The following is a 113,538-nucleotide window of genomic DNA, read 5'->3' as shown; positions in this document are numbered from 1 at the left end:
GGCGTCCTGCGGGGACAGCTTCTGGTCGGCGATCATCAGGGAGACCTCGTTCTGGTCCTCGGTCGTCCACCGGAACTTCTTCAGGAAGGCCGCCGCCTTGCCGCCCGACCTGGCGAAGTCCGCGTTGAGGTACTTCTGCAGCGGGGTGTGCGGGTAGGCACAGGCGACCTTCGCCGCGTCCGCGTCGCAGCCGTCCTTGTACGGCGGCAGCTTCACCTCCGTCATGGGGACCTTCTTGAACAGCCACTGGGGCGAGTACCAGTAGGTCAGGAAGGGCTTCTGCTCCTTGGCGAACTGTTTCATCTGGGTGATCTGCGCGGCCTCGGAACCGGCGAAGACCACCTGGTAGTCCAGCTTCAGATTGCCGACCAGGGCCTTGTCGTTGGTGACGTAGGACGGGGAGCCGTCCATCAGCTGGCCCTTGCCGCCGCTCTCCGGGGTGCGGAAGAGACCGGCGTACTTGTTCAGGTTCTTCCAGTCCGTGATGTCGGGGTGCTGCTTCGCCAGGTAGGTCGGCACGAACCAGCCGATGTGGCCGGTCACGCCGAGGTCGCCGGCGCGGGCGATGGTCTTCTTGTCCTCGACGTACCGCTTCTCCTGGTCCGGGTGGCCCCAGTCCTCCAGGATCGCGTCGACGCGGCCCTGGCTGAGCGCGTCCCACGCGGGCACCTCGTCGACCTGGACGGTGTCGACGCGGTAGCCGAGCTTGTGCTCCAGGAGGTACTGGGCGACGGCCACGTTGGACTGCGCGCCCACCCAGGACTGCACGGACAGGGTCACGGACTTCGTGCCCTGCGCGTTGGCGAACGGCGAGGCCTGCTTGGTCATGTCGGCGGCGCCGCAGCCGGTGGCGAGCCCCAGCACGGCGAGGGCGGCCGGGACGGTCGTACGTACGCGCATGTCAGGCTCCCTTCCTCGCGCGGCGTTCGGTCGGCTGGGTCACCCGGTCCAGCATCAGGCCCAGGCAGACGATGGCGGCACCGGCCACCAGGCCGGTGGCGAGGTCGCCCTGGGCGAGGCCGAAGGCGACGTTGTAGCCGAGGGCGCCGCCGCCGACCAGACCGCCGATGATGACGACGGCGAGGACCAGGACCACGCCCTGGTTGACGGCGAGCAGCAACGAGCGCCGGGCGAGCGGGAGTTGGACCTGCCACAGCTGCTGGCGGCCGGTCGCGCCGAGCGAGCGCGCCGACTCCAGCGCGGCCGGGTCGACCTGGCGCAGGCCCTGCGCGGTGATCCGGACGACGGCGGGCAGGGCGTAGACGACGGCGGCCGCCACGGCCGGGGCGCGGCCGACGCCGAACAGCGCGACGACCGGGATCAGGTACACGAACTGCGGCATCGTCTGGAACACGTCCAGGACCGGGCGCAGGGCGCGTTCGACGCGGTCGCTGCGGGCGGCGGCGATGCCGGTCGCGAAGCCGAGGACCAGGGTGACGGCGACGGCGGCCAGCACCTGGGAGAGGGTGTCGAGGGCCGGGTCCCAGACGCCGAGCACGCCGATCGCGGCCATCGCGAGGACGGCGGTCAGGGCAGTGGCCCAGGTGCCGATCAGCCAGGCGAGCGCGGCGACGATCAGCAGCACGGACCACCAGGGCAGCCACTGCAGACCGCCGCGGACCGGGTCCAGGACCCAGGTGGTGAAGTGGCCGGCCCAGTCGGCGGTGCCGCCGATGACCGGGACGCCGGAGTAGAGGTGGGCGGTCATCCAGTCGACGGCGCTGTTCACCGGCGCGGCGATGCCGAGGGTCCAGCCGGTGGGCCAGTTCAGGCCGTGCAGCAGACGGGCGGCGAGGGCGACGGCCGCGGTGACGGCGAGGGCGTACACCCAGCCGATCGTGCGGGGCGCCCCGGGCTGCGCCGTTCGCGCCGTACGGTCCTCGCCCGCGGCCGCGGTCACGCGGTCCAGGACGATCGCGAGCAGCACGATCGGAATGCCGGCCGCGAGGGCCTGGCCGACGTCGACGGAGGCGAGGGCTTGGTAGACGCGGTCGCCGAGGCCTCCGGCGCCGATGACCGAGGCGATGACGGCCATGGACAGCGCCATCATGATCGTCTGGTTGAGGCCGAGCAGCAGCTCCCCCCGGGCCAGCGGGATCCGGGCGGTCAGCAGCCGCTGGCGGCGGGTGGCGCCGAGGGACTCCACGGCCTCCAGGACCTCGGGGTCGGCGCCGCGCAGGCCGAGCGCGGTGAGGCGGGCCATCGGCGGGGCGGCGTAGACGACGGTGGCGAGGACGGCCGCGGGGACGCCGATGCCGAAGACCAGGACGACGGGGAGGAGGTAGGCGAAGGCCGGGAGTACCTGCATGGTGTCCAGGACCGGGCGCAGGGCGCGGTCGAGGCGGTCGGACAGGCCCGCGGCGAGCCCGAGCAGCACGCCCACGAGCACGGACGCGAGCACGGCCGCGACCATCAGCGCGAGGGTCTGCATGGTCGGCACCCACATGCCGAGCGCGCCGCACGCCAGGAACGCGGCGGCCGTGCCGGCGGCGAGCCGGACCCCGGCGACGCGCCAGGCGACCAGCGCGCCGAGGACCGTGACGCCGGTCCAGCCCAGGGCGAGCAGGGTGAGGTAGACGGCGCGCACGGAGAGGACGACGGCGTTGCTGATGTAGCCGAAGAAGTACAGGAACAGGGGGTGGCTGTCCCGGTTGTCGATGACCCAGTTACTGGCCGACGTCAGCGGCCCCGCCAGGCTGACGGTCAGCTCGTGCGGCCAGGCGCCGTTGCCCCAGCGGCCGAGGACGGGCAGCAGGACGGCGGTGAGGAGGGCGAGCAGCAGGAGCTTGCCCGCGGCCCGGCTCCTGAGGATCTTCGGTTCGGCGCCGCGGACGGCCGACAGGGTGAGCGCTGCCATCAGACGGCCTCCGGGGTGGTGCTCGGCTCGCCCGTGACACCGGCGACCACGTCCAGCAGCCGCTCGTGGTCGACGACGCCCAGGCACGTGCCCTCGTCCATCACGCGGGCCGGGGCGCCCGACCGGGCGACGGCCTCGATGGCCTCGGCGACGGTGGCGTCGGGGCGGACGGCCGGGCCGCCGTCCTCGTCGGCCGCGGCCGGGCGCATGGCGGTGCGGACCGTCATGACCTGCTCGCGCGGGACGTCCCGGACGAACTCGCGCACGTAGTCGTCGGCCGGGGAGCCGACGATCTCCTCGGGGGTGCCCAGCTGGACGACCTCGCCGTCGCGCATCAGGGCGATCCGGTCGCCGAGCTTGAGGGCCTCGGCGAGGTCGTGGGTGATGAAGACCATCGTGCGGCCCTCCTCGCGGTGCAGCCGGGCCACCTCGTCCTGCATGTCACGGCGGATGAGCGGGTCGAGGGCGCTGAAGGGCTCGTCGAAGAGCAGCACCTCGGGGTCGACCGCCAACGCCCGTGCCAGGCCCACGCGTTGGCGCTGGCCACCGGAGAGCTGGCTGGGCCGGCGCTTCTCCATGCCCTCCAGGCCGACCTTCTTGACGACCTCGGCGGCGCGGGCGCGGCGCTCGGCCTTGCCGATGCCCTGGATCTCCAGGCCGTAGGCGACGTTGTCGAGGACGGTGCGGTGCGGGAGCAGGCCGAAGTGCTGGAAGACCATGGCGGCACGGTGCCGGCGCAGTTCGCGCAGCCGGGCCTTGTCCATGGCGCGGACGTCCTCGCCGTCGATGGCGATCGTGCCGGCGGTCGGCTCGATGAGCCGGGTCAGGCAGCGCACCAGGGTGGACTTGCCGGAGCCGGACAGGCCCATGACGACGAAGACCTCGCCCTTGCGGACGTCGAAGGAGACGTCCCGGACGGCGGCCGTGCAGCCGGTGCGGGCGCGCAGGCCGGCGGGGTCCAGCGCGGTGAGTTCGGCGTCGGCGGGGACGCGCTCCGCCTTCGGGCCGAAGACCTTCCACAGGCCCGAGACGGAGAAGACGGGCGTGTCGGTGCCGGTCGCGGTGGGCGGCTTGCGAGTGGGGACGGTGGCGCTCATCGGGCATCACCGCCCAGCTCGACGGCCTTGTCCCCGATCAGGTCGACGGCCTTCTCTGCGACCATCAGCACCCCGATCATCGGGTTCACGGCGGTCATCGTCGGGAAGACGGACGCGTCGGCGATCCGGATGCCCTGCATACCACGAATCCTCAACTCTGGGTCCACCACGGCGAGTTCGTCGTCGTCGGCGCCCATCTTGCAGGTGCCGGCCGGGTGGTAGACGGTGTGCGCGACCTTGCGGGCGTACTCGCTCAGCTCCTCGTCGCCGGTGACCTCAGGGCCGGGGGCGACCTCGCGCTTGAGCCAGCCGGCCAGCGGCTCGGACTTCGCGATCTCGCGGGCGATGCGGATGCCGTCGACCAGGGTCCGGCCGTCGTAGTCGTCCTCGTCGGTGAAGTACCGGAAGTCCAGCGCGGGCTTGACCTCGGGGTCGGCGCTGGTCAGGTACAGGCGGCCGCGGGACTTGGGCTTGGGGATGTTCGGGGTCATCGAGACGCCGTGCGCGGGGCGTTCGTAGCCCAGCCGCTCCGGGTTGTCCGTGAACGGGATCTGGTAGAAGTGGAACATCAGGTCCGGGCCCGCGTGCTCGGGGTCGCGGCGCACGAACAGGCCCGCGTCGGAGTCCATCGCGGAGTTCTCCGGGATCGGTCCGTGGGTCTCCCAGACGATGACCGACTCGGGGTGGTCGAGCAGGTTCTCGCCGACGCCCGGCAGATCGTGGACGACCGGGATGCCGAGGGCCTCCAGGTCCTGGCGCGGGCCGATGCCCGAGTGCATGAGCAGGCGCGGGGAGTCGACGGCTCCGGCGCACAGCACGACCTCGTTGCGGGCCCGTATGAGCAGTTCCTCGCCGTCCTTGGTGCGCACATGGACGCCCTCGGCGCGGGTGCCGGCCAGCTCCAGCCGGTAGGCCCAGGTCTCCAGGTAGATGTGGAGGTTGGGGCGCTCGTCCATCACCGGGTGCAGGTACGCCACCGAGGCGGAGGAGCGCTTGTTGTTCTCGGGGTGGTAGGCGAGGTCGAAGAAGCCGACGCCGTCGGTGAAGGGCTTCTTGTTGAAGCCCTCGACGCGCGGGACGCCGAGCGCCGCCTGGGCGGTGTCGACGAAGTCGCGGGCGATGGCGTTGCGGTCCTTCTCGTCGACCGGGACGATGTTGTTCTTCAGCCGGGCGAAGTACGCCTCCATCGGCACGGCGCTCCAGCCCTTGGCGCCGGCCTCCTCCCACTCGTCCCAGTCGGACGGCAGCGGCTTGAAGGAGATCAGGGTGTTGTGCGAGGAGCAGCCGCCGAGGACGCGGGCGCGGCTGTGCCGGATGCGGGAGTTGCCGCGCGGCTGCTCGACGGTCGGGTAGTCGTAGTCGAGGTCGCCGCCGAGCAGGCCCATCCAGCGGCGCAGGGTGAGGACGTCGTCGCGGCCGACGTCGGTGGGGCCGCCCTCGATGACGGCGACGCTGACGCCGGGGTTCTCGGTGAGGCGGGAGGCGATGACCGAGCCGGCCGTGCCGCCGCCGATGACGACGTAGTCGTAGAGGCGGGAGGGGGTGTGGGACATGGGGGTACTCCGAACGGACTTGCTGCGTGGGGACGTTGAGGGGGTCAGCCGGCGAACCAGCGCACGGGCCGGGGCGCGAGGTTCTGGTAGACGTGCTTGGCCTCGCGGTACTCGGCGAGTCCGGCGGGGCCCAGCTCGCGGCCGGTGCCGCTCCTGCCGAAGCCGCCCCACTCCGCCTGCGGGAGGTAGGGGTGGAAGTCGTTGATCCAGACCGTGCCGTGGCGCAGCCGCCCCGCGACCCGGCGGGCCCGGCCCGCGTCGGCGGTCCAGACGGCGCCCGCGAGGCCGTACTCGGTGTCGTTGGCGAGCCGGACGGCCTCGTCCTCGGTGCGGAAGGTCTCGACGGTGAGGACGGGCCCGAAGACCTCCTCCCGGACGACCCTCATCTCGCGGTGGCAGGCGTCGAGGATCGTGGGCTCGTAGAAGTACCCGGACTCCGGGCGGACCTCGCTCGGCTCCGGCCGCTTGCCGCCGCAGCGCAGCACCGCACCCTCGGCGAGCGCGGAGGCGACGTAGCCCTCCACCTTCTCGCGCTGCTGCGCGGAGACGAGCGGACCGCACTCGACGCCGTCGGCGGTGCCGCGCCCGAGCCTGATCTTCTGGGCCCGGCGGGCGAGTTCGGTGACGAAGCGGTCCCTGACCGACTCCTCGACGATGAGCCGGGCGCCGGCCGAGCAGACCTGGCCGCTGTGGATGAAGGCGGCGTTGAGTGCCTGGTCGACGGCGGTGTCGAAGCCCTCGTCCGTGGCGCAGGCGTCGGCGAAGACGACGTTGGGGTTCTTGCCGCCGAGTTCGAGCGCGACCTTCTTCACGGTGGGCGCGGCGGCCTGGGCGACCTTGACGCCGCTGACCAGGCCGCCGGTGAAGGAGACCAGGTCGACGTCGGGGTGCTCGGCGAGCCGGGCGCCGACGGTGTGGCCGGGGCCGGTGACGAGGTTCGCGACCCCGTCGGGCAGCCCGGCCTCGGCGAGCAGTTCGATCAGCGCGATGGTGGTCATCGGGGTGATCTCGCTGGGCTTGAGCACGAAGGTGTTGCCGGCCGCGAGCGCCGGGGCGATCTTCCAACTGGCCTGGAGCAGCGGGTAGTTCCAGGGCGTGATGAGCGCGCAGACGCCGACGGGCTCGTGCACGACGACGCTGTGGATGTCGCTGGACCCCGCGTCCACGACCCGGCCGGGCGCCTCGGCGGCGACCAGGTCGGCGAAGTAGCGGAAGGCGTCGGCGACGCAGTCGATGTCGACGCGTCCCTCTTCCACGGTCTTGCCCGCGTCCCGGCTCTCCAGCAGGCCGAGCGCCTCGCGGTCGCGCACGAGCAGGTCGGCGACGCGGCGCAGCAGGGCCGCGCGCTCGGCGACAGGGGTGGCGGGCCAGGGCCCCTGGTCAAAAGCCTGCCGGGCCGCCGCGACGGCCCTTTCCGCATCCTTCTCGTCACCCTCGGCGACCACGGCGAACGGCCGGGCGTCCGCGGGGTCCAGGATCTCGCGTGTCGCACCCGAGACCGCTGCCAGCCACTCTCCCCCCGCGTGGATGGTCGCCTGGGCCTGTCGTGCCGTTCCGTTCGCCATGTTCGGTGTTGCCTTCCGTTCCTGATCCATGCCCCTGCGTCACACACCTGCCACGCTCGGGGACCGCGTCCGCCTGCCCGGGCCGACGAGCGGCCATGCGTAATCGGTGGTCGAAAGTGCGCCGTGTCACCGAAAGTACGCCCCAAAAGGGACAGAAGGGTGCGAGTCGGACCGCTGCGCTCAGTCCATGGGCGCCGCACAGTGCGTGCCGGACGGACGGGTGGCCTCACTGCCGGACAACGGGGGGACGGGCAGTGCGGGTGGGCAGCACGAAGGAACGCGTGCACGGCGGGGAGGGTCCCGCCGCGCACGCGTTCTCCCGGGGCCGTCAGGGGTTCAGGTCGTCGGCCCGCCCGCCGAGGTTGCGGATCATCCGGCGCAGGACGTCCAGTGTGATGGCGTAGTCCTCCTCGGGGACACCCTCGTGGATCTCGGCGCGCACCCGCCGCAGGACGTCGACGGCACGCCGGGTGGCCTCCCGGCCGGCGTCGGTGGTGCGCACGCGGCCGGCCCCGTCGACGCTCAGCCAGGCACGGGCGACCAGGGTGTCGACGGCCCGCCCGATCTCCTCCGGCCCGGAGTCGAGGTGCGCGGCGAGCCGGTCCTGCAGCTCGGCCCGGGTGCGGGGAGCGTCTTCGGCGGCGATGTCCTTCAGGATCCACCACTGCGGCTGGGTGAGATCGATCCCGGCCAGCGCGCCGCGCAGATGGCGGACGACGGCCTGATGGGCGACCCAGGTCCAGTAGCCGACGGGCTGGACGGCCGAGGGGTCGGTCTGCGGGGCGGCGGCGGGGGAAACACGGACGGTCGTCATGGAGGCCACGCTAGGAGCGGCGGCGCCGGGGCGCCTCGCACGCGCCGCGAACGGGTGAGAGCCGAAGGCGTGCGCGGTCACCCCGTGCTTGAAATTCCTTCACCTCGCATACAACCGTTTCTTACCTTCGCGAGTCTCCGCATCCGAGCCAACAGGCTCCACATCACTCTCGTGCCGCCACGCAACCCCCCACTGAGCGTGCGGCACGCTGTCCACTTGGGGAACGCAGATGCGCATTCGAGCCAGCCTGGCCACCGCGACCGTGTCCGGTGCCGTGGCGCTCACCTCTCTCGTCGCCCCGGCCGCGCACGCGGCCGACAACCCGGCGGGCACCGCCGCGAAGCTGGCGGCGGCACCTTCCGTGGCCGCCGTCCCGGCCGACGACGTCCAGGGCGACACCAAGATCACCAAGGTCACCGTCAACGCCGACACGGACCTCGTCGTGGGCGTCGGCAAGAAGTCCTTCAACATCTACGTGACCGCGAACGACCCGTCCGGCATCTACACCGCCGGCGCCTTCCTGTGGCACGGCACCAGCATCGACGGCGACAACCCCGACGTGGACGGCGTCCTCGCCACGGACCAGGACGCCACGTGCGACAAGTGGAGCGCCACCGCCGCCACCTGCAAGATCACCATCACGGTCGATCCCACCAGCGACCTGTACGACAGCTCCCTGAACGGCAAGTGGAACGTCGCGGCGTGGGCCGTCGGCAACGACTCCGACTACGTCCAGAAGAACACGTACAAGAACCACTGGGTGAAGCGCGCCGCCAACTTCAGCGGCTTCAACGCGGGCCCGGAGCCGGTCTCCAAGGGCAGGACGATCACGGTCACCGGCACGCTGAACCGGGCGAGCTGGACCTACCTGAAGTACTACGGCTACGGCAGCCAGTCCGTCCAGCTGCAGTTCAAGAAGGCGGGCGCGAGCTCCTACAGCACCGTCAAGACGGTCACGTCGTCGTCCGGCGGCTACCTGAAGACCACGGTCACCGCCTCGGCGGACGGCACCTGGCGCTTCCACTACGCGGGCAACAGCACCTCGTCCGCCGCCGACGCGTACGACTACGTCGACGTGCGCTGAGCGCGCCACGCACCACGCACGAGCCACAGGCCCCGGAACACTCCGGGGCCTGTGGCCGTATCAGGTCTTCTACGGCGAACTCGCCGAGTGCGTCGCTCAGATGAGGCCGAGCGCGCGAACCGCCTCGCGCTCCTCCACCAGCTCCTGCACGGACGCGTCGATGCGGGTGCGGGAGAACTCGCTGATCTCCAGGCCCTGGACGATCTCGTACGCACCGTTCCTGGTGGTGACCGGGAAGGAGGAGATGAGACCCTCCGGGACGCCGTAGGAGCCGTCCGACGGGATGCCCATGGAGGTCCAGTCGCCCTCGGCCGTGCCGTTGACCCAGGTGTGCACGTGGTCGATGGCGGCGTTGGCGGCGGACGCGGCGGAGGACGCGCCACGGGCCTCGATGATCGCGGCACCGCGCTTGGCGACGGTCGGGATGAACTCCTCGGCCAGCCACTTCTCGTCGTTCACGGTCTCGGCGGCGTTCTTGCCGGCGACCGTGGCGTGGAAGATGTCCGGGTACTGCGTGGCGGAGTGGTTGCCCCAGATGGTCAGGCGCTTGATGTCGGCGACCGTGGTGCCCGTCTTCTTCGCGAGCTGGGTCAGTGCGCGGTTGTGGTCGAGGCGGGTCATCGCGGTGAAGCGCTCGGCCGGGACGTCCGGCGCGGCGGCCTGCGCGATGAGCGCGTTGGTGTTGGCCGGGTTGCCGACGACGAGGACCTTGATGTCGTCCGCCGCGTGGTCGTTGATGGCCTTGCCCTGCGGCTTGAAGATGCCGCCGTTGGCCTCCAGCAGGTCGCCGCGCTCCATGCCCTTGGTGCGGGGGCGGGCGCCGACGAGCAGGGCCACGTTGGCGCCGTCGAAGGCGACGTTCGGGTCGTCGGAGATCTCGATGCCCTGGAGCAGCGGGAAGGCGCAGTCGTCCAGCTCCATCGCGGTGCCCTCGGCGGCCTTCAGCGCGGGCGTGATCTCCAGGAGGCGCAGCTTGACCGGCACGTCCGCGCCGAGCAGCTGGCCGGAGGCGATGCGGAAGAGCAGGGCGTAACCGATCTGGCCGGCCGCGCCGGTGACGGTGACGTTCACGGGAGTGCGGGTCATGGCGTTCTCCGTAAGGACAGCTGGCGGTGGGGCTTCCCGGCCCCGGGCGATGATCGATCTCTTGGCGTCAAGAGATCGATCCAGCGGTCAGGCTATCGCGCATCCGGCATGCGAGATGTACCGGGCCGTGTGGCTCGCCCCACAAGGCGGCCACCCGACGGAGTCCCGGCCGTCGCCCGGCCCCGGCTCGGCCCCTGCTCGGCCGCGAACTGCCCATGACCTGGCCCGACCTGTCTCCCGGCCCGGCCGAACGAAGCGGCGGCCGCCGGTCCGGGAGAGGGGGACGGTGGCGGCCGCCGATGGGGGGAGGTACCGGGCTGGCCGGACTCCCGTGGGGGGTACCGTTCGCGTGCCCAGGATCCGCCGGGCCATGCACGCCCGTCCCGGAATTTCACCCGCGCGATGTCACGCGGGTGCGGTTTCCTCCGTTTCGCCGCATTGTGCACCCCGTACGCCCGTCACTTCGTGCACCCCGTCCGCCCAGAGGCGAGGGTCGCGCACGCCTTGGCCTGTGCCGCGTCCTGCACGGCGACCATCGGGGTGTAGGCGATGGCGTCGCCCACGGCGGTGATCCGCCCCGACTGGCGGACCGTACCGGCCGAGACCTCCACCCTGTCGCCCTGCGTGGCGCCGGTGATCCGGCCCCAGGCGGCGCCGCAGGCCTTGCTGTAGCGGACCTCCAGGGTGGCGGTGCCGACGGCGGCTGTCTTGGCGGTGCTCACCAGGTCGCCGCTGCACCCCATGGCCTCGGCGTCCTTGCCGGTGCACGCGGATCCGGCGCACTTGACCCCGGGCGGCGGGCTCGTGTTCCGGTCGGCGGTGGGCGACGGCGGCTTGGCCGCGTCCTGGTGCCTGCCGCCGTCGCGATGGGTGAAGAAGAAGACGCCGCCGATGATGACGAGCACGCCGACGAGCCCCGCGAGGAACATCGTCACCTGCTGCCGCCTCCCGCTCCCCCCGGCGGGCCGGGCGGCGTCGTACGGCGCCGGGCCGCCCGGCGGCGGGGCGGACCCGTCGGCCACCCCGGCATCGCGCGCCCCGGCCCCCGGGGCGGACCCGGAGCCGGCCCCGGCACCCGCGCCGGCCCCGGCACCCCCGCCGAGCCGGGGGCTCGTCCTGGACGGGCCCTGATACCCGGCCAGGCCCCAGGAGTTCACGGAGTCACGGCCGGAAGCCGCTTCGGAGCCGGCGTCCCCGCTCTCGGCCGAGCCGCCGCCGCTGCCCGCGCCGTCGGCGAGGCCGCTGCCCGCGCCGCCGGCCGCACCGCGCCCCGCCCCGCCCCGGACGTCCGCGTCCGGTCCCGAGGGCTGCACGGGAATCGTCGGCGACACGCCGGCCGGTCCGGCGATGCCCGGAGTCGCCGTGACGCTGCCGTTCTTCCGGCCGGACAGACCCGACAGCCCCTGCCCCGACGGCCCCCCGGTGGCCTCCGCCGCGCCGAACTCGCCCAGTGCCGCGCGGGCCTGGGAGATACGGATCGCCTCCATGGTGCGGTCGTGCCGCATCTCCGCCCGGCTCCAGGCTCGTTCGGCCAGTTCCCACATCGTGGTCAGGTGGACGGGACTGGTGCCGGTCACCTCGGCGAGCGCCACGACCGCGCCCTTCGGCGCGAGGAGCCGGCCGCCCAGGTAACGCTCCCAGGACGTCTTGCTGTAGCCCGTGCGGTCGGCCAGCGCGGCGACGCTCAGTCCGCTGCGGTCCACCAACCGCCGTATCTGACTGGTGAACTCCTTGATCTGCGGGTCCAGATCCTCGGGCAGGTCCTTCCAACGAGGCATCGCTTCCCCCCTTGCTCTCCCCCGGTACGTCCCGTCCTGGCTACCCACAAGGATGCCGTGCCTAAGGATCCCAGTTCCCGCAGTGGGAGCGCACGGGGGCACGGGCGGCGCGCGGACGCCGCGGCGGACCGGCCGGGGGACGCGCCGATGGCCCGCGTCCCCCGGGGGAGGCGGGCCATCGGCGGCAGCGGGGCTAGTTGTTGCTGAGCGTGACGTGCAGGAGATCCTTCAGGAACGGGACGTGCAGCCACGGATTCGGCTGGACCATCATCGCGAACAGGACGATCGCGAGGCCGAGGACGCCGTAGGTGACGATGTCCGTGAACCGGGAGCGGACGGCGAGCATGCCGACGCTCGGCACGAACCAGCGCATGACCGCACCGGCCAGCAGGGCGGCGCCGATCAGCAGGGTGCCGAAGCGGAACGTGCCGAGCGCGGTCAGCAGGAGGCCGAGCGCGACCGTGCCCACCACGACCAGCATCGGCCACTGCCGGGCCGGGGCCGGCGAGGCACCCGACGCGGCCCGGCCGCCGCCCTCGGGCCGGGCGGTGTCCCGGGTGATCCGCGGAAAACGGCGCGTGGTCTTCGCGGGCTGCTCCCCGGAATCCTGGTGCGGCTCGCGGCCGGCGCGGGCGAGGGCCCCCGCGCGGGCGTCATCGGCCGGCACTGCGCTCCGCCGCCTCGACCACGTTGACCAGCAGGAGCGCCCGGGTCATCGGGCCGACACCGCCGGGGTTCGGGGAGATCCAGCCGGCCACCTCGGTCACGTCCGGGTGGACGTCGCCGACGATCTTGCCCTCGGCGTTGCGGGAGACACCGACGTCCAGGACGGCGGCGCCCGGCTTGACGTCCTCGGCGCGGATCAGGTGCGGGGAGCCGGCCGCCGCGATGATGATGTCGGCCCGCTTGAGGTGGGCGGACAGGTCGCGGGTGCCGGTGTGGCACTGGGTCACGGTGGCGTTCTCGCTGCGCCGGGTGAGCAGCAGCGGCATCGGCCGCCCGATGGTCACGCCCCGCCCGACGACGACGACCTCGGCGCCCTTGATCTCGACGCCGTGGCGGCGCAGCAGGGTGAGGATGCCGTTGGGGGTGCAGGGCAGCGGCGCGGGCTCGCCGAGGACGAGGCGGCCGAGGTTCATCGGGTGCAGGCCGTCGGCGTCCTTGGCCGGGTCCATCAGCTCCAGGACGCGGTTCTCGTCGATGCCCCTGGGCAGCGGCAGCTGGACGATGTAGCCGGTGCAGGCCGGGTCCTCGTTGAGCTCGCGGACGACCGCCTCGATCTCCTCCTGGGTGGCGGTTGCGGGCAGTTCGCGCTGGATGGAGGCGATGCCGACCTGCGCGCAGTCGCGGTGCTTGCCGGCGACGTACTTCTGGCTGCCGGGGTCGTCCCCGACCAGGATCGTGCCGAGGCCGGGCGTGACGCCCTTGTCCTTCAGCGCCGCCACGCGGGCGGTCAGATCGGACTTGATCGCGGCTGCGGTGGCCTTGCCATCGAGAATCTGGGCGGTCATACCCCTATCCTCGCGGATGACCCGCCCCCGGTTCCAATCCGGGTACCCGGCCGCCGTACCATCCCGCCCAACTGTTGATCAACTGTGTTGCACTTGCACAACACCTCCGCTCCTCGGCTGGACAAGCCCATATCCGGTCAAGAACGATGAGGGCACAGTGCAGCGGGCAGCTCATCGGGGGGACGGACCGCATCTGTAGAAACGCTTCCTCCGTGCAGTGCCGCGCCTCGTCCCCGCACTCGACCAAACGGAGGAACACCGCCATGAGCTACGGCGACCCGAACAACCCGTACGGCCCGCCGCCCCAGCAGCAGGGCTACGGCTACCCGCAGGGCCAGCAGCCGGGGTACGGCTATCCGCAGGCCCCGCCCGCCCAGCAGCCGTACGGCATGGGCGCCCCGATGACCGCGATGCCGGGCAACGTCAGCGGAGCCCGCGTGATGCTGTGGGTGATCGTCGGCCTGCAGGTGATCGGCGTGGCGCTGTTCGTCTTCTACGCGGCGATCGTGAACCACGCGAAGAAGGACAGCACCCTCCAGAACGACTCCCAGTTCCAGAAGTTCGCCGACTACGGCACCGGCATCCTGGTGGCCATGGCGGTGTTCGCGCTCGCCTGGGGCATCTTCGGGGCCGTCCTCGCCGCGAAGTTCAACACCGGCGGCAACGGCGTCCGCATCACCACCATGGTGTTCAGCATCATCACCGCGGTCCTCGGCCTGTACCCGTTCGTCGTCGTGGGCCTCGTCCACACGGTGCTGGCGATCCTGGTCGCCTGCTTCGTCGGTGGCGCCAACGGCAAGGCGTGGTTCAACCGCCTGCGCTACTGAGCGATTTCTCGCCACATCACCGCCACGGGCCGCGTCTCACCCGTCAAGGGGGAGGCGCGGCCCCGGTGTGTCCCCCTAGGCTGGCCGGGGTAGCCGTACTGTCCGACCCGGCTATCCGTCAGGCACGGGGAGACACGCCGTGTACAGCATCATCGTCGTACCTCCGCCGACCACGGAGGACGACCGCCAGCAGATCCGGCTCGCCCCCGGCGAGCGCCTCAGTTTCGGGCGCGCCCCCGGCAGCGGTCTGCCGATCCCGCACGACGGGGTCTCGCGCCGGGCGGGCGAGATCGCCGCGCAGGGCACGTTCTGGATACTGAGCAACCTGTCCGCGCGGCAGACGTACGTCGTGGAGAACCCCGAGGGCGCCGGTGAGCACATCAAGGTGGGCCCGGGCCGCCTCGACGCGCCCGTCCCCTTCGAGTTCTCCCGGATCGTGCTGCCCGCCGCCGGCGATCTGCTGCCGATCGAGGTGTGGGCGCCGCGCCACGACTACCTGGACGACGACGCGGAGCCGGACGGCGAGGCCACCGCGGCCGCGTTCTCCGTCGACCGCACGAAGCGCTACTTCTCCGTCCTGGCCGCCCTGTGCGAATCGCGGCTGCGCGGCGACCCGCACGCCCCGCTGCCCACCGTCGACCAGGTCGTGGACCGGCTGCGCCCCGCCTGGCCGGCCGCCTCGCGCACCTCGGTGCAGTGGAACATCGACTACCTGGCCGTGAAGCTGCGCCTCAAACCCGGCCCGGAGAGCGCCGATCCGGGCCCCCGCCTCAACGGCAAGAAGGAGTCCCTGGTCTCGCTGGCGCTCCGCTTCGACGTGGTGCGGGAGGAGGACCTCGTCGTCCTGTCCGGCTCCGCGAGCCGGGCGGGCCGGTGACCGAGCCGTACGCCGTCCCCGTCCCCAGGGGTTACCGGGTCGGCGCCTGGGAGGTGCGCGAGCCGATCGCGACGGGCGCGTTCGGCAGCGTCTACGCCGCCCGCCGCACCGAGCGGTCGCGGGACCTCCCCGACTCCGCCGCGCTGAAGTTCCTGCCCACCGGCACCAACACCCCGCGCCAGCTGTCCCATCTGCGCGAGCTCGTGGAGCGCGAGGTCACGCTGTACCGCCGCCTGGAGCGGCCGCGCCTGCTCCGCATGTACGACACGCTCGTCGTGGACGACCCCGGCCGCCCCGTCCTCGACGGCGCCACGGTCCTCGTCCTGGAGAAGGCCGAGGGCTCCCTGTCCGTCCTGCTCGCCGCCGCCCCGCGCCCGGACGCCGGCCCCGTCCTGCTCGCCCAGATCTGCGAGGGCCTGGCCCAGCTGCACGCGGCGGGCTGGGTGCACGGAGACCTGAAACCGGCCAATGTGCTGCTGATGCCGGACGGTTCGGCCCGGCTCGGCGACTTCAACATGGCCGCCGAGCTGGAGGGCACCCACGCCTACACCCCCGCCTTCTCCACCCCCGACTACACCCCGCCCGAGCTGCTGTGGGCGGAGATCGGCGACCGCGGCCGCCGCATCCGCCCCTCGGCCGACGTCTGGGCCTTCGGCGTGCTCGCCCACCTCGTCCTCACCGGCGCCTTCCCGCTCCCCGGCGCGACCCCGACGGCTCGGCGCGACGCGGCGATGAGCTACGCGCGCGGCACCGAAGCGCTGCGCCTGTCGCCCGAACTCCCGGACGCCTGGCGGGAGATCGTCCGCGACTGCCTGGCCCGCACGCACGCCGACCGCATCACGACGGAGCCGCTGCTGCGCCGGGTCGAGGCGGCGGCGGGCACGGGCGATCCGTCGCGCCTGCTCCGTCTGCCGCGTCTGTTCCGGCGCCGCAGACGCCTGCCGGCCGCGGTCGCGGGCCTCCTCGCCGCCGCGGCCCTCGCCTACGGCATCAGTGCCTGGCCCGGCGACGCAACCACGCACGAAGGCTCGGACGGGAGCGGCGTCAGTGCCGCCCAGGCACGTTACGGCGCCTCCGAACTCCGTACCGACCAAGGCGTTCCGGTGCGGTACCGCCGTCTGATCGTGGACTCCGCCCACGCCTGCTCCGAGCCCGATGTCACGCCCGCGCTCATCGCGGCGATGCTGAAGTCCGAGAGCGACTTCGACCCGAACCTCTCCGACCCCGGCAAGCAGGAGTTCGGCATCGCCCGCTGGACCCCCGCCGTCCTGCGCTGGTGGATGCGGGACGACGGCGTCCCCGCGTCGGCGACCCCCACGCCGCCGCTGACCCCGTCCGTCTCCGTCCCGGCCATGGGTCGCTACCTGTGCTATATCGACAACCACCTGAAGTCCGGCCTCCCCGGCGACAAACGGGTGCTGGTCTCCGCCGGCTACCGCACCTCGGTCGAGAAGGTGAACGACACGGGCGGAGTTCCCCCGAAGTACCGCGACTACTGCGCCCGTGTCGCCCACTACCTCAAGGAGTACGCGCCCCCGGGCAAGAAGTGACCCTGAGACTTCACAGGTACCGGCGGGCGGCGGGCGCTGTGAGGGTGGAGACCACTCCGCCACGGCGGAGTGACCACACCGTTCATGCAGCACCGTTCACATGGGGGAACACGTGAACATCGTCAAGCCCGCCGCGCTTCTCGTCGCGGCCACCGCCCTCGTCGCCGGCTCCACGGTCGCGGCCGTCGCCGACAGCGCCCCGGACGGCACCCGGGTCACCGGCGTCCAGCAGGTCGCCGACCACGTCCTCGCCGGGCACCCGAAGGTGCTCTCGTCCTCCGCCGACCAGGTCCGCTACGACGGCCTGACCGTCACGAAGGCCCCGCGGGGCAGGATGAGCGCCAAGGACCTGAACTGCGCTTACGGTCACCTGTGCATGACCGTCAACGGCACCAACTTCGACTTCTACAAGTGCCAGACCTGGACCGTCTCGAACTGGACCGGCGACGGCCCGTTCATCAACAACCAGACGCCGGGCACGGTCGCGAAGTTCTTCAACCAGGACGGCAGCGTCCGCTGGACGTCCACGGCCTACGAGTCCGGCACGGCGACGTGGGACCCGATCTACTCCCTGCGTCCCTGCTGACCGACAGACCGACGGCCTCCGGCTCCCTCGGGGGAGGGCCGGAGGCCGTCACGCGTTGAGGGCACTCAGTGGAAGAAGTGACGCGTACCCGTGAAGTACATCGTCACGCCCGCCTTCTTCGCGGCCTCGACGACCTGCTCGTCGCGGATCGAGCCGCCCGGCTGGACGATCGCCCGGACGCCCGCGCCGATCAGGATCTCGGGGCCGTCGGGGAAGGGGAAGAAGGCGTCGGAGGCGGCGTAGGAGCCACGCGCGCGCTCCTCCCCGGCCCGCTCGACGGCGAGCTTGCAGGAGTCGACGCGGTTGACCTGGCCCATGCCGACGCCGACCGAGGCGCCGCCCTTGGCGAGCAGGATGGCGTTGGACTTGACGGCCCGGCAGGCCTTCCAGGCGAAGGCGAGGTCCGCCAGCTCCTCGGGGGACAGTGCCTCGCCGGACGCCAGCGTCCAGTTGGCCGGGTCGTCGCCGTCGGCCTGGAGGCGGTCGGTGACCTGGAGCAGGACGCCGCCGTCGATCTGCTTGGCCTCGACCCGGTTGCAGGGGGCGCTCGGAGCCTTCAGGACGCGGATGTTCTTCTTCTTGGTGAGGGCTTCGAGGGCCCCCTCCTCGTAGTCCGGGGCGACGATGACCTCGGTGAAGATGTCCGCGACCTGCTCGGCCATCTCCTTGCTGACCGGACGGTTCACGGCGATCACGCCGCCGTAGGCCGAGACCGGGTCGCAGGCGTGCGCCTTGCGGTGCGCCTCGGCGACGTCCGAACCGACCGCGATGCCACAGGGGTTGGCGTGCTTGATGATCGCGACGCACGGCTCGTCGTGGTCGTACGCGGCACGGCGCGCGGCGTCCGTGTCCGTGTAGTTGTTGTACGACATCTCCTTGCCGTGCAGCTGCTCGGCGGCCGCGAGGCCACCCCTGCCGTCGACGTAGAGGGCGGCCGGCTGGTGCGGGTTCTCGCCGTAGCGCAGGGTGTTCTCGCGCTCGAAGGTCGCGCCGAGGAAGTCGGGGAACGGCGAGTCGTCGACGGGAGCGTAGCCGCGCGCGAACCACGAGGCGACGGCCACGTCGTAGGACGCGGTGTGCTGGAAGGCCTCGGCGGCGAGCCGCTTGCGGGCGGTGAGGTCGAAGCCGCCGTCCTTGACGGCCGCGAGGACGTCGGCGTAGCGCTCGGGGCTGGTGACCACGGCGACGGAGGGGTGGTTCTTGGCGGCGGCGCGGACCATCGACGGGCCGCCGATGTCGATCTGCTCCACGCACTCGTCGTCCGAGGCGCCGGAGGCGACGGTCTCGCGGAACGGGTAGAGGTTGACGACGACGAGGTCGAACGGCTCCACGCCCAGCTCGGCGAGCTGCTCGCGGTGGCTGTCCAGGCGCAGGTCGGCGAGGATGCCCGCGTGCACCTTCGGGTGCAGGGTCTTGACCCGGCCGTCCAGGCACTCGGGGAAGCCGGTCAGCTCCTCGACCTTGGTGACGGGGACGCCGGCGGCGGCGATCCGGGAGGCCGTCGACCCGGTGGAGACGAGCTGGACGCCGGCCTCGTGCAGCCCCCGCGCTAGCTCTTCCAGCCCGGTCTTGTCGTAGACGCTGACGAGCGCGCGACGGATGGCCCGCTTGCTGCTGCTGTCGCTGGTCTGGGCGGTCACTGGATAACTACCTTTCGTCCCTCAATGCGATAGCCGTTGCGGGCGAGGCGCCCCACGACCTCGACGAGCAGCCTTCGCTCGACTTCCTTGATGCGCTCGTGCAGCGCGCTCTCGTCGTCCTCGTCCCGGATCTCGACCACGCCCTGGGCGATGATCGGGCCGGTGTCGACGCCGTCGTCGACGAAGTGGACGGTGCAGCCGGTGACCCTGGCGCCGTACGCGAGCGCGTCGCGCACGCCGTGGGCCCCGGGAAAGCTGGGCAGCAGGGCGGGGTGCGTGTTGACGAACCGCCCGCCGAACCGCGCCAGGAACTCCTTCCCGACGATCTTCATGAACCCGGCGGAGACGACGAGGTCGGGCTCGTGGGCGGCGACGGCCTCGGCGAGCGCCGCGTCCCACGCGTCCCTGGTGTCGTAGTCCTTGACCTTCCGCACGAAGGTCGGCAGCCCGGCACGCTCGGCCCGGGCGAGCCCCTCGATGCCGTCACGGTCGGCCCCTACGGCGGCGATCTCGGCGCCGTACTGCTCGGCTCCGGTGCGCGCGATCTCGTCGAGGAGCGCCTGAAGATTGGTGCCGGATCCGGAGACCAGCACCACGAGGCGCTTGACCGCGGGGGCAGCGGGGGTGGCGGCCACGATGGGGCCCTTTCTCGGTTCTGTTCGGCTTATCCCGGTCTTGTACATTCGTACGAATGCTTCGCACCCCCGGATACGGGGAACTCTACGAAGCAGCCGACCGCCAGCAACGATACCGGCACACTGGACGGCCCCCTCGGGACGGGGGCGTGGCCGGAAGGTAGCGTTCGGGAGGAACCGGCTCGGGAACGCACGCGGTGTGCCATGCGTTTCCGGGGTGGAAGCTCACGTCGGACAGCCGAATTCACCCAGGGGAAGACGCTCTCTTGATGCCCCATCGCAGCCTGCGACTCCGCACGTTCACTCCGCGCCCGGCCCAGGGAGGCGAGAGCGGGCGCGGCACCGCACTGCTGCGGGAGCGGCCGTCCTCGCCGCCGCAGGCGCCGCGCGGAGGAGACCGGGACGGCGAGGGACGCGGCGCTGGGCAGCAGGACGACAACCCCTTCGCCCCGCCCCCGGAGGGCACCCCGGACAACCCGTGGCGCCCCCGGCACCACGGAGGATCGTCGGGTGCGGACTCGGGCCCGGGCGACTCCGGGGACGGCGGCCGGGGCGGCCCCGAGGGCGGCTCCCCGTGGGGCGGCCAGTGGAGCGACCGGCAGCCCGGCCGCTCCCCCGGCGGCGGCTTCGGCGAGCGGCCCGGTGGCGGTCCCCAGGGCCCCGGCGGCGGCCCGGCCGGCGGCGGCATGCGCTGGGACCCGACGGACCCGGCCCAGCGCCGCGCCCGTTACGCCCTCCTGTCGGGCATGTGGGCGGTCTTCTTCGCCCTGTTCAGCTGGCCGTACGTGTCCCTGCTCCTGGGTGTGCTGGCCCTGTACTGGGGCGTCAGCGCCCTGCGCGCCAAGCCCCGGACCCCGGGCCCGGACGCCCGGCCGGCCCCCGGCGCCGGCCGCCCCCAGGTGACGGCGGCGGTGGGCGGCCTGGTGACGGCGTCCCTGGCCCTGATGCTCGTCGCCTCGACCTTCACCGTCCAGTTCGTCTACCGCGACTACTACACGTGCGTGAACGACGCCCTGACCCACGAGGCGAAGCAGTCCTGCGACACCCTGCTGCCGAAGCAGCTGCGCGGGGTGCTGGGGGTCGGGAACAGCTGAAGTACCCCCTGCGGGGCGCCAGTTGGATCACGGTGCTTCGGCAGGGGGCGGGGACGGGGGTACGTCCTCCGGATCCGGTGCGGGGCCGTCGGGCTCGGCGGGCGTCTCGGCCTCGGCGATGCCGGCCTCGGCGATGCCGGCCTCGGTGATGTCAGCCTCCGCGATGTCGACATCGGTGATCTCTGCCTCGGTGATCTCGTCGGCGGTCTCGCGCCGGGCGGCCGTCTCGCGCAGGGCCGCCCAGCGGGAGGTGCGCGCGAGGTCGTCGTGCCAGCCCGGAGGATACGGATCGTCGGCCGGGAGGAAGTCGTACAACTCCTCCTCGGGGGCCCCGGGCACGACGGACTCGGCCTCCTTGCCCTTCGCGGCGTCCTTGGCCCTGCCCTTGTCCTTGTCCTCGTCCATGGTCTCGGGCCGCCCCGTCCCCTCGGCCGCGGACTCGGCGTCTTCCCCGGCCTGCCCCTGCCGGCCCCGCTCCCCCGGCTTCGCCTGCTCCCCCGTCCTGTCCTGCGCCGGAATCCCCCCGCCCCGCACCCACCACGTCCGCAGCCGCCACGCCCGCACCACCAGCGCCACCGGCATCCCGAACACCGCCGTCCACAGCGCCGCCGCGCCCCCGGTCTGCCAGCCCACCGGTCCGAAGCGGGCCAGCGCCGCCACGCCCAGCGGGCCCCCGGACAGTTCGGCGAGGAGCAGGCAGCCCGCCCCGCAGACCAGCGCCGTCAGCAGCGCCACCCCGGCCGTGCGAGCCGCCGACCAGCGGGCCGACGCCCTCTCCCCCTGCCGCGCGGGCCGCTCCACCGCGCCCCGCGCCACGAACCACCCCGCCGTCACCCCGGCCGCCACCGGCACCGCCCCCGCCGCCCAGTTGAGCTGCGACCCGGCCCCCGCGTCCGGCACCGCCGCCAGCAGCGGGAACGGCGGCAGCAGCGGGGCCGGACGGGAGGCGAAGGGATACACGAGGTGCCCGGCGCCGAGGAGGAAGCCGGGGCCGAGGGCGTACGACGCGGCCCACATCGCCGCGTTGGGGATCAGCGCGACCCCGAGCAGCAGCACCGCACATCGACCGGTCCAGCCCTCCGTCAGCTGGAGGAACGACGCCCGCGCCGCCCCGCCGTGCCACACCAGCGACACCCCGACCAGCGCCGCCCCGCCGCCGAGCAGCACGGCCGTCGCCGCGCCGGTGGCCCGTACGGCCGTGCCCAGCCGTCGCCACCCGTCGGTGCCGGACACCGGTCGCCGCACCTGTCCCGGCAGCATCCGCCACACCTTCAGCACGGGCTCACGCGGCCGACCGTACGCCGTCCACACCCCCACCGCCGCCGTGATCCCCACGACGAGCGGCAGACACACCGTCACCCACGGCCATGAAGGCCGCAGTTCCGCGCCCGCGCAGTACAGCGCGGCCGGGCCACCGACGGCGAGATAGCCGAGGACGACCCCCGTCCACACCGTGCGCGCGGGCACCAGCGGCGGTGCGTCCGCGTCGTCGCGAGGGTCGAAGACGGAGTCGGCGGGCGCGTCCACGCCGTCCCGGGCCGCCCGGTGGACCAGCCACACCGGCAGCGCGAGCAGCAGCAGCGGCGTCACCCCCACGGGCATGTGCGCGCCGGAGAGCGTGTCCGTACGGACCAGTTCGACGCCGTGTGCCAGCAGCCACAGCGCGGCGGCGACATGCAGCGCGCCGCCCGGACCGCTGTCGGGATACGGCGACAGGACCCACAGCCCCATCACGAGCACGGCGAGCGAGCCGAGCCCGAGCCCCGCGGCGACAGCGCCGCCCAGGAGGCTCGCGGCCAGTCCGGGCGAGCGGTCGCGCAGCCGGGTCAGCAGGGTCGACAGCGACGGTCGGCGGCGAGCGGTCATCAGGGTCACGCCCGCCATGCTCCCAACGACACGCGCTTTCCCGTCGTAACAGGCGAACCCCCGTAGTGTCGCTCAATATACTTTTATGTTCATTTTCGTACGAAAGAGTGCACGGTGACGACGCTGCCCCGGGTTCCCTCCCCCGCCTCTCCGCCGGAGCCCCTGACGCCCGCTCAGGCCTTCGACGCGCTGTACGCGTTCTGCGCCCCCGCCCTCGTACGCCAGGCCTACCTGCTCACCGGGCGCCGGGAGCTGGCCCGCGAGGCGGTGGAGCGGGCGTTCCGACTGGCCTGGCAGCGCTGGCCCGAGGTGGCCCGGGACCGCGATCCGGCCGGCTGGGTACGGGCGGTGGCGTACGACTGCGCGCTCTCCCCCTGGCACCGCTTCCGCCCCCGCCACCGGCACCCGGAGCCGCCGCCCGCCGCCCCGGCCGGCCGCGCGCTGCTGCACGCCCTGCTGAAGCTGCCGCCGTCGTACCGGCGCACGCTCCTGCTCTACGACGGTGTGGGGCTCGACCTGCCGGAGACGGCGGCGGAGACGGAGGCCAGCACCCCGGCGGCCGCCAGCCGGCTGACCCATGCCCGGCAGGCCGTGGCGGCCCGCCTCCCGGAACTGGCCGATCCCCGCGCGCTCCACCGCGGGCTGCTGGAACTGGCCTCGGCCGAGCGGCTGCGGGCCGCGAAGCCGACCACGGTACGGACCGTGAGCGAACGCCGGAACGCCTTCTGGACCCGGACGGCGATCGCCTTCACCGTGACGATCATCGGCGCGACGGCGCTCACCCTGCGGACGGCCCCGACGCACTACGAGGCACCGATCGCTCCCGCGCAGGCGGTGGGCGGCGTGCCGCCCCGGGTGGCGCCGGGTCCGCTGTCCCCGGCGGAGCAGGCCCTGCGGGCCAAGCTGCGGCGCGCGTCGGAGAGGAGCGGGCCGCAGCGGCTGGTACCGCTGGCCGGATGAACCCGGTCGAGCGGGGACAGCGGAACAGCGGGAGCAGCGGGGACGGCGCGGACAATAGCGGTAGGCCCGCCCCCACCGCGGGGACGGGCCTACCGGTGTTCCGCTGAGAAGGTCAGCCGCCCAGGATCTCGCGGGCGAGCTTGGCCGTCTCGGTCGGGGTCTTGCCGACCTTGACGCCCGCGGCCTCCAGGGCCTCCTTCTTGGCCTGCGCGGTGCCGGAGGAGCCGGAGACGATGGCGCCGGCGTGGCCCATGGTCTTGCCCTCGGGCGCCGTGAAGCCCGCGACGTAGCCGACGACCGGCTTGGTCACGTTCTCCTTGATGAACGCGGCCGCGCGCTCCTCGGCGTCGCCGCCGATCTCACCGATCATCACGATCAGCTCGGTCTCGGGGTCGTCCTGGAACGCGGCCAGGGCGTCGATGTGGGTGGTGCCGATGATCGGGTCACCGCCGATGCCCACGGCCGTCGAGAAGCCGATGTCACGCAGCTCGTACATCATCTGGTACGTCAGCGTGCCGGACTTCGAGACCAGGCCGATGCGGCCCGGCTTCGTGATGTCGCCCGGGATGATGCCGACGTTCGACTGGCCCGGGGTGATGATGCCGGGGCAGTTCGGGCCGATGATGCGGGTCTTGTTGCCCTTCTTGCCGGCGTACGCCCAGAAGGCGGCCGTGTCGTGCACGGCGATGCCCTCGGTGATCACGACGGCCAGCGGGATCTCGGCGTCGATGGCCTCGACGACCGCGTCCTTGGTGAACTTCTCCGGCACGAAGATCACGGAGACGTTCGCGCCGGTCTCCTTGATCGCCTCGGCGACCGTACCGAAGACCGGTACCTCGGTGCCGTCGAAGTCGACCTTCTGACCGGCCTTGCGCGGGTTCACGCCGCCCACGACGTTGGTGCCGTCACCGAGCATGAGCTTGGTGTGCTTCATGCCCGTGGCGCCGGTCATGCCCTGGACGATGACCTTGCTGTCCTTGTTGAGCCAGATAGCCATGGTGTGTTGGTGTCCTCGTCCTGAGTGCTTACTTGGCGGCGTGGGCCAGCTCGGCGGCCTTGTCGGCCGCGCCGTCCATGGTGTCGACGCGCTGCACCAGCGGGTGGTTGGCGTCCGTGAGGATCTTGCGGCCCAGCTCGGCGTTGTTGCCGTCGAGGCGGACGACAAGCGGCTTCGAGACGTTCTCGCCGCGGTCCTCCAGGAGCTTCAGGGCCTGGACGATGCCGTTGGCGACCTCGTCACAGGCGGTGATGCCACCGAAGACGTTGACGAAGACCGACTTGACGTCGGGGTCGCCGAGGATGATCTCCAGGCCGTTCGCCATGACCTGGGCGGAGGCGCCACCGCCGATGTCCAGGAAGTTGGCGGGCTTGACGCCACCGTGGTTCTCACCGGCGTAGGCGACGACGTCCAGGGTGCTCATGACGAGACCCGCGCCGTTGCCGATGATGCCGACCTCGCCGTCGAGCTTGACGTAGTTGAGGTTCTTCTCCTTGGCAGCGGCCTCGAGCGGGTTGGCCGCGGCCTTGTCGTGGAGCTCCTCGAAGTCGGGGTGACGGAACTCGGCGTTGTCGTCGAGCGACACCTTGCCGTCGAGGGCGATGACGTCGCCGGAGGCGACCTTCGCCAGCGGGTTGACCTCGACCAGGAGGGCGTCCTCCTTGATGAAGGTGTCCCACAGCTTGACGAGGACGTCCGCGACCTTGTCCGCGACCTCGGCCGGGAACTTGGCGGCCTCGACGATCTCGCGGGCCTTCTCCGGGGTCACACCGTCGATCGGGTTGATCGGCGTCTGGGCGACGGCCTCCGGGGTGTCCTTCGCCACCTCCTCGATCTCCATGCCGCCCTGGACGGAGGCGATGGAGAGGAACGTGCGGTTGGCACGGTCGAGGAGGAAGGAGACGTAGTACTCCTCGAGGATCTCCGGGGCGGTCTCGGCGATCATGACCTTGTGGACCGTGTGGCCCTTGATGTCCATGCCGAGGATGTTGTTGGCGTGCTCGACGGCCTCGTCCACGGAGGCGGCCAGCTTGACGCCGCCGGCCTTGCCACGGCCGCCGACCTTCACCTGAGCCTTGACGACGGACTTGCCACCCAGGCGCTCAGTGGCTGCGCGGGCCGCCTCAGGCGTGTCGATGACTTCACCGGCCAGCACCGGTACATCGTGCTTGGCGAAGAGGTCCCTCGCCTGGTACTCGAACAGGTCCACGCGCTTCCGTCCCTATCAGTGATCTCGCGGTTCGTTGGATGCGTGGGCGTGCCGCGAAGGGCAACGTGACGTCCGCTTGTCACAAGGGAGGCGCACACGGTGTCCGAGCGCGCGGCATGTCCGTCTCGCAGGTTATCCCCGCTCGCGGGGGCTCCCTAAATCGAGGGTCACACCCGAGCGGTGATACCTGTCACATGATGCCGGGTTCCCTGGCACGGCGTGCCGCGCACTGGCGCGATGTGCGAGGCCTCACCGGGCTGGGGTTGGCCCGGTGAGGCCTCTGGGCCGGCCCCGGTGGTTCCGGGACCGTGACGGTCGGCCCCCACCCCTATGGGGACCGGCCGTCTCACCCGTGGGGCCCCGCCCGAACGATCCGACGGCATTCGGCCGTCCGGGTCCGGACACCTCACGGAAGCGGGTCGGGCCCCTGCGCGTGCCCGTCAGTGATGGATCAGCAATGGATCAGTGATGCATCAGCGACGGAGCAGTGACGGATCACCGGCGATCAGAGGTGACCGGGTGACGGTGATCGGCCATCGGTCATCGGCGACCGGCGAGGCCCGAAGGAGGGGCGGCCGGAGCTAGCCGGGGAAGACGGGGATGTCCCGGTGCCGTTCCCGGGTGCGGGGCATGTCGGTGCGCACGGCGGTGCCGGGCACGAGCCGCAGGGGGGCACGGTGACCGAGGGTGACGACGTACACGTCGGCATGACGGGACGCGGTCCCCTCGGCCGCCTGCTTGCCCAGTACGCCGTTCGGGGTACCGGCGGGCGCCGGACGGCCGGGGGCGGCGACGGCACCGGCGGTGCCGTGGTGCGCGGAGGAACGCACGGGGGGTGCGGCGTACGGGGACCCGGCGGTGCTCTCCGGCCCGTACGAGGCGAACGGGGCCGGCCCGGCCGGGGCCACGGCACCGGCGCCGGTACGGGCGTGGTGCGGGTGTGAGTACGGGTGCGCCAGGGCCGGCGTACCGACCGGGCTCGCGGGCCGGCTCGCCGTGCCCGCGCCCTGCCCCTGCCGGCTCGGCGCAATCACGGGCACGCCGACCGCATCGGGTACGTCCGGCACGTGGCCGAGGTCCGGCAGCGGGAGGGAGGCCGGCACGACGCGCTCGGTCGTCGTGTCCTCGACGGTCCGGACGACCGTGGACACCGTCCCGGTGACCGTGGACACCGTCCGGTTCACCGTGGCCACCGTCCCCGTCACCGGGGACAGCACGCCCTGCATCTTCTGCGCAGAGGTGACGGTCTTCTCGCCGGTCGTGTGCGCCGGATGACTCTGCGCGGCCGCCCCGGAGTCCGACGGCGTCAGGGGCAGTACGGATGTCACGGACGTCGCGGATGTCGCGGACGTGAGGGACGTCGCCGCTCTCCCCGCCGCCGTTCCGTCGGCCGCGTGCGCCTGCTCACCGAAGAGGAACCCCAGTGCGAACAACCCGCCGACCAGCAGCGTCAGTTGGAGCGCACGCCGCCCGGCCGCCGTGCGCAGCACGCGCACGGTGGTTCCAAGGAGGGCGGCGGAGAAGGTCAAGGAGAATAACGTCCTCGGATCGGCACGGCAGGGACTCCACCGATCCTTCACGGCACCCCCAAGTCCGCGCAAGCCCCGTGTTACCGATGGGTAGCCATATCCCCTTTCATTCCTCCTGTCACGCGGTGTCCGGTATCGGCAGTGGTCGCTTCTCCAGGGCCGCCGCCATCACCTCGGGGAACAGGTCGGGCGTGCAGGCGAAGGCCGGTGCGCCGAGTGCGGCGAGCGCCGCCGCATGCTCCCGGTCGTACGCCGGCGCGCCCTCGTCCGACAGCGCGAGCAGCGCCACGAACTGCACCCCGGACGCCTTCATCGCCGCGACCCGCTTGAGCATCTCGTCGCGGATGCCGCCCTCGTAGAGGTCACTGATCAGCACGACCACCGTCTCGGCGGGACGGGTGATCTGCGACTGGCAGTAGGCGAGAGCCCGGTTGATGTCCGTGCCGCCGCCGAGCTGGGTGCCGAAGAGGACGTCGACCGGATCGTCCAGCTGGTCCGTGAGATCGGCCACCGCCGTGTCGAAGACGATCAGCCGGGTGCTGATCGCCCGCATGGAGGCCAGCACCGCCCCGAACACCGACGCGTAGACCACGGACGCCGCCATCGAACCGGACTGGTCGATGCAGAGCACGACCTCCTTCTTCACCGACCGCGCGGCCCGCCCGTATCCGATGAGGCGTTCCGGCACGACCGTGCGGTACTCGGGCAGGTAGTGCTTGAGGTTGGCCGCGATGGTGCGGTTCCAGTCGATGTCGTGGTGGCGCGGGCGGCTGACCCGGGCGCTGCGGTCCAGGGCACCGGTGAGGGTGGCCCGGGTACGGGTCGCGAGCCGCTTCTCCAGATCCTCGACGACCTTGCGGACGACCGCGCGCGCCGTCTCCTTCGTCGTCTCAGGCATCGCCTTGTTGAGCGACAGCAGCGTGCCGACCAGATGCACGTCCGCCTCCACCGCCTCCAGCATCTCCGGCTCCAGCAGCAGGGCGGACAGCCCGAGCCGGTCGATGGCGTCGCGCTGCATGACCTGGACGACGGAGGACGGGAAGTAGCGGCGGATGTCGCCGAGCCAGCGTGCCACCGACGGCGCCGAGGCCCCGAGCCCGGCCGAACGGTCGCGCCCCGCCTGCGGTTTGTCCCTCTTGCCGTAGAGCGCGGCGAGCGTGCCGTCCATCGCCGCGTCCCGCCCGGACAGCGCGCATCCGGTCCCGTCGGCCTGCTCCCCGCCGAGCACCAACCGCCACCGCCGCAACCTCTCCCTCGCCGGGTCGCCGACGCCGGGCCCTGGGCCGGGGCTGAGGCCAGGACCGATGCCGGGGCCGGTGCCGGGGCCAGCAGCGCCGGGGCCGGGGCCGGTGGTCGTCGTGATCGGCTGGATTGTCATGTGCCCACCCCCGCAAGGCTGTTGTCGTCGGTCGTCCTCGGCTGCCCGTACAGGTCCCGGCCCTGATCCCGGCCCGGACCCTTGCCCGCATCCTGGTCCGGCTTCTCGTCCCGGTCCTCCTCCAGGCCGAGCAGCAGCCGCAGCACCGGGAGCACGGCGTCGGCGCGCTCGGTGTCCGGTTCGGCGGCGAAGCCCGGTGACGTCCCCGACCCTGCCGCCCGGCCGACGGTCCGCTCGCCCGGCCCACGCCGGACCAGTTCGCCGAGGGTTCTGCGCACTCCCGGCTCATACGCCGCGAACGTGCGCCGCAGCAGCGGCAGTACGTCCGTGAACGCCTCCGCCGGCACCCCCGTCAGCCAGCCGTCGACCAGGCCGAGCAGCCGCTCGTCGTGCACCAGCAGCAGCCCGCCCCCGCCGCCGACGAAACCCTCGATCCAGGCGGCCGCGTCGGCGGGCGGTGTCCCCGGCGACAGGACGAGCCCCATCAGCCGCGCCGCCCCCTCGGGCCCCAGCACGCCGTCGTCCAGCAGCAGCCGCACCGCCCGCCCCCGCAGCACACCGGCCACGGTGTCGCGCAGCGCCAACGCCCGCAGCACCGCCCGCCAGCGGTCCCGCAGCGCGCCGGGTCCGGCACCGCCACCGTCCCCTGCGCCGCCACTCCCCGCGCCTGCTTTCCCCCTGTCGGTGCCCGTGGCGGCCGCCGTCTCCGCCAGCAGCCCCACCGCCGCGTGCACGGCGTCCACATGGCCGCGCATCTCCTCCGCCGCGTCCGTGTCGAGCGCGGCGCAGGCCGGGGGCAGGCCGACGAAGATCCGCTCGGCGAGGCCCGCCGCGACCCCGGCCAGCGCGCCGGTGTCGGTGCCCCGCACATCGCCGTAGCGCAGCGAGCGGACGAGGGCGGGCAGGGCCTGGGCGAGATGACCGACGTCGGTGTCGAGCGCGGCCCGGTCGGCCAGCACCCGCATGACCACCGGCAGGGCCTCCGGCACCCCCGCGAGCAGGCACTGCTCGGCGAGCGCGCTGACCTCGGCGAGGCCGCGTGCGGCCTCCGCGTCCGCCTCCGCCCTGGCCTGTGCGGCGCCCTGTACGGTCGTCCCCCACACGCCCGCCTCGGCGACCCGCACCGACAACTCCGGCTCCCAGCGCAGCCGCCAGGCCTCCCGGAAGGTGCCCGTGCTCCCCCGCGACCGGGCCGGCTCGCCCCAGCCGACGCCGAGCAGCCGCAGCCGGTGCAGCAGTCTGCTGCGGGCGGCGTCCGTCTCCCCGCGCAGGTCCAGTTCCAACTCTCGCTCCAGCGCCTCCGGTTTGAGCCGAAGCGAGCGCTGCTGCCGGGCCAGGTCGCGCTGGAGCGGCACCGCCGGGGCCGCCTCCGGCACCTCCCCCAGCGCGTCCCCGACGACCAGCCGGTCGTGCACCAGCGCCAGCGGCACCTCGGAGCCGTCGCCCAGCACCGCGCGCACGGCGTCGGTGGTCTCGCTGAGCCCGGGCAGCGGGCGGCCGCGCAGCGCGGCCAGGGTCTCGGCGAGCCGGACGGCCTCGATGACATGGGCGGAGGAGACGATCCGGTCCTCCTCGCGCAGCAGCCTCGCCACCTTGGTCAGCCACCGCTCGACCGGCCGGTCGGGGGCGTGGAACAGATGGCCGTACCAGCCCGGCGAGTCGATGCCCGCGCCGTAGCCGCCGGCCCGGGCGAGCCTGCGATGCGTCCACGGCACCCAGGTCAGGTCCGTCCTGACCTTGGGCAGCCCCTTCAGCAGGGCGCGGTCGGCGGTGACGGTGGCCTTCGCGCGCAGTGCGGGCACGTGCCAGGCCCCGCAGACCACCGCCACGTCGTCCCCGAACTCCTTGCGCGCGGCACGCAGTTGGAGCCGCATGTGCGCCTCGCGTACGAGGTCACGCGTGTGCCCGCCCGCGCCGTACCGCTCGCGCAGCGCGCCCATGGCGTCCTCCAGGGCGGCGAACGGCGCGAAGGGATCCCGCTCGCCCGGGCCCCGGTGCTCGACGACGTCCTCCCACCAGCGCTCGGGGTCGTCGTACCCCGCGGCCTCGGCGAGCGCGGCGAGCGGATCGACCCTGAACCGGCGGGTCTGATCACCGGCTTCAGGGGCGCCACCGATGTCCTGCGGGTCTCCCCTGTCGCCCGCGGCGCCCGCGTTCTCCTCGCTGCCCGCGGCGCCCGTGCTCTCCTCGCCGCCTGCCTCGGCCGGATCCTCCCCTGCGCCCCGTCCCGGCCGCCCGGTCCCGTCCGCAGACATGTCCCGCCCCTGCCACGCGAGCGTGTGCGTGGCAGGCAGGTCGATGAAGCGGGCTGTGACGCCCTGCTCCAGGGCCCAGCGGATCGCCACCCACTCGGGGCTGAACTCGGCGAACGGCCAGAACGCCGAGCGGCCGGGCTCGTCCACGGCGTGGGCGAGCAGGGCGACCGGGGGCCGCAGGCCGGGGTCGGCGGCCAGCGGGATGAGCGCGTCGGCCTCGGGCGGGCCTTCGATCAGGACGGTACGGGGGCGGGCGGCGGCCAGGGCGGCCCGCACCGCTCGCGCGGACCCGGGTCCGTGGTGCCGCACGCCGAGCAGGAGGGGGCCGGGGTCGCGGGCCCCGGGCCCGCGCGTGCCGTTCACGCGCTCACCTCCCGGCACGCGCGGTAGAAGTCCGTCCAGCCCTCGCGCTCGCGGACGACCGTCTCCAGGTACTCCTGCCAGACGACCCGGTCGGCCGCCGGATCGCGGACGATCGCGCCGAGGATGCCGGCGGCGACGTCACCCGGGCGCAGCACGCCGTCGCCGAAGTGGGCGGACAGGGCGAGGCCGCTCGTGACGACGGAGATCGCCTCGGCCGTGGACAGCGTGCCGCTCGGCGACTTCAGCTTGGTGCGGCCGTCGGCGCTCACGCCGTCGCGCAGCTCGCGGAAGACCGTCACGACACGGCGGATCTCCTCGATGCCGTCGGGCGCGGCCGGCAGATCGAGGGAGCGGCCGATCTGCTCCACCCGGCGGGTGACGATGTCGACCTCCGCCTCGGCGCTCTCCGGCAGCGGCAGCACCACGGTGTTGAAGCGGCGGCGCAGCGCGCTGGAGAGGTCGTTGACGCCTCTGTCACGGTCGTTGGCGGTGGCGATGAGATTGAAGCCGCGGACCGCCTGGACCTCCTCGCCCAGCTCGGGGACGGGCAGCGTCTTCTCGGACAGGATCGTGATCAGCGTGTCCTGCACGTCGGCCGGGATACGGGTCAACTCCTCGACGCGCGCCGTCATGCCCTCGGCCATGGCACGCATGACGGGGCTGGGCACAAGGGCGTCACGGCTCGGGCCGTGCGCGAGAAGACGGGCGTAGTTCCAGCCGTACCGGATCGCCTCCTCCGGGGTGCCCGCCGTGCCCTGGACCAGCAGGGTGGAGTCTCCGCTGACCGCGGCCGCGAGATGCTCGGAGACCCAGGTCTTGGCGGTGCCGGGGACGCCGAGCAGGAGCAGGGCGCGGTCGGTGGCGAGCGTGGTGACGGCGACCTCGACGATGCGGCGTGGGCCCACGTACTTGGGCGTGATCACCGTGCCGTCCGGCAGGGTGCCGCCGAGCAGGTACGTCGCCACCGCCCACGGCGACAGCTTCCAGCGGGCCGGGCGCGGGCGGTCGTCCTGCCGGGCGAGCGCGGCGAGTTCGGCTGCGAAGGCGTGCTCGGCGTGCGGTCGCAGCGCCTGCGGCTCCCGGCGTCCGCTCACCGTTCCCGTTCCCCCGCTCGCCGTCCCTTCGCCGCCGCTCGCCGTCGCCCTGCTCCCGCTCGCTTCGCCGGACGCCGCGTCGACGGACGTCACTTCCTCGGACACAGACATGGCTGAGGCCCCCTCCAGCTCGGCCGGTTCGGATCTGGCATCCACCGTGCACCACGCCACTGACAATCGCTCTGACCTGCACAAACGACCACGCACGGCCGATTGTCAGTGGCGGGACCTACCGTCGGGGGCATGACTGAGCAGCGGGTGCGCTGGACCGCGGATCAGGTGCTGGCACTGGCGCCTGACGTCGCGTCACGCACGGCGGGGAGCAAGCTCGGCACGGCCGGTCCGTGGTCCGAGACGGGCAGTGGAGAGGGGACGGTGTGGGGACTGTGCAAGGGCAGTGGCAGCAGGCCGTACCGGACGGTGGTGGACCTGGCCGGACCGGCGTACAAGTGCAGTTGTCCGAGCCGTAAGTTCCCGTGCAAGCACGCGCTCGGGCTGCTTCTGCTGTGGGCGGGCGGCGGCGCGGTGCCGGTGTCCGCCGAGCCGCCGGGATGGGCCGGGGAGTGGCTCGCCTCCAGACGCGGGCGGGTCGAGGGCAAACCGGCCCGGAGCGAGGGGAGTTCCGCGTCCGGGCCCGCCGATCCCGAGGCGGCACGGCGGCGGGCCGAGCGCCGGGCCGAGCGGGTCACCGCGGGCGCGACGGAGCTGGAGCAGCGCCTCGCCGACCTGCTGCGCGGCGGCCTGGCCCCGGCCGAGCAGGCGGGGTACGGGGCGTGGGACGAGACGGCGGCCCGCATGGTCGACGCCCAGGCGCCCGGACTCGCGGCGCGGGTGCGGGAGTTGGGGGCGATACCGGCGTCGGGGCCGGGCTGGCCGGCCCGGTTGCTGGAGGAGTGCGCGCTGCTGCATCTGCTCGACCAGGGCTGGCTGCGCCGCGACGCGCTGCCGGACGCCCTCGCGGCCACGGTCCGCTCGCGGCTCGGCCTGCCCGCACCGGCGGACGGCCCGCCGGTGCGCGACCGCTGGCTGGTCCTCGCCCAGTACGACACGGTGGACGCGAAGCTGACGACCCGCCGGATCTGGCTGCACGGCGCCGATTCGGGTGACACCCGGCTGCTGCTGTCGTACGGCGCCGCGGGCCGGGCCCCGGAGCTGTCCCTGCCGGTCGGGCTGGCGCTCGACGCGGAGCTGTCCGGCCACCCGGGAGCCGCCCGGGCCCGGGCGAGCCTGGGCGAGCGCCACGCCCCGCCGGCACCCGCCGCGTTCCGCCCGCCGGGCGTGTCGACGGCGGACGCGGCGGACCGGTACGGCGCGGCGCTGCGCGACGATCCCTGGCTGGAGTCGGTCCCGGTGACGCTGGAGCGGGTGGTCCCGGTCCCCGACGGCGAGACGTGGCAGCTGGCCGACGCCGACACGGACACGGCCCTGCCCCTGATCCGGGCCGCCCGCTCCCGCCCCGGCCTGTGGCGCCTGACCGCCCTGTCCGGCGGCGCCCCCGTGACGGTCTTCGGCGAATGCGGCCACGGCGGCTTCACCCCGCTCACCGCCTGGGCGGCGGGGACGGACGAGGCGGTGCCGCTGTGCTGAGCGGGCCCGAGACGAAACGGAACGCCCTGAGCCATCAGGAGGGGGACGACATGAACGCGATCTCGGCCGCCCGGACCGGCGCGGATCCCGCGGTTTCCTGGGACGACCTGCTCACCACCGCCCTGCTCGGCACCGACCGGCGCCCCTGGGCGGGTGCCGCGCCCGGCCGGGAGGCTCCGCTGGCACTGCTGGACGCGGCCGCCGTCGCGACCGTGCGCCGGCGGGCCGGGCTGCGCCCCGCGCGCGCGGGCCGACGGCCGGAGCCGGCGCCCGAGGACCCGCGCCCGGTCCTGCCCGCCGCGGCGGCCCGCCGCCTCGCCACCCTGCTGGCCGACCGCTCCGGCCCGGCGGGCGGCGGCCGCCGGGGCAGTTCCCCGGACCTCATGGAGCTGCTGCCGCAGTGGCTCGCGGCAGCCGTCGAGCACGGGTACGCGGCGCCCCCGCAGGCGCTGCCCGCCCTGCTGGACGCGGCCCGGGGACGTACCGATCTGCGCCCGGCGGCACTGGCGTTCGCCGGCCCGCGCGCGCTGTGGCTGGCCCGGTTGAACACGGACTGGCGCTTCGCCCTGCGCGCGGCCCCCGGCGGCGGTGCCGCACTGCCCGGCCCCGACGACGCCGAGGGGGTGGAGCGGCTGTGGCAGGAGGGGCTGTTCGCCGAGCGGGTGGCGCTACTGGGCGCACTGCGCGCGCGTGAACCCGCGCTCGCGCGCGAACTGCTGGCGTCGACCTGGCCGAAGGAACGGGCGGAGGACCGGCTGATGTTCCTCGACACGCTGCGCGCGGGCCTCGCCGCCGGGGACGAGCCGTTCCTGGAGCGGGTGCTGGGCGACCGCAGTCGCAATGTCCGGGCGACGGCCGCGGAACTGCTGTCGGCGCTGCCGCACTCGGCGCTGGCCGCGCGCATGGCCGTACGGGCGGCGGCCTGTGTGGCTCTCGACCGTACGGGACCCGTGCCGGCGATCGCGGTCGAGCCGCCGCTTGAGTGGGATTCGAGCATGGAGTGCGACGGTGTCGTGGCCACACCTCCCGCAGGCAGAGGAGAACGCTCGTGGTGGCTGGGGCAGTTGGTGGAGGCCGCCCCGCTCGGCAGCTGGCCGGAGCGGCTCGGCGGGCGCACCGCGCGGGACATCGTGGCGCTGCCCGTGGCCGACGGCTGGCAGGGCGAACTGCACGCGGCCTGGTGCCGGGCGGCGGTGCGGCAGCGCGACGCCGACTGGTCGAGGGCCTTGCTCGGCGCGCCGTCGGCACCGGAGGCGGGCGGGCCGGGGGCGGTGTCCCTGGCGGAGCGCGCGAAGCTGCTGGCGGCCCTGGAGCCGGCGGAACGGGCCGCGTGGGTGGCCGGGTTCATCGCGACACACGGCCTGTCGGAGGCGTTCCAGCTGCTCGGGGTGTGCGCCGTGCCCTGGGCGCCGCCGCTGGGCCGCTCGGTCGTGGACGCGCTCAACATCGCGCGCGACGCGGGCAGTTACCCCTGGAGCTTCAGCGGGGTGATGGGACTGGCCGAGCGCTGCCTGGACCCGGCGGAGGTCGCACGGCTGGAAGGGCTGCTGGCGATACCCGACGAGCGGGAGGACGCGGCGCCGGGAGCCGGGGGCTACTGGGCGGAGGCCTTCCAGCGGCTGGTCACGACGCTGCGGCTGCGCGCGGCGATGGCGGACGAGCTGGCACCGGCCGGCACCCCCCGCGCACCCCGCCCCGACCTGCCGTCGGCTCAGCCGCCGGACGCGGCCGGCTGACCCGCGTTCTCGCGCACCCACTCCACGATCGACGCCGTGGTCGCCCCGGGGGTGAAGATCTCCGCGACGCCCTTCTCCTTCAGCGGCGCGATGTCCTCCTCCGGAATGATGCCGCCGCCGAAGACCAGGATGTCCTCGGCCTCGCGCTCCTTGAGCAGGTCGAGCACCGCGGCGAACAGCGTGTTGTGCGCTCCCGAGAGGATGGACAGGCCGATCGCGTCGGCGTCCTCCTGGATGGCGGTGTCGACGATCTGCTCCGGCGTCTGGTGAAGGCCGGTGTAGATGACCTCCATACCGGCGTCGCGCAGGGCACGAGCGATGACCTTGGCCCCGCGATCGTGGCCGTCGAGCCCCGGCTTGGCGACCACCACGCGGATCGGACCGGCTGCCACACCCATCACTGCCTCCATAGACGATCCCGGAAGCGATCGCTTCCGGCCCCTCACGACAAGTACCGCACTTTTGGCGCGTCCCGCCACCCGTCGCGAAGTGAACGAACGTTATCTCCAGCATCCCGCAACCGGCAGTTTTACGGTGCGCAGCGAGGGGGAAATCACACGTGGGACATGAGGGCACACGGGGGATGGAGCCGTCCTCCGGCGTGCCGACAGGAGGTCGGCCCATGAAGGTCACCGGAGTACTGCCACTCTCTCTTGCGATCTACCGGCGCCTGTGGCCGGGACGGCTCGCCGGACTGTCCATGGCGCTGCTCAAGGCGACCGCCCTCGAGGCCGCGGTCCTGGCCGGCCACCTCCTGCTGTATCCGACCGGCTTCGTCCAGGAGCGCCGCTTACCAGCCCTGCCCGCGCAGAACGGTACCGCCCGGCTGCCCGTCCGCTCCGGCCCGCCCGTCGTGCTGCTGCACGGCTTCATCGACAACCGGTCAGTGTTCGTACTGCTGCGCCGCAGCCTCGCCCAGCACGGCCGGCAGCGCGTCGAGTCGCTCAACTACTCACCGCTGACCTGTGACATCCGCACCGCGGCCGAACTGCTCGGGCGGCATGTCGAGGAGATCTGCGAGCGCACCGGCAGCGCCCGCGTCGACATCGTGGGCCACAGCCTCGGCGGGCTGATAGCGCGCTACTACGTGCAGTGTCTCGGCGGCGATCTGCGAGTGCGCACGCTCGTCACCCTGGGCACCCCGCACGCGGGGACCCGGGTGGCGCCGCTCGCCGACGCCCATCCGATCGTGCGCCAGATGCGGCCCGGTTCCGGGGTGATCGAGGAGCTGGCCCGGCCCGCGCCCGGCTGCCGTACGCGGTTCGTCAGCTTCTGGAGCGACCTGGACACCATCATGGATCCGGTGGAGTCGGCGTGCCTGGACCACCCCGACCTCGACGTGCAGAACGTCCAGGTGACCGGCATCGGGCATCTCGCCCTGCCCGTGCACCCCGCGGTCGCGGCCGGGATACGCGAGGCCCTCGACACGGCGCGCTCCGGGGACGCGCTCGCCGGCGGTCTGACGGTGGCGTGACCGACAGATGGCCTTGAGGTGACCAACAGTCACCACACATCGAACGCTCATCGAACTCTCGGCCAAACTCGTGTCCGGCGTCCCCCGAAAGTCCGCCGATTGCCCGTTTCCGGCCCACGCGAAACCGGCTGAAGATTGTCGCGCCCAGGTACCGGCGGGTACAGTCGCCGCACTGCTCTGGCAGCCCCTGTTGTCGAGGCGAAAGAGAAGTTGGTGAACGACCGTCACCCGTCGGGGACCATGACCACCCCGGCCCCGGCGTCTGACGCCTCCTCCGCGCACTACGGCAACGCGCCGTACGGGACGCAGGAAGCCTCCTACGGCGACTTCACCACGTACGGCGGCTACGACGCCACCGGTTTCGCGCACTCCCACGACACCACCGGCACCTTCCACGGCGACCCGCTCTTCGGCAGCCTGCCCGGCCGGCAGACCACCGGCGCCTACGACGCGACACCGTGGCAGACCGGCACGACTCCGCACTACGACGCGTACGCGGCCCAGCACCACGCCGCCTACGACTCCGGCGTGCACGACACCACCGCCTGGACCGTTCCCCCGCAGGCCACGGGCCATGACGTCAGTGGACAGTGGGACGCGAGCGGCTGGCTCCAACCCGAGCAGCCCGGCGGCATGACCCAGCAGTGGGAGTGGGGCACCCAGAGCTTCGAGACCGGCGCGTACGACGCCACGCAGTGGAACTCCCCCGGCCAGGCCGTTCCCGAGCAGGCCGGCGTGCCGTTCGACCAGCAGGCCACCGCCACGTTCGAGCAGGTCGGCGACCCGGCCGCGGACTTCCCTCAGACGGAGTACGCCGCCGACGATCCGGTGGGCTACGGAAACGGTGAACCGCCCGCCGCGAACGGCCTGTTGGAGGAGCAGGAAGAGACCACGCCGACGACCCGCGCGGGCGCGCGCAGCGCCGGGCGGTCCCGGCGCCGTACGCCTGCCAAGCGCTCCGCGCTGCTGACCGTCGCCGTGCCCTCGGCCTGTGTGATGGGCGTCGCCGGGATCGCGGTCGCCTCGGTCGGTGCGTTCAGCGACGACAGCAAGGACACCGCCGCCACCGCCGCGGACGCGCACGCGGTCAGGCCGGCGATCGCCAACAGCAAGCTGGACGCCCAGCTCAAGACGCTCTCCGCCGATGCCCACGACTTCGCCGACCGGGCCAGCCGGACGCAGGAGCGGATCGACCTCAAGAACCAGCAGGAGCAGGACCGCAAGAAGGCCCTCGCGGAGGCCGCGCTCAAGGAGCGGCTGCGCCCCAAGTTCGTCCTGCCGGTCACGCAGAAGGGGCTCAGCGCCTATTTCGGCCAGGCGGGCGTGAACTGGATGTCGGTGCACACGGGCATCGACTTCCCCGTCTCCTACGGCACCACGGTGATGGCCGCCACCGACGGCACCGTCACCACCAAGTGGAACAGCGCCTACGGCAACATGCTGATACTGACGGCGAAGGACGGCACGGAGACCTGGTACTGCCACCTGTCCAGCTACCAGGTCCCCGCCGGCACGTCCGTCAAGGCCGGCCAGCCGATCGCGTATTCCGGCAACTCCGGCAACTCCACCGGCCCGCATTTGCACTTCGAGGTGCACCCGGCGGGCGGAGCGGCCGTGGACCCGCTGCCGTGGCTGCGCAGCCACGGCCTGGACCCGACCTGAGCCGCTTATCCCGACGTGAGTCGTGACGATGTGAGCCCCGCCGATCCGGCGGGGCTCACATCGTTCACTGCTTCTACAGCTTCTCGACCGGCGCGTAGCGCAGCAGCAGCCGCTTCGGCTTGCCGTCGCCGAAGTCGATCGTCGCCTGGGCCTTGTCGTCGGCGCCCGCCACCGCGACGACCGTGCCGAGCCCGAACTGGTCGTGGGTGACCCGGTCACCGACCGCCAGCGACGCCGCCGGCTTGTCCGTCGTACGCCGCGTGGCGAACCCGGACGCGCCCGCGGCCGACGAGCGCGAGCGGGACGAGGACAGCGAGGCGGCGATCCCGGAGGCCGGGCCGGAGGAGACCGGAGCCGTCGCGCCCGTCCGCTTCCACTCCAGGTGCGCGGTCGGGATCTCCTCCAGGAAGCGGGAGGGCGGGTTGTACGACGGCTGGCCCCAGGCGCTGCGCATGGACGACCGGGTGAGGTACAGCCGCTCACGCGCGCGCGTGATGCCGACGTACGCGAGGCGCCGCTCCTCCTCCAGCTCCTTGGTCTGGCCGAGGGCGCGCATGTGCGGGAAGACGCCGTCCTCCATGCCGGTCAGGAAGACGACCGGGAACTCCAGGCCCTTGGCGGTGTGCAGGGTCATCAGGGTGATGACGCCGGCGCCTTCCTCGTCCTCGTCGGGGATCTGGTCGGAGTCGGCGACGAGGGCCACCTGCTCCAGGAAGTCGGCCAGCGTGCCCTGCTCGCGCTCCGCGCGCTCCTGCTCGAACTCCAGGGCCACGGCTGCGAGTTCCTGGAGGTTTTCGATGCGGGTCTCGTCCTGCGGGTCGGTGGAGGACTGCAGCTCGGCCAGGTATCCGGTGCGTTCGAGGACGGCCTCCAGCACGGTGGCCGGTCCGGCGCCGGACTCCACGATGGTGCGCAGGTCCTCCATCAGTGTGTTGAACCGCTTGACCGCGTTGGTGGAGCGCGCGGCCATGCCGTACGCCTCGTCCACGCGCTTGAGCGCCTGCGGGAAGCTGATCTTCTCGCGCTGGGAGAGGGCGTCGATCATCGCCTCGGCGCGCTCGCCGATGCCCCGCTTGGGGACGTTGAGGATGCGGCGCAGCGGCACCGAGTCCTCGGGGTTGGCGAGAACGCGCAGGTAGGCCAGGACGTCCCGGACCTCCTTGCGCTCGTAGAAGCGGACGCCGCCGACGACCTTGTAGGGCAGGCCGACGCGGATGAAGACCTCTTCGAAGACACGGGACTGGGCGTTGGTGCGGTAGAAGACGGCCACGTCGCCCGCCTTGGCGTCGCCCGCGTCGACCAGGCGGTCTATCTCGTCGGCGACGAACTGGGCCTCGTCGTGCTCGGTGTCGGCGACGTAGCCGGTGATCCGGGCGCCCTGGCCGGCGTTGGTCCACAGGTTCTTCGGGCGGCGGGACTCGTTGCGCTCGATGACCGCGTTGGCGGCGCTCAGGATCGTCTGCGTGGAGCGGTAGTTCTGTTCCAGCAGGATCGTCGTCGCGTTCGGGTAGTCCTCCTCGAACTGGAGGATGTTGCGGATCGTCGCGCCCCGGAAGGCGTAGATCGACTGGTCCGCGTCACCGACGACGCACAGCTCGGCGGGCGGGAGGTCGTGCTCGCGCGGCGCGGTGGCGACGTCCTCGGTGACGTCCTCGGCGGCGCGCTCGACGGTGCCGACCAGTTCGCGGACCAGTGCGTACTGGGCGTGGTTGGTGTCCTGGTACTCGTCGACCAGGACGTGCCGGAAGCGGCGGCGGTAGTGCTCGGCGACGTCCGGGAAGGCGCGCAGCAGATTGACCGTCGTCATGATCAGGTCGTCGAAGTCGAGCGCGTTGGCCTCGCGGAGGCGGGACTGGTAGAGCGCGTAGGCCTGGGCGAGGGTCTTCTCGAAGCCGTCGGCGGCCTGGGCGGCGAAGTCCTCCTCGTCGATCAGCTCGTTCTTCAGATTGCTGATCTTGGCGCTGAAGGACTTGGGCGGGAAGCGCTTGGGGTCGAGGTCCAGGTCGCGGCAGACCAGGGCCATCAGGCGCTTGCTGTCGGCGGCGTCGTAGATCGAGAACGACGACGTGAAACCGAGCTTCTTCGACTCGCGGCGCAGGATGCGCACGCACGCGCTGTGGAAGGTCATCACCCACATCGCGTGCGCGCGCGGGCCGACGAGCTGCTCGACGCGCTCCTTCATCTCGCCCGCGGCCTTGTTGGTGAAGGTGATCGCGAGGATCTGGCCCGGGTGCACGCTCCGCTCGGCGAGCAGGTGGGCGATGCGGTGGGTGAGCACACGGGTCTTGCCGGAGCCGGCGCCGGCGACGATGAGCAGGGGGGAGCCTGCGTGGACGACCGCGGCGCGCTGGTTGTCGTTCAGCCCCTCCAGCAGCGCCGCCGCGTCGAGTGCGGGGCGGGGGGCGCCGTCGCGGTAGTAGGAGTCCCGGTCCGGCGGCACGTCGAACTTCCCGCCGAACAGATCGTCCGGAAGCGGCTCCGGAGCGTGATCGTCCTCGGGCGGCGGCGGAGGCTCCTCCTCGCGCCCGCGCGGGGGCTGGAGGTCCGCCAGGAAGCTGTCGTCAAAGAGGCTGCTCATCGCTCTCCGAGTCTAGGGCGCCCCACCGACAACCGGTCGCCGTCCCGGGAAGAAGACCCCGCGGGCGTGGGGGCGAACATCCCTTACCCAGCGGAATCACCCGATGACGCGGACGTGATTCCGGTCTCGGATCACGAAAATGTATCGGACATATCACGCACCAACCTTCACACTAGCCACACGAGTTGGCTAGGTTGCGGTCGGGCCGCGTGCGCGGCCCCCGCCGAGTCCGGCCCGTCCCGTACGGGGCACCCGGAGCCGGGGACCCACCAAACCTGGGGTGAATCGGCCGAATCCCATCCGGGACGACGCCGTAGGGCAACCCTTCCGAACCACCGCCCGAACCCGACAGCTAACCCGGTAGGCGGACCATTGGAAGGAGTCGCCTCCCTTGGCGTCGCACCGCAAGCCGCGCCCCGGCGGGACCACCGCGGCGGGTATACGCACCCCCGCTCTCGCCACCGCCGCCCTCACCTCCATAGCCATGCTGTCCCAGACCGCCGAGGCCGCTCCGGGCACCGACCACACCCGGCCGAGCCTGGAGGAGGTGGAGAAGAAGGTCGACGACCTCTACCGGCAGGCGGAGTCGGCGACCGAGAAGTACGACGCGGCCAAGGAGCGCACCGGCAAGGAGCGCGGCCACGTCGACGCCCTCCGCCAGGAGGTCGCCCGCCGCACCGACAGCCTCAACAAGGCCCGCGAGGAGCTGGGTTCGTTCGCCGCGGCCCAGTACCGCACCGGCGCCGCCGCGCCGAGCACGGCCACCTTCCTGCTGGCGAACGACCCGCAGGACTACTTCGACCAGACCCAGCTGATGAACCGGCTGACCACGCGCGAGAAGAGCGCGGTCGACGCCTACATCGGCGATCAGGCCGCCACGATGAAGAAGCGGCGGGAGGCCGCCGAGAGCCTCCGGACGCTGACCACCTCGCAGCAGGACCTCCAGACGGCCAAGACGACCGTCCAGAAAAAGCTCGCCTCCGCGCGCGAACTGCTCTCGCAGCTGACGGCCCAGGAGAAGGCGCGACTCGCACAGATCGAACAGGCCAAGCAGCAGGAGGCGGCGCGCAAGGCGGCCGAGCTGGCGAAGCAGCAGGCCGCGGCCCGGGCCAAGCAGCAGAGCAGTTCGTCCGGCTCGTCGTCGTCCGGCTCCGGCGGGTCCACGTCCACGGGCTCGACGGGTTCCGCCTCTTCGGGGTCCTCGGGATCCTCCGGCTCGTCCAGTTCGTACGACACGAAGGCCGAGAAGGCCCTCGCCTTCGCCCGAGCCCAGATCGGCAAGCCGTACGTGTGGGGCGCCACCGGGCCGGGCTCCTACGACTGCTCGGGCCTGACCCAGGCCGCCTGGAAGGCAGCCGGCGTCGCGCTCCCGCGCACCACGTACGACCAGGTGAACGCCGGCACCACGGTTTCCCTGGCGGACGCGCGCCCGGGCGACCTGATCTTCTTCTACGACGACATCAGCCACGTCGGCCTCTATATCGGCAACGGCATGATGATCCACGCCCCCAAGCCGGGCGCCTACGTCCGCGAGGAGTCGGTGTACTACGGCGGAGAATCGATCATCCACAGTGTGGTCCGCCCCGGCTGATCTCCGCACAGGTGCCCACGCGCGCGTACCGGCGTTTCCCGGCCACGCGCGCGTACCGGCTGTTCTCGCGCCCACGCGCGCGTGCCCTTCCCGGCGGGGCCCGAGGGGCTGCCCGGCATCGGCGCGTGGCCGGCATCTCGGCTCTGCGTCCTGGACCTGGCCTGGTACGTCGTCCTGCCGGCGGCCGAGGCGGCGCGGCCCCGGCCCGGCTACGACGTACGGCGGTGGTCGACGGTGTTCCCCATGGGGATGACGGGGGCGACGCCGTCCGTCGCGGCCGCCATGGGACTCCCGTGGCTCCGGTGGCCGGGGCGGGTGCTGGTGTGGGTGGCGGTGGCGGTGGCGGCGTGGCTCGCGGTCGGCGCCGGAGCGGTGCGCGCGGCCCGTACGGCGGGAGGGACGGCCGTCAGGTCCACAGGACGGCGATGAAGATGTTCGCCATGGTCAGCAGGCCGACGACGCCGAAGGCACCCTTCTCGACCTTCTCCTCGTCGCGCTTGACGTAGACCAGGCCGAGGATCACGATCAGCAGGGCCAGCTTCAGACCGATCTTGATGGTGTTGATGTGATGGTCACCGGCCTGGTTGAGGCCGACCAGCACCACTCCGGTGACGAGCATGGTGAGCGCGCCGTGCAGCATCCCGGGGACGAAGCGGGCCGTGCCCTGGCCCATCGCCTTCATCTGGGTGAGGAAACCGCCGAGCAGCGCGGCGATGCCGATGATGTGCAGGCCGACGAAGAGATGGATGAGTACGTCCATGAGGCCGGAGCCTAATCAGGGCGATTCGGTCCCTCGTCACCGGGCCCTGGCACAGCCGTCCGCGCCCGGCCGCCCACCGCTGCGGATCTTGCATTTATGCGGCCCATAGCACCTCACGCCTCCCACCTCTTCCGCTTTCCGCGCATCGGTCACCACGCTGAGTGAAGAGGGCGAATCCGGACCGGCCGCACGATCACGTACGGTCACTTACCGGTCTATCGACGCCAGTTCCGTACACTGCGTTACCCACTCGTCACACTCCGGCCTAGCGTCCTCCCCCAGGTGACCGGCTCCCCATCACCGCCCGGGCCAGGGGCGGCGGCCGGGCACCACCGCCGAGAAGGGTCCGGCGGCGGCCCGTTCCCCCTGTGCGGGCCACCGCCGGACGCAGGCACCGCCCGGCCGGACCGCGCGGCGCACGGACCGCTCGGCCGTCGGATCGTGTCGAGTCGCACGGAAGGACGTGACAGTCCAGGTGGCAGCGCATCGCAAGCCCCGGCAACGCCCGATCGGCCCCACGGCCCGGACCGCTGCCACGCTCGCCCTGACGGGCGCGGCCACCGCGACGGGGTTCGGCGGTTCGGCGCAGGCCGAGCCCCCGCCGACACCGGCACAGGTGAAGGCCAGGGTGGACGCGCTGTACCAGCAGGCCGAGGCCGCGACCGAGAAGTACGACGGCGCCAAGGAGGCGGCGGACACCACCCGGCGCAGGCTCAACACCCTGCGCGACGAGACCGCCCGCAAGCAGGACGGCCTCAACTCGGCCCGGGAGGCGCTCGGTTCGTTCGCCACGGCGCAGTACCGCGTCGGCGGCTTCTCCCCCGCCTGGCAGCTGGCTCTCTCCGGCAACCCCGACCGGTACCTGGCCGACGCCGCGTTCGCCGAGCGGGCGGGTGACCGGCAGGCCGCCGCCGTGTCCCGGGTGCGCGAACAGCTGCGGGAGATCGAGCAGTTGCGCGGCACGGCGCGCGTCCAGCTGACGTCGTTGCGCTCCCGGCAGGCGGAGCTGCGGCGGCAGAAGACGACGATCACCGGCAAACTGGGCGAGGCCCGGCGGCTGCTGGCGCGGCTCACGCCGCAGCAGCGGTCCGCGGTCACCGGCGACGGCGGCAGCCGGGGGCGCGCCTCCCGGTCCGCCTCGGACGTCCGGGACGCCCTGGCACAGGCCGGGTCCGCCGCGGCCCCCGACACGCGTGCGGCGGCGGCCGTCGGCTACGCCTACGCCAAGCTCGGCAGCCCCTACGTGTGGGGCGCGACCGGCCCGAACGCCTTCGACTGCTCGGGCCTGGTCCAGGCCGCCTACCGCTCCGCCGGCATCTCCCTGCCCCGCACCACCTACGCCCAGATCGACGCGGGCCGCCGCGTCTCCCGCTTCGAACTGCGGCCCGGGGACCTGGTGTTCTTCTACTCCGGCGTCAGTCACGTCGGCATCTACGTGGGAGGCGGGCTGATGATCCACGCCCCCAACCCCTCGGCGCCGGTCCGGCTGGCCCCGATCGACCTGATGCCGTTCGCGGGGGCGACCCGGGTGGTGTGAGGGCGCCCCCCAGGGTCCCGGTGCCGGTCCCCCAGGGTCCCGGTGCCGGTCCCCCAGGGGTCCCGGTACCGGTCGGGGTCAGACCAGGCGGCGCGCCGTCGCCCAGCGGGTCAGCTCGTGGCGGTTGGACAGCTGGAGCTTGCGCAGGACCGCCGAGACATGGGACTCGACCGTCTTCACCGAGATGAACAGCTGCTTGGCGATCTCCTTGTAGGCGTAGCCGCGGGCGATCAGCCGCAGCACCTCGCGCTCGCGCTGGGTGAGGCGGTCCAGGTCCTCGTCCACGGGCGGGGCGTCGGTGGAGGCGAAGGCGTCCAGGACGAACCCGGCCAGCCGCGGCGAGAAGACCGCGTCGCCCTCCTGCACCCGGAAGATCGAGGCGACCAGATCGGTGCCCGTGATGGTCTTGGTGACATAGCCTCGGGCGCCGCCGCGGATCACTCCGATCACGTCCTCCGCCGCGTCCGACACGGACAGCGCGAGGAAGCGGACCGGCTGCTCGGCGTCCGCCATCAACGCCGCGCACCGGCGCAGCACTTCGACCCCGCCGCCGCCCGGCAGGTGGACGTCGAGAAGGACCACCTCGGGCCGGGTCGCGGTGATGACCGTGACCGCCTGGTCGACGTCCGCGGCCTCGCCGACCACCTCGACCCCGGTCTCCGCGGTCTGGCCGATCTCGGCCTGGACACCGGCGCGGAACATCCGGTGGTCGTCCACGAGCACGACCCGTACGTGCCGTCCGGCCGCGCCGGCCCCCGTCGTACCGTTCGTCTCGGTCACGTCGCTCATGACGTCTTCTCCGCCCTCTCCATCTCCAGCTCGACCTCCGTGCCGCCGCCGGGCACCGCCCGCAGCCGGGCCGTGCCGCCGTTGCGCTCCATGCGGCCGATGATCGATTCTCTGACGCCCATCCGGTCGGCGGGTATCGCGTCGGGGTCGAAGCCCGGTCCGCGGTCGCGCACGGACACGAAGACCGTCCTCCCCTCGACTTCGGCATAGACCTGTACGGCACCGCCCTCGCCACCGTACTTGGCGGCGTTCACCATCGCCTCGCGCGCGGCCTGCATCTGCGCACGGGTCCTGTCGTCCAGCGGGCAGTCGCCGACGACGACCACTTCGATGGGCACACCGTGCTTGTCCTCGACCTCGGCCGCGCTGCGCCGCACCGCCTCGGCGACCGTGTCCGGCTCGTCGGCCTCGTCCTTGCCGGTGCCCTCCGGCTTGTACAGCCAGGTGCGCAGGTCGCGCTCCTGGGCGCGGGCGAGACGGCGCACCTCGCCCGCGTTGTCCGCGTTGCGCTGGATCAGGGTGAGGGTGTGCAGCACGGAGTCGTGGACGTGCGCGGCGACCTCGGCGCGCTCCTGGGCGCGGATGCGCATCAGGCGCTCCTCCGACAGGTCCTGGGTCATGCGGACCAGATAGGGACCGGCGAGCAGCGTGATGCCGACGAGGACGGCGAGCGCCGCCTGGAGGACCGCGCCGAGGTGGGCGGCCGAACCCTGGAGCACGAAGACAGCGGAGACGCCGGCCGTGACGAGCAGGACACCGCCGGCCGCGCGCAGCAGCGTCAGTGTGCGGCGCCGGCGGCCGACCTCGACCCAGCGGGCCCGGCGTGCGTTGTCCGCCTGCCTCCACACCAGGGCGACACCGGCCGCGACGAGCACGGCGGGCACCAGATACGCCTTGGCGGCGCTGGTCAGGTTGACGCTGCCCACGAACACCATGGACACGGCGACCATGAGGAGCAGCGCGACGATCTGGCCCTTGTCCGGTCTGCGGGCCACGAGTCTGCGGCGGCCGCCCGGCGCGGTCTCCGCGGCGACCGGCGGCTTGTGACCACCGACGCCGCCGACGCCGAGGGGGACGAAGAACCAGAAGGCCGCGTACAGCAGCGCGCCAAGGCCGTTGGCCATGAACAGGCCGACGAAGACGAGCCGCACCCAGATGACGGGCAGCCCGAGATGCCCGGCGAGGCCCCGCGCCACTCCGCCGAGCCAGCGTCCGTCGCTGCTGCGGTAGAGCTTGCGCGGCGGCCGCGGGTCGTCGACTGGCAGGCTTGCGGCTTCCGGCATGCCAACGATGGTCACATGACCGGCGGGGCCAGGCATCAGGGTCGGCCCCCGAGACGCCCCTGATCTTCGGCGGAACCGGGTCGGGGAGCGCCGGGCGAGTAGGGTCCGGTACCGGTCGAACGGCTCCCCGCCCCTTCTCAGGGCCGAATTCAGGGTTCGCCCAGGGTCGTCCCGACTGCCGTCGCGACGGCCGGGCCGTCACCATGGACGCATGACGGATCACGAGCACGCCGCGACGGGTCCGGGACCCGGCCCCGGCCCGCGCCCGGCCCCGGGCACCGGACCGACGGATGCCGGGCCCGCCGCGACACGGAAGACGGGAGCGGCCGGCCCCAACACCGACACCCCCGCCGGGGAAGAGGAGCAGGGGCAGCAGGCCGTCACGGCCTTCGACCGGTTCCGGCGCGACCGCCGGCACAAGATGATCGCGGGCGTGTGCGCGGGCCTGGGCCGGCGGACGGACATGGACCCGGTGATCTTCCGGATCACGCTGGCCGTGCTGTCCGCGACCGGCGGCATCGGCCTGATCTTCTACGGCTTCGTCTGGCTCCTCGTGCCGTTCGAGGACGAGGAGGAGAACGAGCTGCGCAAGCTCCTGACCGGCCGGGTCGACGGGCAGGCGCTCGCCGCCGTGCTGTTCGCCCTGGTCGGCTGCGGGATCTTCCTGACCCTGCTGCGAAACGGCGGGGTGCTGACCTTCGCCGCGGTGCTCTCTCTCCTGCTGGCGGGCGCCGGGTACTGGTCGCGGCGCCGCGGCGGTGCCGACCCCGACCCCCTCGCCGCGCAGGCCGCCGCCGACGCCCCGCCGGAGGCTCAGGCGCCGCCGGTCGTCACCACCTATCCGTCCTGGTGGCGGGACCCGATCGTCAAGGACGGCACCCATGTCGGCGGCACGGGCTATCTGTGGGGGCCCGGCGACACCCGCGACCGTGACCTGACCTCGGTCGTCGACGTGCGCGTCGCGTTGCCGTGGCCGCACACCGGCTCCATACAGCCGCGGCCGGCCGCACCCCCGAGACCGCGCGGACCGCGCTGGATCGGCGGCTGGGTGTTCCTGCTCGCCCTGGTGGCGGGCGGCCTGGGCACGGGGCTCACCTGGGACACCCGCCCGCTGGGCACCAGCCTCCAGACCGGTCTCGCCTGCGCGCTGGCGGTCTTCGGCCTGGGCCTCGCGCTCAGCTCCTTCCTGGGGCGCACGGGCGCCGGGACGGTGTTCCTGGCGCTGGTCACGGCGGTGCTGCTCGCCGGGGCGACGGCCATGCCGAAGGACATCACCACCCACTGGAGGGACACCTCCTGGACACCCGCGGCGACGGCACAGGTCCAGCCGCGCTACGACCTCGGCACCGGTCGGGGCACCCTCGACCTGACCCGGGTACGTCCGGCCGAGGGAGAGACGGTCACGACGAACGCCCATGTGGGAGCCGGGCAGCTGCGGGTGATCCTGCCGGCGGGCGGGACCGTGCGGATGGACATCGAGGTGGGAGTCGGCGACATCCGGCTGCCGGGGGACAACAGGAAGGACGTGGACGTGCGGCCACGCAGGCTTCAGAACGTGACACTGGCGCCGGCCAAGGGCGCCGAGAGCGCCGGCACGCTGGACCTCGAGCTGGGGGTCGGTGCGGGACAGGTGGAGGTCAGCCGTGCTGCGTCATGAGTTCCAGCCCGGGAGGCTGATCGCCGGGCTCTTCCTCACCGCCGCCGGGGCGGTCTGTGCGGGAGCCGCGGGCGGGCTGTGGAAGACACCGTGGTTCGCGATCGCACCGCTGGTCGTGACCGGCCTGTTCCTGGCCGCTGTGGCAGGGGGCGTGGCCCGGGCGATACGCAGACGGAGCGGCACGGAGGGCGACTGACGGCGGCCGGCCGCCGACCTGCCTACCGGTATCCGCCCTGCCGTCGTCGGGATCGCCAGAGCGCGTCCAGGGAGAGGTAGGGGGCGCCGGCCAGGATCAGGGGGAGCCAGGCCATCAGGTAGGCGAGGTCGTTGCCGTAGTAGTAGGGGGTCGTCGCCCAGCTCACGGTCAGCCAGAGGCTGAGCGAGATCAGCGCGCCGCCGAGCGCGGCCAGCCGGGCGAGCAGGCCGAGCAGGGTGCCGATGCCGACGGCCAGTTCACCGAAGGCGATGGCGTAGCCGAAGCCGACGGGGCTCTTCAGGGCCAGGTCGACCAGGGCCGGGACGGCGGCGGAGTCGCGGGCCGCGCGCATGGTGTCGCCGACCGAGCCGGTACCGCCGGACTTCATGAAGGCGCTGTCGGTGAGCTTGTCCAGGCCGGCGTAGATGAAGGTGACGCCGAGGAAGACGCGCAGTGGGAGCAGGGCGTAGTGGGCGGCTGTGTCCCGCCAGCCGCGGGGACCGTTCAGCCGGTTCATGTGCGTGTCCGTCCGCATGCCGTGAGTCATCGTCGCCAGCCGCCTCTCGCCCGCCGTCCCACCCCTCACTCGACGATACGTACGACAGTCAGGGCCGGTTCAATCCCCTCCCCGGAGGTTTTTCCGGAATTTCGAGTGCGCGCGCGAAGCGGACATGTGAAAGCGCGAAAGGAAGGGAGGAAGACATGACCGTGATGCGGCAGCGGGTCGGGTCACTCCGTCACCTGGACCGTGTACCGGTTGGTCGCCACCCCGGCCGCGGTGACCACCTGGACCTCCACCGAGCCCGGCTCGACCTCGACCGGTACGGGGACGGTCAGGACGGTGTCGGTGGGGTTGCGGAAGCCACCCGTGACGGGAATCAGAGGGACGTGCACGTCGACGATGCCGATGCGGACCACCATGCGGGAGAGCCGGTCGGCGGTCCGGGCACCGGGCGGGACGAAGCCCGCGCCGCGGATCTCGATGTCGTCGCCGGTGCGGATCGGCCCGTCAAGGTCGCCCGGTTCGCGGGCGCGGACCACGGAGAGGACGACCGGGCGGCCGCCCTCGGCGTACTTGCCGGCCAGGTAGGTGGCGGCCGAGATCAGCACGATCACGGCCAGCCCCCAGGGCAGATCGGGCAGTTGGTCGGGCCGGCGGGCGAGCCGTACGGCGGCGAACACCAGGGCGACGGCGCTGATGACGGCGTACTGGATGTCGCTGAAAGCGCCCCGGCCGGAGTCGTCGGTGAGCAGGTCGGCGGCGCGCGGCCGGTGGGCCGGCAGCTTCTGCAGCCGCTGGGCGAGGATGCGCAGCGCCACCACACGGCGGACCAGGACGGCGATGCCGCACACCACGCCGAGGACGGTCACGACGCCCGTGCCGCGCGCGAGGTCGAGTCCCGAGATCAGCGCGTCGCGTTCGGCGTGGCCGGAGGCGGCGGCGAGCCGGGCGGCCAGCAGCAGCACGGCGTAGCCGACGAACAGCACCCAGGCGGCGGCCACCGTGCGGGAGGTGGACATCCGGTTGTCCTCGCCGATCACCGGGGCGAGCGCTCCGCCCCGGGCGCGGTGGAGCCGGCCGGCGGTGGTCAGGGCGCCGGCGACGACGAGCGCGGCGAGCAGCGCCGCGGTGCGGGCGGTGGTCCAGCCCGCACCGATCGCGGTGAGCGCCTCGCCGAGCAGAAGGACGACGACGGCGCCCCACACCGCGACCACCGTGCGCAGCCACAGCCCGGCGACCCACGCCTCGCCCTCGGCGCGGCCGCGCTCCGCGACGGCCTCCGCGCGCTGGGTCAGTTCCTCCGACACCCACTGGCGGGACGCCGAGGCCGAGTGCGCCACGCCTGCCGGCAGCCCCTGCCCCGCGGCGAACTCGTCCCGTCGGCGCAGGAACGCGGCGACGGCCCGCCGGTGCCCCTCGCGGGCGCCGTGCGGACAGTCCTCGCAGGTGCAGCCGCCCTCGTGGGCCCCGTCGGCACCCGTGTCCTGTCTCGCCTCCTGCACCGCCACGCCGGACGCCCGCCTTCCCCACGACTTGTCGACACGGCCGGCGGCCCCTCGGCAGGCCGTCTCGTCGCCGCACAACTCCCCCGCTTCGTCAGCGAATTGTGCCCTACGACGAGCCGTCCGGGCTTGTCGGACCGGGTCACGGCGGGTGAAGTGAGGGCCTGTGTGTTGACTCGGCCGGCGAGGAGTTCGCGTCGGCGAAGGCGGTCGTGCTCGGGGAGTTCAGCTGAGCAGGTCCGGTTCGCTGCGGCTGATGTCCTGCCACAGCGGCTGGTAGTTGATCCAGGCCACGAGGTCGCCGCCGAGCTGTTCGCGGGTGGCGACGGCCAGTTTGTGGTCGATGAGGACCGGGCGGCCGGCCGCCTTCGCCATCAGCTGCACCTGGCAGGAGCGTTCCATGGACAGGAACCACCAGGCGGCCGCGTCCACCGAGTCGCCGACGGTGAGCAGTCCGTGGTTGCGCAGGACGAGCGCCTTGCGGGAGCCGAGGGCGGTGGCGATGCGACGGCCCTCCTCGGCGTCGACGGTGACGCCGCTGTAGGCGTCGTAGAGCGCCACGTCCTCGTAGAAGGCGCAGCTCTCCTGGGTGATCGGGTCGACCAGCTCGCCGAGCGCGGCCAGGGCGCGGCCGTGCACGGAGTGGCAGTGGGCGACGGCGACGACGTCGGGGCGCGCGGCGTGGACCTGGGCGTGGACGGTGAACGCGGCCTGGTTGACGTGGTAGCGGCCCTCGACGACCTGGCCGTCCTGGTTGGCGAGGACGAGGTCGCTGACGGTGACGTGCTTGAACGGCATGCCGAAGGGGTTCACCCAGAAGCAGTCGGTGAACTCCGGGTCGCGTGCGGTGATGTGGCCCGAGACCCCGTCCTCGAATCCGCTGCGCCCGAAGACCCGCAGGGCCCCGGCGAGTCGCTCCTTGCGGTGCCGGCGTTCGTCCTCCGCCGAGTCGTGCATCGGCGGCATGGCGAAGCGGAGCTGGTCGGTGGGCAGCGGCAGGGGCGAGGTCGGCCCGTGCATAGGTCCTCCAGCGCTGGATTGCGGTCTGGGCCGGAAGTTACCCGCGGTCAGCGCAAAAGGGCAGAGCCGTTTTGTAAAGATGACGTACGCAGCGAATACACGACAGAGGTTGTCCGGATTACCGGTGAGACTGTCGCGTATGACGTCCGTGAACTGGGAGGCCTTCGCCTCCGCCGAACCCGAACTGGCCCGGATCACCGAGGAGCGCTTCCGCGCCCACCGGCATCATGTGCTCGCCACCGTGCGCAAGGACGGTTCGCCGCGCACCTCCGGGCTGGAGACCGACTTCCGTGGCGGCGAGCTGTGGCTCGGCATGATGGACCGCTCGCTGAAGGCCCTCGACCTGCTGCGCGATCCCCGCTTCGCGCTTCAGGCGAACCCGGGCGAGGGCACGGAGATGGGCGGCGGGGACGTACGGATCTCGGGCCGGGCGTACGAGGTCGAGGGCGAGCGGAAGTCCGGATACGCGAAAGAGGCGGAACCGCCGGAGCCGTTCCACCTCTTCCGTACCGAGCTGACGGAGGTCGTGCGGACCTGCGTCGAGGACGAGCGGTATCTCGTCATCCAGGTCTGGAAGCCCGGTGCGCCCCTGCGCACGGTCAGGCGCGCGTAGGGCCCGTGGGAGTCAGCCGGTCACTCCCACTCGATGGTGCCCGGGGGCTTCGAGGTCACGTCGAGGACGACGCGGTTGACGTCCCGGACCTCGTTGGTGATGCGGGTCGAGATACGGGCGAGGACGTCGTAGGGCAGCCGGGACCAGTCGGCGGTCATGGCGTCCTCGGAGGAGACCGGGCGCAGCACGATCGGGTGACCGTAGGTGCGGCCGTCGCCCTGGACGCCCACGCTGCGGACGTCGGCGAGCAGGACCACCGGGCACTGCCAGATGTCGCGGTCCAGGCCGGCCGCGGTCAGCTCCTCGCGGGCGATGGCGTCGGCGTCGCGGAGCAGGTCCAGACGCTCCTTCGTCACCTCGCCGACGATGCGGATGCCGAGACCCGGGCCCGGGAAGGGCTGGCGCTGGACGATCTCGTCCGGCAGGCCCAGCTCCTGGCCGACCATCCGGACCTCGTCCTTGAACAGCTTGCGCAGCGGCTCGATGAGCTGGAACTCAAGGTCCTCGGGGAGGCCGCCGACGTTGTGGTGCGACTTGATGTTGGCGGTGCCGGTGCCGCCGCCGGACTCGACCACGTCCGGGTACAGGGTGCCCTGGACCAGGAACTCCACGGCCGGGCCCGCGTCGGCGATGATCTCGGCCTGCGCCTGCTCGAAGACGCGGATGAACTCCCGGCCGATGATCTTGCGCTTCTCCTCGGGCTCCGAGACGCCCTTGAGTGCGGTCAGGAAGCGCTCCTCGGCGTCGACGACGACCAGCTTGACGCCGGTCGCGGCCACGAAGTCCTTCTCGACCTGCTCGGTCTCGCCCTTTCGCATCAGACCGTGGTCGACGTACACGCAGGTCAGCTGGTCGCCGATGGCGCGCGCGACGAGGGCGGCGGCGACGGCGGAGTCCACGCCGCCGGACAGACCGCAGATCGCGCGCTTGTCGCCGACCTGCTCGCGGATCGCGGCGACCTGCTCCTCGATCACGTTGCCGGTCGTCCAGGACGGGGTCAGGCCCGCGCCGCGGTACAGGAAGTGCTCCAACACCTGCTGGCCGTGCGTGGAGTGCATGACCTCGGGGTGGTACTGGACACCGTAGAGCTTCTTCTCGTCGTTCTCGAAGGCGGCGACCGGGACGACGTCCGTGGACGCGGTCACGGAGAAGCCCTCGGGGGCGGCGGAGCAGGCGTCGCCGTGCGACATCCACACGTGCTGCTCGGCCGGGGTGCCCTCGAAGAGGGTGGAGGACGTCCTGGAGACGTGCAGGTCGGTGCGGCCGTACTCGCGGGCGCCGGTGTTGTCCACCGTGCCGCCGAGGACCTGCGCCATCAGCTGGAAGCCGTAGCACATGCCGAAGACGGGCACGCCGGCCTCGAAGAGCGCGCGGTCGAGGCGGGGGGCACCCTCCTCGTAGACCGACGAGGGACCGCCGGAGAGGATGATCGCCGCGGGGTTCTTGGCGAGCATCTCCTGGACCGGCATGGTGCTCGGCACGATCTCGCTGTAGACCCGCGCCTCGCGGACGCGACGGGCGATGAGCTGGGCGTACTGCGCACCGAAGTCGACGACCAGGACGGTGTCGGGGGCGGCGGCAGCGGTGTTCGCTGATGACACGGGGTGCCTTCTGGTGGTCGGGCGGGGGTCTGTGGTTCCGATTCTAACGGGGCGGCGGTGGGACCTCTTCGGTCAGGCGCCGTGGCATACTGACCGCATGCTCGCGCACTCGACCTTCCTCTTTACCTATGGCAACCGGCCCGCCGGCTGCCATGGTCGTGCTGCTTGAGCTGAGCGAAAGCCAAGCGACTTCCCAGGCGCCCCGGGCCGACAAGGCCCGGGGCGCCTGACGTTTTCCGGGTTCTGTCGTTCCGGGGCTCCCCCGACAGCCGCCCACCGGTCCCAGCGACCCTCACCCAGGAGCCCCGAACATGACCACCACCTCCCCGGAAGCCCCGGAAGCCCCCGAAGCCCCGGAAGAGACCATCGCCGGCGCCCGTGAGCGCATCGACGTGCTCGACGACCGGATCATCGGTCTCATCCAGGAGCGGATGGCCGTCTCCACCGTCGTGCAGCAGACCCGCATCGCCTCCGGCGGGCGGCGCGTGCACCTCTCCCGCGAGATGGAGATCCTCGGCCGCTACCGCGAGGCCCTCGGCAAGCCCGGCACCCCCCTCGCCATGACCCTGCTCGAACTGTGCCGGGGTCGCATCTGAGTTCTACCGCCGTCTCACCCGTACGGCGCGTGACCGGCCCGCGCTCCGCTTCGTTGAGGGGTTGTCCGTGCCAGCCAGGGGCGGGCCCGACAGAACCACGCGTGGCTCGCTGGAGCGATGAGGCGTACGGGTCGTGCCGTACGCCGTGGGACCTCGCTCCGGAAAGTGACCGGACGGCAGGGGACAGCAGCCCGGTCACCCAAGAGAACGGTCGGCTCCGGGGACGCCCGGGGCCGACCGGCGGGAAAACTGCACATCAGCACCAGTGCCGGGGCGACCGATGCGCCGCAGCCCCGGGTCCCCGCGCAGACAGCGAACGACGGCACGACGGCACTGCTGCCTCCTCCAACCGCCGGCCGACCAGCGGTGCGCCCCCCGGCACCGCATCCCAGGCACCGACGCTGCCCTGCCGTCGGTGCTGACTGAAAGAGAAGGGCCCCGCGACCTCTCCGTCCCGCGGGGCCCTTCGTCATGCACCGGTAAGTGACTCGGATCACATCGAAATCCGGTGCCGCCGGGGCAACCGTTCATGGTTCTCGCTGATCAAACCTGCCGAGTCGTACGAGGGACCTGCTTTCGGAGGGGGATGCAGGTCCCTCTGCGCCGATTCCCGTGCAGGTTCCTGCGCCGGCCCGCGCGGGGCGCCGCGCTCTACTTCTTCGGCGGCACCGCCGGCATCCCCAGGAACGGCAGCCGCAGCGCGCCGAAGGCGTCCTGCGGGACCGCCGGGGACTGCGGTTCGACCGGCTTCAGACGCTCGTACGCCGCTCCCGGTGCCGGGCGCGGGTCCGCCTCTCCCTTGTTCGGCCAGAACGACATCGCGCGCTCGGCCTGCGCGGTGATCGTCAGCGAGGGGTTCACGCCCAGGTTCGCCGAGACCGCGGCGCCGTCCACGACCGAGATGCCGGGGTGGCCGTAGAGGCGGTGGTACGGGTCGATCACTCCGGTCTCCGCCGAGTCGCCGATGGGGCAGCCGCCGAGGAAGTGCGCGGTCAGCGGGGTGCCCATCAGTTCGCCGACGTTGCTGCCGGCGAAGCCGTTGATCTCGGCGGCGAGCACGCTCGCGGCCTCGGTGGCGGCCTTGATCTGCTTGGGGTTGGGGGCGCCGTGGCCCTGGCGGGCGGTGAGCAGGCCCTTGCCGACGCCGTTCGGCTTCAGGTACGTCGTGAGCGAGTTGTCCAGGGACTGCATGACCAGGCCGATGATGGTCCGCTCCGACCAGCGCCGGTTGGACAGCGACCGCAGCACCAGGAGCGGGTGCCTGGCCGCGTTCGTCAGCCAGGCCAGCGCGCGCGAGGAGCCCTCCGCGTACGGCACCTGAAGGATCGACAGGCCGCCCATCGCGTTGGAGCCCTTGCCGTAGCGGACCGGCTCGATGTGCGTGTTCTCGTCCGGGTGGATCGAGGACGTGATCGCGACGCCCTGCGTGAAGTCGGCCGCCGCCGTGCCGTGTGCCTTGCGGTAGCGGCGGTTGTCGGTCTGCGCGCCGACCAGCGCCTCGGAGTTGGTCCGGGTCAGGTGGCCGAGGCGCTCGGACAGGTACGGCAGTTGGCCGCCGGACCGCATCCGGTGCAGCAGGGTCTGCGTGCCGTAGGTGCCGGCCGCGAGGACGACCTTCCGGGCGGTGAACAGACGGCCCTCGCCCTTCTTCTTCCGGTCCGTCGGCAGGGTCGCCACCGCGTACCCGCCGCGCGAGTCGTCCGTGACGGACACGACCGTCGTCATGGGGTGCACCACCGCGCCCGCCCGCTGGGCGAGGTGGAGGTAGTTCTCGTTGAGGGTGTTCTTCGCGCCGTGGCGGCAGCCGGTCATGCACTCGCCGCACTCGGTGCAGGCGTTGCGGGACGGGCCTGCGCCGCCGAAGTACGGGTCGGCGACCTCCTGCCCCGGGCTCGCCTTCGCCGTCCCGTCGGCGTCCTTGCCGTCACCGAAGAACACCCCGACCGGGGCCAGATGGAAGGTCTCGCCGACGCCCATCTGCTGCGCCGCCGCCTTCAGATGCACGTCGGACGGCGTCATCGTCGGGTTCAGGCGGACGCCGAGCATGCGCCGGGCCTGGTCGTAGTACGGCCGCAGCTCCTCCTGCCAGTCGGTGATGTCCTTCCACTGCGGGTCCTCGAAGAAAGGCTTCGGCGGGACGTAGAGGGTGTTGGCGTAGTTGAGCGAGCCGCCGCCCACGCCCGCGCCGGCCAGCACCATCACGTTGCCCAGCAGATGGATGCGCTGGATGCCGTACAGGCCGAGCTTCGGGGCCCAGAGGTAGTTCTTCAGGTCCCAGGAGTTCTTCGGGAGAGCCTCGCGGGTGTAGCGGCGGCCGGCCTCCAACACGCCTACCCTGTAACCCTTTTCGGTCAGGCGGAGGGCGGACACCGCACCGCCGAATCCGGAGCCGACGATCAGGACGTCGTAGTCGTAGGCGTCGTGCGGCACGTGTGCTCCTCGTTGGGTCGTCCTCGTCGGGCCGTCGAGGGAAAGGGAATCGGGGCCGTCAAGGGAATAAGGGAATTACCTGAACCGGAACGCCTTCATCACCCGAAGACTCGTGCTCATGAAGCGGGCGTAACTCGCGTCGTCCATCCCCAGCGACGGCGCCATCGGCAGCAGCCGCTGCTGGGCCACCGTCTGGGCCTCGGTGTACTTGAGAATGCCCTCCGAGCCGTGCCGGCGACCGAGACCGGAGTCCTTCATGCCGCCCATCGGGGACTGGACGCTGCCGTAGGCGGGCGCGTAGCCCTCGTTGACGTTGACCGTGCCGGTGCGCAGGCGGGCGGCGACCTCGCGGCCGCGCCGGGCGCTGCCCGTCCAGACCGACGCGTTCAGGCCGTACGGCGTGGCATTGGCGCGCTCGACCGCCTCGTCGTCGGAGGAGAAGCGGTAGACCGAGACGACCGGGCCGAAGGTCTCCTCCGCGCAGACGGCCATGGAGTCCTCGACGCCGTCCAGGACGGTGGGCTCGAAGAAGTAGGGGCCGATGTCGGGGCGGGCCCGGCCGCCCGCGAGCACCTTCGCGCCCTTGGCGACGGCCTCCTCGACGTGCCGCTCGACGGTCTTCAGCTGGCGTTCGCCCACCAGTGAGCCCATGTCGGCGCCGTAGGCGAGGGAGTTGCCGAGCCGCATGGCCCGGGTGCGGGCGGCGAAACGCTCCAGGAAGGCGTCGGCGACCGACTCGTGGACGTACAGCCGCTCGATGGAGATGCAGAGCTGTCCGGCCGAGGAGAAGCAGGCGCGTACGGCGCCGGCGGCGGCCTTCTCGATGTCGGCGTCGTCCAGCACCAGCATGGCGTTCTTGCCGCCGAGTTCGAGGGAGACGCCGACCAGACGGGCGGCGGCGCCCTGGGCGACCTCGCGGCCGGTGCGGGTGGAACCGGTGAAGGAGACGTAGTCGGCGTGCCGGACGACCTCGGGGCCGACGACCGGGCCCTCGCCGAGGACGACCTGGAAGACGCCCTCGGGCAGACCGGCCTCGATCAGCAGGTCGCGCGCCCACAGCGCCGTCAGACAGGTCTCCGTGTCCGGCTTCATCACCACGGCGTTGCCGGCCACGAAGGCGGGCAGGGCGTCGCCGACGGACAGCTCCAGGGGGTAGTTCCAGGGGGCGATCTGGCCCACGACCCCGCGTGGGTGGCGCAGTTCGGTGACCTTCGTCAGGGTCGGGATGGCGCCGGTGTGCCGCTTGGGCCGCAGATAGGCGGGGGCCTTGCGGCCGTAGTGGCGGGCCGCGACGGCGACGGCCTGCACCTCCTCGTGCGCGTGCAGCCGCGCCTTGCCGGTCTCCAGCTGGATGAGGTCGAGGACCTCGGCCTGCCGCTGGAGCACCAGGTCGTGGAAACGCAGCAGCACGGCGGCCCGCTGCCCCACCGGGGTCCGCCCCCACACGGACTGCGCGGCGCGGGCGGCCTCGAAGGCCTTCTCGACGTCCTCGGGGGTGGACTCGGGCAGGTCGGCCAGCTTCTCGCCGGTGAACGGGGTGTGGTTGGCGGTCCGGCCGGAGCCGACCACGCCCTTGGTGAGCCGGGCCACCAGTTCCGGGGTGACCACGTCGGCGGCGGTGCGGGCGCCCTCGGGGGCGGGCGCGAGGGGGTTGGTACCGGCGATGTCCGAGGCCTGCGTGTCCGTCATGAGGCGCAGGGTATGCCGGAGCACAGCCTTTGTGTACCCGTCGGTAACGGGGATTCACGACCTGCTCACACACTGCCAGTGATCACTGGCAGTGAATGTGCTGATCAGGGCGTTGACACCCACCCGAACAGAACGATCATTCGAGTCCGGCTTTTCTCGCCAGGAGCAGGCCGAGGGTGGTGCGCGGGGTGCGGCGACGCGGTGCTGCCACGGGGCCGGCCTCGGCCGCCTCGGCCGCCTGGACCTGCCGTACGGCCCGCGGCGGCACGGGCTCCGGTACGGGGGTGAGCCCGAGGTAGTCGTGGAGTGCGGCCGCGACCTCCGCCGCGTCGGGGCGGGCCGCCGGCTCGTCGGCGTTCAGCCGGTCCAGCAGCGGGCCGAGCGCACCCAGCCGCGCCTGGCCGGCGACCTCGACGGCTTCGGTGACCCCTGCGCCCTCGGTGGCCTCACTGTCCCCGCGGGCCTCGGTGTCCTCCCCCACCGCGGCCCGCAGCAGCGCGCCCAGGGACCACAGGTCGGAGGCCGGTCCGGCGCCGGGTCCCGCGGCGCGCTCCGGGGCGACGAACCCGGCGGGCGCCGCGCCGGGGTGGCCGTCGCCGGTTCCGAAGTCGGTGACGACGACCCGCCCGGTGCCGGACTCCAGCAGCACGTTGGCCGGCTTGACGTCCCGGTGCACGATGCCGACGGCGTGCGCGGCGCGCAGGGCGCCGAGGACGGCGAGCCCGATCCGGGCGGCCTCGACGGGCGGCAGGGGCCCACGCCGCAGCACCTCGCGCAGCGACTCGCCCTCCACCAACTCCATGACGATCCAGGGGACATGACCCTCGGCGACGACGTCCAGCACCGTGACGGCACAGGGGTGGCGCACCCGGGCGGCGGCCCGGGCCTCCGTGGAGAGCCGGTGAGCGATACGGCGGCTGTCCTCGTCGTCGGCCGGATCGCCGGGCAGCAGGGGCTCCTTGAGGGCGACCTGCCCCTGCCCGGCCTCGTCCTGTGCGCGCCAGACCGTCCCGGTGGGCCCGGAGCCGAGGCGACCGGTGAGCCGGTAGCGGCCACCGATCAGACGTGCGCCGGGCGGGTGTTCGCCGTCTTCAGTCATGCCCCATGAGTACCGTGTGCACCAGGCCGTTGTCGAAGCGAACGGTCAGCGCCGCGCGCGGGGGCGGCAGTTCGGGCGGTCGGTCCACCGGTGCGGGGTGAATCCGCGAGGCGCGGTGCGCACCTCCACGGCACCGCCGCCGCCCACGAAGTCCGCCGGTACCACCAACTCCCGCTCGGTGGCCGCACGTTCCAGCGCCGGATCCACAGGGGTCGGAATCCGGTCACGAAGCCGTGACCGAGAAGGTGTCCAGCGCCACGTCGAAGTACTCCCGCGCCTCCCGCACCTTGCCGACCGGCGCCGACACCCACACGTCGTACAGCCGCCCGGACTCCTCCCAGCACAGGTCGTAGGTGTGCCGCGGGCCCTCCGCCGCGCTGAAGCCGTCCCAGCTGAACTCCCAGAGCGCGGCCGGGTGTCCCGCGTGCACGGCGCGGGTGACCCGGCCGTCGTGGTAACCGGGGTTCGTGTGGGGGCCGTCGGCCGCCGACCGCTCCATCGCCGCCTGCGGGCCGCCCGGCCGGGCCGCGCCGACCCGGATGCCGAGGCGGAAGGTCCCGCCCGGCGAGAGGTAGAAGACGCGCTCGCCCTGCGGGCTGCGGGTGAAGTCCTCCGGTACGGCGAGGGAGTAGCCGGCCGGGTCCCGGGCCGTGCGGTAGCCGGAGGGCGCGGTACGGGAGTCGGTGCGCGTCGGCCCCGGCGAGGCGGTCGGCGAGGGGGGCGAGGGTGAGGTCGAGGGCGGACGGGTGCCGGTACTGCCCGTTCCGGTCGCCGGGGACGTCGCCGTACCGCCGGGGCTGCCGCCCCCTCCGGCGTCGTCCCCGTGCAGCAGCAGGGCGGCCGACACGCCGGCTCCGGCCAGCGCGGCGACGAGCACCGCCGCGATCAGCACCCCACGGGTGGCGGTCCGGGGCGGCGGGACGGCCGACGGAGCGGGGGCGGCGGGCGAGCGCGGCACGTCCGGCCGGGTCGGCGAGTAGGGCGCCACCGCCCCGGCCGTACGGCTCCCCGTGCGATGTCCCGTACGGCCGCCCGCGCCCGGCCGCGCCGTACGCCCCCCGCCGGTCCGGTGACCGCGCGCCCCGCCCGCCGCAGCGGCCGCGCCCGGTGCGTCCGGCGTCCGTCCCGTCTCCAGGTACGTCCGCAGCATGTCCTCGGCGTCGGCCGCGCCGAGCCGCCGGTCCGGGTCGCGCTCCAGCAGCCCCCGTACGACGGGCAGCAGCGGCTCGGCCTCGGCGGGTGGCCGGATCTCGGCGGCGACGACGGCGTGCAGGATGCCGCCGATCGAGTCGCGCCGGAACGGCGACTCGCCGCTGAGCGCCGTGCACAGCAGCGCGCCCAGCGACCACAGGTCGGACTCCGGCCCGGTGCGCACCCCCGACATCCGCTCGGGCGCGGTGTACTCGGGCGAGCCGACGAAGGAGCCCGTCTCGGTGAGCGTGGTGGCGCCCGCGACCTGCGCGATGCCGAAGTCGGTGAGCACGACCCGGCCGGTGCCCGACTCGATCAGCACGTTCGCGGGCTTGATGTCCCGGTGCAGCACCCCCGCCTCGTGCGCCGCGCGCACCGCGCTGAGCAGGGCGACGCCGATGCGCGCGGCCTCGGCGGCGTCGACCGGGCCGCGCCGGGCGATCCGGTCGGCGAGCGAGCCGCCCTCGACCAACTCCATGACCAGATACGGTCGTTCGTCCTGCTCCACGACGTCGTGCACGACGATGATGTGCGGATGCCGCAACTGGGCGACCGCCCGCGCCTCGCGGAACGTACGGTCCTGGCGGCGCCGCGTGTCGTCGTCCGGGAGCGCGTCGTCCGCGAGGATCTCCTTGACCGCGACCCGGCGCCCCAGCAACTCGTCGCTCGCCCGCCACACGACGCCCATGCCGCCGCGCCCGATGCGTGCCTCCAGACGGTAACGGCCCGCGATCACCCGGAAGTCGGCGCCCTCGGTCCCCATGCGCCCCATCATGCCGCACCGGACCCGCGCGCTCCGGGACACCGATCAGCCAAGCAGTACCGATCGACCAGCGGTTTTCGGCCGTATCAGCCGCGTCGGCCGCATCGGGCGCCCTCGGCGCTCCTGAGCGTCCGTCAGCTGTTGCCCGGTTCCTGCCAGCCCTGGAGCACCCACGTGAACTGCCTGCTGGTCCGCGCCCAGTCCTCGGCCGGCGTCGACATGTAGATGGCGTACTCGACGCCCGAACGGGAGTAGTACGTCTCCTCGATGGCGTGCCGCGGTCCGGCGACGTAGGGCGGGTCCTTCTTCAGCGCGTTCCAGGTGTACTCCCACAGCGCGCCCGGGCGGTCGCGGTAGATGTTCCCTTTCATCTGCACTTTTTTGTAGTCCACCAGCCGCTGGAGCTGTGTCTCCAGGTCCTTCTGGTGCAGAAGGGGCGTGGCGAAGTCCGGGGAGCCGTCGATGGCGATGCGCACGAAGTGCTTGCCGTCGTCCGGGCTGTAGTCGATCTGCTTGAGATTGCCCTGGATCTCGTAGACCTTCCGCTTCCAGCCCTTGGGCAGGGTGAGGCTGAAGCCGAGCGGGTCGTGGTGGGTCTCCCAGTCGGCCGGGATCGTGCCGTCGGGGTCCTGCGAGCTCGCGGCGCTCGCGGAGGGGTCGGTGGCCGGGCCCGCGCCGCCGCTCGACCCGGTGCTGCTCGCCGCCGCGCCCCACTCCTGGACGGCGACCGCCGCGCCGCCGCCGAGCACGGCGGCCGCCGCGACGACGAGGGCGAGGGTGCGCAGCCGGCGCCGGGGACGGCCCCGTCCCGCGCCGCCGCGGCCCGCGGGGCCCGCGGCCGATCCCGCCGGTCCGCGCGGGGCGGGTGCCACGGCCGTCGGTCCGGTCATCGAGCGGGCGGCGCCCGGCGCGGCCGGGTCGCCGTAGCCGGGGACGGTCGCGCCGGTGCCGTAACCGGTCCCGGAGGTGCCGGGGCCGTAGCCCGCGGAGGCGCTGCTGGTGTGCAGGCCGGAGTTCTGGGTCGGGACGAAGGCCTGCGCCGCGTCGGGGCGGCGGCCCTCCGCCGCCTCGGCGAGCAGTTGCTCCGCCTCCTCGGCGCCCGGCCGCCGGTCGGGCTCCTTGCGCAGCAGGGCGGATATGACGGGACCGAGCGCACCGGCGTGGCGCGTCTCGGCGGCCTCCTCCTCGACCACGGCCTGCATGGTGCTCAGCGGTGAGGTGCGGCGGAAGGGCGAGCGGCCCTCGACCGCCGTGTACAGCGTGGCGCCGAGCGCCCACAGGTCCGAGGACGGGCCCGGGTCGTGGCCGCGCACCCGCTCCGGCGCGAGATAGTCGACCGAGCCGACGACCTCTCCGGTGCGGGTGATGGTGGAGTCGCCCTCGATCTGGGCGATGCCGAAGTCGGTGAGCAGGACCCGGCCGTCCTTGCCGAGGAGTACGTTGCCCGGCTTGACGTCCCGGTGCAGCACACCGGCGGAGTGCGCGGCGCGCAGCGCCCGCAGTACCCACAGGCCGATCCGCGCGGCCTCCCGCGGCTCCACGCGGCCGCGCTCCTTGACCTCGTCGGCCAGCGAGTTGCCCTCGACCAGCTCCATGACGATCCACGGGCGGCCGTCGTGTTCGAGGACGTCGTGCACGGTGACGACGGCGGAGTGGTTGATGCGCGCGGCGGCCCGGGCCTCGGCCCGGGTACGGGCGAGCAGCACGGCCCGGTCGCTGTCCGAGACGTAGAGGGCCGCCGTCAACTCCTTGACGGCGACCGTCCGGTGCAGCACCTCGTCGTGGGCGCGCCACACCCGGCCCATGCCGCCGCTGCCGATGGAATCGGCGAGCCGGTAGCGGCCCGCTATGAGCAGGCCCTGCATCTGATTCACGTTGCCCCGCAATGCTCTTGACAGGCTCAGACTAAGGACCGGCCCGCCCGCAGGGAACCAGCGGGGTACCAAGGTGACAGCACTGTGACGCTTGTCGCCTGCCCAGGCGCTTCCCGCCGGTTACCCGGCGCGCTCAACCGGTGCCCGTGGCGCTCAACCGGTGTAGGTGTACGTCTCGGTGGCCTGCTCGTACAACCGGGTCACCTGGTCCCGCTCGGACTCCGGGCCACGGACCTGGATGATGTGGTAGCGGCCGTTCAGCAGGATCGCCATGTTGCGCACGAACAGGTCGCGCCCCTGCCCGTCGGTCCAGGTGAACTGCCCCTCGGCCATGGTCCGTCCGCCCACCTCGATGGTCCGCAGCCCGGTGGCCGTGGCCCAGCTGGAGTCCCGGTACGGCTGCAGCTCGCTCTCCTTGTCCCGCTGGTACGCCATCGGGTCACTGCCGTAGGCCGCCGCGCTGTCCCTTCCGGGTACGACGATCAACTCGAAGTTCCCCTGCCCGTACACGACCTCCCCGCTGCCGTTCTTCGGGGTGCGGCCCCAGCCCTTGGCGACGGCGATCTTGAAGCCGCCGGGGTCGGTGCGCAGAGTGAATCCGTCGGCGACGCTCGGATCGCCCCCGGTCTGGGTCTGGGTGGCGGGCGCGGACCCGGAGGGACCGGCGTCCGCGGACTGCCCGGAGGAGGGCTGTGGGGCGGAGGGCTGCGGGTCGTGCGAGGGCGCGGGGCTCGCCTCCCCCGCGCTGCCGGTCCGGTCGCCGCCGGCCGCTCCGTCGTGCCCCTGCTTGGGCAGGAACAGCATCGCGTACGCGATCGCGCCGGCCAGCAGGAGCAGGATCAGTACAAGCAGGGTCCGGCCGAGACCGCGCGGCGAACGCGCCTCGCCCCCGGCCCGCTCCGAGGACCGCTTGTGCCGGCCGTGCGGCGAGGCCTCCGCCGCACGGGAGCGCCGGCGCCGCAGCCGCACCAGCTCGCCGCGGCGCCGGACGATCGGCAGCCGGCGCGGGTCGCTGGGCGGCACGGTCACCACGCGCGTACCGGCGTCGGGTTCGGGCGCGGACCGCACCAACGACCGCAGCCAGCCGCCCAGTTCCTCGAAGTCGAGTCGCTCGGTCGGATCCTGCCGGAGCAACGACTCCACGACCGGCCGCAGCGGGCCGCACTCCTCGGCGAAGGCGGGCGGCTCGGCGCACACGAGCTGCACCAGCTCCGCCGTCGACTCCTCCGGGTACGGCGCATGCCCCTGCACCGCCCGGAACAGCAACGCCCCGAGCGCCCACAGGTCGGTCGCGGGCCCGATCGGCGCCGCCAGCTGCCAGTTCTCGTGCACGGGCCCGGCCTGCTCCGGCGCCCACCGCTCGGTCACCGGCCCGACCACCGTCATCCGCACCTGCCGCGCCCTCTCGGCCGCCAGAGCGGTCACGGGCCCACGCGGAGGCCCGGCCAGAACACCAGACTCATCCCAGCGAGAGGCACCGGCGGACTGCGAGGGCAGAACCTGACGGGCGGCATCGACGCCGGAGCGGGGGGAGGAGAGCTGCTCGGGGGCGGCGGGGGGCCGGTTGGGGGCATGTGGGTTCTGGCCGGGGGCGAGCGGGCTCTGGCCGGGGACAGCGGGGGCCTGGCCGGGGACGAACGGGTCCCGGCCGGGGGCCAGCGGGCTCTGACCGGGCGCGGCTGCGTTCCGGCCCGGGACAGCGGGGGCCTGGCCGGGGCTGACAGGGCCCTGACCGGGTGCGAGCGGGCTCTGGCCCGGTACGGCGGAGTTCTGGCCGGGGACGAACGGGTCCCGGCCGGGGGCCAGCGGGCTCTGACCGGGCGCGGCTGCGTTCCGGCCCGGGACAGCGGGGGCCTGGCCGGGGCTGACAGGGCCCTGACCGGGTGCGAGCGGGCTCTGGCCCGGTACGGCGGAGTTCTGGCCGGGGACGAGCGGGTTCCGGCCGAGTGCGGCGGGGTTCTGGCCGGGGACGACAGGGTTCTGGCCCGGCATGGCCGAGGGGCGCCGTCCGTCCGAGGACAGCCCGTGGCCGCCGTGGGGGTTTGCTCCCGGGGCGGGGAGTGTCGGGTCGGCGCCGTAGGTGCTGCCCTCGACGGGCGGGCGGGCGCCGGGCAGTGCGGGGCGTCCGGTCTGCCGGGACTCCTGCACCCGGGCGGCGGCGCGCGCGCCCGCGCGATACGCGGCGATGGCTCCGGCGCGAGCGGCCCGGATGTCGGCCCCGCCCGTACCGCTCGCTCCGCTCTCCAGGGCCCGCGGTCCTGGCGTATCGGCGCCGCCCGACGTCCCGTCGGCGCCCGGCAGGCCGCCGGCCGCCCTCGCCCGGATCGCCGCCCGGCGCGCGGCCTCGGGGTCGACGTCGGCGGACGGAACACCGCCCGCCGGGCCACCGGAAGAGGCGGCGACTCCCCGCCCACCGCCGAACGCGCCGTCGGCACCGTCCGCACCGGCAGCCGCCGCCCACCCTCCGGCGAACGCACCCCCACCCCGCCCCGCAGGCCCACCCACGCGACCGCCGCCCGGGCCGCCGGGGCCGCCGGTGGACGCCGTCCCGGCCTCCGGCTCGACGCGCTCCAGGCCCGCCGGACCCACCAGACCCACAGGTCCCGCCGTTTCCGGCCCGCCCGGCGTCCCGGGAATTCCCTCGTTCGGTGCGTCGTCAAGGCTCGGTACCGGGTCGTACCCGCTCAGCGCCTCCTCCGCCGCGCCGACCGCGAGGCCGGTCAGCATCACGCGGCCGTCGTCGCAGACGAGCACCGTACGGGCCGTGATGTTGCGATGCACCCAGCCATGGGCGTGCAGCACCCGCAGTGCCATGAGCACGTCGGAGGCGACCTCGGCCGCCCGGTACGGCGACAGCGGCTGCTCGGCGAGGAACGCGGACAGCGGGCGCGCCGCGACCCACTCGCTGACGATCCACAGCGACCCGCCCTCTGCGAACACGTCGAAGACCTGGTCCAGCCGGGGATGGTCGGGGATGCGGGCGGCCGCCTGCGCGGCCTCGACGGCGCGCCGTACGGCCGGGTCGGCGGGCCGGCGGGTGGCCGTACGGGCATCCGGCGCCGTCCGCCGGGCCCCGCGCTCGCGCGCCGTGAACCCCTCGGGCAGTCCCTCCGCGTCGAGCACCTCGGCCTCGACGACCTCCGGCAACGGCACCTGCCGGACGAGGACTTCCTGCCCGCTGTAGGTGTCGAAGGCGCGGGTCTCGGTGAGTTCGTACTCGTCGGAGGGCGGCAGCGGCAGGCGGTAGCGGTCGGCGAGCACCCGACCCGCGTAGTCGTCCACGTTGCCTCCCCCGGCCGCCCGGTTGGTCACATCCGTTCGCCTCGCGCCCCGTTTCGCACACTCATACGGCTGCGTACGGTCCGCAACCATTCACGATACGTGCCGGAGGCAACCCGCATTGAGCGGATACCGGATTGTGACGCCCCAAACCGCCGTACGGTGATTACGACTTGGGTGTGAAGGACGCCGTCAGCGTCTTCCAGGTGTCCTCGCGCAGAGCGCTGTCCCAGTCCGCGTCCTTCGCGGTGTACATCAGCCCGTAGCCGAGACTGCCGTTGACGACGAATCCCCGGTCGATGGTGTGGTACTTGGCGCCGTCGACGTACGTGAACTCCCAGTCGGCCGTGTTCCAGTTGCGGTAGTCCACCTTCTCTATGCGGACCTTGTGGTACTGGGAACGCACCATGTAGCGCTCCTGGTTCTTCCAGTCCGCCACCGGGTCGTCCTTGGGCGTGGTCGTCCACGCGACGAGCAGCTTCTGTCCGTCGGGGCCGGTGTAGCGGTCGCCGGCGCTGTCGCTGGACCCGTACGACCAGCCCTTGGGCAGCCCGATCGAGTAGCCCTGGCCGCCCTTGCGGGTCGACACCGCCGGCGCGCTGCCGCCGCCCTTCGCGGCGGACGAGCCGGAGCCGGCGGCGGACGCGCTCGCGCCGCCGCCGGACCGGTCGCCCGACGGCGTGCCGCCGGCGGACGACGGGCTCGACCCCTTCGCCCGCGCGGCGCCGCCCGTGCCACGGTCCTCCTTGGTGGACGCGCTCGCGCTCGCCGCCCTGGCCCCGCTGCCGTTGTCGTTGCTGTCGCCGCCGCTGAGGGCGAAGGCGAGCACGGTGCCGAGCACGGCGAGGGCGACCACCACGGCGATGATCACCAGCGTGCGCCGGGGCACCACGTCGGTCAGCGGCGCCCTCGGCACCGGCCGCGGCGGCAGGTCCAGGTCCGGCGGCGGCATTACCGGCCAGCCCGAACTCGGCTTGCTCGCACCGGAGTTCGGCCCGCCCGCGGCGGACGGGGCCGTACCGGTCCGCCGTGCGCCACCCTCCGCAGGCCCACCGGGCCGTCCGGAGCCGGAGGCGCCGGGTCGGTTTGCGCCGGCGACAGGACCGGCCGCGCCCGCGGAACCGGTCGTACGCGCGCCACCCCCCGACCCGCTCGCACCACGCGTACCGCTCGTAGCGGCCGTGCCGCTCGCGGCCGCCGGGCCGCCGCCCGCGGGGGGCGCGCTCGGGTCGCCGCCGCTCTTCGCCCGCGTCGCGGCCGCGGCCGAGGCGGCGCCCGCCGCCTTGCGGACCGACCGCAGCGCGCCGCGCAGCTTGTCCGCGGCCTCCTCGCTCCGTCGACCCCCGGCCGGTCCGGGCTGCGGCGGCAGCGGAACCACCCGGGTGGCGTCCATCGGCTCCGGCTCGGGCGCGCGGATCACCTTGTTGAACTCGGAGCGGGCGCCCGCGTCGTCGAGCCGCTTGGCCGGGTCCTTGGTGAGCAGGCCGTAGATGACGTCCCGCAGCGGGCCCGCGTTCTTGGGCTCCTCCAGCGGCTCGGTCATCACCGCGGTGAGCGTGGCGATCGCCGAACCCTTGTCGTACGGCGGAGTGCCCTCCACCGCCGCGTACAGCAGGCCGCCGAGGGACCACAGGTCGGCCGCCGGGCCCGGCTTGTGGCCGCGGGCACGCTCCGGGGAGATGTAGGAGGGGGCGCCGACGAGCATGCCGGTGGAGGTGATGGACGGGTCGCCCTCGACCTGGGCGATGCCGAAGTCGGTGAGCACGACCCGGCCGTCCTCGGCGATGAGCACGTTGGACGGCTTCACGTCCCGGTGCAGGATGCCCTCGCGGTGCGCCGAGCGCAGCACGTCGAGGACGGCGAGCCCGACCTCGGCGGCGCGCTTCGGCTCCAGCAGACCGTCCTCGCGGATGACCTCGGCGAGGGACTTGCCCTCCACCAACTCCATGACGATCCAGGGCCGGTCGTCCTCGTCGACGACGTCGAAGACCGTCACCGCGCTGTTGTTGCGGATCCGGGCGATCGCCTTGGCCTCGCGCAGGGTGCGCGTGATCAGACGCCGCTTCTCCTCCTCGTCGATGTTCGACGGGAACCGCAGCTCCTTGACGGCCACCGTCCGGCCCAGGGTCTCGTCCTCGGCCCGCCACACGGTGCCCATGCCGCCGCGGCCCAGCACATCTCCCAGCCGGTACCGCCCGGCGAGGAGACGACGCTCGCTCTTGTCCTGACGAGTCTCCTGACGAGAAGTGCCCGCCCGCTCCGCCTCCGACATGCGTCCCCTCATGCAACCCGCCCTGACAGAGCCTCCATTGTCTCTCACCCGACAAGTGCCCGTCGCCCAGGGGCCTACCTGAAGCAGCTGTTCCGCTTATCGGGATGAGGGGTTGCAAGAGGGGAGGAACCGGGACCCTGACACCGCTTCAGGGTCTGACGCGGCTACAGCGGCACGATGTCCGGCGCCCCCAGCCGGGCCGCGTCCGCCGTCAGGTCGTCGGGCTGGAGCTGGGACTCGCGCTCGGCCTCCACCCGCTTCTCGTAGTGCTCGACCTCTCTCTCGACCTGGCCCTTGTCCCAGCCGAGGACCGGCGCCATCAGCTCGGCCGCCTCGCGCGCGCAGCGCGTGCCCCGGTCGAAGGTCTCGGTGGAGATGCGGGTACGGCGGGTGAGGACGTCGTCCAGGTGCCGGGCGCCCTCGTGGGAGGCGGCGTAGACCACCTCGGCGCGCAGATGGTCGTCGGCACCGGTCAACGGCGCGCCCAGCGCGGGGTCGGCGGCGACGAGGTCCAGGACCTCCTCGGCCAGCGAGCCGTACCGGTTCAGCAGATGCTCGACGCGGGCCACGTGCACTCCGGTGCGGGCGGCGATGCGCGCGCGTGCGTTCCACAGCGCCTGGTACCCCTCGGCGCCCAGCAGCGGGGTCTCCTCGGTCACGCAGTCGGCGACGCGCATGTCCAGGCCGTGCACCGCCTCGTCGACGGCGTCCTTGGCCATCACGCGGTAGGTGGTGTACTTGCCGCCCGCGACGACCACGAGCCCCGGCGCCGGATGGGCGACCGTGTGCTCGCGGGACAGCTTGCTCGTGGCGTCCGACTCCCCGGCGAGCAGCGGGCGCAGGCCCGCGTACACGCCCTGGACGTCGTCGCGGCCGAGCGGGACCGCCAGCACGGAGTTGACGTGCTCCAGCAGGTAGTCGATGTCGGCGCTGGACGCGGCCGGATGGGCCTTGTCGAGGTCCCAGTCGGTGTCGGTGGTGCCGATGATCCAGTGCCGGCCCCAGGGGATGACGAAGAGGACGGACTTCTCGGTGCGCAGGATCAGGCCGCTGGTGGAGTGGATGCGGTCCTTGGGCACGACGAGGTGGATGCCCTTGGAGGCGCGGACGTGGAACTGGCCGCGCTCGCCCACCATGGCCTGGGTGTCGTCGGTCCACACGCCCGTCGCGTTGACGATCTGTTTGGCGCGGATCTCGTACTCCCCGCCGCCCTCGACGTCCCGCAGCCGCGCGCCGACGACCCGGTCGCCCTCGCGCAGGAACCCGGTCACGCGCGCGCGGTTGGCCACCTTCGCGCCGAAGGACGCGGCGGTGCGCACCAGGGTGGCCACGAAGCGGGCGTCGTCCACCTGGGCGTCGTAGTACTGCAGGGCGCCGACCAGCGCGTCCTTCTTCAGGCAGGGGGCGACGCGCAGGGCGTGACGGCGGGTCAGATGCCGGTGCAGGGGCAGGCCCCGGCCGTGTCCGCGCGCCATGGACATCGCGTCGTACAGGGCCACGCCCGAGCCGGCGTAGAGCCGCTCCCAGCCCTTGTGCTGCAACGGGTAGAGGAACGGCACCGGCTTGACCAGGTGCGGGGCGAGCCGCTCCAGCAGCAGCCCGCGCTCCTTCAACGCCTCCCGTACGAGGGCGAAGTCGAGCATCTCCAGGTAGCGCAGGCCGCCGTGGATGAGCTTGCTGGACCGGCTGGAGGTGCCGGACGCCCAGTCGCGGGCCTCGACGAGACCGGTGGACAGACCGCGCGTGACAGCGTCCAGCGCCGTACCGGCACCGACGACTCCACCGCCGACCACCAGCACGTCCAGCTCGCGCTCCGCCATCGCCGCCAGTGCCTCGGCGCGCTGCTCAGGGCCCAGAGTCGCTGTCCTCACCGCTGCCTCCCGCTGTCGCACTCGCTCGCGTCGGCCGCACCCGGTGGGCGAAGCCCGGTTCATCCCCTCCTCATGCCCAAATTCTGACCGGCTTGCCCGGCTTCAGCCACCACGGGCTTCCACGCTGTGGACAACTCACGCACAACCCTCGGAAGACACACGAACACAATCACACATAACGGTCATATCTCTACCTAGGCTGACATCGTGCCCGCTCAGGCTGTCCACAGCGGTTGCGCACCTGTCCCGCTTCGGCTACTGGGAAGGACGGCTCACGCCAATGCCCGCAGACCTCGCCGTCATCGGACTCGGTCCCTACGGCTTGCCGCTCGCCCAGGCCGCCGTCGCCGCCGGCATCTCCACCATCGGCTACGCCACGGGCCCCGAGGCGGGCTCGCTCAGCCCGGCCGAGCTGCGCCGCATGCACGCCGCGGGCTTCCGGCCCGGCACCGACGCCGCCCAGCTCGGCCGGGTGCGCACCGCCGTGATCTGCGCGCCGACCCCGCGCGACGCCGACGGCGGGCTCGACCTCGGCCAGGTGGAGGCGGCCGCCCGCACCCTGGCCGAACGGCTGCGCCCGCACACCACCGTCATCCTGGAGTCCCCCGTCCTGCCCGGCACGACGGAGAACTTCCTGCGGCCGCTGCTGGAGAAGGGCTCGGGGCTGCGCGCCGGGCGCGACTTCCACCTCGCCTACGCGCCCAGCCGCGTCGACCCCGGCAACCGCGACCACACCCCCGCCGGCACCCCCAAGGTCATCGGCGGCCTCACCCCCGCCTGCACCGAGTCGGCCGCCGCCTTCTACGGCCGGCTCACCGACAAGGTCGTCCGCGCGCGCGGGCTGCGCGAGGCGGAGACCGTACAACTGCTGGAGACCAACTTCCGGCACGTCAACATCGCGCTCGTCAACGAGATGGCCGTCCTCTGCTACGAGCTCGGCGTCGACCTGTGGGACGTCATCCGCTGCGCGGAGACCAAGCCCTTCGGCTTCCAGGCCTTCCGCCCCGGCCCCGGCGTCGGCGGGCACGGCGTCCCGCAGGACCTCACCGGCCACGCCACCCGCACGCTGCGCATCGTGGAACTGGCCCAGCAGGTCAACCACCGCATGCCGCGCTACGTCGTCCAGCGCGCCGCCACCCTCCTCAACGAGTACGGCAAGTCCGCCCGGGGCGCGCGCGTGCTGCTGCTCGGCGTCACCTACAAGGCCGACCTCGCCGACCTCCAGGGCACACCGGCCCAGGAGGTCGCGATCCGGCTGATGGAGATGGGCGCCTCGGTGAGCTACCACGACCCGTACGTGGCCGCGTGGAACGTCCTGGACCGCCCGGTCCCGCGCGCGGACTCGCTCTACGAGGCGGCCGCCGAAGCCGACCTGACGATCCTGCTCCAGCAGCACCGCACATACGACCTGCAAGGCCTGTCGGTGAAGGCCCAGCTCCTCCTGGACACCCGCGGCGCCACGCCGACGGGGGCGGCGCACCGGCTCTGAGCGGGCGGAATCGCTCTCCGGAGAAATATCGGCCGACGATGTCGAGAACCCGCGTCCGGCTCCGTCCCCGGGGTGAACGCGACCACAATGGATCGCACCAGGCGAGGAGAGACACGATGGCCAAGTACCTGCTGCTGAAGCACTACCGCGGCGCCCCGGCCGCGGTCAACGACGTGCCGATGGACCGGTGGACGCCGGAGGAGATCTCGGCGCACGTGCAGTACATGAACGACTTCGCGGCCCGGCTGGAGAAGAGCGGCGAGTTCATCGACGGCCAGGCGCTCGCCCCCGAAGGGGCCTGGGTCCGGTACGACGGCGAGGGGCGCCCGCCGGTCACCGACGGCCCGTTCGCCGAGACCAAGGACCTGATCGCCGGCTGGATGGTGATCGACGTCGACAGCGACGAGCGCGCCGTCGAGCTGGCCGGGGAGCTGTCGGCCGCCCCGGGTGCGGGCGGGAAGCCGATCCACGAGTGGCTGGAGGTGCGCCCGTTCCTGACCGCGTCGCCCACCATCACGGAGTGCTTTCACTCGTGAACGAGGCCCTGCTGAGGAGCCTCACGCCGAGCGTGCTCGCCGTCCTCGTCCGCCGCGGAGCCGACTTCGCGGCGGCCGAGGACGCCGTACAGGACGCGCTGGTCGAGGCGGTCCGCGTCTGGCCGGCCGAGCCGCCGCGCGATCCGAAGGGCTGGCTGGTCACCGTGGCCTGGCGCCGGTTCCTCGACGCGACCCGCGCGGACACCGCGCGCCGCCGGCGTGAGGACCTCGTCGACGCGGAACCGGCCACCGGTCCCGCGTCCGCGGCCGACGACACGCTCCAGCTCTACTTCCTCTGCGCCCACCCCTCGCTGACACCGTCGTCCGCCGTCGCGCTCACGCTGCGTGCCGTCGGCGGGCTGACCACCCGCCAGATCGCCCAGGCCTATCTGGTGCCCGAGGCGACCATGGCGCAGCGCATCAGCCGGGCCAAGCGCACCGTCTCCGGCGTGCGCCTCGACCAGCCCGGTGACGTGGCCACCGTGCTGCGCGTCCTCTACCTGGTCTTCAACGAGGGCTACTCCGGCGACGTCGACCTCGCCGCGGAGGCCATCCGGCTCACCCGGCAGCTCGCGGCCCAGGTCGACCACCCCGAGGCGGCGGGGCTGCTGGCCCTGATGCTGCTCCACCACGCGCGGCGCGCCGCGCGGACCGCGCCCGACGGCGGCCTCGTACCGCTCGCGGAGCAGGACCGCGGCCGGTGGGACACCGCGCTGATCGCCGAGGGCGTCGAGATCCTGCAGACGGCCCTCGCCCGCGACCGGCTGGGCGAGTTCCAGGCCCAGGCCGCCGTCGCCGCACTCCACGCGGACGCGCCCACCGCGCAGGAGACCGACTGGGTGCAGATCGTCGAGTGGTACGACGAGCTCGCGCGCCTCACCGACAGCCCGGTCGTCCGGCTCAACCGCGCGGTCGCCGTCGGCGAGGCCGACGGACCGCGCGCCGGCCTCGCGGCGCTCGCCGAGCTGGACGACTCACTGCCCCGCCACACCGCGGTGGCGGCGTACCTCCACGAGCGCGACGGCGACCTGGCGACGGCGGCACGGCTGTACGCCGAGGCGGCCCACAAGGCACCCCACCTCGCCGAGCGCGACCACCTGACACGCCAGGCCGCCCGGCTCAACGCCCGCCGGTGTCGCTGACGGGCCGTGCGGGACCCCCACCGCACCGGTGGACGGGGCCCCGCGGCGTCGTACGGGTCAGCGGCGGTGCTGGCTGTCCGCGACGGTGACCTCGACCCGCTGGAACTCCTTCAGCTCGCTGTAGCCGGTCGTGGCCATGGCGCGGCGCAGGGCGCCGAAGAAGTTCATCGAGCCGTCGGGGGTGTGGGACGGGCCGGTGAGGATCTCCTCGATCGTGCCGACCGTGCCGAGATCGACCTTCTGGCCGCGGGGCAGCTCCTCGTTGACCGCCTCCATGCCCCAGTGGTGGCCCTTGCCCGGCGCGTCCGTGCCGCGCGCCAGCGGGGAGCCCATCATCACCGCGTCGGCGCCGCAGGCGATCGCCTTGGGCAGGTCGCCGGACCAGCCGACGCCGCCGTCCGCGATCACGTGCACGTACCGGCCGCCGGACTCGTCCATGTAGTCCCGGCGGGCCGCGGCCACGTCGGCGACGGCCGTGGCCATCGGGACCTGGATGCCCAGCACGTTGCGCGTGGTGTGCGCGGCGCCGCCGCCGAAGCCGACCAGCACACCGGCCGCGCCCGTGCGCATCAGGTGCAGGGCCGCGGTGTACGTGGCGCAGCCGCCGACGATCACCGGGACGTCCAGCTCGTAGATGAACTGCTTCAGGTTCAGCGGCTCGTGCGAGGACGAGACGTGCTCCGCCGAGACCGTCGTACCGCGGATCACGAAGATGTCCACGCCCGCGTCGACGACCGCCTTGGAGAACTGGGCCGTGCGCTGCGGGGAGAGCGCGGCCGCCGTGACCACGCCCGAGTCGCGCACCTCCTTGATGCGCGCGCCGATCAGCTCCTCCTTGATCGGCGCGGCGTAGATCTCCTGGAGGCGGCGCGTCGCCTGCTCGGCGGGCAGCTGGGCGATCTCGTCCAGCAGCGGCTGGGGGTCCTCGTGCCGCGTCCACAGACCTTCGAGGTTGAGGACACCCAGGCCGCCCAGCTCACCGATGCGGATCGCGGTGGCCGGGGAGACGACCGAGTCCATGGGGGCGGCCAGGAAGGGCAGCTCGAAGCGGTAGGCGTCGATCTGCCAGGCGATCGAGACCTCCTTCGGGTCCCGCGTACGGCGGCTGGGGACGACGGCGATGTCGTCGAAGGCGTACGCCCTGCGGCCCCGCTTGCCGCGCCCGATCTCGATCTCAGTCACGTCTTGGCCTTTCCCTGATGCGTTTCAGCGTCTCCCAGTATCGCCGACGGGTACGACAACGGCGGCCCCGGATGCTCCGGGGCCGCCCTTTTCCTGCCGTCACGCGTACGCGTGCGTCACTTCCTGCTGTAGTTCGGCGCCTCGACCGTCATCTGGATGTCGTGCGGGTGGCTCTCCTTCAGGCCCGCCGAGGTGATCCGCACGAACCGGCCGCCCGCCTGGAGGTCGGGCACGGTCCTGCCGCCGACGTAGAACATCGACTGGCGCAGACCGCCGACCAGCTGGTGGACGACGGAGGCCAGCGGGCCGCGGTAGGGCACCTGGCCCTCGATGCCCTCGGGGATCAGCTGCTCGTCGGAGGCGACGCCCTCCTGGAAGTAGCGGTCCTTGGAGAACGACTTGCGGTCGCCGCGGGTCTGCATGGCACCGAGGGAGCCCATGCCGCGGTACGACTTGAACTGCTTGCCGTTGATGAACAGCAGCTCGCCCGGGGACTCCTCGCAGCCCGCGAGCAGCGAGCCGAGCATCACCGTGTCGGCGCCCGCGACCAGGGCCTTGGCGATGTCGCCGGAGTACTGCAGACCGCCGTCGCCGATGACCGGGACACCGGCCGCCTTGGCGGCGAGCGCGGCCTCGTAGATCGCGGTGACCTGCGGGACGCCGACACCGGCGACCACGCGCGTGGTGCAGATGGAGCCCGGTCCGACACCGACCTTGATGCCGTCGGCGCCCGCGTCGACCAGCGCCTGGGCGCCGTCGCGGGTGGCGACGTTGCCGCCGATGACGTCGACGCCGGCGGCGTTCGACTTGATCTTGGCGATCATGTCGCCGACCAGCCGGGAGTGGCCGTGCGCGGTGTCCACGACGATGAAGTCGGCACCGGCCTCGACCAGGGCCTGGGCGCGCTCGTAGGAGTCACCGGCCACGCCGACCGCCGCGCCGACCAGCAGCCGGCCCTCGGAGTCCTTCGCGGCGTTCGGGTACTGCTCGGCCTTGACGAAGTCCTTGACGGTGATCAGGCCCTTGAGGACACCCTCGTCGTCGACCAGCGGCAGCTTCTCGATCTTGTGCTTGCGCAGCAGCTCCATCGCCTCGGCACCGGAGATGCCGACCTTGCCGGTGACCAGCGGCATCGGGGTCATGACCTCGTGCACGCGGCGGCTGCGGTCGCTCTCGAAGGCCATGTCACGGTTGGTGACGATGCCGAGGAGCTTCTTGTCGCCGTCCGTCACCGGGACGCCGCTGATGCGGAACCTGGCACACAGCGCGTCGGCCTCGGCGAGCGTGGCCTCCGGGTGGATGGTGATGGGGTCCGTGACCATGCCGGACTCGGAGCGCTTCACCAGGTCGACCTGGTTGGCCTGGTCCTCGATGGAGAGGTTGCGGTGCAGCACGCCCACGCCGCCCTGGCGGGCCATCGCGATCGCCATGCGGGACTCGGTCACCTTGTCCATGGCGGCGGACAGCAGCGGGATGTTGACCCGCACATTCCTGGAGACGTACGAGGCGGTGTCGATCTCGTCGGGCGCCATGTCCGACGCGCCCGGCAGCAGCAGCACGTCGTCGTAGGTCAGCCCGAGTGTCGCGAATTTACCGGGCACTCCGTCGACGTTGGCAGTCATGACACCTTCCCCAAATGGCCTTGATCGGTGCGGATGTCCATGCTAACGGGAAGCGCCGCTAGCAAATTCCACGGTACGGGGTGGCTTCAGGCTTCGTATGTTCGTACGGAAGCGGAAGCGTGACTGTTCAACAACGGGAGCCGCAGGGGCTCCGCTCAAGGTGTCACTGCTCGGCGAGCGCCCTCAGGCGGCTCAGCGCGCGGTGCTGGGCGACCCGGACCGCGCCGGGTGACATTCCCAACATCTGTCCCGTCTCCTCCGCGGTCAAGCCCACGGCGATGCGCAGCAGGAGCAGTTCGCGCTGGTTCTCGGGGAGGTTGGCCAGCAGTTTCTTGGCCCACGCGGCGTCGCTGTTGAGCAGGGCGCGCTCCTCGGGACCGAGGGAGTCGTCGGGGCGCTCCGGCATCTCGTCCGAGGGGACGACCGTGGAGCCCGGGTGGCGCATCGCCGCGCGCTGGAGGTCGGCCACCTTGTGCGAGGCGATGGCGAAGACGAACGCCTCGAAGGGGCGGCCGGTGTCGCGGTAGCGCGGCAGGGCCAACAGGACCGCGACGCAGACCTCCTGGGCGAGGTCCTCGACGAAGTGACGCGCGTCGCCCGGCAGCCGGGACAGCCGGGTGCGGCAGTAGCGCAGCGCGAGGGGGTGGACATGGGCGAGCAGATCGTGCGTGGCCTGCTCGTCCCCGTCGACGGCACGATGCACGAGCGCACCGATCGCCCCCTGGGCCGTGCCCGCATCGTCGTCGCGCATCGGTCCATGGTGCCTTGCGGCCGTCCGGTCCGTCGCATTGTGCTCGTGGTTGTGCACCGAAGCGTTATGAGCAGGTGCGCCGGCACTCATCTCCTGCGCCCTCCCCTTCCGCTCGACCGACTCGTCCCCGAGAGACTCCACATCTCAAGGATGCGGCATCCGCGCCGAAACGAGCGTCGCGCGTACGGCGTGCTGCCTTGCGCGCCACTCGCAGAGATGTCCGGTGAGGTCGTACGCCCGGGGCACGCCACCCGCGCGCCCGCACCCCGAACCACCCCGCACGGCACCGGCCGTGACCGCTCCGCTCCAGACCGGCGAACCCCGCCGACCTGGGCCTTGCCGGACGACACCGCTCCTGCGGACCGGCGTGTGACAGCACCCGGCGCACGGCGCGCGATCACGGTCCCGCACACGAGGGAACGCCGTGCCGACGAGTCGGCGCAGATGCCCCCGAATGTGACCGGGTCCACCCTGTGACGGCACCTCACAGCAACTCCTCGGGGCGGCCGGGACGCGCATCCGGGGCGTTCACGAGCGCTCCCGGGGCGCGAGCCAAGTCCCGGGGGCGCGCGGCGACTGCCCGGGGCGGCGGGGCCGTCGCCGGCCTCGGGCGAACCGCCCGGGGCCGACCGGTCCCGCCCGGCCCCGTGGGGCCGGGCACCGGCTACCGGACCAGTCCCCAGCGGAAGCCGAGCGCCACGGCGTGGGCCCGGTCCGAGGCGCCGAGCTTCTTGAACAGGCGGCGCGCGTGCGTCTTGACCGTGTCCTCGGAGAGGAACAGCTCGCGCCCGATCTCCGCGTTGGAGCGGCCGTGGCTCATGCCCTCCAGGACCTGGATCTCGCGCGCGGTGAGCGTGGGCGCGGCGCCCATCTCGGCCGAGCGGAGCCGGCGCGGGGCCAGCCGCCAGGTCGGGTCGGCCAGCGCCTGCGTCACCGTGGCGCGCAGCTCGGCGCGCGAGGCGTCCTTGTGCAGATACCCGCGGGCGCCGGCGGCGACCGCGAGGGCCACGCCGTCGAGATCCTCGGCGACGGTGAGCATGATGATGCGCGCGCCCGGGTCCGCCGACAGCAGCCGGCGCACGGTTTCCACACCGCCCAGGCCGGGCATGCGGACATCCATCAGGATGAGATCGGAGCGGTCGGCGCCCCAGCGGCGGAGGACTTCCTCGCCGTTGGCCGCCGTCGTCACGCGCTCGACACCGGGCACGGTCGCGACCGCGCGGCGCAGCGCTTCTCGGGCAAGCGGGGAGTCGTCGCAGACGAGGACGGAAGTCATGACCGCCCTCCGCAGCTGATGCGCGTCACCTTGAGCCTCCAGGCTGGTACGGAATCGTCACCTGTGCGGTCGACCGCCCCGGACGCCTGCCCGAGTGCCGGTGTTCTCAACCGCCTCCGCACTCTCAACGACGGTCACTCGAAAGAGTTACGGGGCTGCATACCGTCATCGGCACTCTACGTGAGGGTCTCGACACGGTGCAGACACGACCAACAGACCCTCAACTTTTCATCACAACCCATGCCCCATTCGGCCGCTTTTCTTCCCGTTTCGGGATGTCCGAGGCTAGATTCGCAATGAGTCATATTTTCATCTCCTTAGACCGGAGATGTACGGTCGTTGGCACCGTATCCGCCCAGAACGGCTACAAGGGGTCACGTAATGGCAGATTTCTCCCGCCTTCCCGGACCGAACGCTGACCTGTGGGACTGGCAGCTGCTGGCTGCCTGCCGCGGGGTGGACAGCTCGCTCTTCTTCCACCCGGAGGGTGAGCGCGGGGCGGCTCGGAGCGCTCGCGAGAACTCGGCCAAGGAGGTCTGCATGAGGTGCCCTGTCCGTGCGGAGTGCGCGGCGCATGCGCTGGCGGTGCGCGAGCCGTACGGCGTGTGGGGCGGCCTGACCGAGGACGAGCGTGAAGAGTTGATGGGGCGGGCTCGCAACCGCCTGGTGTCGGCGTCGACCACCAGCGGGAACACCGCCCCGAGTCATTGAAGGAACGTTTCTTCAACTATTCCGGGCACACACGCGTGTGCCCGTGACCGGTGCCGCCGCGCCGCTTACGCACGCGCGGGCGTGCCCTCGTGCCCCTGTGTGTGCCCCTGTGCGCGCAGGGACACACGGGCCAGTTGCTCCAGGGTCGCCGCCACGGCCGGCACCTGGGCCAGGTCGGGCAGTGTGAGGGCGACGATCTCGCGCCGTACCGCCGGCTCCAGCCGGACCGTGCGCACACCCCTCGGCCGGACCGACTCCACCGCGAGCTGCGGCAGTACGGCCACGCCGAGGCCCGCGCCGACCAGACCGACGACCGCCGGGTAGTCGTCGGTGGCGAAGTCGATGCGCGGGGTGAAGCCGGCCCCCTCGCACACCTCGACCAGCTGGCCCCGGCAGCGCGGGCAGCCCGCGATCCAGGGTTCGTGGGCCAACTCGCCGATGGCGACGCTCTCCGCGCGCGCGAGGTGGTGCCGCTCGGGCACGAGCGCGACCAGCCGGTCCGTCAGCAGGGGCCGTACGACGAGGTCGTCCCAGTCCTCGGCGGCGGCCGCGCCGGCGTAGCGGAAGGCCAGGGCCAGGTCGCAGTCGCCCTCGCGGAGCAGCGCGACCGACTTCGGGGGCTCGGCCTCCTCCAGGGAGACGCGGGTGCCGGGGTGGGCGGCGCGCAGGGCGGCCAGTGCGGTGGGGACCAGGGTGGAGCTGCCGCTCGGGAAGGAGACCAGCCGGACCCGGCCGGCGCGCAGGCCGGCGATGGCGGCGACCTCCTCCTCGGCGGCGGTGAGCCCGGCGAGGATGCCGGAGGCGTGCCGGACGAGGGCCTCGCCGGCCTGGGTCAGGCGCATCTCGCGGCCGGTGCGGACCAGGAGCGGGGTGCCGACCGAGGTCTCCAGGGCCTTCATCTGCTGGCTGACGGCGGGCTGGGTGCAGCCCAGTTCGCGCCCCGCCGCCGAGAAGGAACCGGTGGTGGCGACGGCGCGCAGGACACGGAGATGGCGGGCCTCTATCACCCTCCGAGTATAAGCCCCGCTTGGAGATCGCACCTGATATTCGCTCGACGCTTTGAGATGACCTCCCGTACCGTATGTGCATGAAAGTCCTCACGGTCAATCTGGGCCGCCCGCAGCCGGTGCCGTACACGGACCAGGCGCAGGGCGTGACGGGCATCGACAAGAAGCCGGCCGACGGTCCGGTGCGGGTGGCGGCGCCGGGCCCCAAGGGGACCGGCGCGAGCGGGCTCGCCGGGGACGCCGTGTGCGACCTGCGCCATCACGGCGGGGACGAGCAGGCGGTGTACGCGTTCGCCCGCGAGGACCTCGACGACTGGGAGCGCGAACTCGGCAGATCTTTGGCCAACGGTTGCTTCGGGGAGAACCTGACGACGCGCGGGCTGGACGTCTCCGGGGCGCTGGTCGGCGAGCGCTGGCGGGTCGGCGCCGAGCTGGTCCTGGAGGTGACCTCGGGCCGGATTCCGTGCCGTACGTTCCAGGGCCATCTGGGCGAGCGCAGCTGGGTCAGGAGATTCACCCGGAAGGCCGTGACGGGGGCCTACCTCCGGGTGATCGAACCGGGTGAGATCCGCTCGGGCGATCCGGTCGAGATCGTGCACCGCCCGGACCACGGGGTGACGGCGGCGATGGAGTTCCGCGCGACCACCACCGAGCGGGAGCTGCTGCCGCGGCTGCTCGCGGCGGGCGGCGCGCTGCACTCGGAGGCCCTGGCGCAGGCGCGCAAGTACGTGGCGCAGCAGCGGGGCTGAGCGGCTGTCACCCCGGTTCCCGCACGGGGCCCGCGGCAGCGGAGGCTGTCGGTCCGGGTCACTACCCTTGGGCCATGACAACGGCTCTGATTACGGGATCGACCGCGGGGATCGGCGCCGCGTTCGCGCGGCGGCTGGCGGCGGAAGGGCATGACCTCGTCCTGGTGGCGCGGGACGCCAAGCGGCTGCGCGAGCAGGCCACCGAGTTGCACGACCGGCACGGCATCGAGGTCGAGGTGCTGAGTGCCGACCTGTCCGAGGACAAGGGCATCGAGTCGGTGGCGGACCGGCTGGGCGACCGGAAGCACCCGGTCGACCTGCTGGTCAACAACGCCGGCTTCGGCAACAAGGGACGCTACCTCGACGTGTCCATGGCCGACGAGCTGAAGATGCTCAAGGTGCACTGCGAGGCGGTGCTCCGGCTGACGTCGGCGGCGGCCGGGGCGATGCGCGAGCGGCACCGGGGCGGGATCGTCAACGTCGCCTCCGTGGCCGCCTTCGTGCCGCGCGGCACCTACGGCGCCTCCAAGGCCTGGGTCGTGCAGTTCACCCAGGGCGCGGCCAGGGACCTGGCCGGCAGCGGGGTGCGGCTGATGGCCCTGTGCCCCGGCTTCGTGCGCACCGAGTTCCACGAGCGGGCCGGGATGGGCACGGACAACATCCCGGGCTGGATGTGGCTGGACGCCGACAAGCTGGTCGCGGCGGCCCTGGCCGATCTGGCGCGCGGCAGGTCGCTGTCGATCCCCGACCCGAGGTACAAGGCGCTGATGGGCCTGGTGAAGGTCACGCCCCGGGCGCTGCTGGGCGGGATCACCTCGAAGACGGGGCGCAAGTACGGGCCGCAGTAGCCCCGGGGCGAGCACGGACGACGCCGTCGCCCCGGTGTGAGAACGGGGCGAAAATGGGCGTGACGGAAACCGGGCCAGGGGGGCCGGGAGGCGGCGTCATGACCTTCGTACAACTCATCGAGTGCAGGACGAGCCGGCTGGACGAGATGAACCGGCTCATGGACGACTGGGTCGCGCAGACCAAGGGACGGCGGACGGCGACGCACGCGCTGGTCGGCAAGGACCGCTCGGACGCGTCGCACGTCGTGGAGTTCGTGGAGTTCCCGTCGTACGAGGAGGCGATGCGGAACTCGAACCTCCCGGAGACCGACCGGGTCTTCCAGGGGATCCTCGCCCTGTGCGACGGGATGCCGACGTTCACGGACCTGGACGTCGTACGGGACGACCGGCCGGCCGAGGAGACCGTGCGGCGGTTCTTCGCGGCGCTGACGGCTCCGGGTGAACTGCCACCGCTCAACGACCTGTTGGACGAGGACATCCACAGCCACGACCCGATCAACCCGCAGGACACCCTGGGGCTGGACAACTTCCGCGCCGAGGTCCGGATGTGGCGCGCGGGCTTCGACCTCACGTTCACGATCGAGGACCTGCTCGTGCAGGACGAGCGGGCCTGCGCGCGCTGGACCGGGAAGGCCACGCACAAGGGCGAGTTCCTGGGGATCGCGCCGACCGGGCGGCAGGTCGTCATGAGCGGGACGACGCTGTTCCGGTTCCGCTCCGACGGGAAGATCGCCGAGACCTGGTGGCAGCACGACACACTGGGGCTGATGCAGCAGCTGGGCGCGCTGGACGAGTTGGAGCAGTAGCCCCGCGCGGCGGCGGACAGGGCGAAGGCCCGGCTCCCCTTCCGGGGTGCCGGGCCTTCGCTGACGGGTGCTTGCCTCAGTGGGCGTGGCCGTGGCTGTGACCGTGGCCCGCGGCCTCCGGCTCCTCTTCCTTCTTCTCGACGACCAGGGTCTCGGTCGTGAGCAGCAGGGAGGCGATGGAGGCGGCGTTCTCCAGGGCGGAGCGGGTGACCTTCACCGGGTCGATGACGCCGGCCTTGACCAGGTCGCCGTACTCGCCGGTGGCGGCGTTGTAGCCCTGCCCCTTCTCCAGGTCCTTGACCTTGGAGACGATGACGTAGCCCTCCTGGCCGGCGTTCTCGCCGATCCAGCGCAGCGGCTCGACCACGGCGTTGCGGACGACCGCGACACCGGTGGCCTCGTCGCCGGTCTTGTCGAGGTTGCCCTCCAGGACCTTGGAGGCGTGGACCAGGGCGGAGCCACCACCGGAGACGATGCCCTCCTCGACCGCGGCGCGGGTCGCGGAGATGGCGTCCTCCAGACGGTGCTTCTTCTCCTTCAGCTCCACCTCGGTGGCGGCGCCGACCTTGATCACGCACACGCCGCCGGCCAGCTTCGCGAGGCGCTCCTGGAGCTTCTCGCGGTCCCAGTCGGAGTCGGTGTTCTCGATCTCGGCCTTGATCTGGGCGACACGGCCGTGGACGTCCTCGGTCTTGCCGGAGCCGTCGACGATGGTGGTGTCGTCCTTGGTGACCGTCACGCGGCGGGCGGAGCCCAGCACGTCCAGGCCGGCCTGGTCGAGCTTGAGGCCGACCTCCTCGGAGATGACGGTGGCGCCCGTGAGGACGGCCATGTCCTGGAGCATCGCCTTGCGGCGGTCGCCGAAGCCGGGGGCCTTGACCGCGACCGCGTTGAAGGTGCCGCGGATCTTGTTGACGACCAGGGTCGACAGGGCCTCGCCCTCGACGTCCTCGGCGATGATCAGCAGCGGCTTGGACGCGCCGGCCTGGATGACCTTCTCCAGCAGCGGCAGCATGTCCTGGATGGAGGAGATCTTGCCCTGGTTGATGAGGATGTAGGGGTCCTCCAGGACGGCCTCCATGCGCTCCTGGTCCGTCACGAAGTACGGCGACAGGTAGCCCTTGTCGAAGGCCATGCCCTCGGTGAAGTCCAGCTCCAGACCGAAGGTGTTGGACTCCTCGACGGTGATGACACCGTCCTTGCCGACCTTGTCCATCGCCTCGGCGATCAGCTCGCCGACCTGCTGGTCCTGGGCGGACAGCGCGGCGACGGCCGCGATGTCGGACTTCTCGTCGATCGGGCGGGCCGTGGCCAGCAGCTCGTCGGAGACGGCCTTGACGGCGGCGTCGATGCCCTTCTTCAGGGAGGCCGGGGAGGCGCCGGCGGCGACGTTCTTCAGGCCCTCGCGCACCAGCGCCTGGGCGAGCACGGTGGCGGTGGTGGTGCCGTCACCCGCGATGTCGTTGGTCTTGGTCGCCACCTCCTTCACCAGCTGCGCGCCGAGGTTCTCGTACGGGTCCTCGATCTCGACCTCGCGGGCGATCGTGACACCGTCGTTGGTGATGGTGGGGGCGCCGAACTTCTTGTCGATGACGACGTTGCGGCCCTTGGGGCCGATCGTCACCTTCACCGTGTCGGCCAGCTTGTTGACGCCGCGCTCAAGGGCGCGACGGGCGTCCTCGTCGAACTTCAGAATCTTCGCCATGACAGCGGAAGCCCTCTCGGAAATCTGTGGGTGAAAAAAGCTGCGCCCCGGGCGCCCGGCTTCTTATCGGTCGCGGGGGCCAGGGGCGCAGCTCAGGAGCAAAGGAATGCTCGAAGTGATTACTTCTCGATGATCGCGAGCACGTCGCGAGCCGAGAGGACGAGGAACTCCTCGCCGTTGTACTTCACCTCGGTGCCGCCGTACTTGCTGTACAGGACGACGTCGCCGACCTTGACGTCGAGCGGAAGGCGCTCGCCGTTCTCGAAGCGGCCCGGACCCACGGCGAGGACGGCGCCCTCCTGGGGCTTCTCCTTCGCGGTGTCCGGGATGACCAGGCCAGAGGCGGTGGTCTGCTCGGCGTCGAGCGGCTGGACCACGATGCGGTCCTCAAGCGGCTTGATGGCAACCTTGGAGCTGGTGGTCGTCACGATCCGACCTCCCCCTTCGGAGATCTCACGGGGTTAACTGTCTGAGGTGGCGACCAGGTGGATCCGTCGTCGCGGGTGCCGGACCTGCCCGTCGCGTGTTTGGCACTCTCACGCGTCGAGTGCCAGAGCCGAGACTATGACCGCGATTAGCACTCGGTCAAGCGGACTGCTAATCCGTGCGGCGCGTCGGCCGGACGAAGGTCCGGGACGGCCCTCCGGGAGCGCCTCCGGGAGCGGCTACAGGTAGTCCTCCAGCCGCCCCACCGTCAGCCCCCGCTGCTGGGCCCTGCGCAGCACCCTGATCGTGCGGTCCCGCAGGGTCCGGCCCGTCGTCTCGTCCGGCCCGACCAGGACGATGTCACCGGGGCGAAGGCGGTGCTCGCCCCGGCTGTAGGCCAGGTCGGCCGGGGTCATGGCGGCGCGCCACAGGACGAACGCGGAGATGCCGCAGTCGGTGGCGGCGCGCAGGGTGGTCGTGTCGTACGAGCCGTAGGGCGGGCGGAAGAGGCGGGGGCGCAGGCCGAGCCGGGACTGGAGGCGGTCCTGCTGGCCGCAGATCTCGGCGCGCTGGCTCGCGTACGGCAGTCCGGCCAGGACACGGTGGTCGAGGGTGTGGTTCTGGATGCCGGCGCCCAGCGCGTGCAGCCGGGCGAAGTGGTCGTACCGGGGGCCGGCCACGCTGTCGGTGAGGAACATGCTGACCGGCAGCCGCAGTTCGCGGACCATGTCGACGAAGCGGGGGTCCTTGTCGGCGCCGTCGTCGTAGGTGAGGAAGACGACCGGGTCACGGGTGGGGACGTGGTCCATGACCCGGGGCAGGGAGCGTCCGGCGCTGTGCGGGCTCAGGGCGAGGGTGCGGGCGTCCGGCCGGGGCGGGCGGGCGAGGGGCTCGGTGAGGCCCCAGCGGCGGTAGCGCCGGTCCGTGGCGGGGCCGTGCGGGGCGTGCGGCCGGACCTCTTCGGCGGCCTTGCGACCGAGGCGTTCGATGGGGTCGACGGACTGCGCGCAGCCCGTGAAGAGGAGCGCGGGGAGGAGGAGGGCGGCGCTCAGCGCCCGGCGCGCGCGGCGGGCGGGGGCACCGCCGGGCACAGGGCCGGGTACAGGGCCGGGCACGGGAGTTCGCCGGTGGGGCGGGGCCCAGAGGCTCCTCCCGCGCGTCACAGGTAGTCCTCCAGGCGGGCCACGGCGTAGCCCTCGCGGGTGACCTTGTTCAGGAAGCGGCGCATGTCGTCGACCATCGTGCCGTTCCACTCGGAGCGGCCGCGGAAGTGGGTGAGAACGATGTCGCCGCGGCGCAGCTTCTGGTCGTCCTCGCGGTACTCCCAGTGGTCGACGTACACCTCCTCGTTCCAGATCGGCGCGTACCTGATGCCGCAGGCCTTGGCGGCGCGCAGGCTGTCCTGGTTGTAGTTGCCGTACGGGAAGCGCATGACGGTGGGCGCCTTGCCGAACTGCTTCTTCATGATCTCCTGCATGCCGCAGATCTCGGCCTTCTGGTCCTCGTAGGACAGGCCCGGCAGGTAGGGGTGGTGCAGGGTGTGGTTGTCGAGGGTGTGGCCCTCGGCCTGCATGGTGCGGAAGTAGCCGTAGTCGTCCTTCACCAGGTAGTTGCTGAGGAAGGCGGTGTACGGGATCTTCAGGTCCCGCATCATGCGCAGGAAGCGGGGGTCCTTCTCCGAGCCGTCGTCGATGGTGAGGAAGACGATCTTCCGGTCGGTGGGGATCGTGGTGAAGACCGGGGGCAGGTCCCAGTCCACCTGGTGTTTCACCTCGAAGCCTGCCCGGGCCCTGATCTCCGGTCTCACCCTGGGAGGTGGCGGGGGCGCCAGCGGGACCCCGTTCAGGCCCCAGCGTTTGGCGGCGGCGACGAGGCGGGCGTGCTCGGCGGCCTGCCGGGCCCGGGCTCTCAGGGCCTGTTCGGGGCCGCCCCGGCCGCTGGGGGCGGGGCGGGTCACGGCGGGGCGAGTCTCGACGGGACGGGTCTCGGCGGGGCCGGCGCAGCCGGAGAGGAGGGCGGCGCAGGCCAGGGCGGCGGCTCCGCAGCCGAGGCCGGGACGCCCGCAGTGCGACCAATTCTTATCGTTTTGTACGACTGCTCGCATGACGCCGGATCCTCCCAGGACCGCCCCCCGGATCCCCGGCCGACACCGCCGCCGCAGGCGCGCCGTCCACCGACTGGCCCACAATGACCCGGTGAACGACCTCGCTCTCCTGCTCACCCCCGAAGGCCGCGCCCTCCTCGACGAGGTGCGCGACACCGCACCGGCGGACGAACTCGCCGTCGCCACCCGGCTGCGCCGCGACCACCCGGCCGAGCTGGTGTCGGCCGCGCTCGGCCAGGCCCGGCTACGGCAGCGGGCGGCGGCGAAGTTCGGGGCGGCGGACGCGGGGCGGATGTTCTTCACGCCGAACGGGGTCGAGCAGTCGACGCGGGCCGGCGTGGCGGCGTACCGCGCCGAGCGGTTCACGGCGCTCGGCGTGACCTGCGTCGCCGACCTGTGCTGCGGGATCGGCGGGGACGCGATCGCGCTGGCCCGGGCCGGGATCCGGGTGCTCGCCGTGGACCGGGACCCGGTGACGGCGGCCACGGCCCGCGCGAACGCCGAGGCGCTGGGTCTCGCCGAGCTGATCGAGGTCCGCGAGGCCGACGTCACCGAGGTGGACACGAGCGGGTACGACGCGGTGTTCGTGGACCCGGCGAGGCGGGGCGGCCGCGGCCGCATCTTCGAACCGGAGGCGTACTCGCCGCCCCTGTCCTGGGCGGTCGGCGCGGCCCGTACGGCTCCCCGCGCCGCCCTGAAGATCGCCCCGGGCATCCCGCACGAGGCGGTCCCCGCCGAGGCGGAGGCCGAGTGGATCTCCGACGGCGGGGACGTGAAGGAGGCGGTGCTGTGGTTCGGCACCGGCGCGCCGGGCGCCGTACGGGCCACCCTGCTGCCCGGCCCGCGCACGCTGCTGGGCCGCGGGCTGCCCGACCCGGACGTCCGGGCGGTGGGGCGGTACCTGTACGAGCCCGACGGCGCCGTGATCCGCGCGCATCTGGTCGCCGAGGTCGCGCAGGACCTGGCCGGCGGTCTGCTCGACCCGACCATCGCGTACGTCACCGCCGACGAGCGGCGCCCGACCCCGTACGCCACCGCCTACGAGATCACCGACCAACTCCCCTTCAACGTCAAGAAGTTGAAGGCCCTGCTGCGTGAGCGCGAGGTCGGCACGCTGACGGTGAAGAAGCGCGGGTCGGCGGTCGAGCCGGAGGAACTGCGCAAGAAGGTGAAGCCGCAGGGGCCGAACGCGGCGACGGTGTTCCTGACCCGGGTGGCGGGCGCACCGACGATGCTCGTGGGGCACCCCGCCTGAGCGCTCCGCCGGAAGTGCCGGGATGCGCCGTCGATCGTCTGCGGGCCCGCTCCGTCACGGCAGTTCGGCGGCCCGGCGCAGCAGCAGTTCCCGTTCCTTGTCGTTGCGTGCCAGGGCCGCCGCCCGGGTGAACTCCTCGCGGGCCTCCGTCGTGCGGCCGAGGCGGGCCAGGAGGTCGGCGCGGACGCTGGGGAGCAGGTGGTAGTCGCGCAGGGCGGGGTCGGCGGTCAGGGCGTCGACCAGCCGCAGCCCTTCCGCCGGGCCGTCGGCCATCGACACGGCGACCGCGCGGTTCAGTTCGACCACGGGGGACGGGGCACGGGCCGCCAGCAGCGCGTACAGGGTGGCGATGGCGCGCCAGTCGGTGTCCTCGTAGCGGTACGCGTGCGCGTGGCACGCGGCGATGGCCGCCTGGAGGGCGTACGGGCCCGGGGCGCCCGACGCGGTGGCGCGGTCGAGGGCGTGGATGCCGCGGTCGATGAGGCGCCGGTTCCAGCGGCGGCGGTTCTGCTGCGCCAGCAGGACCGGTTCGCCCTCCGGGCCGGTGCGGGCGGCCGTGCGGGACGCCTGGAACTCCAGCAGCGCGGTCAGGCCGTGCACCTCCGGTTCCTCGGGCATCAGGGCGGACAGGACGCGGGCCAGGCGCAGCGCGTCCTCGCACAGGCCGGGGCGCAGCCAGTCGTCGCCGACGGTCGCCGCGTACCCCTCGTTGAAGATCAGGTAGATGACGTCCAGGACCGAGCCGAGGCGGGCCTCGCGGTCGGGGCCGTACGGCAGCTCGAAGGCGACGTTCTTCGTGGCGAGGGTCCGCTTGGCGCGGACGACGCGCTGGGCGATCGTCGGTTCCGGTACCAGGTAGGCGCGGGCGATCTCGGCCGTGGTCAGGCCGCCGACGAGGCGCAGGGTGAGCGCGGTGCGGGCCTGCGGGGACAGCACCGGGTGGCAGGTGGTGAAGACGAGCCGGAGCAGGTCGTCGTCGATGTCGTCCGGGTCGGCCGGCTCCTCGGGCGGTACCGTCGTCGCCAGGTCCCGGCCGATCTCGGCGAGCTTGCGGGCGTAGGTCTCGCGGCGCCGGATCAGGTCGACGGCGCGGTGCCGGGCGGTGGCCATGAGCCAGGCGCCCGGGTTGTCGGGCACACCGTCGCGGGACCACCGCTCCAGGGCGGCGACCAGGGCGTCCTGGGTCAGCTCCTCGGCGATGCCGACATCCCGGACGATCCGGGCCACGCCCGCGACGACACGCGGGGACTCCAGCCGGAAGACGGTCTCGATGGCGTGCGCCGCGGCGGGGTCCGGGGTGCCGTGCCGTGCCGGGGTGGGCTGTGCTTCCACAGCCCACCATGCAACACCCCTCGATGCCGCAGGGCCAGCGAACACTCAGCCCTCGGCGATCTCCCGCACCTCGCACGAGACGGTCCAGTAGTCCTCGTGCACCTTCAGGAACCGCTTGGTCCACTCGACGGCCTCGGCCTTGTCCTTGCACTGCATGATCGCGTAGCCGCCGACGACCTCCTTGGACTCGGTGAACGGCCCGTCGGTGACGGACAGCTTCCCGCCCTGCCAGCGCACGGTGGTGCCCTGGGCGGCGGGGGTCAGCCCGGCGGTCTCCAGCATCACGCCGGCCTTGGTGATCTCCTCGATCAGCTCGCCCATCCGTCCCATCAGCTCCTCGCTGGGGCCGGCGGGAGCGGTGGACTGGTCGATGTGCACGATCGACAGATAGCGGGGCATGGTGACTCCTTCGGTCCGGGTGGTGGGGTCCGTCCCCGCCACTCACCCATGCGTCGAACGGCGGGACCCGGGATCGACACACCTCCGGAAATATTTTTCTTCAGCGCAGGGACGCCCACAGCGCGCTCGCCGCCGGCTCCTTCGCGATCACCCGGTTGGGGTCGGAGGGGGCCGTGACGACCGGCATCATCACCGTCGTCACATGGTCGGCGGTCAGGGCCTTCAGGCTCTCGCCGAGGCTCATCAGCGCGTTCAGGGAGCCGAGGCCGGTGTCCGTGGTGAGGCCGGCGGTGGCCGCGTCGGCGACCCGGTAGAGCCGGGCCGGGTCGGTGAGCAGGCTGGTGCTCGCCATCTGCTGCAGCAGGGCCTTGACCAGCTTCTGCTGGAGCCCTATCCGGCCGAGATCGCTGCCGTCGCCTATGCCGTGCCGGGTGCGGGCGAGGGCCAGGGCCTGCGTGCCGTCGAGGTGGTGGGCTCCGGCGGCGAGGTCGAGGTGGCTGTCGGCGTCGTGGATGTCCTGGCCGGTGGTGACGTCGACCCCGCCGAGGGCGTCCACCAGCTTGGCGAAGCCGGAGAAGTCTGCCTCCATGAAGTGGTCCATGCGGACGCCGGTGATCGACTCGACGGTCTTCACGGCGCACACCGGCCCGCCCACCTCGTAGGCGGTGTTGAACATCGCGCCGTACGCCACCGCCGTGGACCGGCCAGCGGACAGCGGGCAGGACGGGCGGGTGACGAGGGTGTCGCGCGGGATGCTGACCACGGTGGCCCGGGTCCGGCCCGCGTCGATGTGCACGACCATCGCCGTGTCCGAGCGGGCGCCGGAGCTGTCGCCGCCGCCCAGCTTCCGGTTGGCGCTGCCGCTGCGCGAGTCCGAGCCGAGCACCAGGATGTTCAGGGAGCCGGACGGCAGCGGGGAGGCGGAGGCCGAGGGGGACGGGGTGGTCATCGGCCTGGCGGGGCGGTCGTCGCCCAGCGCGCCGTTGATGTCGACGCTCCTGATGTTGTGGTCGAGATGCCAGTACGCCCAGCCGACGGTCCCCCCGCCCAGCACCAGCACCCCCGCCAGAGCGAGGCCGACGATCTTCGGCGCCCTCGGCCGCCGGCCACCTCGTCCGCCCGTGTCGTCCTGCTCGCCGTGCCCCTCGTGTCGCGTCACGACACAGGAACGTAAGTCCGAATTATTAGGGGACTGTTAGCGGAAGCGGTGGGAGTCGGTTTTTCTTCGGAAATTATCATCCCGCATGTTTCGGCCACATGACCGACTCAATTCGGAGCAGGCGGCGCCAGGGCCTGTCGTCACGTTCCCGTCGTCCGCCCGAAGGGCGGGCCGCGCGGCGTCCGGTGCGTGCGGCTGCACGGCGGAGGAGGGAGTCGACGCGTGGGGCCCCTCCCGCGCGAGCGAAGCCGAGCGCGGGGGAGCCTGCGACCGACGACAACGCGGCCGGGGGTGCCCCCTCCGGGGGAGCGCGTGCCAGTCCCCGCGACGCCGGGATGATCCAAACGACACCCCCTAGACCGCCTGGGGCACATCCGTGCTCGACCGCACCACCAGGCTCGTCGCCAGCTCCACCCGTGTCGCCGCCCGCTCCTGCTGCTCGCGCCCCAGCTCCAGCACCAGCCGGGCGGCCGCCTCGGCCATCTCGGTCAGCGGCTGCCGTACGGTCGTCAGCGGCGGGCCCACCCAGCGGGCCACCGGCAGATCGTCGAAGCCGACCACGCTGAGGTCCTCCGGGATGCGCAGCCCCAGCTCGCGGGCGGCCTCGTACAGGCCGAGCGCCTGGAGGTCGTTGCCCGCGAAGACGGCGGTGGGCCGGTCGGGGCGGCGCAGCAGCTCCAGGCCGAGCCGGTAGCCGGCGTCGTGGTGGAAGTCGCCGCCCACGATCAGCGCGGGGTCGACGGGCAGGCCGGCCGTCTCCAGCGCGGCCCGGTAGCCGTCGACCCGGGCGCGGCTGCACATCATCCGGGACGGGCCGCTGATCGCGCCGATCCGGGTGTGGCCGAGTTCGACCAGGTGCCGGGTGGCGGCGAGGCCGCCCTGCCAGTTGGTGGCGCCGATGGAGGGCACGTCGGGGCCCGGGTCGCCGGCCGGGTCCATCACCACGAAAGGGATGGACCGGCTGGTCAGCAGCGCCCGCTGGGACTCGTCGAGCCCGGACAGCACGAGGACCACGCCGTGCGGGCGGCGCGCGGCGACCTGGTCGGCCCAGGTCCGGCCCGGGGTGAGGCGCCCGGCCGACTCCGACAGCACGACGCTCAGCCCGGCGTCCCGGGCCACGTTCTCCACGCCCCGGATGACCTCCATCGCCCAGGCGCTCTCCAGCTCGTGGAAGACCAGGTCGATCAGCGGTGATCGGGACGCCTCGGCGCGCCGGCGCCGGTAGCCGTGGGCGCGCAGCAGTTCCTCGACACGGGTGCGGGTCGCGGGGGCGACATCGGCGCGGCCGTTGAGGACCTTCGAAACAGTCGGGGCGGACACCCCGGCCTCACGGGCGATTTCGGCGAGGGTCGCCGTCTGGCGTTCTGCGGGCTTCGAAGGTTTCATGCCCGGGATCGTATGAGCCCGGCAGAGCCGGACGGGAGTCCCATGCCGTGAGGTCCTGTGCGACGGGGCGTGAGCGAACAGCGCGAACATTGGCAAAAAGCAAGCCCTGTGCCGCGCGTGTTCAGGAAGCGTTCAGGTTGCCCCTGGGAGGGTCGGGCCGCACTCGACTCCCCCCACAGGAGCACCCTTGACAACGATGCCTTCGACGACGCCTTCGACGGCGAAGTCCGTCATGAAGAAGCTGCCCGAGGTCACCCTCGCGTTCTGGATCATGAAGATCGCGGCGACGACCCTGGGCGAGACCGCGGGCGACCTGTTCGCCCAGACCCTGAAGCTCGGCTACTTCCTCACCACGATCGCCCTGTTCGCGGTCTTCGTGGTGACGCTGGTGATCCAGCTCCGCTCGACGCGCTACAACCCGTTCTTCTACTGGACCGTGATCCTGTCGACCTCCATGGCCGGCACCACCATGTCCGACTTCATGAACCGGGACGACAGCGCCAAGTACCTTTCCGGCGGCGCCACATCGCTCGGCTGGGGCCCGCAGGGCCTCGGCCTCGGCTACCCGGAGGGCGCCGCTATCCTGATCTCCCTCCTGCTGCTGATCTTCCTCGGCTGGAAGCTGAGCGGGATGACCTTCCAGATCACCGAGATCGTCACGTTCCGCGGCGAGGCCCTGTTCTGGTCGGCGATCCTGGTCTCCAACACGCTCGGCACCTCGATGGGCGACTTCCTGTCCGACAGCTCGGGCCTCGGCTACCTGGGCGGTGCCTCGCTGGTGACCGGCCTCCTGCTGCTCCTCGTCGCCCTGATGAAGGTCCCGGCGGTGCCGAACGTCCTGCTCTTCTGGATCGCGTTCGTCCTGACCCGCCCGCTCGGCGCCACGGCCGGCGACCTGCTGACCAAGCCGGTCGCCAAGGGCGGGCTCGACCTGGGTACGGCCGGTTCCTCGGCGGTGCTGCTGTCCGTGCTGTTCGGCCTGATGGCGTACGCGCAGCTGAAGGAACGCCGGGCGGCGGTTCCGGCGACCCCTGAGGCGGAGACGTCGCGGCCGCAGCGGGCCGGGCACCGGTAACGCCGAAGTCCCGCCTCGGAACCCGAGGCGGGACTTCGTGTGGAGCGCCGGGCAGGCCTTGCACCTGCATCTCCCCGCAGGAAGCGGGACGTCTTTCCTTGGACCACCAACGCACTGCGTGCGGGTCGGTTTCCGTTTCCGGTTCCCGGCCGTTCGCTGTGTGATGATCATAGCGCACTCCGGCCGGACCTCTCAACCTCAGTCCCCGGCCACCGCTTCGAACCGCCATCGGTGCACGCCCCGGGTCACCAACTCCGTGTCCGGCTCGGGCAGTTCGGGCAGCTCGGCGGCGTACGGCGCGTCCCACCACGTGATGACCAGCACCCGGTCCTGCGGCGCCCGGAGGGTCTCCCGGCGCAACGGCTCGGCGGCGAGCGGCTGTTCGCGCACCCAGGCCAGCAGCTCCTCGCCCCGGCCGGCGACGGCCCGGGCCTCCCACATCAGCGCGACCGTCACGAGTACAGGTTCTCCTTGCTGACCTCGTGCACATGATCGTGGTCGTGGCCGTGGTCCTGACCGGGCACGTGCGGGTCGGTCACCGGCAGGGAGGAGTCGGCCGACAGGTCCCAGCCGGAGGCGGCACGGCCCCGCGCGACCATCTCGGCGCCGAGGGCCGCCACCATCGCGCCGTTGTCCGTGCACAGCTTGGGACGCGGGACGCGCAGCCGGATCCCGGCGGCCTCGCAGCGCTCCTGGGCGAGGGCGCGCAGCCGGGAGTTGGCCGCGACACCGCCGCCGATCATCAGGTGGTCGACGCCCTCGTCCTTGCAGGCGCGGACCGCCTTGCGGGTGAGGACGTCCACGACGGCCTCCTGGAAGGAGGCGGCCACGTCGCGGACCGGGACCTCCTCGCCGGCCGCGCGCCTGGCCTCGATCCAGCGGGCCACGGCCGTCTTCAGGCCGGAGAACGAGAAGTCGTAGGCCGGGTCGCGCGAGCCGGTCAGGCCGCGCGGGAAGGCGATCGCCGTCGGGTCGCCCTCGCGCGCGTACCGGTCGATGACCGGGCCGCCGGGGAAGCCCAGGTTCAGCACGCGGGCGATCTTGTCGAAGGCCTCGCCGGCCGCGTCGTCGATGGTCGCGCCCATGGGCCGTACGTCGGAGGTGATGTCCGACGACAGCAGCAGCGAGGAGTGGCCGCCGGAGACCAGCAGGGCCATGGTCGGCTCGGGCAGCGGGCCGTGCTCCAGCTGGTCGACGCAGATGTGCGAGGCGAGGTGGTTGACGCCGTACAGGGGCTTGCCCAGGGCGTAGGCGTACGCCTTGGCCGCCGAGACGCCGACGAGGAGGGCGCCCGCGAGGCCGGGGCCCGCGGTCACGGAGATGCCGTCGAGGTCCTTCGCCGAGACGCCCGCCTCCTTCAGCGCGCGGTCGATGGTGGGGACCATCGCCTCCAGGTGGGCGCGGGAGGCCACCTCCGGGACGACACCGCCGAAGCGGGCGTGCTCGTCGACGCTGGAGGCGACGGCGTCCGCCAGCAGGGTGGTGCCCCGGACGATGCCGACGCCGGTCTCGTCGCAGGAGGTCTCGATGCCGAGTACGAGAGGCTCGTCGCGTGAGTCAGCCATGGTTCTTCTCTTCGGTCGCTTGGTCGGTGATCAGGCGCATCACGAGCGCGTCCACGTTGCCCGGCTGGTAGTAGCCGCGCCGGAAGCCGATGGGCTCGAAGCCGTAGCGCTCGTAGAGCTTCTGGGCGCGGACGTTGTCGACCCGGCACTCCAGCATCACCTCGTGGCACTCGAACGCCGTCGCCGCGCGCAGCAGTTCGACCAGCAGCCGCCCGCCGAGGCCGGTGCCCTGCAGGTCGCGGGCGACGGCGATGGTCTGCACGTCGGCCTGGTCGCCGGACGAGGCGAGGCCCGCGTACCCGACGATCCCGCCCTCCCCCTCGGCGACCAGATAGCGGCGGGTCGCCTCGGCGCCCCGGGAGTGGGCCAGCTCGGACCAGAACATGCCCCGGGACCAGGCGTCCTCGGGGAACAGGTCCTTCTCCAGCTCCAGGACCCGGTCGATGTCCCACCAGCGCATCTCGCGCAGTCGCACGCTCACGTCGGTCACTTCGGGGTGACCACCTTGTAGTTCTTGGGCACCTGCGCGTCCGGGCGGCGCAGGTACAGCGGCCGGGGGGCGGGCAGCTCCTCGCCCGCGGCGAGCCTCTCGGCGGCCAGCGCGGCGAGCGCCGCGGCGGAGACGTGCTCGGGTTCGAGGGCGTGCGGGAACGTGTCCGGGTAGAGCAGCGCGCCCGCGCCGACCGCGGGCAGCCCCGCGACCCTCTCGGCGATGTCGGCCGGCCGGTCCACGGCCGGGTCGGTGAGCCGGGTGCGCGAGTCGGCGTACGTGGCCCAGTAGACCTCCTTGCGCCGGGCGTCGGTCGCCACGACGAAGGGGCCCTTCTCGATGTCGGCGGCGTAGGCGAGGCCGTCCAGCGTGCACACGCCGTGCACCGGGACGCCGAGCGCGAGGCCGAAGGTGTCGGCGGTCATCAGACCGACGCGCAGACCGGTGTAGGGGCCGGGCCCGACGCCGACGACGATGCCGGTGACGGCGTCCAGTCCCAGTCCGGCCTCGGCGAGCACACGGTCCACGGCAGGCAGCAGCAGCTCTCCGTGCCGGCGCGCGTCCACCTGGCTCGACGAGGCGACGACGTCCGTGCCGTCGTGCAGCGCGACGGTGACGGCGGGTGTTGCGGTATCCAGAGCGAGCAAGAGCACGCGAACAGCCTACGGCGCCGACGGCTCGGGCATCGCCGTCCCGGTCGAACGGTCACTGACTGCTACGGTCTGTACGAAGTACGACATATCGCATGAGGGCAGAACGAGGCAGAGGTGGGGCACGTGGCAGGGACCAGCTCGGGGATCGTGGTCGGCCTCACCGCGCTGGCCGTCGGCGCCGTCGGCTTCCTCGCCCACCAGGCCCACACGGCCGGACCGGTGGGCCCGGCCGGCCGCCCCGGGGCGACGGCCTCGCCCGCGGCCCGCGCCGGCAAGGCGCCCCGGGACCCCCGGCACCCGACGGCCCTGCCGAGCGGCTCCGGCAGGGGTGAACGGGTCGTGTACTCGCTGGACGACGACCGGGTCTGGCTGGTCGGCCGCACGGACCGGGTGGAGCGCACCTTCACGGTGAGCCCCGGCACCGTCGATCCGCCGCCCGGCTCGTACTGGATCACCTCCCGCTCCAGCGCGGTCATCGGCACCGACGGCACGCCGGTCGAGCACGTCGTGCGGTTCACCAGCGTCGACGGGCTGGCGATCGGCTTCAGCGCGGCGGTGGGCACGCAGCCTCCGGCCGGTCCCGGTGTGCGGACCGGAGGGATCCGGGAGAACCGGGTGGACGGCGAGGAGATGTGGAAGTTCGCGACGATCGGGGTGCCGGTCGTCGTGATTCGTTAGGCGGCGCTGCGCTCCGCGGGGGATCGGGGGAGGTCGTCGTGCGGGTGCGGCTGCGTCGTGGTTTCCCGCGCAGTCCCCCGCGCCCCTTGTGCCCCTGCGGGGCACTCCGGGGCCCGCGGCGGTCTGGAGATCGCGTCCGCCGCCGCGCACGACGCCAGCAGTTCGTGCATCGAGACCCGGGTGGGGCTGGTCGCGGTCATGGACGCCTCCTGAGGTGCGGGGGCGGGCGAAGTTAGGCACGCCTAACTTCGGGCTGGCTACCATATGACCACGCCCGGGACGTCCAGCGCAATATCTTGCCGACGGCCTGTCGGAATCCTGATGTTCCCCAGGCGGAGGCTCAGGCGGCCAGCGTCTCCAGGCCGGCCTCCGCCCAGCGCTCCCCCAGTCCGGTCACGGTCACGTGCCGTACCTCGTCGTCAGTGTCGCCGACGGCGCGGTGGATGAGGATCTGGAGCCGGTCCTCGGTCAGCTCCTCGACCTTGCCCTCGCCCCACTCCACGACGATCACCGAGTCGGGCAGCGAGACGTCGAGGTCCAGGTCCTCCATCTCGTCCAGGCCGCCGCCGAGCCGGTAGGCGTCGACGTGGACCAGGGGCGGGCCGTCGCCGAGAGAGGGATGGACGCGGGCGATCACGAAGGTCGGCGAGGTGACCGCGCCGCGCACGCCCAGGCCCTCGCCGAGCCCGCGGGTCAGCGTGGTCTTGCCCGCGCCCAGCTCCCCGCTGAGCATCACCAGGTCGCCCGCGCGCAGCAGTTTGGCCAGCCGGCGGCCCAGCTCCCGCATCTGCTCGGGAGAGGTGATCGTCAGCCGCGTCTCAACGGGGCCCTGCGGTGCTGCTGGTGCTGCCGGTCGTTCCATAGCCACTAACCGTAGCCCCTGCCGGCACGGCACCGGAGCGGGTGAGCAGATCGGCGAGACGGTCGGTGACCGCTTCCGGGTGCTCCAGCATCACCAGGTGTCCGGCGTCCGGCACGAGCACCAGCTCGCACTCGGGCAGCAGGTCGGCGATGACCTCGCTGTGCTCGCTGGGCGTGACCAGATCCTGCACTCCGGCCAGCACCAGCACGGGCATGTCCTGGAAGGAGGCGAGGGCCGCGGTCTTGTCGTGGTCGGTGAAGGCCGGGTAGAACTCGGCGACCACGTCGATCGGCGTCGACTCGATCATCCGCTCGGCGAACCGCTCGACGGCCGGATCGACGTCCCGCCCGGCGAACGAGTACCGCTTGATGATCCCGGCGAACAGCTCGGCGGTGGCCCGGCGGCCCTTCTCCACCAGTTCCGCCTGCTGCCCGAGCGCCTTCAGCACGCCCGGCAGGATGCGGCGCACCGCGTTGACACCGGCGATCGGCAGCCCGAAGTTCACCTCGCCGAGCCGTCCGGACGACGTGCCGACGAAGGCGGTGGCGACGACCCGGTCCCGGATCAGCTCCGGGTACTGGGCGGCGAGGGCCATCGTCGTCATCCCGCCCATCGAGTGCCCGACCAGCACGATCGGCCCCTCCGGCACGGCGGCGTCGAGCACGGCCTTCAGATCGCGGCCGAGCTGGTCGATGGTGACCGGCACCCGGTCCCGGGTCTGGGCCACACCCCGGCCGGAGCGGCCGTGGCTGCGCTGGTCCCAGTGCACGGTCCGCACGACCCCGCGCAGGGCCGCCCGCTGGAAGTGCCAGGAGTCCTGGTTGAGGCAGTAGCCGTGGCTGAAGACGACGGTGACGGGAGCGGGTGCCTTGCGGCCGAAGAGCCTTCGCCTGCGCGGCGAGACGTGCGGGCCGGTGTCCGGCTCTATCTCCTCGACCTCGTAGTACAGCTCGGTGCCGTCGTCGGCGATCGCCTTGCCCGGGGTGCCGCGCAGGGTGCCGTAGGGGCCCGCGGAGTCCAGGGCCAGCCGGGCCTTGCGGCGCATGCCGCGGCCGACCGTCATCCGCTCGACCGCCACGCCGGCCGCCGCGCCCGCCGCGAGGACGCCTATCGCGGCACCGGCGATGCCGGTCGCGCGGCGCCAGCCGCCGGCCGCTCCCGCGGAGGCGGCGGCCGCCGAGGCGATGACGCCCGCCACGGCCTCCGCGCTGCTCTCGCTCACTGCCGCTCCTCTTCGCCGGGTGCGATTTCGCTGGGTGCGATCGATGGTGCCGTTGTCGCCGCCGTAACAGGTATGACCGGTGTTACACGTGATACGGGTCGCGTTCCGCCCGACGGACTACCGGAGTCTTCCCCGTTCCCGGGGAGTCGTTCACATGTCCGCGTTCACATAGACGCGGGGAACGCGGGTTCCGATGCGCGTGACGATCTCGTACGCGATCGTGCCGCAGGCCTGCGCCCAGTCCTCGGCGGTGGGCTCGCCGCGGTCGCCGGGCCCGAACAGCACGGCCTCGCTGCCGACCGCGGGCTCGTCGCCGCCGAGGTCCACCACGAACTGGTCCATGGCGACCCGCCCGGCGATCGTGCGCCACTTGCCGTCGACCAGCACCGGACCGGCGCCGGAGGCGTGCCGCGGGATGCCGTCCGCGTAGCCGACCGGGACCAGGCCGAGGGTCGTCTCGCCGGGTGTGACGTAGTGGTGGCCGTAGCTGACGCCGTGTCCGCCGGGGACGTGCTTGACCAGGGCCAGCGAGGCGCTGAGCGTCATCACCGGGCGCAGTCCGAAGTCGGCCGGCGTGCCCAGTTCGGGGCTCGGCGAGATGCCGTACATGGCGATGCCCGTGCGGACCAGGTCGAAGTGGGTCTCGGGAAGGGTCAGCGCGGCGGGCGAGTTGGCGATGTGCCGCACCTCGGGGCGCACGCCCTGTTCCTCGGCGTACGCCACCATCTCCCGGAAGCGGTCGAGCTGGGCGGCGATGGACGGATGCCCGGGCTCGTCCGCGCAGGCGAAGTGCGACCACAGTCCGGTGACCCGCACCAGTCCCTCGGCCTCGGCGGCGAGGGCCGCGCCGACCAGCTCGGCCCAGTCGGCCCCGGGCGGGCAGCCGTTGCGGCCGAGCCCGGTGTCCGCCTTGAGCTGCACCCGCGCGGGCCGGCCGGCCTCACGGGCCGCCAGGACTGCCTCGCGCAGCGCCCACATCCCGCTCAGGGACACGTCGATGCCGGCCTCGACCGCCTGCCGCCAGGGCCCGCCGGGCACCCACAGCCAGCACAGGATCCGGCCGGGCAGCCCGGCCGCGCGCAGCGCGAGGGCCTCCTCGGGCGTGGCCGTGCCGAGCCAGGTCGCGCCCGCCGCGAGGGCCGCGCGGGCGCACGGCAGCGCCCCGTGGCCGTACCCGTCGGACTTGACGACGGCCATCACGGCGGCGCCCTTCGCCCGGGCGCGCAGGGTCCGCACATTGGCGCGCAGGGCACCCAGATCGATCTCGGCGCGGGCTCGCAGGGGGGCGGTCGGCTCAGCTGCTGTCTCACTCATGGCGCCCCCAGTGTCTCAGAGGACCTCGCGGGCGCGGGTCGCAGTCTCGGCTCCTCAGGTGCCGGGCCTGCGCCCCCACACGTAGACGTGGTCGCCCTTCTTCAGCACACCCCACAGTGTCTTCGCGTCGCCGAGCCTCAGATTGACGCAGCCCCAGGAGCCGACGGTGGTGTAGAGGGTTCCGTAGACGGCGTGGAAGGCCTCGCCGCCGTCGAAGAACTGGGCGTAGGGCATGGGCTGGTGGTAGAGGGTCGACACGTGGTTCTTGTGCCGCCAGTAGACCGTGTGCCAGCCCTTGCGGGTGGCGTGCCCCGCGCGTCCGCTGCGCATCGGGACCGGCCCGAACACCACCCTGGAGCCCCTCTGCACCCACGTGAGCTGCCGGTCCAGGTCGACACAGGCGACGGTGTACGACCGGACCGGGCACTTGCGGTCCGCGTTCGGATCCTTCCGTGCCGAGACGAGCATCATGGTCGCCCAGGTGACGGGCCCGGCGAAGCCGCTCGCGGGCTTGATCTCGTACTTCAGCTGGAAGGCGCGGACGGCCCTGCAGTCGGCGGCGGACTGCTTGCCGTCCACCCTCAGCCCCAGCCAGCGCTCCACCTGCCGCTGGTACGGCCCCGTCTGCTTGCTGCACGACACCCGGGCGACGGCGTCGGAGAGCGGCACGTACTCGATGAGGTCGTACGCTCCGGCCGCCGCCTGCCTGGGCTCGATGCGGTCCTCGCGGGGGGCCGGCACGTACACGTCCGGCGCCAGCACCTGGTCGGGCGTGTCGATCTGTGCGGGCTGGCCGACCGGGGCCACACCGGGGACGAGTTCGGGTTCGGTGCGGGGGGCGGGGGGCGCCGGCCCGGCCACGCGGGCGGGCGCGGCGCCCGCGGAGAGGGTGCCGGCCGGCAGCGCCGTCACGGTGGCGAGCAGCACCGCGACACCCCGGGACGCGATTCGTCTGCTGATCATGCGATCAGCCAAACGTGCGGCCCCGTCGGATCGGCGACGCCGCGCGGAGGGGTCACCCGGGCGGTTGAGGGCCCCGTCCGCGGCACGCCATGCGCGACCCGGCCGTCGCCGGGGCCGCTCAGTACCGCACGTCCCGCCACGCCTCCGGGATCTGCTCGGAGACCTCGTGCGCCCCCGCCGGCGCCCCCTGTGCCGCGAACCGCCCGGCGAGCCCGTGCAGATACGCGGCCGTGCTCCCCGCGTCCAGCGCCCGGAGCCCGGCCGCCAGCAACGACCCGGCGAGCCCCGACAGCACATCGCCGCTGCCCGCCGTGGCCAGCCAGGACGTGCCCGTGGGGTTCACCCGCACCGCGTCGCCCCCGGCGTCGGCGACCAGCGTCGTGGACCCCTTCAGCAGCACGGTCGCCCGGTACACCGCCGCCAGCTCCCGCGCTGCCGCCAGCCGGCGCCCCTCGACCTCCTCGCGCCGCACCCCCAGCAGCGCGGCCGCCTCCCCGGCATGAGGGGTCATCAGCGTCGGCGCCGTACGCCCCCGCACCGTGTCCCGTTCGGCCAGCCGCAGCCCGTCCGCGTCGAGCAGCACCGGCACGTCGGTGCCGAGCACCTCGGCGACGGTCGCCGCGTCCTCACCGGCGCCGGGCCCGGTCACCCAGGCCTGCACGCGGCCCGCCTTCGCCGGACCCCGGTCGGAGACCAGCGTCTCGGGGAAGCGCGCGATGACCGCGTCCCCGGCGGGGCCGACATACCGTACGGCCCCGGCCCCGCCCCGCAGCGCCCCGGACACGGCGAGCACGGCCGCCCCCGGATAGCGCGCGGACCCGGCCGCGATCCCGACGACGCCCCGCCGGTACTTGTCGCTCTCCGCCCCCGGCACCGGCAGCAGCCGCGCCACGTCGGCGTGCTGCAGGGCCTCCAGCTCGCCCTCGCCGGGCAGTTCGAGGCCGATGTCGACGAGCCGTACGACCCCGGCGTACTCCCGTGCCGGGTCGACCAGCAGGCCGGGTTTGTACGTGCCGAAGGTGACGGTCAGATCGGCCCGTACGGCGGCCCCGAGCACCTCCCCGGTACCGGCCTCGACCCCGCTGGGCAGATCCACGGCCACCACGGCGGCCCGGGACAGCTCGGCCGCCTCGGCGAGGGCCGCCGCCTCGGGCCGCAGCCCGCCCTTCCCGCCGATCCCGACGATCCCGTCCACGACCAGATCGGCCCGCTCGACCGACTCCTCGGCCGTGGCGGCGGAGTCGGCCGCCACCGCACCGCCCGCCCGCCGCAGCGCGGCCAGTCCCCCGGCGTGCGCCCGCTCGGGCGAGAGCAGTACGGCCGTGACGCCGGCTCCGCGCCGGGCCAGCCGGGCTCCCGCGTACAGGGCGTCCCCGCCGTTGTCCCCGCTGCCCACGAGCAGCACCACCCGGCTGCCGTACACCCGCCCGAGCAGTTCCGCGCAGGCCGCGGCCAGTCCCGCGGCGGCCCGCTGCATCAGCGCGCCCTCCGGCAGCCGTGCCATGAGGGCCCGTTCGGCCGCCCTTACCGTCTCCACGCTGTACGCAGTACGCATGGCACCGAGTCTGCCCCGCACCCCCCACCCGTCACACCCACCCCGGCCCCGGACCCCGGCCCCCGCCCCCGAACCGACTGCGCGACGACACCTGGACGGCCCCCGGCGCTCACCCCCGGACCGACCGCGCCCGGAACCGACCTCGGGACCGCCCCGCCCCTGACCGACCGCCCGCGGAACACCCACCGGGAACCAGCCGCCCCGGCCCGACCGCGCCCCGGCCGGCGTCGCAGGACCCCCGGCCGCTCAGCCCTCGGCGATCACCACCGCCGAGGCGACACCGGCGTCGTGGCTGAGCGAGACGTGCCAGGACGTGACGCCCAGCTCCGCCGCCCGCGCCGCCACCGTCCCGCGCACCCGCAGCCGGGGCTGACCGCTGTCCTCGACGTACACCTCGACGTCGGTCCACTGGAGCCCGGGCGGCGCGCCCAGGGCCTTGGCCAGTGCCTCCTTGGCCGCGAACCGGGCCGCGAGCGAGGCGATCCCGCGCCGCTCCCCGCCGGGCAGCAGCAGCTCCGTCGCCACGAACAGCCGGTCGGCCATCTGGGGCGTGCGCTCCAGCGACGCCCGGAACCGGTCGATCTCGGCGACGTCGATCCCCACTCCGATGATGCTCATGCCGGGCAGCCTACGATCGCCCGGCGCCGTCTACGCTGCGCACCATGACGTCCCACGCCTATCTCTCCGACCTGTTCGCGCTGGACGACCGCACCGCCCTGGTGACCGGGGGCAGTTCCGGCATCGGCCGGGCCATCGCCGGGGCGCTGGCGCGGGCCGGCGCCCGGGTGGTGGTCGTGGCCCGGGGCAAGGACCAACTCATCGGCACCGTCGACGCGTTGAGGTCGGCAGGGGCTCAGGCGGCCTGGGTCGCGGGCGACTTGGCCACGCGCGCCGGGGTGCGGGCCGTGGCCGAGGAGGCGGCGGAGGTCTTCGGGGAGCCGGACATCCTCGTCAACTCCGCCGGGATCAACCTCAGGCCGCCCCTGGGCGAGCTGGGCGAGGACGTGTGGGACACCACCATGGCCGTGAACCTGGAGGCGCCCTTCCTGCTGGGGCAGCGCTTCGGCCCCGGCATGGCGGAGCGCGGCTTCGGCCGGATCGTCCACGTCACCTCGCAGCAGGCCCACCGCGCCTTCGTGCAGAGCGGTGCCTACGGCGTCTCCAAGGGCGGGCTGGAGTCGCTGTCCCGCTCACAGGCCGAGGCCTGGTCGCCGTACGGCGTCACGGTGAACACGCTGGTGCCGGGCTTCGTGATGACGCCGCTGAACGAGCGGCTCGCCTCCGACCCCGAGAAGTCGGCCGCCCTGGCCGCGCGCACGATGATCGGCCGCAACGGCCTGGCCGAGGACTTCGAAGGCGCGGCCGTCTTCCTCGCGAGCCGCGCCTCCGCCTACGTCACCGGCCAGTCCCTCTTCGTCGACGGCGGCCTCTCGGTGCACTGACCCCCTACTCGACGGTGACCGACTTCGCCAGGTTCCGCGGCTGGTCCACCTCGTTGCCCCGCGCGGTGGCCAGCTCGCAGGCGAAGACCTGCAGCGGCACGGTCGCGACCAGCGGCTGGAGCAGCGTCGGCGTGGCCGGGATGCGGATCAGGTGGTCGGCGTACGGCACGACCGCCTCGTCGCCCTCCTCGGCGATCACGATCGTGCGCGCTCCCCGGGCCCGGATCTCCTGGATGTTGGAGACGATCTTGTCGTGCAGCACCGAGCGGCCGCGCGGGGACGGGACGACCACGACCACCGGCACGTCCTCCTCGATCAGCGCGATCGGACCGTGCTTCAGCTCGCCCGCCGCGAAGCCCTCGGCGTGCATGTAGGCCAGCTCCTTGAGCTTCAGCGCGCCTTCGAGGGCCACCGGGTAGCCCACGTGCCGGCCCAGGAACAGCACCGTGTCCTTCTCCGCCAGCGTCCGGGCCAGGGCCCGTACCGGCTCCATGGTCTCCAGGACCCGCTCGACCTCCTCGGAGATCCGGGAGAGGTCCTTGATCACGGCCTGGATCTCGTCGCCCCACTTGGTGCCGCGCACCTGGCCCAGGTACAGCGCGACCAGGTAGCAGGCCACCAGCTGGGTCAGGAAGCACTTGGTGGAGGCGACGGCGACCTCGGGGCCGGCGTGCGTGTACAGCACCGCGTCCGACTCGCGCGGGATGGTCGAGCCGTTGGTGTTGCAGATGGCCAGCACCTTGGAGCCCTGCTCACGGGCGTGCCGCAGCGCCATGAGGGTGTCCATGGTCTCGCCGGACTGGGAGATGGCGATGACCAGGGAACGGCTGTCCAGGATCGGGTCCCGGTAGCGGAACTCGCTGGCCAGCTCCACCTCGCACGGAATGCGCGTCCAGTGCTCGATGGCGTACTTGGCGATCAGGCCCGCGTGGAAGGCCGTACCGCAGGCGACGATGACGACCTTGTCGATCTCGCGCAGCTCGGACGGCGCGATGCGCACCTCGTCCAGGGTGAGGGAGCCGGACGGGTCGATCCGGCCCAGCAGCGTGTCGGCGACCGCCTTCGGCTGCTCGGCGATCTCCTTGAGCATGAAGTAGTCGTAGCCGCCCTTCTCGGCGGCGGAGGCGTCCCAGTCCACGTGGTAGCTGCGGACCTCGGCCGGGCGGCCGTCGAAACCGGTGACCGTGACGCCGTCGCGGCGCAGCTCCACCACCTGGTCCTGGCCCAGCTCGACCGCGGAGCGGGTGTGGGCGATGAACGCGGCGACGTCGGAGGCCAGGAACGCCTCGCCCTCGCCGACGCCGACCACGAGCGGTGAGTTCCTGCGGGCGCCCACGACCACGTCCGGCTCGTCGGCATGCACCGCGACCAGCGTGAACGCGCCCTCCAGCCGCCGGCACACCAGCCGCATGGCCTCCGCCAGGTCCGCGGTCTGCGAGAACTCCTCGGCGAGCAGATGGGCGACCACCTCGGTGTCCGTCTCGGAGGTCAGCTCATGGCCGCGCTCGGCCAGTTCGGCGCGCAGGACGGCGAAGTTCTCGATGATGCCGTTGTGCACGACGGCGACGCGTCCGGCGTTGTCGAGGTGCGGATGGGCGTTGCCGTCGGTCGGTCCGCCGTGCGTGGCCCAGCGGGTGTGGCCGATGCCCGTCGCGCCGGTCGGCAGCGGCCGCTCGACCAGCTCCTTCTCCAGGTTGACCAGCTTCCCGGCCTTCTTCGCCGCGGCCAGCCCGCCGTCCGCGAGCACGGCGACGCCCGCCGAGTCGTACCCCCGGTACTCCAGCCGCTTCAGTCCGGCCATCACGACATCGAGCGCCGACTGCGCCCCTACGTATCCCACGATTCCGCACATGCGCCGCAGCCTACGACCGCGGAGCGGCCCGAACAGGCCTCCGCCTGCCCGAATTCGGAAATTCCCACCGTCGTACGAAGGCCTCGGGAGGACCTTTTGCGATGCGGTGACCGTATGCGTGACGGAGCCCACCCACCGCCTCGTTCAAACTCCGTTAACAATGGAATGTGATCTCACCGGTCTCCTCGATCCGGAGCGCCCACCGGCACAAGCCGGAGGCGACTCCCTACGTCGACCTCACCCGCGCCGAGTGGAGCGCGCTGCGCGAGAAGACGCCGCTGCCGCTCACCGCCGAGGAGGTGGAGAAGCTGCGCGGCCTGGGCGACGTCATCGACCTCGACGAGGTCCGCGACGTCTACCTCCCGCTCTCCCGGCTCCTCAACCTCTACGTCGGTGCCACGGACGGACTCAGAGGCGCGCTGAACACGTTCCTCGGCGAGCAGGGCTCCCAGTCCGGCACCCCGTTCGTCATAGGCGTCGCCGGCTCCGTGGCCTGCGGCAAGTCCACCGTCTCCCGGCTCCTGCAGGCCCTGCTCTCCCGCTGGCCCGAACACCCGCGGGTCGAGCTGGTCACCACGGACGGCTTCCTCCTGCCCACCCGGGAGCTGGAGGCCCGCGGCCTGATGTCGCGGAAAGGTTTCCCCGAGTCCTACGACCGCCGGGCCCTGACCCGCTTCGTCGCCGACATCAAGGCCGGCAAGGACGAGGTGACGGCCCCCGTCTACTCCCACCTGATCTACGACATCGTCCCCGACCAGCGGCTGACGGTCCGCCGCCCCGACATCCTGATCGTCGAGGGCCTGAACGTCCTCCAGCCCGCCCTGCCCGGCAGCGACGGCCGCACCCGCGTCGGCCTCGCGGACTACTTCGACTTCAGCGTGTACGTCGACGCGAGCGCCGAGGACATCGAGCGCTGGTACCTGAACCGCTTCAGGAAGCTGCGCCAGACGGCGTTCCAGAACCCCAACTCGTACTTCCGCAAGTACACCCAGGTCTCCGAGGAGGAGGCCCTCGACTACGCCCGCACCCTGTGGCGCACGATCAACAAGCCCAACCTGGTCGAGAACATCGCCCCCACCCGCGGCCGGGCCACCCTCGTGGTCCGCAAGGGCCCGGACCACAAGGTGCAGCGGCTGAGGCTGCGGAAGCTGTAGGCGCGCCGAGGGGGCGGAGCCGCGCATCGAGCACAGCCCCGCCCCCTCGAACCCGGAACCGTCGACTAGCCGAGCGCGGACTTCACTGCATCCGCCAACCGCCCGGCCACCGACCGCGCCTGCTCGATGTCCGCGGCCTCGACCATCACACGCACCAGCGGCTCGGTGCCCGACGGACGGAGCAACACCCGCCCGGTCTCGCCGAGTTCGCGCTCCGCCTCGGCGACGGCGGCAGCCAGGTCACCGGACGTCCTCACCCGGGACTTGTCCACGTCGGGCACGTTGACGAGGACCTGCGGCAGCCGCTCCATCACCGAGGCCAGCTCCCGCAGCGACCGCCCGGTCTCCGCGACCCGCGCGGCGAGCAGCAGCCCGGTCAGCGTGCCGTCACCGGTGGTCGCGTGGTCCAGGATGATCACGTGCCCGGACTGCTCGCCGCCGAGGGCGTACCCGTGCTCCTTCATCTCCTCCAGCACGTACCGGTCGCCGACGGCGGTCTGCACGAGCCGGATCCCGGCCCGCTCCATCGCCAGCTTGAAGCCGAGGTTCGACATCACGGTCGCCACCACGGTGTCGGACCGCAGCGCGGAGCGCTCCCGCAGGGCCAGCGCCAGCACGGACAGGATCTGGTCGCCGTCGATCTCCTCGCCGGTGTGGTCCACGGCCAGGCAGCGGTCGGCGTCGCCGTCGTGCGCGATGCCGAAGTCCGCTCCGTGCTCCACGACGGCGGCCTTCAGCTTGTCGAGGTGGGTCGAGCCGCAGCCGTCGTTGATGTTGAGCCCGTCCGGCTGCGCGCCGATCGTGACGATCTCCGCGCCCGCCCGGGAGAACGCCTCCGGCGAGACCCCCGAGGCCGCGCCGTGCGCTTCGTCCAGGACGATCTTCAGGCCGTCGAGCCGGTTCGGCAGCACGGCGAGGAGATGGTCGACGTACTGCTCGAAGCCCTGCTCGTACGCGCGCACGCGGCCCACGCCCGCACCCGTCGGCCGCTCCCAGGGCTCGCCGTGCCGGTGGGACTCGTAGACCGCCTCGATCCTGTTCTCCAGCTCGTCGGCGAGCTTATGGCCGCCGCGGGCGAAGAACTTGATGCCGTTGTCCGGCATGGCGTTGTGGCTGGCGGAGAGCATCACGCCCAGGTCGGCGCCGAGCGCGCCGGTCAGGTGGGCCACGGCGGGCGTCGGCAGCACGCCGACGGTCAGCACGTCCACGCCCGCGCTCGCGAGACCGGCGACCACGGCCGCCTCCAGGAACTCCCCGGACGCGCGCGGGTCCCGCCCGACCACCGCCTTCGGTCGGTGGCCCGCGAAGGTGCCCGCCTCGGCCAGCACGTGCGCCGCGGCGACGGAGAGGCCGAGCGCCATCTCGGCGGTCAGATCCGCGTTGGCGACACCGCGCACGCCGTCCGTACCGAAGAGTCGTCCCACTTGTCCTCCCGAGGAAACTTCCGATCACACAAGCCTTCGAGCGTCTTGTGTCGTTATACGCCCTTGACTGGGATAAACGAACGCCCCGACAGCACATGTGGCGTGCCGCCGGGGCGTTCGGAGTACGTGCGGGCCAGTACGGACCCGTATACGTACGAGCAGGCAGCTGGCGATTAACGCTTGCTGTACTGCGGGGCCTTGCGGGCCTTCTTCAGACCGGCCTTCTTGCGCTCGACCGCACGGTCGTCGCGCTTGAGGAAGCCGGCCTTCTTCAGCGGGCCACGGTTGTTGTCGACGTCGGCCTCGTTCAGCGCACGGGCGACACCGAGACGGAGCGCACCGGCCTGACCGGAGACACCGCCACCCGCGATGCGGGCGATGACGTCGTAACGGCCTTCGAGCTCCAGCACCTTGAAGGGCTCGTTGACTTCCTGCTGGTGCACCTTGTTCGGGAAGTAGTCCTCGAGGGTGCGACCGTTGATCTTCCACTTGCCGGTGCCCGGGACGATCCGGACGCGGGCGATGGCGTTCTTGCGGCGACCCAGGCCGGCGGCCGGCTGGGGCTCACCGAAGCGCGAGGCGAGGGACTCGGAGGTGTACTCACCCTCCAGCGGAACCTCGGACTCGGTGGTGTAGCTGTCGATGTCGACGAGCTCAGTCTCTTCGACCGGCTGCTCAACGGTGGTCTCGGCCACGATTCTCCTCAGATTCTCTTCAGTCTTAGGGGGTGGCCGGACTTACTGCGCGACCTGGGTGATCTCGAACGGCACCGGCTGCTGCGCAGCGTGCGGGTGCACGTCACCCTTGTAGACCTTCAGCTTCGAGAGCATCTGACGGCCCAGCGTGTTCTTCGGGAGCATGCCCTTGACGGCCTTCTCGATGGCCTTCTCGGGGTTCTTGTCGAGCAGCTCGTCGTAACGGACGGAGCGCAGACCACCCGGGTAGCCGGAGTGGCGGTACGCCATCTTCTGGGTCCGCTTGTTGCCGGACAGGTGCACCTTGTCGGCGTTGATGATGATGACGAAGTCACCAGCGTCGACGTGGGGGGCGTAGATCGGCTTGTGCTTGCCCCGGAGGAGGGTCGCTGCGGTGGTGGCGAGACGGCCCAGGACGACGTCCTGAGCGTCGATGACGTGCCACTGGCGCGTCACATCGCCGGGCTTGGGGCTGTACGTACGCACGGTTCGTAGCCTTCGCTTCGAGTGAATGGTCCTGAACAGGTCACCGAAACGATCACGACAGCCTTGACCGCACTGCGGTGACGCAACCGCGTGCTGATCGCTGGTCATCGGCCCGGTGGACCGGTGTAAGGGCCCGTCCCGTGAGAATGAGCAAGCCAATACACAACGAAGAAGCAGGTTACCTGCCAGGGCCCTGCAGGGTCAAAACGACCCTGATTCCCACCCTGCCGGCGGACAAACGTGGCATGCCGCCGCACGCGCTCCGCGGGCCCGGGGAGCACGTCTAAGATGCGCCCCATGAGTTACGGGCAGGGGGGACCCCAGTCTCAGTGGGATCCCTGGAAACCGAATTCCCAGCAGCCCTGGGCAAGCGGCGGTGACGACGGGACCCCGGACTGGGCGGCACTCGCCGAGGCGTCCGAGACCCGCACCAAGCGCCGCAAGCTGCTGTTCGTCGGCGGCGGCGCGGTGGCCACGATCGCCGTCGGCACCGCCGTGGCGATGGCCGTGGTGTCCGCGAACGGCAAGAACAGCGCCTCGGGCAACCCGACCAACCTGCCCGCCAGCGCCTCGGCGAGCGGGTCGGTCACACCCTCCTTCGCGCCGACCAGCGCCCCGCCGCCGCTGGACCCGAAGGAGTTCATAGCCAGCGCCGCGAAGGACAAGGCCCCGATCAGCGCCGACAGCCTCTTCCCCGGCACCCAGCTGACCACGGGAAACAGCGTCTACAAGAAGGGCGCCACGGCCGACACCACGAGCTGCGCCTCCGCCGCCGGCGGCAAGCTGCCGCAGATCCTCACCGCCAACGGCTGCACCCGGCTGATCCGCGTGACCTACGTCAAGGACGGCATCGCGGCCACCGTCGGCGTCGCGCTCTTCGACACCCAGGCCGAGGCCACGAAGGTCAAGGCCCAGGCCGCCAAGGACGCCATGGTGCGCTCCCTGCCCGGCAAGGGCGTCAAGGACTTCTGCAACGCCGCGGTCTGCCTGACCACCGCGAACTCCGTCGGCCGCTACGCCTACTTCACGACGGTCGGCTTCACCGACGGCAAGAACGTCACCAACAAGGACTCCAAGGTCTTCAACACCGGCAACGACCTCCAGGAGTTCACCTTCAACCAGATCTACCGCCGCGGCCAGGCCCAGGCATCCGCGGCGACGAACGGTTAGGTCAGCAGCACCCCGCCGACGGGAGCGAGCGCTTGTTGCGGGCTTCCCTGCTGCGTGCGGCCAGCAGCTCGTCGGCGGGGTAGCCGACCTCCTCCAGCGTCAGCCCGTGCGGTCGTACGACGTGCACGGCCGAGTCCCGCACCCCCGCGGCCAGCACCTTCCCGGGCCACTCCGGCCCGCGGTGCCCGTCCCCCACGAAGAGCAGCGCGCCGATCAGCGAACGCACCATGTTGTGGCAGAAGGCGTCGGCGCGCACGGTGGCGGTGATGATCCCGTCGGACCCGCGCACGAGGCTCAGCTCCTGCAGGGTCCGGATCGTCGTGGCCCCCTCCCGCTTCTTGCAGTAGGCGGCGAAGTCGTGCTCGCCGAGCAGCTGCCGGGCCGCCTCGTTCATGGCGTCCACGTCGAGCGGCCAGTCGTGCCAGAGCACATGGCCGCGCAGCAGGGGGTCCACACCCCCGGGGTTGTCGGTCACCCGGTACGCATAGCGCCGCCAGACCGCCGAGAACCGCGCGTTGAAGCCCGCCGGAGCCGGCCTGAGCGCCCACACCCGCACGTCCTTCGGCAGCCGCCCGGCGAGCCGCTTGAGGAGCTTCTCGTGATGCTCCCGCCAGACCCCCTCGGGCAGGTCCACGTGCGCCACCTGGCCCCGCGCGTGCACCCCGGCGTCGGTGCGTCCGGCGACGGTCAGCTCGTACGTCTCCGGGGACCGGGTGACGGTCCGCAGCGCGTCCTCGATCTCCCCCTGCACGGTCCGCCTGCCGCCGGCCTGCTTGGCCCAGCCGTGGAAGTCGGTCCCGTCATAGGACAGATCGAGGCGGACACGGACGCAACCGGGCTGTACTTCGTCACTCACGGGGAAATCCTCTCAAGCTCCGGCTCCTCTCCGGTACGCGAAAGCGGGCCCGCCCCGAAGGGCGGACCCGCTTCCCGCGTCAGGCAGAGCCTCAGGCGTCCTTCGACTCCTCGGCAGCGGCCTCCTCGGCCGGCGCCTCGGTGGTCTCGGCAGCCTTGGCCTCCTCGGCCTCCTTGACCGCACGCTTGGTGGCGGCCTCGGCCTCGCCGGTCGCCTGCTGGGCGACCGTCAGCGCCTCGACCAGCTCGATGACGGCCATGGGCGCGTTGTCGCCACGGCGGTTACCGATCTTGGTGATGCGGGTGTAGCCACCGGGACGGTTCTCGTACCGCGGGCCGATCTCGGTGAAGAGCGTGTGGACGACGCTCTTGTCCGTGATGACCTGGAGCACCTGACGGCGGTTGTGAAGGTCGCCCTTCTTCGCCTTGGTGACCAGACGCTCGGCGTACGGGCGCAGGCGGCGGGCCTTCGCCTCGGTGGTGGTGATACGGCCGTGCTCGAAGAGGCTCTTCGCCAGGTTCGCGAGGAGCAGCTTCTCGTGCGCGGCGCTGCCGCCCAGACGGGCACCCTTGGTGGGCTTCGGCATTTTTCTTCTCCTGTGTGTCTGCCCCGGCCGTGTCAGGTACCGGGGTCAGGAACCCGATGAGCGGATGCTCACCGGCAACGACCGATCAGTACTGCTCGGTCTCCACGAAACCCGCGTCCGCGTCGTCGTCGGCGCCGAAGGCATCGGCAGCGGCCGTGGGGTCGAATCCGGGCGGGCTGTCCTTGAGGGCCAGGCCCATGCCGGCCAGCTTCGCCTTGACCTCGTCGATCGACTTCGCACCGAAGTTGCGGAT

General features: G+C 72.6%; 97 protein-coding genes, 1 pseudogene and 1 riboswitch (1 of these 99 only partly in view). Of the genes and pseudogenes, 31 read left to right on the top strand and 67 right to left on the bottom strand.

Annotated features, from left to right (window positions below; all coding sequences use genetic code 11):
* From ACZ4MF_RS27955 to ACZ4MF_RS27930, 6 genes are all read right to left on the bottom strand, one after another.
* Positions 1-900, bottom strand: the 5' portion of a protein-coding gene (locus tag ACZ4MF_RS27955; RefSeq protein ID WP_467494642.1) for an ABC transporter substrate-binding protein. 54 nt of this gene lie to the left of the window's left edge; the window shows 900 of its 954 coding nt (coding positions 1-900); it begins with the start codon at positions 898-900; its stop codon lies beyond the left edge, outside the window.
* Position 901: 1 nt separating this feature from the next.
* Positions 902-2,857 carry an ABC transporter permease gene (locus ACZ4MF_RS27950; RefSeq protein WP_467494641.1) on the bottom strand — a complete coding sequence of 652 codons (1,956 nt, stop codon included), beginning with the start codon at positions 2,855-2,857 and terminating at the stop codon, positions 902-904.
* Positions 2,857-3,954 carry a quaternary amine ABC transporter ATP-binding protein gene (locus ACZ4MF_RS27945; protein WP_467494640.1) on the bottom strand — a complete coding sequence of 366 codons (1,098 nt, stop codon included), beginning with the start codon at positions 3,952-3,954 and terminating at the stop codon, positions 2,857-2,859. The genes ACZ4MF_RS27950 and ACZ4MF_RS27945 overlap by 1 nt, the downstream gene beginning before the upstream one ends.
* The gene (locus tag ACZ4MF_RS27940; RefSeq protein WP_467494639.1) at positions 3,951-5,507 is read right to left on the bottom strand and encodes a GMC family oxidoreductase; all 1,557 of its coding nucleotides are present in this window, start codon (positions 5,505-5,507) and stop codon (positions 3,951-3,953) included. Before ACZ4MF_RS27940 ends, ACZ4MF_RS27945 begins: the two co-directional genes overlap by 4 nt.
* Before the next feature lie 44 nt (positions 5,508-5,551).
* Entirely contained in the window at positions 5,552-7,072 is a 1,521-nt protein-coding gene (locus tag ACZ4MF_RS27935) for an aldehyde dehydrogenase family protein (RefSeq protein ID WP_467494638.1), read from the bottom strand.
* A 328-nt stretch (positions 7,073-7,400) separates the two neighbouring features.
* Positions 7,401-7,886 (bottom strand): MarR family winged helix-turn-helix transcriptional regulator, encoded by a 486-nt coding sequence (locus tag ACZ4MF_RS27930; protein ID WP_467494637.1) that lies wholly within the window; start codon positions 7,884-7,886, stop codon positions 7,401-7,403.
* A gap of 229 nt (positions 7,887-8,115) precedes the next feature.
* Between ACZ4MF_RS27930 and ACZ4MF_RS27925 the strand changes: the two genes are divergently transcribed.
* Positions 8,116-8,970 carry a DUF5707 domain-containing protein gene (locus ACZ4MF_RS27925; protein ID WP_467494636.1) on the top strand — a complete coding sequence of 285 codons (855 nt, stop codon included), beginning with the start codon at positions 8,116-8,118 and terminating at the stop codon, positions 8,968-8,970.
* Positions 8,971-9,066: 96 nt separating this feature from the next.
* Here the strand turns inward: ACZ4MF_RS27925 and ACZ4MF_RS27920 are convergent, their stop codons facing one another.
* From ACZ4MF_RS27920 to ACZ4MF_RS27905, 4 genes are all read right to left on the bottom strand, one after another.
* Positions 9,067-10,056, bottom strand: coding sequence for a malate dehydrogenase (locus ACZ4MF_RS27920; protein ID WP_467494635.1), 990 nt, complete (start codon positions 10,054-10,056; stop codon positions 9,067-9,069).
* Positions 10,057-10,514: 458 nt separating this feature from the next.
* On the bottom strand, positions 10,515-11,834 hold the full coding sequence (locus ACZ4MF_RS27915; RefSeq protein ID WP_467494634.1) for a helix-turn-helix domain-containing protein: 1,320 nt from the start codon (positions 11,832-11,834) through the stop codon (positions 10,515-10,517).
* Positions 11,835-12,027: 193 nt separating this feature from the next.
* Positions 12,028-12,501 carry a DUF3017 domain-containing protein gene (locus tag ACZ4MF_RS27910; RefSeq protein WP_467494633.1) on the bottom strand — a complete coding sequence of 158 codons (474 nt, stop codon included), beginning with the start codon at positions 12,499-12,501 and terminating at the stop codon, positions 12,028-12,030.
* Positions 12,488-13,345, bottom strand: a complete 858-nt coding sequence (locus ACZ4MF_RS27905; protein ID WP_467494632.1) for a bifunctional methylenetetrahydrofolate dehydrogenase/methenyltetrahydrofolate cyclohydrolase — start codon at positions 13,343-13,345, stop codon at positions 12,488-12,490. The genes ACZ4MF_RS27910 and ACZ4MF_RS27905 overlap by 14 nt, the downstream gene beginning before the upstream one ends.
* Positions 13,346-13,608: 263 nt before the next feature.
* Here ACZ4MF_RS27905 and ACZ4MF_RS27900 point away from each other — a divergent pair, with 263 nt between their 5' ends.
* The 4 genes from ACZ4MF_RS27900 (at position 13,609) to ACZ4MF_RS27885 (ending at position 17,185) form a co-directional block, all read left to right on the top strand.
* The gene (locus tag ACZ4MF_RS27900; RefSeq protein WP_467494631.1) at positions 13,609-14,172 is read left to right on the top strand and encodes a hypothetical protein; all 564 of its coding nucleotides are present in this window, start codon (positions 13,609-13,611) and stop codon (positions 14,170-14,172) included.
* 139 nt (positions 14,173-14,311) lie between these two features.
* Entirely contained in the window at positions 14,312-15,049 is a 738-nt protein-coding gene (locus tag ACZ4MF_RS27895; protein WP_467494630.1) for an FHA domain-containing protein, read from the top strand.
* Positions 15,046-16,599 (top strand): serine/threonine protein kinase, encoded by a 1,554-nt coding sequence (locus ACZ4MF_RS27890; RefSeq protein WP_467494629.1) that lies wholly within the window; start codon positions 15,046-15,048, stop codon positions 16,597-16,599. Before ACZ4MF_RS27895 ends, ACZ4MF_RS27890 begins: the two co-directional genes overlap by 4 nt.
* A 100-nt stretch (positions 16,600-16,699) precedes the next feature.
* Positions 16,700-17,185 (top strand): hypothetical protein, encoded by a 486-nt coding sequence (locus ACZ4MF_RS27885; protein WP_356030153.1) that lies wholly within the window; start codon positions 16,700-16,702, stop codon positions 17,183-17,185.
* A 65-nt stretch (positions 17,186-17,250) separates the two neighbouring features.
* Here ACZ4MF_RS27885 and purH read toward each other — a convergent pair whose 3' ends face one another.
* Together purH and purN are read right to left on the bottom strand one after the other, a co-directional pair.
* Entirely contained in the window at positions 17,251-18,825 is a 1,575-nt protein-coding gene (gene purH, locus ACZ4MF_RS27880) for a bifunctional phosphoribosylaminoimidazolecarboxamide formyltransferase/IMP cyclohydrolase (RefSeq protein WP_467494628.1), read from the bottom strand.
* Positions 18,822-19,460, bottom strand: coding sequence for a phosphoribosylglycinamide formyltransferase (gene purN / locus ACZ4MF_RS27875; protein ID WP_467494627.1), 639 nt, complete (start codon positions 19,458-19,460; stop codon positions 18,822-18,824). The genes purH and purN overlap by 4 nt, the downstream gene beginning before the upstream one ends.
* Before the next feature lie 269 nt (positions 19,461-19,729).
* On the opposite strand from purN, the gene ACZ4MF_RS27870 reads away from it, so the two are divergent.
* Positions 19,730-20,554, top strand: coding sequence for a hypothetical protein (locus ACZ4MF_RS27870; protein WP_467494626.1), 825 nt, complete (start codon positions 19,730-19,732; stop codon positions 20,552-20,554).
* 27 nt (positions 20,555-20,581) lie between these two features.
* Here ACZ4MF_RS27870 and ACZ4MF_RS27865 read toward each other — a convergent pair whose 3' ends face one another.
* Positions 20,582-22,438: a cell division protein PerM gene (locus tag ACZ4MF_RS27865; protein WP_467494625.1), complete on the bottom strand. Its 1,857-nt coding sequence runs from the start codon at positions 22,436-22,438 to the stop codon at positions 20,582-20,584.
* Between the two features lie 96 nt (positions 22,439-22,534).
* Between ACZ4MF_RS27865 and ACZ4MF_RS27860 the strand changes: the two genes are divergently transcribed.
* Positions 22,535-23,380, top strand: coding sequence for an RNA polymerase sigma factor (locus ACZ4MF_RS27860; protein WP_467494624.1), 846 nt, complete (start codon positions 22,535-22,537; stop codon positions 23,378-23,380).
* 112 nt (positions 23,381-23,492) lie between these two features.
* On the opposite strand, the gene sucD is transcribed toward ACZ4MF_RS27860, so the two are convergent.
* The 6 genes from sucD to ACZ4MF_RS27830 all read right to left on the bottom strand — a co-directional run bounded on the left by sucD (position 23,493) and on the right by ACZ4MF_RS27830 (position 32,317).
* Positions 23,493-24,377: a succinate--CoA ligase subunit alpha gene (gene sucD, locus ACZ4MF_RS27855; protein ID WP_071370071.1), complete on the bottom strand. Its 885-nt coding sequence runs from the start codon at positions 24,375-24,377 to the stop codon at positions 23,493-23,495.
* Between the two features lie 28 nt (positions 24,378-24,405).
* Positions 24,406-25,587, bottom strand: a complete 1,182-nt coding sequence (gene sucC, locus ACZ4MF_RS27850) for an ADP-forming succinate--CoA ligase subunit beta (RefSeq protein ID WP_356030144.1) — start codon at positions 25,585-25,587, stop codon at positions 24,406-24,408.
* A 581-nt stretch (positions 25,588-26,168) separates the two neighbouring features.
* Complete coding sequence (locus ACZ4MF_RS27845; protein ID WP_467494623.1) at positions 26,169-27,116, bottom strand: hypothetical protein; 948 nt, start codon at positions 27,114-27,116, stop codon at positions 26,169-26,171.
* Between the two features lie 118 nt (positions 27,117-27,234).
* Positions 27,235-28,494: a VWA domain-containing protein gene (locus ACZ4MF_RS27840; RefSeq protein WP_467494622.1), complete on the bottom strand. Its 1,260-nt coding sequence runs from the start codon at positions 28,492-28,494 to the stop codon at positions 27,235-27,237.
* Positions 28,491-31,112: a DUF5682 family protein gene (locus tag ACZ4MF_RS27835; RefSeq protein ID WP_467494621.1), complete on the bottom strand. Its 2,622-nt coding sequence runs from the start codon at positions 31,110-31,112 to the stop codon at positions 28,491-28,493. The genes ACZ4MF_RS27840 and ACZ4MF_RS27835 overlap by 4 nt, the downstream gene beginning before the upstream one ends.
* The gene (locus ACZ4MF_RS27830) at positions 31,109-32,317 is read right to left on the bottom strand and encodes an ATP-binding protein (RefSeq protein WP_467494620.1); all 1,209 of its coding nucleotides are present in this window, start codon (positions 32,315-32,317) and stop codon (positions 31,109-31,111) included. The genes ACZ4MF_RS27835 and ACZ4MF_RS27830 overlap by 4 nt, the downstream gene beginning before the upstream one ends.
* A gap of 132 nt (positions 32,318-32,449) precedes the next feature.
* Here ACZ4MF_RS27830 and ACZ4MF_RS27825 point away from each other — a divergent pair, with 132 nt between their 5' ends.
* Both ACZ4MF_RS27825 and ACZ4MF_RS27820 read left to right on the top strand, forming a co-directional pair.
* The gene (locus ACZ4MF_RS27825; protein ID WP_467494619.1) at positions 32,450-33,793 is read left to right on the top strand and encodes an SWIM zinc finger family protein; all 1,344 of its coding nucleotides are present in this window, start codon (positions 32,450-32,452) and stop codon (positions 33,791-33,793) included.
* Between the two features lie 50 nt (positions 33,794-33,843).
* A complete protein-coding gene (locus ACZ4MF_RS27820; protein ID WP_467494618.1) occupies positions 33,844-35,529 on the top strand; it encodes a DUF5691 domain-containing protein in 1,686 nt (561 codons plus the stop codon).
* On the opposite strand, the gene ACZ4MF_RS27815 is transcribed toward ACZ4MF_RS27820, so the two are convergent.
* Positions 35,505-35,927 (bottom strand): cobalamin B12-binding domain-containing protein, encoded by a 423-nt coding sequence (locus ACZ4MF_RS27815; protein WP_467494617.1) that lies wholly within the window; start codon positions 35,925-35,927, stop codon positions 35,505-35,507. The two genes, ACZ4MF_RS27820 and ACZ4MF_RS27815, sit on opposite strands and share 25 nt — an antisense overlap.
* Positions 35,928-36,151: 224 nt before the next feature.
* Here ACZ4MF_RS27815 and ACZ4MF_RS27810 point away from each other — a divergent pair, with 224 nt between their 5' ends.
* Both ACZ4MF_RS27810 and ACZ4MF_RS27805 read left to right on the top strand, forming a co-directional pair.
* Positions 36,152-37,003: an esterase/lipase family protein gene (locus tag ACZ4MF_RS27810; protein WP_467494616.1), complete on the top strand. Its 852-nt coding sequence runs from the start codon at positions 36,152-36,154 to the stop codon at positions 37,001-37,003.
* A gap of 213 nt (positions 37,004-37,216) precedes the next feature.
* Positions 37,217-38,665: a M23 family metallopeptidase gene (locus ACZ4MF_RS27805; RefSeq protein WP_467494615.1), complete on the top strand. Its 1,449-nt coding sequence runs from the start codon at positions 37,217-37,219 to the stop codon at positions 38,663-38,665.
* Positions 38,666-38,738: 73 nt separating this feature from the next.
* Here the strand turns inward: ACZ4MF_RS27805 and pcrA are convergent, their stop codons facing one another.
* Positions 38,739-41,243, bottom strand: coding sequence for a DNA helicase PcrA (gene pcrA, locus ACZ4MF_RS27800; protein ID WP_467494614.1), 2,505 nt, complete (start codon positions 41,241-41,243; stop codon positions 38,739-38,741).
* Between the two features lie 211 nt (positions 41,244-41,454).
* Positions 41,455-41,627, top strand: a riboswitch (cyclic di-AMP (ydaO/yuaA leader).
* A 7-nt stretch (positions 41,628-41,634) separates the two neighbouring features.
* On the opposite strand from pcrA, the gene ACZ4MF_RS27795 reads away from it, so the two are divergent.
* Positions 41,635-42,834 carry a C40 family peptidase gene (locus ACZ4MF_RS27795; protein WP_467494613.1) on the top strand — a complete coding sequence of 400 codons (1,200 nt, stop codon included), beginning with the start codon at positions 41,635-41,637 and terminating at the stop codon, positions 42,832-42,834.
* 81 nt (positions 42,835-42,915) lie between these two features.
* Positions 42,916-43,263 carry a hypothetical protein gene (locus ACZ4MF_RS27790; RefSeq protein ID WP_467494612.1) on the top strand — a complete coding sequence of 116 codons (348 nt, stop codon included), beginning with the start codon at positions 42,916-42,918 and terminating at the stop codon, positions 43,261-43,263.
* Here ACZ4MF_RS27790 and ACZ4MF_RS27785 read toward each other — a convergent pair.
* A complete protein-coding gene (locus tag ACZ4MF_RS27785) occupies positions 43,241-43,594 on the bottom strand; it encodes a hypothetical protein (RefSeq protein WP_071370084.1) in 354 nt (117 codons plus the stop codon). The genes ACZ4MF_RS27790 and ACZ4MF_RS27785 overlap by 23 nt on opposite strands.
* Positions 43,595-44,069: 475 nt before the next feature.
* Between ACZ4MF_RS27785 and ACZ4MF_RS27780 the strand changes: the two genes are divergently transcribed.
* Entirely contained in the window at positions 44,070-45,131 is a 1,062-nt protein-coding gene (locus tag ACZ4MF_RS27780; protein WP_467494611.1) for a C40 family peptidase, read from the top strand.
* A gap of 78 nt (positions 45,132-45,209) precedes the next feature.
* Here ACZ4MF_RS27780 and ACZ4MF_RS27775 read toward each other — a convergent pair whose 3' ends face one another.
* Complete coding sequence (locus ACZ4MF_RS27775; protein WP_467494610.1) at positions 45,210-45,920, bottom strand: LuxR C-terminal-related transcriptional regulator; 711 nt, start codon at positions 45,918-45,920, stop codon at positions 45,210-45,212.
* Positions 45,917-47,203: an ATP-binding protein gene (locus ACZ4MF_RS27770; protein WP_362818189.1), complete on the bottom strand. Its 1,287-nt coding sequence runs from the start codon at positions 47,201-47,203 to the stop codon at positions 45,917-45,919. Before ACZ4MF_RS27770 ends, ACZ4MF_RS27775 begins: the two co-directional genes overlap by 4 nt.
* A gap of 211 nt (positions 47,204-47,414) precedes the next feature.
* Here ACZ4MF_RS27770 and ACZ4MF_RS27765 point away from each other — a divergent pair, with 211 nt between their 5' ends.
* Positions 47,415-48,860 carry a PspC domain-containing protein gene (locus ACZ4MF_RS27765; RefSeq protein WP_467494609.1) on the top strand — a complete coding sequence of 482 codons (1,446 nt, stop codon included), beginning with the start codon at positions 47,415-47,417 and terminating at the stop codon, positions 48,858-48,860.
* Positions 48,847-49,056, top strand: coding sequence for a hypothetical protein (locus tag ACZ4MF_RS27760; RefSeq protein ID WP_356033425.1), 210 nt, complete (start codon positions 48,847-48,849; stop codon positions 49,054-49,056). Before ACZ4MF_RS27765 ends, ACZ4MF_RS27760 begins: the two co-directional genes overlap by 14 nt.
* Positions 49,057-49,078: 22 nt before the next feature.
* Here ACZ4MF_RS27760 and ACZ4MF_RS27755 read toward each other — a convergent pair whose 3' ends face one another.
* The 3 genes from ACZ4MF_RS27755 to ACZ4MF_RS27745 all read right to left on the bottom strand — a co-directional run bounded on the left by ACZ4MF_RS27755 (position 49,079) and on the right by ACZ4MF_RS27745 (position 52,080).
* Positions 49,079-49,603 (bottom strand): DoxX family membrane protein, encoded by a 525-nt coding sequence (locus tag ACZ4MF_RS27755; protein ID WP_467494608.1) that lies wholly within the window; start codon positions 49,601-49,603, stop codon positions 49,079-49,081.
* A gap of 182 nt (positions 49,604-49,785) precedes the next feature.
* Positions 49,786-51,066 (bottom strand): hypothetical protein, encoded by a 1,281-nt coding sequence (locus tag ACZ4MF_RS27750; protein ID WP_467494607.1) that lies wholly within the window; start codon positions 51,064-51,066, stop codon positions 49,786-49,788.
* 219 nt (positions 51,067-51,285) lie between these two features.
* Complete coding sequence (locus ACZ4MF_RS27745; protein ID WP_467494606.1) at positions 51,286-52,080, bottom strand: class II aldolase/adducin family protein; 795 nt, start codon at positions 52,078-52,080, stop codon at positions 51,286-51,288.
* A 139-nt stretch (positions 52,081-52,219) separates the two neighbouring features.
* Here ACZ4MF_RS27745 and ACZ4MF_RS27740 point away from each other — a divergent pair, with 139 nt between their 5' ends.
* On the top strand, positions 52,220-52,693 hold the full coding sequence (locus ACZ4MF_RS27740; RefSeq protein ID WP_467494605.1) for a pyridoxamine 5'-phosphate oxidase family protein: 474 nt from the start codon (positions 52,220-52,222) through the stop codon (positions 52,691-52,693).
* 20 nt (positions 52,694-52,713) lie between these two features.
* Here the strand turns inward: ACZ4MF_RS27740 and guaA are convergent, their stop codons facing one another.
* The gene (gene guaA, locus ACZ4MF_RS27735) at positions 52,714-54,294 is read right to left on the bottom strand and encodes a glutamine-hydrolyzing GMP synthase (RefSeq protein WP_356033438.1); all 1,581 of its coding nucleotides are present in this window, start codon (positions 54,292-54,294) and stop codon (positions 52,714-52,716) included.
* Positions 54,295-54,605: 311 nt separating this feature from the next.
* Between guaA and ACZ4MF_RS27730 the strand changes: the two genes are divergently transcribed.
* Positions 54,606-54,890 carry a chorismate mutase gene (locus tag ACZ4MF_RS27730; RefSeq protein WP_467494604.1) on the top strand — a complete coding sequence of 95 codons (285 nt, stop codon included), beginning with the start codon at positions 54,606-54,608 and terminating at the stop codon, positions 54,888-54,890.
* A 651-nt stretch (positions 54,891-55,541) separates the two neighbouring features.
* Here ACZ4MF_RS27730 and ACZ4MF_RS27725 read toward each other — a convergent pair.
* From ACZ4MF_RS27725 to ACZ4MF_RS27690, 8 genes are all read right to left on the bottom strand, one after another.
* A complete protein-coding gene (locus tag ACZ4MF_RS27725; RefSeq protein WP_467494603.1) occupies positions 55,542-57,320 on the bottom strand; it encodes a GMC family oxidoreductase N-terminal domain-containing protein in 1,779 nt (592 codons plus the stop codon).
* Between the two features lie 75 nt (positions 57,321-57,395).
* Complete coding sequence (locus ACZ4MF_RS27720; RefSeq protein WP_467494602.1) at positions 57,396-59,009, bottom strand: succinic semialdehyde dehydrogenase; 1,614 nt, start codon at positions 59,007-59,009, stop codon at positions 57,396-57,398.
* A gap of 136 nt (positions 59,010-59,145) precedes the next feature.
* Positions 59,146-60,108 carry a serine/threonine-protein kinase gene (locus ACZ4MF_RS27715; protein ID WP_467494601.1) on the bottom strand — a complete coding sequence of 321 codons (963 nt, stop codon included), beginning with the start codon at positions 60,106-60,108 and terminating at the stop codon, positions 59,146-59,148.
* Positions 60,109-60,331: 223 nt separating this feature from the next.
* Complete coding sequence (locus tag ACZ4MF_RS27710; RefSeq protein ID WP_467494600.1) at positions 60,332-62,062, bottom strand: serine/threonine-protein kinase; 1,731 nt, start codon at positions 62,060-62,062, stop codon at positions 60,332-60,334.
* Between the two features lie 134 nt (positions 62,063-62,196).
* Positions 62,197-63,927 carry a serine/threonine-protein kinase gene (locus ACZ4MF_RS27705; protein ID WP_467494599.1) on the bottom strand — a complete coding sequence of 577 codons (1,731 nt, stop codon included), beginning with the start codon at positions 63,925-63,927 and terminating at the stop codon, positions 62,197-62,199.
* Positions 63,928-64,089: 162 nt separating this feature from the next.
* Positions 64,090-67,218, bottom strand: a complete 3,129-nt coding sequence (locus tag ACZ4MF_RS27700) for a protein kinase (protein WP_467494598.1) — start codon at positions 67,216-67,218, stop codon at positions 64,090-64,092.
* Positions 67,219-67,381: 163 nt separating this feature from the next.
* Entirely contained in the window at positions 67,382-69,487 is a 2,106-nt protein-coding gene (locus ACZ4MF_RS27695; protein ID WP_467494597.1) for a serine/threonine-protein kinase, read from the bottom strand.
* A 164-nt stretch (positions 69,488-69,651) separates the two neighbouring features.
* The gene (locus ACZ4MF_RS27690) at positions 69,652-71,358 is read right to left on the bottom strand and encodes a glycerol-3-phosphate dehydrogenase/oxidase (RefSeq protein WP_467494596.1); all 1,707 of its coding nucleotides are present in this window, start codon (positions 71,356-71,358) and stop codon (positions 69,652-69,654) included.
* Positions 71,359-71,638: 280 nt separating this feature from the next.
* Here ACZ4MF_RS27690 and ACZ4MF_RS27685 point away from each other — a divergent pair, with 280 nt between their 5' ends.
* From ACZ4MF_RS27685 to ACZ4MF_RS27675, 3 genes are all read left to right on the top strand, one after another.
* Positions 71,639-72,847, top strand: a complete 1,209-nt coding sequence (locus ACZ4MF_RS27685; RefSeq protein WP_376291044.1) for a nucleotide sugar dehydrogenase — start codon at positions 71,639-71,641, stop codon at positions 72,845-72,847.
* A 116-nt stretch (positions 72,848-72,963) separates the two neighbouring features.
* Positions 72,964-73,383 carry a YciI family protein gene (locus ACZ4MF_RS27680; protein WP_467494595.1) on the top strand — a complete coding sequence of 140 codons (420 nt, stop codon included), beginning with the start codon at positions 72,964-72,966 and terminating at the stop codon, positions 73,381-73,383.
* Complete coding sequence (locus ACZ4MF_RS27675) at positions 73,380-74,525, top strand: RNA polymerase sigma factor (RefSeq protein ID WP_467494732.1); 1,146 nt, start codon at positions 73,380-73,382, stop codon at positions 74,523-74,525. Before ACZ4MF_RS27680 ends, ACZ4MF_RS27675 begins: the two co-directional genes overlap by 4 nt.
* A gap of 57 nt (positions 74,526-74,582) precedes the next feature.
* Here ACZ4MF_RS27675 and ACZ4MF_RS27670 read toward each other — a convergent pair whose 3' ends face one another.
* The 4 genes from ACZ4MF_RS27670 to ACZ4MF_RS27655 form a co-directional block, all read right to left on the bottom strand.
* Positions 74,583-75,707, bottom strand: a complete 1,125-nt coding sequence (locus tag ACZ4MF_RS27670) for a GuaB3 family IMP dehydrogenase-related protein (RefSeq protein WP_356033467.1) — start codon at positions 75,705-75,707, stop codon at positions 74,583-74,585.
* Positions 75,708-75,823: 116 nt separating this feature from the next.
* Positions 75,824-77,329 carry an IMP dehydrogenase gene (gene guaB / locus ACZ4MF_RS27665; RefSeq protein ID WP_467494594.1) on the bottom strand — a complete coding sequence of 502 codons (1,506 nt, stop codon included), beginning with the start codon at positions 77,327-77,329 and terminating at the stop codon, positions 75,824-75,826.
* A 163-nt stretch (positions 77,330-77,492) separates the two neighbouring features.
* Entirely contained in the window at positions 77,493-78,080 is a 588-nt protein-coding gene (locus ACZ4MF_RS27660; protein WP_356033471.1) for a sigma-70 family RNA polymerase sigma factor, read from the bottom strand.
* A 664-nt stretch (positions 78,081-78,744) separates the two neighbouring features.
* Complete coding sequence (locus ACZ4MF_RS27655; RefSeq protein WP_003948568.1) at positions 78,745-79,356, bottom strand: response regulator transcription factor; 612 nt, start codon at positions 79,354-79,356, stop codon at positions 78,745-78,747.
* Positions 79,357-79,737: 381 nt separating this feature from the next.
* Between ACZ4MF_RS27655 and ACZ4MF_RS27650 the strand changes: the two genes are divergently transcribed.
* Positions 79,738-80,067 (top strand): WhiB family transcriptional regulator, encoded by a 330-nt coding sequence (locus tag ACZ4MF_RS27650; protein WP_071370108.1) that lies wholly within the window; start codon positions 79,738-79,740, stop codon positions 80,065-80,067.
* A gap of 65 nt (positions 80,068-80,132) precedes the next feature.
* Here ACZ4MF_RS27650 and ACZ4MF_RS27645 read toward each other — a convergent pair whose 3' ends face one another.
* Complete coding sequence (locus ACZ4MF_RS27645; RefSeq protein WP_467494593.1) at positions 80,133-81,074, bottom strand: LysR family transcriptional regulator; 942 nt, start codon at positions 81,072-81,074, stop codon at positions 80,133-80,135.
* An 80-nt stretch (positions 81,075-81,154) separates the two neighbouring features.
* Between ACZ4MF_RS27645 and ACZ4MF_RS27640 the strand changes: the two genes are divergently transcribed.
* From ACZ4MF_RS27640 to ACZ4MF_RS27630, 3 genes are all read left to right on the top strand, one after another.
* Positions 81,155-81,823: an MOSC domain-containing protein gene (locus tag ACZ4MF_RS27640; protein ID WP_467494592.1), complete on the top strand. Its 669-nt coding sequence runs from the start codon at positions 81,155-81,157 to the stop codon at positions 81,821-81,823.
* 74 nt (positions 81,824-81,897) lie between these two features.
* Positions 81,898-82,671 carry an SDR family NAD(P)-dependent oxidoreductase gene (locus ACZ4MF_RS27635; RefSeq protein WP_467494591.1) on the top strand — a complete coding sequence of 258 codons (774 nt, stop codon included), beginning with the start codon at positions 81,898-81,900 and terminating at the stop codon, positions 82,669-82,671.
* 98 nt (positions 82,672-82,769) lie between these two features.
* Positions 82,770-83,477, top strand: coding sequence for an ester cyclase (locus ACZ4MF_RS27630; RefSeq protein ID WP_467494590.1), 708 nt, complete (start codon positions 82,770-82,772; stop codon positions 83,475-83,477).
* 76 nt (positions 83,478-83,553) lie between these two features.
* Here the strand turns inward: ACZ4MF_RS27630 and groL are convergent, their stop codons facing one another.
* The 4 genes from groL to ACZ4MF_RS27610 all read right to left on the bottom strand — a co-directional run bounded on the left by groL (position 83,554) and on the right by ACZ4MF_RS27610 (position 87,712).
* Positions 83,554-85,182, bottom strand: coding sequence for a chaperonin GroEL (gene groL, locus ACZ4MF_RS27625; protein ID WP_356033481.1), 1,629 nt, complete (start codon positions 85,180-85,182; stop codon positions 83,554-83,556).
* Between the two features lie 119 nt (positions 85,183-85,301).
* Complete coding sequence (gene groES, locus ACZ4MF_RS27620; protein ID WP_057584642.1) at positions 85,302-85,610, bottom strand: co-chaperone GroES; 309 nt, start codon at positions 85,608-85,610, stop codon at positions 85,302-85,304.
* Positions 85,611-85,847: 237 nt separating this feature from the next.
* Positions 85,848-86,699 (bottom strand): polysaccharide deacetylase family protein, encoded by an 852-nt coding sequence (locus ACZ4MF_RS27615; protein WP_467494589.1) that lies wholly within the window; start codon positions 86,697-86,699, stop codon positions 85,848-85,850.
* A gap of 68 nt (positions 86,700-86,767) precedes the next feature.
* Positions 86,768-87,712, bottom strand: coding sequence for a polysaccharide deacetylase family protein (locus ACZ4MF_RS27610; RefSeq protein WP_467494588.1), 945 nt, complete (start codon positions 87,710-87,712; stop codon positions 86,768-86,770).
* A gap of 91 nt (positions 87,713-87,803) precedes the next feature.
* On the opposite strand from ACZ4MF_RS27610, the gene ACZ4MF_RS27605 reads away from it, so the two are divergent.
* On the top strand, positions 87,804-88,967 hold the full coding sequence (locus ACZ4MF_RS27605; protein ID WP_467494587.1) for a THUMP-like domain-containing protein: 1,164 nt from the start codon (positions 87,804-87,806) through the stop codon (positions 88,965-88,967).
* Positions 88,968-89,021: 54 nt separating this feature from the next.
* Here ACZ4MF_RS27605 and ACZ4MF_RS27600 read toward each other — a convergent pair whose 3' ends face one another.
* The 4 genes from ACZ4MF_RS27600 to ACZ4MF_RS27585 form a co-directional block, all read right to left on the bottom strand.
* Entirely contained in the window at positions 89,022-90,299 is a 1,278-nt protein-coding gene (locus ACZ4MF_RS27600; RefSeq protein ID WP_467494586.1) for an RNA polymerase sigma factor, read from the bottom strand.
* A gap of 45 nt (positions 90,300-90,344) precedes the next feature.
* Positions 90,345-90,698 (bottom strand): YciI family protein, encoded by a 354-nt coding sequence (locus ACZ4MF_RS27595; protein ID WP_467494585.1) that lies wholly within the window; start codon positions 90,696-90,698, stop codon positions 90,345-90,347.
* A 100-nt stretch (positions 90,699-90,798) separates the two neighbouring features.
* Positions 90,799-91,857, bottom strand: a complete 1,059-nt coding sequence (locus ACZ4MF_RS27590; RefSeq protein ID WP_467494584.1) for an LCP family protein — start codon at positions 91,855-91,857, stop codon at positions 90,799-90,801.
* A 354-nt stretch (positions 91,858-92,211) separates the two neighbouring features.
* Positions 92,212-93,243, bottom strand: coding sequence for a LacI family DNA-binding transcriptional regulator (locus tag ACZ4MF_RS27585; RefSeq protein ID WP_467494583.1), 1,032 nt, complete (start codon positions 93,241-93,243; stop codon positions 92,212-92,214).
* A gap of 196 nt (positions 93,244-93,439) precedes the next feature.
* Here ACZ4MF_RS27585 and ACZ4MF_RS27580 point away from each other — a divergent pair, with 196 nt between their 5' ends.
* A complete protein-coding gene (locus ACZ4MF_RS27580; protein WP_467494582.1) occupies positions 93,440-94,318 on the top strand; it encodes a COG4705 family protein in 879 nt (292 codons plus the stop codon).
* Positions 94,319-94,516: 198 nt separating this feature from the next.
* Here ACZ4MF_RS27580 and ACZ4MF_RS27575 read toward each other — a convergent pair whose 3' ends face one another.
* Genes ACZ4MF_RS27575 through tsaB form a run of 4 tightly spaced genes read right to left on the bottom strand, consistent with a single transcriptional unit; the run spans position 94,517 to position 97,026 of the window.
* Complete coding sequence (locus ACZ4MF_RS27575) at positions 94,517-94,774, bottom strand: hypothetical protein (RefSeq protein ID WP_467494581.1); 258 nt, start codon at positions 94,772-94,774, stop codon at positions 94,517-94,519.
* Positions 94,771-95,883, bottom strand: a complete 1,113-nt coding sequence (gene tsaD / locus ACZ4MF_RS27570) for a tRNA (adenosine(37)-N6)-threonylcarbamoyltransferase complex transferase subunit TsaD (RefSeq protein ID WP_467494580.1) — start codon at positions 95,881-95,883, stop codon at positions 94,771-94,773. The genes ACZ4MF_RS27575 and tsaD overlap by 4 nt, the downstream gene beginning before the upstream one ends.
* Positions 95,876-96,343 carry a ribosomal protein S18-alanine N-acetyltransferase gene (gene rimI, locus ACZ4MF_RS27565; protein WP_467494731.1) on the bottom strand — a complete coding sequence of 156 codons (468 nt, stop codon included), beginning with the start codon at positions 96,341-96,343 and terminating at the stop codon, positions 95,876-95,878. The genes tsaD and rimI overlap by 8 nt, the downstream gene beginning before the upstream one ends.
* 26 nt (positions 96,344-96,369) lie before the next feature.
* Positions 96,370-97,026 (bottom strand): tRNA (adenosine(37)-N6)-threonylcarbamoyltransferase complex dimerization subunit type 1 TsaB, encoded by a 657-nt coding sequence (gene tsaB, locus ACZ4MF_RS27560; protein ID WP_467494579.1) that lies wholly within the window; start codon positions 97,024-97,026, stop codon positions 96,370-96,372.
* A gap of 123 nt (positions 97,027-97,149) precedes the next feature.
* On the opposite strand from tsaB, the gene ACZ4MF_RS27555 reads away from it, so the two are divergent.
* Complete coding sequence (locus tag ACZ4MF_RS27555) at positions 97,150-97,704, top strand: hypothetical protein (RefSeq protein WP_467494578.1); 555 nt, start codon at positions 97,150-97,152, stop codon at positions 97,702-97,704.
* On the opposite strand, the gene ACZ4MF_RS27550 is transcribed toward ACZ4MF_RS27555, so the two are convergent.
* The 7 genes from ACZ4MF_RS27550 to ACZ4MF_RS27520 form a co-directional block, all read right to left on the bottom strand.
* Positions 97,701-97,904 carry a hypothetical protein gene (locus ACZ4MF_RS27550; RefSeq protein WP_467494577.1) on the bottom strand — a complete coding sequence of 68 codons (204 nt, stop codon included), beginning with the start codon at positions 97,902-97,904 and terminating at the stop codon, positions 97,701-97,703. The two genes, ACZ4MF_RS27555 and ACZ4MF_RS27550, sit on opposite strands and share 4 nt — an antisense overlap.
* A 140-nt stretch (positions 97,905-98,044) precedes the next feature.
* Positions 98,045-98,566, bottom strand: a complete 522-nt coding sequence (tsaE, locus tag ACZ4MF_RS27545; protein WP_467494576.1) for a tRNA (adenosine(37)-N6)-threonylcarbamoyltransferase complex ATPase subunit type 1 TsaE — start codon at positions 98,564-98,566, stop codon at positions 98,045-98,047.
* Positions 98,523-99,788 (bottom strand): alpha/beta fold hydrolase, encoded by a 1,266-nt coding sequence (locus tag ACZ4MF_RS27540; protein WP_467494575.1) that lies wholly within the window; start codon positions 99,786-99,788, stop codon positions 98,523-98,525. The genes tsaE and ACZ4MF_RS27540 overlap by 44 nt, the downstream gene beginning before the upstream one ends.
* Positions 99,789-99,938: 150 nt before the next feature.
* Positions 99,939-101,102: an alanine racemase gene (gene alr / locus ACZ4MF_RS27535; protein ID WP_376291020.1), complete on the bottom strand. Its 1,164-nt coding sequence runs from the start codon at positions 101,100-101,102 to the stop codon at positions 99,939-99,941.
* A 54-nt stretch (positions 101,103-101,156) separates the two neighbouring features.
* Positions 101,157-102,065, bottom strand: coding sequence for a L,D-transpeptidase family protein (locus ACZ4MF_RS27530; protein ID WP_467494574.1), 909 nt, complete (start codon positions 102,063-102,065; stop codon positions 101,157-101,159).
* Between the two features lie 118 nt (positions 102,066-102,183).
* Entirely contained in the window at positions 102,184-103,620 is a 1,437-nt protein-coding gene (locus ACZ4MF_RS27525) for an NAD(P)H-hydrate dehydratase (protein ID WP_467494573.1), read from the bottom strand.
* 246 nt (positions 103,621-103,866) lie between these two features.
* Positions 103,867-104,238, bottom strand: coding sequence for a holo-ACP synthase (locus ACZ4MF_RS27520; protein ID WP_467494572.1), 372 nt, complete (start codon positions 104,236-104,238; stop codon positions 103,867-103,869).
* A 44-nt stretch (positions 104,239-104,282) separates the two neighbouring features.
* Between ACZ4MF_RS27520 and ACZ4MF_RS27515 the strand changes: the two genes are divergently transcribed.
* Positions 104,283-105,062, top strand: a complete 780-nt coding sequence (locus ACZ4MF_RS27515) for an SDR family NAD(P)-dependent oxidoreductase (RefSeq protein WP_467494571.1) — start codon at positions 104,283-104,285, stop codon at positions 105,060-105,062.
* Positions 105,063-105,066: 4 nt separating this feature from the next.
* On the opposite strand, the gene glmS is transcribed toward ACZ4MF_RS27515, so the two are convergent.
* On the bottom strand, positions 105,067-106,914 hold the full coding sequence (gene glmS, locus ACZ4MF_RS27510) for a glutamine--fructose-6-phosphate transaminase (isomerizing) (protein ID WP_356033523.1): 1,848 nt from the start codon (positions 106,912-106,914) through the stop codon (positions 105,067-105,069).
* Positions 106,915-107,081: 167 nt separating this feature from the next.
* Here glmS and coaA point away from each other — a divergent pair, with 167 nt between their 5' ends.
* Positions 107,082-108,068: a type I pantothenate kinase gene (coaA, locus tag ACZ4MF_RS27505; protein ID WP_356033526.1), complete on the top strand. Its 987-nt coding sequence runs from the start codon at positions 107,082-107,084 to the stop codon at positions 108,066-108,068.
* A gap of 65 nt (positions 108,069-108,133) precedes the next feature.
* Here the strand turns inward: coaA and glmM are convergent, their stop codons facing one another.
* From glmM to rplM, 3 genes are all read right to left on the bottom strand, one after another.
* A complete protein-coding gene (glmM, locus tag ACZ4MF_RS27500; RefSeq protein WP_467494570.1) occupies positions 108,134-109,492 on the bottom strand; it encodes a phosphoglucosamine mutase in 1,359 nt (452 codons plus the stop codon).
* A gap of 173 nt (positions 109,493-109,665) precedes the next feature.
* Entirely contained in the window at positions 109,666-110,187 is a 522-nt protein-coding gene (rpsI, locus tag ACZ4MF_RS27495; protein ID WP_356033531.1) for a 30S ribosomal protein S9, read from the bottom strand.
* 42 nt (positions 110,188-110,229) lie between these two features.
* Positions 110,230-110,673, bottom strand: a complete 444-nt coding sequence (gene rplM, locus ACZ4MF_RS27490) for a 50S ribosomal protein L13 (protein WP_145879484.1) — start codon at positions 110,671-110,673, stop codon at positions 110,230-110,232.
* 297 nt (positions 110,674-110,970) lie between these two features.
* Here rplM and ACZ4MF_RS27485 point away from each other — a divergent pair, with 297 nt between their 5' ends.
* Positions 110,971-111,843, top strand: a complete 873-nt coding sequence (locus ACZ4MF_RS27485) for a hypothetical protein (protein ID WP_467494569.1) — start codon at positions 110,971-110,973, stop codon at positions 111,841-111,843.
* Position 111,844: 1 nt separating this feature from the next.
* On the opposite strand, the gene truA is transcribed toward ACZ4MF_RS27485, so the two are convergent.
* The 3 genes and pseudogenes from truA to ACZ4MF_RS27470 all read right to left on the bottom strand — a co-directional run.
* Positions 111,845-112,699: a tRNA pseudouridine(38-40) synthase TruA gene (gene truA / locus ACZ4MF_RS27480; RefSeq protein ID WP_467494568.1), complete on the bottom strand. Its 855-nt coding sequence runs from the start codon at positions 112,697-112,699 to the stop codon at positions 111,845-111,847.
* Positions 112,700-112,790: 91 nt separating this feature from the next.
* Positions 112,791-113,285: a 50S ribosomal protein L17 gene (gene rplQ / locus ACZ4MF_RS27475; RefSeq protein ID WP_356033541.1), complete on the bottom strand. Its 495-nt coding sequence runs from the start codon at positions 113,283-113,285 to the stop codon at positions 112,791-112,793.
* Positions 113,286-113,370: 85 nt separating this feature from the next.
* Positions 113,371-113,538: pseudogene (locus ACZ4MF_RS27470) on the bottom strand (DNA-directed RNA polymerase subunit alpha); the annotation flags it as partial.

This window comes from Streptomyces sp. NPDC025793 (assembly GCF_055558375.1).
This window is presented reverse-complemented; position numbering and strand designations above follow the sequence as displayed.

Excerpts from the sequence above, each read along its gene's own strand:
- ACZ4MF_RS27950 (WP_467494641.1), bottom strand. The coding sequence starts at position 2,857 with ATGGCAGCGCTCACCCTGTCGGCCGTCCGCGGCGCCGAACCGAAGATC.
- ACZ4MF_RS27945 (WP_467494640.1), bottom strand. The coding sequence starts at position 3,954 with ATGAGCGCCACCGTCCCCACTCGCAAGCCGCCCACCGCGACCGGCACC.
- ACZ4MF_RS27940 (WP_467494639.1), bottom strand. The coding sequence starts at position 5,507 with ATGTCCCACACCCCCTCCCGCCTCTACGACTACGTCGTCATCGGCGGC.
- ACZ4MF_RS27935 (WP_467494638.1), bottom strand. The coding sequence starts at position 7,072 with ATGGCGAACGGAACGGCACGACAGGCCCAGGCGACCATCCACGCGGGG.
- ACZ4MF_RS27930 (WP_467494637.1), bottom strand. The coding sequence starts at position 7,886 with ATGACGACCGTCCGTGTTTCCCCCGCCGCCGCCCCGCAGACCGACCCC.
- ACZ4MF_RS27925 (WP_467494636.1), top strand. The coding sequence starts at position 8,116 with ATGCGCATTCGAGCCAGCCTGGCCACCGCGACCGTGTCCGGTGCCGTG.
- ACZ4MF_RS27920 (WP_467494635.1), bottom strand. The coding sequence starts at position 10,056 with ATGACCCGCACTCCCGTGAACGTCACCGTCACCGGCGCGGCCGGCCAG.
- ACZ4MF_RS27915 (WP_467494634.1), bottom strand. The coding sequence starts at position 11,834 with ATGCCTCGTTGGAAGGACCTGCCCGAGGATCTGGACCCGCAGATCAAG.
- ACZ4MF_RS27905 (WP_467494632.1), bottom strand. The coding sequence starts at position 13,345 with ATGACCGCCCAGATTCTCGATGGCAAGGCCACCGCAGCCGCGATCAAG.
- ACZ4MF_RS27900 (WP_467494631.1), top strand. The coding sequence starts at position 13,609 with ATGAGCTACGGCGACCCGAACAACCCGTACGGCCCGCCGCCCCAGCAG.
- ACZ4MF_RS27885 (WP_356030153.1), top strand. The coding sequence starts at position 16,700 with ATGGGGGAACACGTGAACATCGTCAAGCCCGCCGCGCTTCTCGTCGCG.
- ACZ4MF_RS27870 (WP_467494626.1), top strand. The coding sequence starts at position 19,730 with ATGCCCCATCGCAGCCTGCGACTCCGCACGTTCACTCCGCGCCCGGCC.
- ACZ4MF_RS27865 (WP_467494625.1), bottom strand. The coding sequence starts at position 22,438 with ATGGCGGGCGTGACCCTGATGACCGCTCGCCGCCGACCGTCGCTGTCG.
- sucD (WP_071370071.1), bottom strand. The coding sequence starts at position 24,377 with ATGGCTATCTGGCTCAACAAGGACAGCAAGGTCATCGTCCAGGGCATG.
- ACZ4MF_RS27840 (WP_467494622.1), bottom strand. The coding sequence starts at position 28,494 with ATGACAATCCAGCCGATCACGACGACCACCGGCCCCGGCCCCGGCGCT.
- ACZ4MF_RS27830 (WP_467494620.1), bottom strand. The coding sequence starts at position 32,317 with ATGTCTGTGTCCGAGGAAGTGACGTCCGTCGACGCGGCGTCCGGCGAA.
- ACZ4MF_RS27825 (WP_467494619.1), top strand. The coding sequence starts at position 32,450 with ATGACTGAGCAGCGGGTGCGCTGGACCGCGGATCAGGTGCTGGCACTG.
- ACZ4MF_RS27820 (WP_467494618.1), top strand. The coding sequence starts at position 33,844 with ATGAACGCGATCTCGGCCGCCCGGACCGGCGCGGATCCCGCGGTTTCC.
- ACZ4MF_RS27815 (WP_467494617.1), bottom strand. The coding sequence starts at position 35,927 with ATGGGTGTGGCAGCCGGTCCGATCCGCGTGGTGGTCGCCAAGCCGGGG.
- ACZ4MF_RS27810 (WP_467494616.1), top strand. The coding sequence starts at position 36,152 with ATGAAGGTCACCGGAGTACTGCCACTCTCTCTTGCGATCTACCGGCGC.
- pcrA (WP_467494614.1), bottom strand. The coding sequence starts at position 41,243 with ATGAGCAGCCTCTTTGACGACAGCTTCCTGGCGGACCTCCAGCCCCCG.
- ACZ4MF_RS27785 (WP_071370084.1), bottom strand. The coding sequence starts at position 43,594 with ATGGACGTACTCATCCATCTCTTCGTCGGCCTGCACATCATCGGCATC.
- ACZ4MF_RS27775 (WP_467494610.1), bottom strand. The coding sequence starts at position 45,920 with ATGAGCGACGTGACCGAGACGAACGGTACGACGGGGGCCGGCGCGGCC.
- ACZ4MF_RS27770 (WP_362818189.1), bottom strand. The coding sequence starts at position 47,203 with ATGCCGGAAGCCGCAAGCCTGCCAGTCGACGACCCGCGGCCGCCGCGC.
- ACZ4MF_RS27765 (WP_467494609.1), top strand. The coding sequence starts at position 47,415 with ATGACGGATCACGAGCACGCCGCGACGGGTCCGGGACCCGGCCCCGGC.
- ACZ4MF_RS27755 (WP_467494608.1), bottom strand. The coding sequence starts at position 49,603 with ATGACTCACGGCATGCGGACGGACACGCACATGAACCGGCTGAACGGT.
- ACZ4MF_RS27745 (WP_467494606.1), bottom strand. The coding sequence starts at position 52,080 with ATGCACGGGCCGACCTCGCCCCTGCCGCTGCCCACCGACCAGCTCCGC.
- ACZ4MF_RS27740 (WP_467494605.1), top strand. The coding sequence starts at position 52,220 with ATGACGTCCGTGAACTGGGAGGCCTTCGCCTCCGCCGAACCCGAACTG.
- ACZ4MF_RS27730 (WP_467494604.1), top strand. The coding sequence starts at position 54,606 with ATGACCACCACCTCCCCGGAAGCCCCGGAAGCCCCCGAAGCCCCGGAA.
- ACZ4MF_RS27720 (WP_467494602.1), bottom strand. The coding sequence starts at position 59,009 with ATGACGGACACGCAGGCCTCGGACATCGCCGGTACCAACCCCCTCGCG.
- ACZ4MF_RS27715 (WP_467494601.1), bottom strand. The coding sequence starts at position 60,108 with ATGACTGAAGACGGCGAACACCCGCCCGGCGCACGTCTGATCGGTGGC.
- ACZ4MF_RS27710 (WP_467494600.1), bottom strand. The coding sequence starts at position 62,062 with ATGGGGACCGAGGGCGCCGACTTCCGGGTGATCGCGGGCCGTTACCGT.
- ACZ4MF_RS27705 (WP_467494599.1), bottom strand. The coding sequence starts at position 63,927 with ATGCAGGGCCTGCTCATAGCGGGCCGCTACCGGCTCGCCGATTCCATC.
- ACZ4MF_RS27695 (WP_467494597.1), bottom strand. The coding sequence starts at position 69,487 with ATGTCGGAGGCGGAGCGGGCGGGCACTTCTCGTCAGGAGACTCGTCAG.
- ACZ4MF_RS27685 (WP_376291044.1), top strand. The coding sequence starts at position 71,639 with ATGCCCGCAGACCTCGCCGTCATCGGACTCGGTCCCTACGGCTTGCCG.
- ACZ4MF_RS27680 (WP_467494595.1), top strand. The coding sequence starts at position 72,964 with ATGGCCAAGTACCTGCTGCTGAAGCACTACCGCGGCGCCCCGGCCGCG.
- guaB (WP_467494594.1), bottom strand. The coding sequence starts at position 77,329 with ATGACTGCCAACGTCGACGGAGTGCCCGGTAAATTCGCGACACTCGGG.
- ACZ4MF_RS27660 (WP_356033471.1), bottom strand. The coding sequence starts at position 78,080 with ATGCGCGACGACGATGCGGGCACGGCCCAGGGGGCGATCGGTGCGCTC.
- ACZ4MF_RS27655 (WP_003948568.1), bottom strand. The coding sequence starts at position 79,356 with ATGACTTCCGTCCTCGTCTGCGACGACTCCCCGCTTGCCCGAGAAGCG.
- ACZ4MF_RS27650 (WP_071370108.1), top strand. The coding sequence starts at position 79,738 with ATGGCAGATTTCTCCCGCCTTCCCGGACCGAACGCTGACCTGTGGGAC.
- ACZ4MF_RS27640 (WP_467494592.1), top strand. The coding sequence starts at position 81,155 with ATGAAAGTCCTCACGGTCAATCTGGGCCGCCCGCAGCCGGTGCCGTAC.
- ACZ4MF_RS27635 (WP_467494591.1), top strand. The coding sequence starts at position 81,898 with ATGACAACGGCTCTGATTACGGGATCGACCGCGGGGATCGGCGCCGCG.
- ACZ4MF_RS27630 (WP_467494590.1), top strand. The coding sequence starts at position 82,770 with ATGACCTTCGTACAACTCATCGAGTGCAGGACGAGCCGGCTGGACGAG.
- groL (WP_356033481.1), bottom strand. The coding sequence starts at position 85,182 with ATGGCGAAGATTCTGAAGTTCGACGAGGACGCCCGTCGCGCCCTTGAG.
- ACZ4MF_RS27610 (WP_467494588.1), bottom strand. The coding sequence starts at position 87,712 with ATGCGAGCAGTCGTACAAAACGATAAGAATTGGTCGCACTGCGGGCGT.
- ACZ4MF_RS27595 (WP_467494585.1), bottom strand. The coding sequence starts at position 90,698 with ATGCCCCGCTATCTGTCGATCGTGCACATCGACCAGTCCACCGCTCCC.
- ACZ4MF_RS27585 (WP_467494583.1), bottom strand. The coding sequence starts at position 93,243 with ATGAAACCTTCGAAGCCCGCAGAACGCCAGACGGCGACCCTCGCCGAA.
- ACZ4MF_RS27580 (WP_467494582.1), top strand. The coding sequence starts at position 93,440 with ATGCCTTCGACGACGCCTTCGACGGCGAAGTCCGTCATGAAGAAGCTG.
- tsaD (WP_467494580.1), bottom strand. The coding sequence starts at position 95,883 with ATGGCTGACTCACGCGACGAGCCTCTCGTACTCGGCATCGAGACCTCC.
- rimI (WP_467494731.1), bottom strand. The coding sequence starts at position 96,343 with ATGCGCTGGTGGGACATCGACCGGGTCCTGGAGCTGGAGAAGGACCTG.
- ACZ4MF_RS27550 (WP_467494577.1), bottom strand. The coding sequence starts at position 97,904 with ATGACCGCGACCAGCCCCACCCGGGTCTCGATGCACGAACTGCTGGCG.
- tsaE (WP_467494576.1), bottom strand. The coding sequence starts at position 98,566 with ATGGAACGACCGGCAGCACCAGCAGCACCGCAGGGCCCCGTTGAGACG.
- alr (WP_376291020.1), bottom strand. The coding sequence starts at position 101,102 with ATGAGTGAGACAGCAGCTGAGCCGACCGCCCCCCTGCGAGCCCGCGCC.
- ACZ4MF_RS27530 (WP_467494574.1), bottom strand. The coding sequence starts at position 102,065 with ATGATCAGCAGACGAATCGCGTCCCGGGGTGTCGCGGTGCTGCTCGCC.
- ACZ4MF_RS27525 (WP_467494573.1), bottom strand. The coding sequence starts at position 103,620 with ATGCGTACTGCGTACAGCGTGGAGACGGTAAGGGCGGCCGAACGGGCC.
- ACZ4MF_RS27520 (WP_467494572.1), bottom strand. The coding sequence starts at position 104,238 with ATGAGCATCATCGGAGTGGGGATCGACGTCGCCGAGATCGACCGGTTC.
- ACZ4MF_RS27515 (WP_467494571.1), top strand. The coding sequence starts at position 104,283 with ATGACGTCCCACGCCTATCTCTCCGACCTGTTCGCGCTGGACGACCGC.
- glmS (WP_356033523.1), bottom strand. The coding sequence starts at position 106,914 with ATGTGCGGAATCGTGGGATACGTAGGGGCGCAGTCGGCGCTCGATGTC.
- ACZ4MF_RS27485 (WP_467494569.1), top strand. The coding sequence starts at position 110,971 with ATGAGTTACGGGCAGGGGGGACCCCAGTCTCAGTGGGATCCCTGGAAA.
- rplQ (WP_356033541.1), bottom strand. The coding sequence starts at position 113,285 with ATGCCGAAGCCCACCAAGGGTGCCCGTCTGGGCGGCAGCGCCGCGCAC.